Genomic DNA, 111418 nt, shown 5'->3' with positions numbered 1-111418 from the left:
GACCGCCGCGCTGGTGGCCGCGCCGCTGCTCGGCGTCGGGTTCGGCGGGTACTGGGCGGTGGCGCTGGCGCTGTTGACCCAGGTGCTGCCCACCGCCGCCGACCGCGCGAAGGACCTGGGCGTGGTGAACATCGCGAACTCGTTGCCGCAGGTGGTCGCGCCCTTGTTGACGACGTTCGTGCTGGCGTCGCTGGGCGGGTACCGCGGGCTGTTCGCGGTGTCGGCGACGGCGACCCTGCTCGCGGCGGTGTTGGTGACCCGCGTCCGCGCGGTGTCCTGAGAGGAGTTCGAGTGCGTTTGACAGGGCGGACCGTCGTGGTGACGGGGGCGTCGCAGGGCATCGGCGCGGCGACCGCGTTGACGCTGGCGCGGCGTGGTTCGGTTGTCGTGCTGGTGGCCCGCAGCGCCGAAGCGCTCGAATCCGTCGTTCAGCGGGTCGAGGCGTTCGGCGGCCGTGCGGTCGCGGTGCCCACCGACCTCGCGGACGTCGACGCGATCGACACGCTGGCCGAGCGGGTGGTGGGGGAGTTCGGCGCGCCGGACGTGCTGGTGAACAACGCGGGCGCGGGCCGGTGGCTGTTCCTGGACGACACCCCGGCGGCCGAACTCGACGCCATGACGGCCCTGCCGTTCGCCGCCGCCCTGCACGTGACCAGGAGTTTCCTGCCGGCCATGCGGGCGCGGGGCGTGGGGCGGATCGTGAACGTGAACTCGCCGGTGTCCCGCCTGCCCATCCCGGGCGCGACGGGGTACGCGGCCGCGCGGTACGCCCTGCGCGGCCTGACCGCGGCGCTGCGCCAGGACCTGCGGGGGACCGGGATCGGGGTGAGCGAGGTCGTGCCGGGGAAGGTCAGCAGCGAGTACTTCCGCAACAACCCCGGTGCGGAGGAACGCATCCCGGCCGTCGCGCGGCTGATCCCGACCGTGCCGCCGGAGCGGGTGGCGGAGGAGATCGCGCGGGCGGTGGAACGGGAGCGGTCCGAGGTCGTGTTCCCCTGGCAGCTCAAGGCGTTCGACGTGACCGGTCGCCTGCTCCCCGGCCTCACGGCCTACCTCACCTGGCGCACCGGCACCCACCGCTGATCCCTCGCCCGCACGTGGAAACGGCCTGGCGTTGTCCGCGCGGGAGGGTCGGACAACGCCAGGCCGGCGTGGTGCCCGCGGACCGGTGCCGGTCGGGGAGGGTGGGTGCACAGCACCGGCCCGCGGATGTCTGTTGAGTTGTGGTGTCTGTTGAGTTGTGGCCGGCCGGCGGTCCGTTCGTCGCGGTCGGGGGTTCGCACGTCCCGGACCGCCGGCCAGTAGGCGGGTGCTCGACCGTGTCGCGTCGGGGGAACGACAGGTCGGGGCCGCCCGTTAGTGGGCTCGGAGCACCGCGCGTCGGGTCCGGGTGACAGGAGGGGTCACCGGGGCCGAGCGCAGGTGTCGAGCCGGGCGCGGGGCGAGTCCGCCCGCGACCAGGTGTTCGTACGCGGCGCGCCACACCGAGCAAGGGCTCTTCTGCTGCCGCCAACGACCGGAGCACTCGGGGCAGTTGCCCTTCTCGTCCGGTTCGTGCGCGGCGAGCAGCGCCCGCCACCCCTCGGTCAGCCGAGGGAGCTCGGACCGGGCCACCGACAGGAGGGACGGGGCGTCGGCCTCGTTGGCCAGCTCCGTGAGCAGGTCCAACCGTTCCCACACCGCGTTGCGAAGAACTTGTCCGAGGATCTCGTCCACCGAAACGTCACCGTCACCTTTCCGCCTGCTCGGCGGCCTCGCGTAGCGCAGCCCTGAGCTGTACGAGCTGGTCGGCCGACAGCACCGCCGTCTCACCCGGCGGACCGACCAGGACCACGCGGCCCTGGTCGACCAGCACGGTGAGGCAGCGCTCCCGGTCCACCACGTCGCTGCAGCGGATTCGCCACCAGCGGCGTTGCCCGGTCGAGCCGCGCCATCCGGAGTCGAGGTCGGTCGACTCCCGGACAGTCGGAGAAGACGGAGAAGGGGCCGTGGCGACGGCGCGCGCTGCCGACCCACCCGTGGTGGTCACCGCCCGCTCGATCAGGTCCACTGCCGGTTTCCTCTCCGTGTTCGCTCGCTTACCGAGACTCAGATTGCGATGATTCAACCCGGATCGGGACGTCACAGCGCTAGCCGGTGGCCGTTCCACGGTAAGCGGTCATCGGAGTTCGGCAGGGCCGATCAGCCTCGCCGATCAGCACTTCCTGCAGTTGGGGGAGTGCCCCTACTCTGCCGTTGACGCCCAAAGGACTGTGAGGGGGCGCAATTGAACACCATCGGTTCGCAAGGCTCTCCTGTTACACCCGACGTCTGGGACCAGCAGGAGATGCGGGACGCGCTGGCGAAGCGGGAGATCAGCTCGGTCTACCGGCTGCTCCGGCGGCACGGCGTGTCCCAGCGCCAGATCGCGGCGCTCACGGGCCAGTCGCAGTCCGAAGTGTCGGAGATCCTCAAGGGACGCCAGGTCATGGCCTACGACGTCCTGGCCCGGATCGCCGCCGGCTTGGGTGTCCCCAGGGGATACATGGGCCTCGCCTACGACGAGGCCACGGCAGTGCGGGTGGCCGCGACCGCGGAGGCACCCCAGTCTGAGGAGGACGAGTCGGTGAAGCGAAGGAAGTTCCTCGCGCACGCCGCCGCCATCACCGTCGGCGCGGCCGTGTTCGGTACGGACTCCGGGTCTTGGGCCTCGTCGCCCGCGCAGACGCCGGCTCCCGGCCGGATCGGCATGACCGACGTCCGACAGGTGGAAGCGGCCACCCGAGCGCTCCGCACGCTGGACTACCAGTACGGCGGCGGCTCGTGCCGTGACGCCGTGGTCGCGCAGTTGTCCTGGGGACAGCAGATGCTCGGCGCCAACGCGACCGACCTGGTCAAGGAACGGCTCTACGTCGCCCTCGCCGACCTGCACAACCTGGCCGGCTGGACCTCGTTCGACACGGGCCTCTACGACTCCGCGCGCAACCACTTCGGCCAGGCCCTCGGGCTCGCCAAGCAGGGCCGCAAGGAGGAGCTGGTCGCGAACATCCTGTACCGGATGGGCCGCGTCTACCTCCACCAGGACGCGCCGGACGACGCGTTGAAGGTGTTCCAGCTCGGCCAGCTGGCCGCGCTGAACTCCGGTTCCGAGCTCGCCGTCGGCATCCTGTGCGCCAACGAGGCCTGGGCCTACGCGAAGATGGGCTCCGACGACCAGGCGCTCAAGCTGCTCGGCCGGGCGCGCGACGAGTTCGCCCGCGCCAACCTGCACGAGGCGCCCGCGTGGGCGAAGTTCTTCGACGCCAACGACCTGTCCGCGATGATCGGCACGGTGCACACCGAGCTGGCGCAGACGGTGGACGCCCGCAAGTACACCCGCACAGCGATACCGGCGCTGACAAAGGCCATAAACGGTTACGGCGAGGACATGAGCCGCAGCCGCTCGTTCAACCTGACGTCGCTGTCGATCAACCACCTGCTCGAAGGCGACATCGACCACGGCGCGAAGGTCGGCCGCCAGGCGATCGACCTGTCCGAGGGCCTGAAGTCGGTGCGCACCAAGGACCGCATGCGCCCGCTCCAACTGGAGGCCGAGAAGCGCAGCAACAACGCCGACGCGCGCGAGCTGGCCGACCGCCTGGCCAAGTTCACCGGCAACGACAGCGCGGCCTGACCCGGGGAGTCTCGCCTGGACGGCAGGTTCACCCCGGCCGCGCTCACCGGAGTGCTGGAGCGGCTGTGCGCCCAGCTCGGGCTGGCGCACCGGTCGGCGCGCCTGGTGAAGTTCACCTCCAACGCGGTGTTCGACCTCCCCGCCGACCGGGTCGTGGTCCGGATCGTCGGGTCGATGGCGTTGCGGCACCGGGCGGAGAAGGTGGTGCGGGTCGCGCGGTGGCTCCAGGCCCACGACGTGCCCGCGGTGCGGCTGGTGGAGCAGTTCCCGCAGCCGCTGGCCGTGGGCGACCACCTCGCCACGGTCTGGCACACCGTGCGTTCCGACGGCCCGCCCGTGGACGGCCGTGACCTGGGCCGACTGCTTCGCCTCGTGCACGCCCTGCCGCCCCCGGACTTCCCGCTGCCGCGCTGGTCGCCGCTGGACGACGTGCGCCGGCGCATCGCCGACGCCGAGGAGCTCTCCGCGCCCGACCGGTCGTTCCTGGAGGAGCGGGTCGCGCTGCTGGAGGGCCGGCTCGACGGGCTGCGGACCGTGCTGCCCGAGGGCGTCCTGCACGGCGACGCGCACCTGGGCAACCTCATCCCCAGCCCGGACGGGCCGGTGATCTGCGACTTCGACTCGACCAGCGTGGGGCCGCGCGAGTGGGACCTGAGCACCCTCCCGGTGGGGGTGGCGCGGTTCGGCCACCCGGACCGCTGGTACCGGCAGCTCGCCCGGGAGTACCGGTTCGACGTGACCCGGTGGGCCGGTTTCGCGGTGTTGCGGGACGTGCGGGAGCTGAAGCTGACCACCAGCGTGCTGCCGATCCTGCGCAGCCACCCGGACGTGCGAGCCGAGTTGCGGCGGCGCCTCGCCGCGCTGCGCGCGGGCGATACCACGACCCCGTGGACGCCTTACCGCTGAAACCGCGGGCGTGGGGGAACGAAGCGGTAACGCTCGGGCCGGTTTTTCCGAATCACGCATCGACGGGGTCGCGGGACGTTCGGTGAGGTGCGCGTGATCGGACGGCTGGTGGGTGCACGGCTGGGCGCCATGGGTGGCGCGCGGCGGTGGAAGGGCAAGCGCGCCCTGGAGGCCGCGCGGATGCTCGACGAGGTCGTGGACACCCAGTTGCCGCTGTTGGCGTCCTTCGACGAGGAGCGCCGGCGCAGGTCGGCCGACTACCTCGCCGAGCTGGTGAAACTCGCCCAGGACTACCGCTACTACGCCCACGGCTGGATCGACGCCCGCGAGCTGGACCGCCGCGGCCACGCCGCCATGGCGACCCTGAGCAAGCTCCGCGAGGACCCTACGGCCCGACTGATCACCGACTAGACCGTTCGGTGCAGCTCACCGCACCGAACGGTCCACTCACCGACGAGCCGCGTGGCGAAGCCGGCCCGTCACCTCATGTCGTCCACGCCCGGACCGCGTAGGTGGCGAAGTCGATGGCCGCCCGCCCGGTCACCCTCGGCACGTCCTCCGTCGGCTCGGTGTCCTTGAGCTGGGCGAACGCCTCGATCTCCGCCTCGGTCCGCTCCCTGGGCATGCCGATCGAGTCCTGTTGCGCCCGGTACTCCTCCGCCGTGCCGAAGAACCGCACCGTCCGCCCGGACGCCTCGCCGATCAGCGCCAACGCCTCCGCGAAGCTCAACGCGCGCGGCCCGGTCACCTCGTAGGTGCGCCCCGCGTGCCCCTCCTCGGTCAACGCCACCGCCGCCACGGCCGCGATGTCGTCCGCGTCGACGAACCCCTGCCGGACGTCCCCCACCGGCACGGCCAGCGCCCCGGCCTCGATCGCGGGCCGGAAGAACCCCTCGTCGAAGTTCTGGTCGAACCAGTCGGCCCGCACGACCGTCCACTCCGCACCGGACCCCCGCACGGTGGCCTCCGCCCCGAGCAGCCGCTCGTCCCCCATCTCCTCGATGCCCCGGCTGGACAGCAGCACGACCCGCCGCGCCCCGCGCGCCACGGCCTCGTGCACGAACTCCGGGTCGACCGGCAACTCGTGCGGCGCCATCAGGTACACCGCGCGGGCACCGGTCAACGCCGGCGCCCAGGTGTCCTTCTCCCCCCAGTCGAACCGCACCCGGCCATGGCGTGACGCGGCCCGCACGGACAACCCACGCGCTTCCAGCTCCCGCACGACCCGCTTGCCGGTCGTGCCCGTGGCTCCCAACACCAAGATCTCGTCCATGCGGTCGAGTAGACCACCGGGGTACGACAATCCAGCGCGATGCCTAGGCGACCGGTGCGCGAGACAGGACGACGGCCAGGCCGAAGGCGATGCCCATGATCGTCACCTCGACGGTGGCCCACCCGACGATCGCGGTCGTCTTGTGCTGCGCGATGTGCGGCAGCAGGCGCCACCGGATGTTCGCGCCCAGCAACGCGAGGAGCACCGCGCACACGACCTTCCCCAGCAGCACCAAGCCGTAGGACGTCGTGAACAGCGAGCCCGGCAGGCCGACCACCGGGTTGAGGAACAGTTCCAGCAGCCCGTTGAACAGGCCGGTCACCGACACCAGCACCAGGCTGATCGTCGCCAGCTTGGAGAACTTCGGCAGCGCCTCCGCCAGCAACCCCCGGCGGTGGGCGACGAGCACCACCAGGGCCGCCAGGCCGCCGGTCCACGCCGCCGCGCCCAGCACGTGCAGCTCCATCGAGATCATGGAGTAGTCGTGGTACTTCCAGTTCGACGCGTGCCCCGTCACCGGCAGCGGCAAGAGGCCGAACATCGAGATCAGGATCCGCAGCTCCGCCGGCACGGACTCGCCGCGCCGCACCGCCATGACCCCGACCACCACGTACGCCAACGCGCACACGGCGCTGAACAGCAACCCCTGCCCCGCGCCGACCCGTTGCACGTAGTCGACCACCGAACCCATGGTCACGGTGACGTCCGGACGCGTCTCATACGCCCGGATCACGATCGACAGCAACGCCGTGAACGCCCACACCGCCGCCGCGACCACCGCCGCCGGCCGCGCGACGCGCAGCACCGGCTCGGTCACCGCGGGCCGGTCGAAGCCGAGCAGCTTGGGCAGCAGCGACAGGCCGACGACGATCGTGGCGGCCAGGTCCAGCAACGTCCTGACCAGCGGGTGCGCGAACCGGACCACCGCCCCGGGTTCGGCCACGCCCACCGCTTCCGGCGTGGTCGACAGGCCCAGCCCCAGGAACACGCCGACGGCCCCGCCCGCGAGCAGGCCGCCGACGAGCCAGTACCGGGACGTCGGGGTGGTGGTCCGGTTCACCGTCATCGCCTGGCGCCCGTTCCGCCGCGCAGCGCGAAGTACACGCCGCCGCCCAGCAGCACCACGGCGCCGACGACCCACACCCAGATCGGCACGCCGCCGTCACCGGAGCCGGAGCCCTCGGACGGGGCCGCCGCGGTGGACTTGGGCGCCGGGGTGCCGTTGCCGGCGGTGGTGAGCGTGAACTTCAGCGACCCCGTGACGGGGTGTCCGTCGGCGGACAGGACCCGGTAGCCCACCTTGTACTCGGCCGCGGGGCCGAGCGGGCGGACCTTGAAGACCACCGAGTTGTTCTTCACCGTCGGCTCTTCCGCGGCTTCCCAGTGGGACTCGTCCGGGCCGATGACCGTGATGGTGTTGAACTTCTCGCCCGCCTGGACCGGCTGGTCGAAGGTCAGGGTGATCTCCGCCGGCCCGGCCGCCAGGGCCTCGCCGTCCTTGGGGTTGCTGCTGACCAGCACGTTGTGCGCCGACGCGGTGCCGGACGTGGTCAGCGCCAGGCCGCCCGCGAGCAGGCCGGCCAGCAGCAGGGAGAGCGCGCGTTTCATGCCGAAGGAGTACCCGTCGAACGGCGGGACCGCAGCACGGCGCCGATGCCGATGCCCAACCCGAGCGCGCCGACGGCCAGACCCGCGCCGCCCAGCCAGCGGGCGGTCTTGTCCGAGGACGGCGCGGCGGCCGGCGGTTCCTGCGCGGACGCGGTGACGGCGCTGCCGTGCGCGTCGCCGCCGGCCTTCTTCACCAGCTTGAGCACCGGCGCGGGCTTGTCCGGCTCCGCGGCGCCCTCGGCGGGCGGCGGCGCGTTCCAGTCCACGACCTCGCCGTTGTCGTAGGTCTGCTTGGTGGGCAGGAGCAGCTGCTCGGTGTTGTCCGGCAGCGGACCGATGGACAGGTCGAACTCGTTGAACTGGCCCGGCTCGATGCGCACGCCCGGGTCGGCGGTCCACACCACCGTGCGGACGGCCTCGGTGACCTCGCGGCCGTGGCTCTTGACCGGGGTGTCGAGCTTCGCCTTGACCGCCTCGACCTTCCAGCCCGGCGTGGGCTTGGTGCTGACCGACGCCAGCGGGTACTCGGCGGGCAGGGTCAGTTCGAGCTTGACCGTGCCGTTGTTGGGCCGCTCGTTCGGGACCCGCAGGGTGACCTTGGTGTAGCCGCCCTGGACGGCGTCCTTCGGGGTGGACGCGGTGACGTGCGCGGACGCGAGGCCCGCGGTGCCCGCGAGGGCGAAAGCGGCGGCGGCCAGCACGGCGCCGCCCTTGGCGAGCGTGCGCACGCCAAAGCGATTTGTCGACATGAAGATGTGGCTCCTGATGCCAAAGGGATGTGGGTGTCCGGGGGATCAGGAGCGCAACGGGGGACCGCGACGGCCGTGCACACGTCTGAGCAGCACCGACATCCACACGTCCGGGACGGGCGCCACCCGGACGGGTGGCGTCGGCGCGGCCACGGGCGCGAACGACCACAGCACCGGCAGCAGCCGCGACACCGCCCACACCAGGGCATCCAGCACGGCGTCCGCGCGGACCAGCAGCAGACCGGTCAGCAGCGCGGCGACCACGTGTGCCGCCGTCATGGCGACCGGACCGAAGCCCAGCCCGGCGCCGACGTCCTCGTGGTGCCCCAGGTTGAGCAGCGTGTGCTGCGCCAGCTGGGCGACGCCGAGGGTCGGCAGGAGCGTCCACGGCCCGCGCCCGCGCACCGCCGTGCTCGCCAGCGCGATGAGCACGGTGAGAGGCAGGGCGGGGGCGAACTCGGTGACCTCGCCGCCCGCGGCGCCGTGCGCGGCGACGCTGAGTGCCGCCGACGTGACGGCCAGCAACACGGCCCGCGCGAGGCGGGTCGGTGCCGGACGTCTGGTCATGCACAGAGCGTAGGAGACCGGTGCACGAAGGTGTGAGTCGCCGCCGAGAACCGCATGTTTCGAGTAGGCCGAACGGGGGAACAGGCGGCCGGTGAAAACCGCACAAGACTCCATCGACCAGCCGCTGCCCGGCGAACCCCGCGCCGACCGCCCCGGCCGCACCGACCCCGTCGTGTTCGGGGTGGCGGCGGCCGTCGCGCTCGGGTTCGTCGCCTGGGGCGTGTTCGGCACCGACTCGCTCGCGAGCGTGTCGGGCACCGTCCTGGACTGGGTCACCGGCCGGCTCGGGTGGGCGTTCGTGCTGGTGGCGTCGGGTTTCGTGGTGTTCGCGCTGTGGCTCGCGATCAGCCGGTACGGCCGCGTCCCGCTGGGCCGCGACGACGAGCGGCCCGAGTTCCGCACGGTGTCGTGGGTCGCGATGATGTTCAGCGCGGGCATGGGCATCGGCCTGATGTTCTACGGCGTCACCGAGCCGCTTTCGCATTTCGTGAACCCGCCACCGGGCACCGCGCCGGCGCAGTCCGACGAGGCGTTGCGGACCGCGATGTCCACCACACTGTTCCACTGGACCGTCCACCCGTGGGCGATCTACGCGGTCGTCGGACTGGCCATCGCGTACGGCAGCTTCCGGCGCGGCCGGAGCCAACTGGTCAGCGCCGCCTTCGCGCCCCTGCTCGGCACGCGCCGCGCGAACGGCCCGGCCGGGCGCGCGATCGACGTGCTGGCCGTCTTCGCCACCCTGTTCGGCTCCGCCGCGTCCCTCGGGCTCGGCGCGCTCCAGATCGGCAGCGGCCTGCGGGCGGCCGGCGTCGGCGGCGTCGGCAACGCCGTGCTGGTCGGCGTGATCGCCGTGCTGACCATGGCGTTCGTCGCGTCCGCGGTGTCCGGGGTGGCGCGCGGCATCCAGTGGCTGTCCAACACCAACATGGTCCTCGCCGTGGTGCTGGCGCTGTTCGTGTTCGTGGTCGGGCCGACGGTGTTCGTGCTCAACCTCGTGCCGGCCGCGATCGGCGGCTACTTCGGCGACCTGGCCGACATGGCGGGCCGCACGGCCGCGTCCGGCGGCGACGCGACCGCGACGTGGCTGTCCGGCTGGACGATCTTCTACTGGGCGTGGTGGATCTCGTGGACGCCGTTCGTCGGCATGTTCATCGCGCGGATCAGCCGGGGCCGCACCATCCGGCAGTTCGTCGCGGGCGTGATCGGCGTGCCGAGCCTGGTGAGCCTGCTGTGGTTCTGCGTGTTCGGCGGCACGGCGGTGTTCCTCCAGCGCGAGGGCGTCGACCTGGCGGGCGCGGCCACCCCCGAGGGCCGGCTGTTCGCCGTCCTGGAGCACTACCCGCTGGCCGCGGTCGCCGTCGTCGTGGTGCTGGTCCTGGTGGCGATCTTCTTCGTGTCCGGCGCGGACGCCGCCTCGGTGGTCATGGGCACGCTCTCGCAGCGCGGGTCCATCGCGCCCACCAAGGGCGTGGTCGTCTTCTGGGGCGTGCTGACCGGCGCCGTCGCGGCGGTGATGCTGCTGGTCGGCGGCTCGAACGCGTTGACCGGGCTGCAGAACCTGACGATCATCGCTGCGCTGCCGTTCGCCGTGGTGATGGTCGGCCTGTGCGTGTCCCTGGCCCGCGACCTGCGCAGCGACCCGCTGATCCGGCGCGAGGAACGGGTCGCCGAGGTGATGGAGGAGGTCACCGCGCAGCTCGGACCCGAGGAGACGGCGCTGCGGACGGTCGAGCAGCTGGTCAAACCCCGAGGCGTTTGAGCAGCTCCGCTTCCAGCGCGTCGAGATCCGCGCCGACCGCGCGGTGCGCCGCCTTGCGGCGCGGTGCGGGCATCCGCTCGGACGCCCGCACCGCCGCCATGAGCTGGGACAACCGGGTCCGGGTGGCCTCCACGAACGGTCGGTCGGTCGCTTCGACCTGGCTCAGGGCCTCGCTGAACCCGGCGATGCGGGCGTGCAGCTTCGCGCCCCGGCCCGAGTACCGGGTCAGCTCGTCGACGGGCACGCCGAGCCGGCGGGCGCGGTAGTGGTCGTAGCGGTCGCCCAGCAACGCCGCCGCACGCGCCGCGAGCGGCGCCACCACCGGGATCAGCGCCGGCGCGACGACCTTCGCCACACCGACCAGGTTCTTCGCCCTGCCGGGGGTCAAGCCCCTGCTCCGTTCGCGTGCCATCGCCCGCGCCACCTCCAGACAACTCACCCCGAACCCTAGAGGTCGGCACGGGCCGGCGCACGGAAGATCCACTGCGGTCCACGAGGTTGCCGGTACAAGCGTCGGTGCGTCGTCATACGCTTCAACCGTGACTTCCCAGGTGCAGCTCGACGCCGGCGTGGTCACTCGTTGCCGGCGGCGGGTGCACCTCGAACACGATCCAGCGATGCGGGACGCCCCCAAGGCGGCCCCCGACCCCACCGGCCAGCTCCGCAAGGCCGACGCCACCGACCACCGGCGCGCGGTCGCGGCGGCCCTGGGCCGGGTGGTCGGCTCGGACCTCATGGAGATCCCGCACGACGTCCCCACCGCCGACCGCGAACGCGTCACGGCGTCCGCGATGCAGGCGGGCGTGCCCTACATCTGGGGCGCCGTCCTGCCGCGCGACGAGCGCGGCGGCCGGCGCGGCGGCATCGACCTGCTGGTGAAGGACACCACCGGGTACGTGCCGGTGCTCGTCGTGCGGCACAAGGTCACCGACCCGGGCTCGGGCGCGCGCACGTCCCCCCCTGTCCCACCCGCTGCCCGGCGGCGCGCGCGTCGACCCGCTGCGCAAGGTCCGGCCCCAGCCGCGCGACCAGCTCCGGCTGGCGCACGCCCAGCGGCAGCTGCAGGCGTCCGGGTTCGCCGCGCGGGGCCGGTCGTACGGCGGCGTGGTCGGCATGGACGGCGACGTCGTGGTGTGGCACGACCTGGAGGCCCCGACGTGGCCCGGCGGCCGGCACGCGCTGGCCGAGTACGACTCCCGCTTCTCCGACCGGCTGGCGGTGGCCGCCGCGGCGGTGAACGGCGCCACCCCGCTGGCCCGGCCGTCGCGGATCGTCGAGTGCCGCAGCTGCCCGTGGTGGCCGGTGTGCGAGGAGGACCTGCGGTCGGCGCGGGACGTGAGCCTGGTCGTGCGCGGCGAGGACGCGGTGGCGCTGCGCAAGGCCGGGGTGTCCACAGTGGACGACCTCGCGGCCCTCGACCCGCAGGACGAGCCCGCCACCCCGCTCGTCGGCATGCTGCACGCGGACGCCGTCATCCTGGCGCGGGCGTGGCTGCGCGACCTGACCGTGGTGCGGCGCGTGCCGTACATGGACGTGCCGCGCGCCGACGTCGAGGTGGACGTCGACATGGAGAGCTTCGGCGACCTGGGCGCGTACATGTGGGGCTGCTGGCTGTCCGGCGCCGACGTCGGCGAGGAGCACGGGTACCGCGCCTTCGCCACCTGGGACCCGCTGCCGAGCGACGACGAGGCCCGGTCGTTCGCGGAGTTCTGGGGCTGGCTGACGGGGATCCGCCTGCGGGCCCGCGCTCGGGGTCTCACGTTCCGGGCGTACTGCTACAACGAGTTGGCCGAGAACCGGTGGCTGATCGGGTCGGCGGAGCGGTTCAAGGGGCGGCCGGGCATCCCGACGGTCGGGCAGGTGAAGGAGTTCATCTCGTCGGACTCGTGGGTGGACCTGTTCGGCATCGTGCAGGACCAGTTCCTGTGCGCCCACGGCAAGGGCCTGAAGACGATCGCGCCGGTCGCGGGCTTCGCGTGGCGCGACCCGGAGGCGGGCGGCGAGAACTCGATGCGCTGGTACCGCGACGCGGTCGGCATGGACGGCGCACCCCCGAACCCGGCCCAACGCCGCCGCCTGCTGGAGTACAACGAGGACGACGTCCGAGCCACCCACACCCTCCGCGAGTGGATGACGTCGGACGCCATGAACAACCTCCCCTTCGCCGGCGACCTCTGAAAGCGCGCCGGTGCACGTCCCCTGGGAACCGCTTAGCCGCGAGACCGGTTTTCCGGGCATCGTCGCTGGTAGAGTGGCTGCGAGGTGATCTTCCGACGTGTCACCCCATCGTGTGACATGTCGGATCGGGAACCAAACCGCGACTCGCGCATCCCGTAAACAAGGAGCGCGGAACCACGGCAGGCAACGCCCCGCTCAGGACCGGCCGCCGCGGCCCGGCTGGCCCGGCGCGGCCCGGCTGGCCCGGCGCGGCCCGGCTGGCCCGGCGCGGCCCGGCTGGCCCGGTCCGGTGCGGCTGGCGCGGCTCGGCTGGCGCGGCTCGGCTGGCGCGGTCCGGCTCAGTCGGTGTGGCTCGGGCTGGCCCGGTGGTGTGGCTCGGGCCGGCTGGCGAGGCGCGGCGCGGACGCGTTCGCCGCGGCGCACGAGTTCGGTCACGACGTGGCGGCCGGAATGCGGAAGAGCGGGCCGCGCCGGGGGAAGTGCCGGCGCGGCCCGGACGAGCGGAGTGCGGTCAGCGCGGGGCCATGCGCAGGGCGCCGTCCATGCGGATGACCTCGCCGTTCAGGTAGTCGTGCTCCACGATCGACACGGCCAGTTGCGCGTACTCCTCCGGCAGCGCCAAGCGCTTCGGGAACGGCACGCCCGCCGCCAGGCCCGCGCGGAACTCGTCCGACACGGTGGCCAGCATCGGCGTGTCCACGATGCCCGGCGCGATGGTCATCACCCGCACGCCCACCGACGACAGGTCCCGCGCCGCCGGCAGGGTCATGCCCACGACCGCCGCCTTCGACGCCGCGTACGCCACCTGCCCGATCTGCCCGTCGAACGCCGCGATCGACGCGGTGTTGATCACGACGCCGCGCTGGCCGTGCTCCAGCGCCTCCGTCTTGCCCATCGCCGCCGCCGCCAGGCGCAGCACGTTGAACGTGCCGACCAGGTTCACGTCGATGACCTTGCGGTACAGGTCCAGGGGGTGCGGGCCGGACTTGCCCACCGTCCGCGTGGACGGCCCGATGCCGGCGCAGTTCACCACGATCCGCAGGGGGTGGCCGGAGCCGGCGGCGGTGTCGACGGCCGCCTGCACGTCCTCCTCCGACGTGACGTCGGCCGCGAGGTGCGTGACGCCCTCGACCTCGGGAGCGCCGTCCACCTTGAGGTCCAGGGCGAACACCGACGCGCCCTTCGCGGCCAGCGCCCGCGCCGTCGCCAGGCCCAGACCGGACGCGCCACCGGTGACGATCGCCGCGGTTCCCTCGATCTTCATGCCAACCTCCATCACCCGGCCGCAGTGCCGGAAAGGGAGGTTAACGGTCGTTCAGCGGTTTGCGCGCGGAGAGGTGCAGCATTGCGACCAACGGCACGGCCGCGAGCAGGGCCAGCCCCGCGAACAGCAGCGTGATCAGCAGGAGTTCCATACCAGCACGATGCCCGCCGCACCCCTCGCACCGCGTCCGCCGCGAGAGGGGTGTCGGGGTACACCCAGGGGACTACCCACCTCACTCTCCGCATACAACTGCCGTTTGACCCACGGCAAACTTCGGCTGCGACCGTCACAGGCATGTTCGTCCGACGGATCGCGGTCGTGGGAACGGGTTACGTGGGCCTGACGACGGGGGCCTGCCTGGCCTCCCTCGGTCATCGGGTCGTGTGCGCCGACGTGGACGTGGTCAAGGTCGCCCGCCTGCGCGCCGGGCAGGTGGACATCCTCGAACCCGGCCTCACCGAACTGGTCGGCGAGGGGCAGGCCGCCGGGCGCCTGCGCTTCACGCACGACCTCACCGACGCCGTCGCGGACGCCGAGGTGGTGTTCCTCTGCCTGCCGACGCCCATGGGCGCGGGCGGCGCGGCGGACCTGTCGGCGGTCGAGTCGGTCGCCCGCGACCTGCGGCGGGTGCTGCCGTACGGGACGGTCGTGGTGTGCAAGTCCACGGTCCCGGTCGGCACGTCGCAGCGGGTCGCCGCGCTGCTCGGCCGCGAGGACGTGGCCGTCGTGTCCAACCCGGAGTTCCTGCGCGAGGGCAGCGCGGTGCGCGACTTCCTGCACCCGGACCGGATCGTCGTCGGCTCGGACTCCCCGCAGGCCGCCGAACGGGTCGCGGCGCTGTTCGCCAAGCTCGGCGCGCCCACCGTCCTGATGGACGCGGCCAGCGCCGAAATGGTCAAGTACGCCGCCAACTGCTTCCTCGCGATGAAGCTGTCCTACGTCAACGCGGTGGCCGAGCTGTGCGAACTGGTCGGCGCGGACGTGTCGTCGGTGACCGACGGCATGGGCTACGACCGGCGCATCGGCCAGTCGTTCCTCCAGCCCGGACCGGGGTGGGGCGGGTCGTGCCTGCCCAAGGACACCCACGCGATGGTCCGGATCGCCGAGTCGGTCGGCGTGGACTTCGCGCTGGTCAAGGCCACCATCGACACCAACCACCGGCAGCAGCGCCGGGTCGTGGACAAGGTGCGGGACGCGGTCGGCGGCACGCTCGCCGGCGCGCGCGTCGGCATCCTGGGCCTGGCGTTCAAGGCGGGCACGAACGACCTGCGCGACTCGCCGGCGCTGGCCGTGGCGGAGCTGCTCGCGTTCGAGGGCGCGGAGCTGGTCGCCTACGACCCGGAGATCCGCGAGCCGCTGGTGGGCATGACCGTGGTGGACGACGCGTACTCGGCGGTCCGGGACGCCGACGCGGTCGTGCTGCTCACCGAGTGGCCCGAGTTCCGCACGCTGGACTGGGCGCGGGTGGCCGGCCTGATGAACGGCGTGCTGGTCCTGGACACCCGCAACCACCTCGACGACGACGCCCTGCACCGGGCCGGTCTCCTGCGCGAGGGCCTCGGCCGCAGGCTGCCCGCGACCGCGGGCTGAAGCCGGGCTGAACCATCAGGACACAATTTAGTTAGCCGGGTTAACCAACCGGGGGACGCCCACGTAGGTTGTCCGCGTGTTCACCACCCGACCCGAACTCGTCGGCACCCACGGCATGGTCGCCTCCACGCACTGGCTCGCCTCCAGCGCGGGCATGGCGGTCCTGGAGGACGGCGGCAACGCGTTCGACGCCGCGGTCGCCGCGGGCTTCGTGCTCCAGGTCGTCGAACCGCACCTGAACGGACCGGGCGGCGAGGTGCCCGTGCTGTTCGCGACGGCCGGCGACCCCACGCCGAGGGTCCTCGCCGGCCAGGGCGTCGCGCCCGCCGGGGCCACCGCCGAGCACTACCGGTCGCTGGGCCTGGACCTCGTGCCGGGCAGCGGGCTGCTGGCCGCGACCGTGCCGGGCGCGTGGGACGGCTGGCTGACCCTGCTGCGCGACCACGGCACGAAGACGCTGCGCGAGGTGCTCGACCACGCCATCGGCTACGCCCGCGACGGCTTCCCGCTGCTGGAGCGCGTCTCGTCGGTCGTGGACACCGTGTCCGACCTGTTCCGCGACCACTGGACGTCGTCGGCCGCGCTGTGGATGCCCGGCGGCGCCGCGCCCGCGCCGGGCTCGCGGTTCCGCAACCCGAAGCTCGCCGACACCTGGGAGTGGCTGCTGGCCGCCGCCGAGGCCGCGGGCGCCGACCGCGAGGCCCAGATCGAGGCCGCGCGCCGGGCGTGGTCGCAGGGGTTCGTGGCGGCGCAGGTGGACGAGTTCTGCAAGAACGCGTTCCGCGACGAGTCGGGCCGCGACCACGCGGGCGTGCTGACCGGCCAGGACATGGCGTCGTGGCAGGCGACCTACGAGGACGCCGTCGCGGTCGACTTCGGCGAGTGGACCGTGGCCAAGGTCGGCGGCTGGTCGCAGGGGCCCGTGCTGCTGCAGCAACTGCTGCTGTTGGAAGGTTTCAGCGACCGGTTGTCCTATGTGGACGGCGTGCCGACCGCGGAGACCGTGCACCTGGCGGTGGAGTGCGCCAAGCTCGCCTTCGCCGACCGCGAGGCCTGGTACGGCGACACCGGCGACGTGCCGCTGGACGTCCTGCTGTCCCGGGAGTACGCCGCCGAGCGGCGCGCCCTGGTGGGCGACACGGCGTCGCTGGAACTGCGGCCCGGGTCGCCGGGCGGGCGCGAGGTCGTGCTGCCCGAGCACATCCGGGCGGGCCACGACGCCGCCGGCGGGGGGCGCGGCGGCGGCGCGCTGGGCGAGCCGACCGTCGAGCGGACCGGGGTGTCGCGCGGCGACACCGTGCACGTCGACGTCGTGGACCGGTGGGGCAACATCGTCTCGGCGACCCCGTCGGGCGGCTGGCTCCAGTCCTCGCCGACCATCCCGTCGCTCGGGTTCTGCCTGGGCAGCCGGGCGCAGATGTTCTGGCTCGACCAGGGCCTGCCCAACTCGCTGGTGCCGGGCCGCCGGCCGCGGATCACGCTGTCGCCGTCGCTCGCGCTGCGCGACGGCCGGCCCGCGGTGGCCTTCGGCACCCCCGGCGGCGACCAGCAGGACCAGTGGCAGCTCGCGTTCTGGCTCGCGCACACCGCCGGCGGGATGAACCTCCAGGAGGCGATCGACTCGCCCATGTGGCACACGAACGCGTTCCCGAGTTCGTTCGCGCCACGGGGCTGGACGCCGGGCGAGCTGGTCGCGGAGACCAGGCTGGGCACCGCGGCACTGGCGGAGCTGAACGCGCGCGGCCACCAGGTGGTCGAGGCGGGCGGGTGGACGCTGGGCCGCATGTCGGCCGTCGCCCGGGACGCCCGCGACGGCTTCCTGCGGGCCGCCGCCAACCCGCGCGGCAACCAGGGTTACGCGGTCGGCCGCTGACGCGGGCGGGGTGCGGTGGGGACGGGGTTGGAACGGCCCCGGCCCGAGGGGGAGGGGGCCGGGACCGTTCCGGCTGGAGTGGGCGTCAGATGCCCAGACCGGTGTCGATGTGCGACGTCGGGTCCTGCTTGCCGTAGCCCAGCATCGAGCCGACCTGCTGCGCGTCCAGGTCCGTGATCACGGCGGTGATGTCCGGTCGCTGCTGGTTGACGAGCTGGAACTTGCCGTTCGGGTCGTCGGTGTCCACGTTGGCGAGCTTGCCGACGCCGCCGACCTTGCCCAGCTCGGTGTCCAGGGTCGGGTCGCTCTGGAGGTCCACACCGGTCGCGTGCGCGGTGCCGCCCAGGCCGAGCATGACGGCGGTGCTGCCGAGGGCGACAGCGGCCCCCGAGATGGTCTTCCTGAGGTTCATGGGCCGGAAAGTTTCGTAGTTCGGGTGTCCGGTTCAAGCTCGCTAACTCCGGCGAGTGGAATTCTTCACCCGTCCCGGTGGCGTGTACGTCCGCTGACGTAGGCCGGACACCCGCCCGTCGACCGATGTCCCGACCGGTCCTCCTCCCGTACCGTCGGCTCGTGGCATGGCTGGCGTGGGTCTGGTTCGCGGCGACGTTCGTCCCGCTGCTCCTGCGCCGCCGGTTCCCGATCGCGGTCCTCGCCGTGACCGGCGTGTCCACGTGGCTGTACTACGTGACCGGGCACTGGGGTCCGCTGATCGTCGCGCCGGCGATCGCGCTGCTGTCCCTGCGCCGGGTCCGCAACGCCGAGCGGCGGGACCGGCAGGTGGAGGAAGAGCGGCTGCGCATCGCGCGCGAGGTGCACGACGTGGTCGCGCACAGCCTTGCCATGATCAACGTGCAGGCGGGGGTCGCGGCGCACGTCGCCGACCGGCGCCCGGAGGAGGCCGTGAAGGCGTTGAAGGCGATCAAGGAGGCGTCCGGCCACGCGCTGGAGGACCTCCGCGCGACCCTCGGCGTCCTGCGCACCGGCGAGGGGACCGCGCCCGTCCCGTCGCTGAGCAGGCTCGACGAGCTGGTCGGGCCGGTGCCGAAGGCGCGCGTGGTCGGCGAACCGGGCGAGCTGCCCGCGCCGGTCGACGCCGCCGCCTACCGCGTGGTCCAGGAGTCGCTGACCAACGCGCTGCGCTACGCGCCCGACGCCACGGCCGTCACGATCACGTTCACCCGGACCGAGGACGCGCTGACCCTGTCCGTGCGCGACGACGGGTCGGGCGCGGCGGGCGGCCGGCAGGGCGCGGGCACCGGCCTGCGCGGCATGCGGGAGCGGGTGGCGGCGCTGGGCGGCCGGTTCGACGCCGGTCCCCACCCGGAGGGCGGGTTCGAGGTGCGTGCGGTGCTGCCGTGGGAGGGCGGACGTGGTCAGGGTGCTGCTGGCGGACGACCAGGTGCTGGTGCGGGCGGGTTTCCGGCTGCTGCTGGACACCGAGGACGGGTTCGAGGTGGTCGGCGAGGCGGGCGACGGGGCGGAGGCGGTCCGCCTCGCGCATGAGCACCGCCCGGACGTGGTGGTGATGGACATCCGGATGCCCGGCGTGGACGGCCTGGCCGCCACCCGGCGGGTCAAGGCCGAGCTGCCGGAGGTCAAGGTCCTCGTGCTCACCACGTTCAACGTGGACGAGTACGTCTTCGAGGCGCTCAAGGCGGGCGCCTCGGGCTTCCTGCTCAAGGACACCGACCCCGTCGAGCTGCTGCACGCCCTCCGCGTCGTCGCGCAGGGTGACGCCCTGCTGGCCCCGAGCGTGACCAGGCGGCTGATCGAGGAGTTCGCGGCCCGGCCCGAGCACCGCCGCCCCGACCCGGCCGCGCTGCGCGAGCTGACCGCCCGGGAGCGGGAGGTGCTGGCCCTGGTCGCGGGCGGGCTGTCCAACGAGGAGATCGCCGATCACCTGGTCATCAGCCCGGCGACGGCGCGCACCCACGTCTCCCGGGTGATGGTGAAACTGGGCGCGCGGGACCGGGCGCAACTCGTCGTGCTCGCCTACGAATCCGGATTGGTGACACCGCGCAGGGCATAACCGGATGGTATGAGGAATTGTTATCCCCTTCGTAACCCGGAGTATTGGTCGTTTTGGTCACAACATTGTCGCGCGCACAGGAAAGGGTGCATATTCTCGTCACGGAAAGCAAGCGGAAGTGTCGAGAAATGTACGGAGTGTCACCACGGCGAAGAGCCCCGCGTTCTCTGACGCGGGGCTGCGCAACTGTTGCGTGCGCCTAGGCGATGGCGCCCGGGGGCAACTTCAGCTTGAACGGGAGCGTCGTCACGACGGCCAGGTCGGACGCCGTCCGCTTCATCAGCGTCGGCGCGTTCCGCGTACCCGGCTCCGGCAGGTCGAGCAGCCGGTCGACCGCCTCCACGAGCGGGCCCTCGTAGATCCAGACCGCCTGGGTGGCCCGCGTGGAGTCCCGAACCGCAGGTAGCCGACCCGCGCGGGCCTCGGTCTCCGACCAGAAGAGGATCGAGTCGATGAACCCTCTGCGCTGCTTGAACGCCATGATGCGGTCGAGCTGCCCGTCCTCGTCCCGGAGGTGGAGGAACTGAAAACCGCTCTCGCGCAGCTCGATCACCTTGCTCAGTGCGAGATCCATGACGCACCTACCTCTGTTGTGAGGTCCCCTAGCAGGCACAGGTCTTGTGACCCGGAAAAGATCGTACGGCATTCGCACAATCCCCCATAGGGCCTAGGTGGACGTTGTTGTCCCAATGGGCGGGTGACTCCGGTCGGTTTTCGATACGGACCGCAGCACCCGAACGGTTCGCACCGAAAATGCGACCGCTCCCAAAGTGACCAGGCTCACAGCCAACCACATGGTCGGACTCCGCGTGGATCGGGTGGTTCGGGGTCACCTCTGCAGACGCCGCGCATGGCGCGGGGGTTGCCCCGGCGATGATGATCGAACCCCCACCTCGGGGAATCCGCCACATCGGGTGAGGGGCCGCGGGCCGGCGGGCCGGCCGCGCGTGACATCCTCGCGCGGTGGCGCGTGCATTGATCACCGGTATCACCGGTCAAGACGGCAGGTATCTCGCCGAGCTGCTCAACAGCAAGGGCTACGAGGTGTTCGGCCTGGTCAAGGGGCAGAACAACCCCAGGGTCGAACTCATCGGGCAGGAGTTGCCGTTCGTCGAGCTGGTGTCCGGCGACCTGCAGGACCTCCCGAGCCTGGTCGCGGCGCTGGAGCAGACCCAGCCCCACGAGGTCTACAACCTCGCGGCCATCTCGTTCGTGGCGCTGAGCTTCAAGCAGGCCGAGCTGACCGCGAACGTCACCGGCCTGGGCGTGCTGCGGATGCTTGAGGCCATCCGCATGGCGGGCGGCAGCCAGAACAACCCGATCCGCTTCTACCAGGCGTCCAGCTCGGAGATGTTCGGCAAGGTCCGCGAGACCCCGCAGCGCGAGACGACCCCGTTCTACCCGCGCTCGCCCTACGGCGTGGCCAAGGTCTTCGGCCACGACATCACCGTCAACTACCGGGACAGCTACGGCCTCTACGCCTGCTCCGGCATCCTGTTCAACCACGAGTCCCCGCGCCGCGGCCTGGAGTTCGTGACCCGCAAGATCACCAACGCGGTCGCGCGGATCAAGCTGGGCCTGCAGGACACCCTGGTCCTGGGCGACCTGGAGCCGCGCCGCGACTGGGGCTTCGCCGGCGACTACGTGCAGGCCATGTGGCAGATGCTCCAGCGGGACGAGCCCGAGGACTTCGTCATCGCCACCGGCAAGACCCACCGCGTCCGCGACTTCGTGGCCGCCGCCTTCACCCACGCCGGCATCGAGGACTGGGAGCGGCACGTCACCCAGGACCCGCGCTTCTTCCGCCCGGCCGAGGTCGACCTCCTGGTCGGCGACGCCACCAAGGCGCACGAGAAGCTGGGCTGGAAGCCCGAGGTCGACTTCGACCAGCTGGTCGCGATGATGGTCGACAACGACATCGAGGTGGAGTCCCGCAAGGCCGGCCTGGCCTGAGCCCGGGGGGCGTGACGCGCGCCGCGCCCCACCGGTTCCGGCTCATCCCGGAGCGGGGTCCGACTACCCTCTCCGAGGTGAGCACCGATCGGGCGGAGTCCCCTACGCAGCAGGCCAGGGCCCTCCCGGCGTTGCCCGAGTCCTTCCTGCCGGTCGAGCACGCGCTCTACCGGCCCCGGCACAGCGCGCGGCAACGCACGGCGCGCTACGCCGCGGTCCTGTACTTCTTCCTGCCCCTCGCGATGCTCGCGGTCGGCCTGCGCCCCGCCGAGTTCGAGAACCGCAAGCTGGCCGAGTTCCCGTCCATCACCGACGGCTGGGGCTTCTTCACCGGCCTGGAGAAGTGGGCGAGCGACCACCTGCCGCTGCGCGACCGGGCGGTCGCCGCCGCCGACGGCATCAGCCGCGGCCTGTTCGGCGAGGCGCCGCAGTTCGAGCGGCCCCAGGGCCCGGTGGGCCCGGTCCAGACGACCCCGCCGAAGGACCCGTCCCTCGACCGCCCGGACCCGACGGCGTTCGTGCAGGTGATCGAGGGCAAGGACGACTGGCTCTACCTGGGCACCGACATCCGCGTGGCGTGCGAGCCGACCGTGCCCACCGAGGAGATGTACGCCCGCCTCGGCCGGCTCAAGCAGGCGGTGGAGGCGTCCGGGCGGCGGTTCATCCTGGCCATCGCGCCGAACAAGAGCACGATGGTGCCCGAGTACCTGCCGTCCCGCTACTTCGGCAAGGACTGCGCCCCGGTGGGCCGCGACGCCTTCTGGAACACCGTCGTGTCGAAGACCGGCGCGCTGGACCTGCGCCCGGCGTTGAAGAAGGCCGCCGAGGAGAAGGGCGGCCCGGTCTACCCGAAGTACGACAGCCACTGGACCCACGACGGGAGCGTCGTGATGGCCAAGGCCGTCGCGGAGGCCATCGACCCGGGCGTCACCAGGACGTGGGAGGTCTCCCAGGTCGAGACCCACGAGCGCGACGGCGACCTGGCGGCGCTGATCGGGCGCAAGGCCTCCGACCGCGTCCCGGAGTACCGCCTGGAACCGGACGGCGAGCAGACCCGCAGCCTGGAGAACGGCGTCACCGACCGCGACCCCCGGCACTTCACGCAGGACCAGATCACCGGCGTGACCAAGGCCAAGGTCGCGTTCGTCGGCGACTCGTTCGGCTACTACTCGGTGCCCTACGTCGCCGCCGCGTTCACCGACCTGCGGCTGCAGCACGCGGACGGCGCCGTGAAGGACCCGGCCGCGATGGGCCGGATGCTCGCGGAGTCCGACATCATCGTGATCGAGGCCGCCGAGCGGAACCTGGTCGGCGGCATGTACCCGCTGCTGCGCCCGGAGGCCATCGACGCCATCGCGGCGGAGCTGGCCGCGCGGCCCAGGCGCTAACGGCGGTCGCGCTCCTCGCGCGCCCGTTCGGCGAGCAGCGACTGCACGGTCACGACCGCGTCGCCGTCGTTGCGACGCCGTCTTCGCGGCTCCGGCGCACCCGCGGACCCCGACCGCCGCTCGCCGGGCTCCCGGACGCCGCCGCTGAGCGGAGCGTCGGCCACCGCGTCGATGACCTGCGTCGGGTGCTCCACGGCCGGGGCGCGCCGGGGTGGCACGCGCCGCGGGGGCGGCGCCACGCGGCGGATCTCCGCCGTGCGCTCCGCCGGCACCTCGTCCGGGTCGAGCCGCCGCGGCGCGACCCGCTCGGCCCGGGAGCGCTCCGCCCCGGCGGAACCGGGTGCGGTCCACTCGGCGCGGTCGTGCTCGACCTCGGGCCACTCGGCGGGCTCGTGCTCGGGTTCGAGCCGCCCGGCCCCGTCCCGGCCGCCGCCCGCCTCGGCGCGCCCGTCCCGGTCGTGGTCCTCGGCGCGTTCGAGCCGGTCGTCCCCGGGTTCGACGGTCTCGGGTTCGACGGTCTCGGGTTCGACGGCCTCGCGCCCGCGCCGCCCGGCCCGGAGTTCGGCCAGCCCCAGCTCGGCCTCGCGCACCACGTCCTCGGGGGTGAGCCGCTCGGGCTTGGGCTTCCCGGGGCGGGACAGCCGGCGGGCCAGCACGTGGCTCGGCCGTTCCACGAACCGGTAGCTCACCTCGACCACGGCGAACGTCGCCACCACCGAGACCGGGATCGCCAGCCACAGCGGCACGTGCGGACGCATCAGGTCCAGGGCGGCGAACGCCACGAGCCCGTGCAGCAGGTAGATCGAGTAGCTGCGCTCGGACAGCGCCACCCAGAACCGGCGCTCCTTCAGCTTCGGCTCGGCGAAGTAGCCCATCAGGAAGAACAGCACCGCGCACGCGAGCGCGAGGCTGTAGGACCGGTCGAGGCGGCCCATGCTCGTGGTGTCGGCGAACACGTACAGCAGCCACGCCAGGCCGGCGAACACGCCACCGAGCCACAGCGGGATCCGCTTCGCCGTCGTCGCCCACATGATCTGGCCGAGCAGCGGGATCGGCAGGTACGAGAAGTTCACCGCGAACAGGAACCACGACGCGCCGAAGTGCCGTGCGCTCATCAGCACCACGAAGATCAGCGTGATCTGCACGGCGATGCCCAGCCACACCCACCGCCGCAGCACCGGCAGCAGCAGCACCAGCACCGCGTAGAACATCAGCTCGACGATCAGCGTCCACGCGACGCCCACCAGGGCGATCTGCGGCACCATCACGTAGTTGATCACCAGCATGTTGGTGAAGACGACCCACCACGACAGCTGCGGCCGGTGGCCGGTCAGCGGCTCGATGCCCACGAGCATCGCGCCCGCCGTGAGCAGCACGACGAAGAACATCGGGATGTAGACCCGGACGACGCGGTTGACCGCGAACCGCCGCTGGCCCATCCGCAGCGCGATCGGCGTCACCACGAACCCGCTGACCAGGAAGAAGAACGGCACGCCGATCTGCCCGATGCCCTGCACCCCCATGTGCATGGCGTCGCTGCTCACCGAGTCGACGGCGTCGATCACCGGCGTGGGCCCGACCTCGCGCTTGGCGACCCACTGCTCGGCGATGTGGCTGTAGAAGACCAGGAGTGCCGCTACCGCGCGGCCGATGTCGATGAACGCGATGCGCGTCTTCTGCTCGGCGTCCAGCGGTCCGCCCCTCTCCAGTCGCCCCCGAGTGACTGTCCGCCCCGGAGCGTAACGGAACGGACTCGGACGGTCGGCCGAATCGGCACTACCCCGCTCGGTCGGCCGTCCGGCGCTCCCGGCGACGGCGCTCCCAGCGCCGGACCGCCCGGTCGGCGGGCATCTCCACGAACCGGTGCAGCAGTTCGGACAGCACAGCTACCCATACAACGCCCAGCACCACCACGAGGGTGCGGTTCAGGTGCGGCATCAGGAGGTCGAACACCGGGTACATGGCCATGAGGTGCACGAGGTAGATCGCGTAGGTCCGCTTGGCCCAGCCGCGCACGAACCCCGACCGCAGGAACGGCCCGCTCATCGACACCACCAGCACGGTCGCCAGCACGACCAGCAGCACGGTGCGCGGCACGGCGTCGCCCTGGAAGTACCAGGAGAGCTTGTCCAGCCACACGACGATCAGGAAGTGGACGGCGGCGATCGCGGTGCCCACCACGGGTGACACCCGGCGCGAGTGGACCAGCGAGACGAGCTGGCCGATGCACAGCAGCGGCAGGTACCCGATCAGCACGCCCACCCGGTACAGCCACACCCAGTTGAGCTGGCCGGCCACCAGCACGACCACGAGCACCAGCACGGCGGCGGCCAGCGGCGGGATCCACGGCTTGCGCCGCAGCACCGGGATGGTGGCCGCGACGTAGGCGTAGAACCCGATCTGCACCAGCAGCGTCCACGTGACGCCCACCAGGCCGATCTGGGGGCGCTGGAAGAAGTTGCCGAGCACCAGGCCGCGCAGCAGGTCGCCGACGCCGAGCGCGGGGTCGTTCGCGCCGGACACGCGGAAGCCCATGTTGATCAGCACCCACGCCATGACCGTCGCCACCCACAGCAGGGGCAGCAGCCGGACCACGCGGCGGCGCAGGAACTCGGTGGGCGACTCGCGCGCGGCGACGTGGGTCACCACGACCCCGCTGACCACCAGGAAGGTCGCGACGCCGAGGAACGCGACGCCCCGGTTGACGTGCAACGCCGCCACCACGGTCTCGTCCACCCACACCGCGGGCTTGAACCCCTGCCCGTGGATGGCGAACCAGGCGAACAGGTGGGTCAGCACGACCGCGCACGAGGCGAACACGCGCAGCAGGTCCAGGCCGTGCAGGTAGTCGCCCTTGGCGCGGTCGGGCGCGGTGGTGGCCGGCCGCTGCTCGGTCGCGGTCACGCCGACCACCTCGTCGTGCGGTGCAGCGCCTCGCCGGCCAGCACCGTGGCGGCCAGCGCGACCGGCAGCGCGAGCGGGAACGGCAGCGCGTCCAGGAGGGTGAGCACCGGGTAGCCGACCACCGGCACCGCCAGGAACAGCGGCCACGCGCGTTCCGTCGACCACCACAGCAGCCGGGAGCGCGCGACCGTCTCGCCGCGCGGCACGGCGATCATGAACAGCAGCAGCGCCGTCGTGGCGCCCAGCGGGTGCCAGTACCCCTTCAGCTCGGGGAACAGCGTGTCGACCGGCACCAGCAACGCCAGGAACAGCAAGCCCAGCCCCACTCCCCACGCCGCGGGCAGCCGGCCCGCCCGGTGCAGCCACGACAGCTGGCCGAGCGCGAGCACCGGCACCAGCGCGGCAGCCTTCCCGACCAGCCGCGCCGGGCCCGACCCGTCGTCGCCGGCGAGCCACCCGGCGGCCAACGTGACCAGGAACGCGATCTCCACCAGCACGAACACGGCCAGGCCCGGCGACCGGCGGGTCAACGGCCGCAGCGCGAACGCCAGCGCCGTGAAGAGCACGAGGGCGCCGACCGGGGCGGTCACCGCCGCGTCGGTCAGCGGAGGCAGACCCACGACCCGCAGCACCGCGCCCGCCACGACCGCCACCAGCAGGGGCGGCCCGCCGGCCCGCAGCACCCGGGCGAGCCGCCCGAACAGGACGGGGCCGGACCCGACCGGGCCGGAAAGGACAGGGCCGGAAAGGACAGGGCCGGTCAGGGCGTACCCGGCCACCAGGAGCAGCAGGGCCGTGCCCAGGAACCCGAAGTCCTCGCTCATGCCGGTCGGCTTGTTCACCCAGAGGCGCACCTGCACCACGACGTCCGGGGTGGAGCCGTGCCGGGAAGGCCACAGCGCCACCAGCCAGCTGTAGGCGACGAGGAGCACGCCCGCCGACGCGGCGACGCCGAGACCCGGCGAGACCACGGGCGCGGTGCGGTGCGCGACCTGCTCAGCCATCGGCGGGCAGCACCTTCGTCTGGAGGGACAGCAACGCGCCGAACCGGGTGAGCGCGGCGAACGACTTGGCCTCGAACTGGACCCGCACGACCATGTCGTCGTGCACGTAGTGCGCGCGGGCCAGCGGCTGGGCCGGCGCCTCGGCCCGCGGGTCCTCGACCGTCGCCACCACCCGCGCCACGTCGCCCACCGGCACCGCGCGGGGCAGCCCGAATTCGAGCTGGTAGCGGTCCAGCAGGTCGGCGGTGCGGATCGCGGCGGCCCGGTCGCCCGTGCGGACCACGGCGACGATCACCCGGCCGTCCGGGAGCCCGGAGGTGATGGAGACGCGCGCGGCACCCGCCTTGGCCACCCGGAACGCGGCCACCTCCGCCGGGTTCAGCGTGTTCAGCGCGACCAGGTCCGGGAAGGTCCGGACGTGGTCGTAGGGCTCGGTGGCCGCGCCGAAGTCGGCGAGCGCCAACGACATCGGGTCCACCGCGAGCCGGCCCGCCTCACCGGTCGGCAGCGGGCTCAACGCGCTCGCGGGAACCGGCCGGGGCCACAGCGCCCAGGCGCCCGCGGCGAGCCCGGCGAGCAGGGCGACGACGGCGAGCGACGTCGCCCGCGAACCGCGTTCCCCCGCCACTCGACCACCCCCTCACCCGTCCGCCCGGCGCCGGTCGGCGGGCACCGCCGGGATTGTCGCAGCCCCGACGGCGCCCGTTACGCGTTCGCGCAGATCAGAGTGGGCGAAGCCACAGTGTGACGAACTGGGTCTCCGCCTCGTTCGCCAGCCTGATCAGATCCTCGTCGGCGTGCTCCCCGGACACCGGGCCGCCCTGGAGCACCGGGGCCGGGGCGTAGCCCAGCTTGCGGTAGCCCAGCAGGACCTCGGCCGGGTCGTCGCCCAGTTCCGCGATCGCGTCCGGGGCGAACTCGCAGACCACGTGCGGCCGGTCGCGGTCCAGGACGGCGGTCAGGCCGGCCAGGGCGCGGTGGTCCCGGCCCTGGAGGTCCACCTTCACCAGGGAGACCCGGCGGTCCCGCAGTTCCTCGCGGCCGTCCAGGCGCACCGCCGGGACGACCACGCCGCCCGCCGTGCCGTCGGACAGGTCGTGGGCGCGGTGGTCGCCGCTGTTGTCGCCCTCCGGGACCAGGCGGATCTCGGTGTCGGTGTCCCACGCCGCGATCGGCAGGACGGTCACCAGGTCCGCCGCGGCCGGCGGGAGGTTCGCGGCCACGTTGCGGCGCAGGTAGTCGGCGTTCACCGGGTTGGCCTCGACCGCGACCACGGACGCGACGCCCGTGGAGCGCTGGAGCAGGCGCAGCGAGTGGTAGCCGACGTGCGCGCCGACGTCGAGGAACGTGCCGTTGCCGACGAGTTCGGCCATCAGGTCGGCCTCGTCCCGCTCCCAACTCCGGTAGTAGGCGAGCCACGGCAGCATCACGCGGTCCACGGGCAGCAGCAGGGCGCCGGCGTCGCACACCACGACGTCCGCGCCCGCGGGCACCGGGGCGTGCTTGAGCCGCGCCGCGTCGCGCACGGCGGACAGTTCGCGCGTGAGGTCGGCGATCCGCTGGTCGCGCGAGTCCTGGCCCCGGTCGCGCTCGGCGAACATGTCGTAGACCTTGCGCTCGCCCTCGTCCAGGCGCGCGGACAGCCGGTCCAGGCTGTCGTCCAGCTTCCGCGCCGCTTCCGCCGCGGACCCCAGGTCGTCGACCTTGCCCTCGACCGCCGCCAGACGCGTGCGCACGCCCTTGTCGGCGAAGCGGGCCGCTTCCTGCGCGGTTTCCAGGGCGGACAGGCGGGCGACCACGTCGCTCAGCGTGCCCTCCACGCCGTCCACGATCGCGCCCATCACCCGGCGCTGGTGCACGTCGTAGTGGTCGATCGCGCGCAGCACCGCCTTGCGCAGCGCGGGCGCGAGGGGCGTGCGGGACGCCGTGCCCGCGTCGGCGCGCCACAGCAGCGCCTGGCGCGAGTCGTGCAGCGGGCGCAGCGGGTTGTGCACGCCGGCGGACGGCGCCACGCCCGCGCGGGCCGTGGTGCGCTTGTCGTAGGCGAGCTTGAGCTGCTCGCGCATCCACTCGGCGCAGTTGGCCATCGAGCGGGTGCGCAGGATGTGCTCGCGGGCCGCCCGGCCGCGCCGGTCCGCCTCGGCCGGGTCGTCGGCGACCTCGCGCATCGCGCGCGCCGCCGCGTCCAGGTCGGGGTCGGCCCACAGCGAGTCGGCTTCGTAGGGCTCGTTGCCCTTGCCGACCGGGACCAGCTTGTAGGGGATCGGCCAGCCGGTCTTCGCGTCCACGAACTCGGCGGTGCTGGAGTAGTCGGTGGAGATCACCGGCATGGCGCGGGCCATCGCCTCGGCCACGGTAAGGCCGAAGCCCTCGCTGCGGTGCAGCGACACGTAGGCCGTGCTCGACGCGTACAGGTCGTTGAGCTCCTGCACGGTCAGGTACTTCTCGACCAGCTCGACCCGCGGGTCCTCCATCGCGCGCACCCGCAGCCGCTCGGCCACGTCCGGGCGCTTGTTCCCGTTGATCGCCTTGATCACCAGGCGCACGTCGTCCCGGCCGGGGAACGCCCGCTGGAACGCTTCCAAGACGCCCCAGGGGTTCTTGCGCTCGCCGATGCTGAGGAAGTCGAACGCGAACAGGAACCGGACCGGGTCGCCGGGGCGGCGCGCCGGGCGGCTCACCTCGCCCGGGTCGCGCACCGGCATCGGGATCGCCTTCACCGGCTTGTCGGTGTGCTTGGCGATCGCCTCGCGGCAGAACTCGCTGATCGTCCACACCTCGTCCACGAGGTGGAACGCCGAGTGCATCCAGCCCGGGAACTGCTCCAGCTCCCACGCCCACAGGCCGATCCGGTACCGGTGGTGGCCGACGTGCGGCCGGTTCTCCAGCACGGCCTGCGTCTGGTCGGCGTTCACGCACAGCAGCGTGATCGGGTAGTGCGGGTCGCCGGTGGTGCCCGGCTCCGGCATGCCGGTGCGGCTGGACACCAGCCGGTCCTCGACCACCGAGCTGATCGGCACCCCGGCGCGGGCGATCGCGTCGTGCGCGATGCGGCCCAGCTCGCCGACGCCCAGCTCCGCGGTCAGGTAGCCGACGACGTTGACGCCGAACTCGTCACCCGGCTCGGCCGGTTCGACCGGCTCGCGCGGCAGCGCCCAGTCCGGCAGCGACTCCTCGGTGACGCCCGAGGTCTGGCACCACGCCCGGAACGGCTTGGCGTCCCGGCCGTGCGGGCGCGGGAACGCGGTCCGCAGGTCCGGGCGGCCCTCCCACACGGCGGCGGTGAGGCGGTTGAGCACGGTGCCCGCGGGGGCGTCGTCGGGCGGTCCGGCGAGCCACTCGCGCAGCGCCCTGCCGCCGTCGGGACCGAAGGCGTGCGGCGGCGACGGGTCGCCCTTGCGCTCGGCCTTCACCCACGCGTCGCGGAACAGCGTCCGCACGGTCGCGGTGACGCGCGTGCCGTCGGCCATCTTCGCGAAGCCGTACGGGATCGACTCCAGGGACTCCGCGTAGCCGTTGTCCTGCAACAATTCCCGGTACGAGTCGCACAGCCGCTTGACCACCGGGTGCTCGGACAGCACCACGCGCGGCTTGGCCGGCGTGTGCACCGACAGCAGCCACGGGCGTTCCGGCCGGTAGCCCGAGAAGTGGAAGAACCGCAACGGTTTCCCGTCGGCGGTGAGCGCGCCGTCGGCGTCCCGCTCGACCGGGCGCTCGTGCACGTTCCAGTAGGCGACGTTGAAACCGGGGTCGCGCAGCACGTGGTTGTCGAACAGCGCGGGCACCTGGTCCACCCACCGCTGGTCGGTGAACAGCTGCTTCTCCGGCGCCACCACGGCGTCGTGCCGCAGCCGCTCGGCCCAGAAGTCCAGGAACGGCTCGGAACCCGGGCCGGTCGCGACGAAACCCAGGTTGAAGATGCCCGAGCCCATGATCACGGCTTCGCTCGGGTCCTTGCCGTCGCGCGGCAGCGGGCGCAGGTGGTGCGGCGTGAGCACGATGCCGTGCTCGGACGCCAGCTCGGCCAACTCGGGCATCGGGGCGAACACCACGATGTCCGGGTCGAGGTAGATCACCACGTCGGAGGTCTTGCGCTGCTCGCGCAGCAGGTACGGCTTCACGGCCGTGGCCAGCTCGGTGACGTTGTAGGAGGTCGCCATCCGGAGGTAGTCCTCCGGGTCGATCCCGAACGCCTCCGGGCCGACCGTCCGCAACCGGCCCTGCGTCGTGCCGGAGTCGCGCGGCGCGTCGATGACCGCGATGACGAAGTCGTGGTCCTCGTGGTGCTTCAGGTACGACGCGGCGAGGACACGGGCGGCGGGCAGGTAGTTGCGCGCGACCACGGTGCACGTGGTCACGGTGGGGCGGTCAGCCATCGGCCTTGAGCACCTTCAGCTGCGCGTCGAGAACCTCGGTGAAGCCCTTCTGGGCGGCGGCCAGGGTCGGGGCCGAGACGTCCACGCGGACGATCATGCCCTCGCTGCCGTAGTGACCGCGCACGCGGGCGTTCTGGCCGTTGACGGCGTCGATCTGGCCCACCAGGACGGTGGCCGGCGCTTCCTTGTAGGCGGTCATGCTGTTGCCGAGCTGGATCTCGTGCAGCGCGGTGGCGGCGGCGTTGGCCGCGGTCGCGTCGGAGGCCTCGACGATCAGGATGACGCCCTGGCCGCCGCCGTCGAGCGTGAACTGGACGAGCTTGGCCTTGCCCGCGCCGGCGGTCGTGTAGGCCTGCGTCTCCGAGTCCAGCAGGTACTTGAGGCCGGGGACGGCGGAGAACGCGGTGACGTTCTTGTTCTGGTTCACCTTGCCGGCGAACTTGCCGATGGGCATCGGGTCCGGCGGCGCGCTGGGCGTGGTGCTGGTCGGCGTGGTGGCCTGCGCGGTGGTCTGGTCGCCGCCGCCCGTGGGCGAGGAACCGCCGCGGCCCCAGATCATGTACGCGCCGAACGCGATGCCGGCGAGCAGCACCACGGCCACGACGATGCCGATGATCTTCTTCTTGCCGCCGCCGCCGTCCTCGTCGAAGACCTCGGGACCCTGGGCGATCCAGGACGGGTTCGGGTCGGAGTAGCCGCCGAAGCCGTCACCGGAGCCCCACGGCGTGCCGGCCTGGCCGCCCTGCCAGTTCTGCTGCTGCGGCTGCTGCTGGGGCTGGGGCTGGGGCATCCCGCCGGGCGGCGTGACGGGGCGCACGTACTGGGTGCGGTCGGCGTCCACCGGCGGGCGGGCGCCACCGGACACCACCTGCGTGGCGTCGGGGTTGGCCGGCTTGCCGCCCTGGACGACCTGGGTCGCGTCGGGGTTGGCCTGCGGCTGCTGCTGGGGCGGCGTCGCCTCCCACCGGAACGGCGGCGCGAACGGACCCTGGCCCTGCGGCTGACCCTGGGGTTGCGCCGGACCGCTGCCGCTGCTCGCGGAGGCCAGCAGCTCGTCCCGGCGACGGCGGTAGTCGTCGGCGCTGATCCGACCCTCCGCCAAGGTCCGGTCCAGTTCCGACAGCTCGTCTTGCCAAGACATCCCTGCTCCTCCAGTGTCAGCGCGCGAGCGCCATTGTGACGCATGGCCGTGGTGGGCCCACCGGGATCGGTCACTTGTGATCCGGTCGTTGCCGCTGTGCGGTTCGGTCACGTGGTATGGACCGGTGCGGGCGCACTCGGAGCATCGCCGGGACGCGGGCCGACGGTTACAGCGGCACTGCGGAACCGGTGCTGTGGGAGGCGTCCCCCCACGCCCCGCGCCGTCCGCAGGCTACCGGGGGCACGGGCGGGCGAGGTGCTGGGGCGGCTTCGGCGGCGATGCGGATCTCGTCGTCCGCGGGTTCGCCGACCAGCCGGTGTCGGGGTCGCCGTGGACGGTGCGTGGTGCTGCCGGCATCTGGTGCGGGGGCGGCGCCGGGGGATGACGCCGCCCCCGGGACGGTCACTTCTTGGTCAGGATCGTCGGGCCGACGATCCGCCGCGCGAGGCGGCGCAGGGTGCTCTTCTTCGACTGCGGCGGGGTGGGTTGCTGCTTGGCGGGGGGCGGGGTGGTGGTGACGGGGCTGATGCGGAGGGTCGGTGCGTCGTTGCCTGGCTGGGACTGGAGGGGATCCTGGCTGAACGTCACGCGGCGATCCTGCCAAACCACGCTGCGTGAGCCGCAGGGCGGATCAGCAGAAGATCAACCCGCACGGCTTCGTGGTCGTGGTGGTCGTGGTCCGCGACGTGGTCGGCGGTCTGGTCGTCGTCGGCGGCTTCGTCGTGGTGGTCGTCGGGGCCGCGGTGGTCGTGGTGGACGACTCGGTGGTGGTCGTCGTGGCCGACGTCGTCGTGGTCGTGCCGCTCGACGACGTCCGCGCGGTGGCGGCGGTGGTGGTCGCGGTGGTCCGGCCGGGCTGCGAGGCGCCGGTGACCACGACGATGTCCGCTCCGTCCGCGGGCAGGCCCGAGGGCGGCAGCGGGTCGTCGGTGGTGCCGTTCGCGAACAGGGCGGCCATCACGACGCCGATCAAGGCCCCGACGGCGAGTCGCGCCGGGCCACCCGCAGCGGTGAGCATTGACCTTGACTACCGGCCTCACTCAACCGGGTCAAATCGTTCGCGGGAGTTGGTACCGGGTCGGTACGCGTGGTAGCCGCCCGGTACCGGCGAACGCCTCAGGCCAGCTCGGCCGAAAGGGTGATCGTCGTGCCCGCGAGCGCCTGGCTCACCGGGCACTTCTTCTTGGCGTCCTCGGCCGCCGCGGCGAACTGCTCGCGGTCCAGGCCCGGCACCTCGCCGCGCACGGTCAGGTGGACGCCGGTGATGCCCTTGCCCGGCTGGAAGGTCACCTCGGCGGTCGTGTCGAGCCGCGTGGGCGGCGTGCCCGCCTGGTCCAGCGCGTGCGAGAACGCCATCGAGAAGCACGACGAGTGCGCTGCGGCGATCAGCTCCTCGGGGCTGGTCCGGCCGTCGGCGGCCTCCTCCGTGCGGGCCGGCCACGACACCGCGTACGAGCCGAGGCCCGACGACTCCAGCGCCACGGTGCCGTTGCCCTGGAGGAGGTTGCCCTCCCAGTGGGTGCTCGCCTTGCGGGTGGTGGGCATGGGGCGACTCCATCCGAAGCGGAAGCGGTGGACCAGGCCAACCTATCGGTGACCGGCCGAACCCGCGCGCCGTCGCGGAGGGAAAGGAAGAAGGCGGCCACCCGATGGGTGACCGCCTTCTTCAGCGAGCGGATGACGAGACTCGAACTCGCGACCCTCACCTTGGCAAGGTGATGCGCTACCAACTGCGCTACATCCGCCTGACACGAAGAACTATACAGGAGGCTCAAACCGCGTTTCGACCGGGGGGTCGGACGTCCTCCAACAGCCGGTCGACCTCGGACAACCGCTCCGCCGGCCACCGCCACTCCCACAGCGGCCGGACCCGGTCCACGACCTCGCCCGGCAGCCACGGCGCGACCAGGTGCCGCAGCTCCCACTCGTCGAACACGTGCTCGTAGAAGCTGACCACCGACGCGTTGGACAGGAACTGCTCCTGCTGGAAGCACCAGTGCGCGAACCCGTACACCCGGGTCAACGTGTCCCGGTCGTCGTCCCGGTGCGCCTCAAGAGCGAGCTGCCACAGCTCCGACAGGAACACGTGGCACGACCAGGACTCGCGCTCGATGACGGCGCCCAGCTCGGGGAGGAGGGCGGAAGCCCTTGCGCGCCAATCGACCACGCGGCAGGAGACTACTCGCCGCCGCCGCGCCCGGGGCGGGTTCCGCAGCCAGCTGACGCCTTCCCGTGACCGGGTCGTCACCGACCGCGATCCGGTGCCCGGCGGGTCGCGTTGCTCCGAACGGCCCACGCCGGTCGGCTGGTCTTCGGTATCGGGTCGCTATCGCTTCGGGGCGGTTCGATCCAGCTGTGGCATCTTGACCGGGTACGACTGCGGTGGGCGGGAGGTGCCGGGCGGGATGGCCGGAGATGCCGATTTCGACCGGGAACTGCTCGCCAGGGTCAGGGCGGGCGACGACGCGGCCTTCGGGGAGTTGTTCAGCCGGCACGCCGACGCCGTTCGTCGGTTCGCCCTCCGGCACGTCCGTGAACACGCCGAGGCCGACGACCTGACCGCCGAGGCGTTCTTCCGGGTGCTGCAGGCGATCCGCCGCGGCACCGGCCCGACCGACCACGTGCGGACCTACCTGCTGACCGTCGCGCGCCGGGTGGCGTGGGAGTGGAGCGGGCGCCGCCGGGACGTGCCGGTGGAGGACGAGGAGCTGTCCCGCCGGGTCGAGCCGTTCCCCGACGCGACCGCCGCGCGCGCCGAGCACACGCTGATCTCGCGCGCGTTCACCAGCCTGCCCGAGCGGTGGCGCAGCGTCCTGTGGCAGGTCGAGGTGGAGGGCGCGCGGCCGGCCGCGGTCGCCCCGAGCTTCGGCCTGAGCCCGAACGCGATGGCCGCGCTGGCCCGCCGGGCCCGGGAGGGGTTGCGCGCCGCCTACCTCCAGGCGCACCTGGCCGAGGACTCCGGGCCCCGCGCGTGCAGCTCGGTGCTGTCCAAGCTCGGCACGTACACCGCGGGCGGGGTGCAGGGCGCCGAGCAGCGCCGCATCCGCAAGCACCTCCAGACCTGCTCCTCCTGCAACGCCCTGCACGCCGAGCTGTCCGAGGTGTGCTCGTCGCTGCGGGCGCACGCGGCGTCGATCGCGGTGCCGGTCGCGGCGACCGCCCTGGCCGCGCCGGTCGTGCTGGGCAAGGCGGCGTGGCTCACCGGACGGGTGAAGCTGGTGCTGGCCGCCGCCGCGTCGGCCGCCGCCGTGGGCCTGTTCGGGGCGCTGGCGGGCGCGTTCACCGGCGGTTCCGGCCCGGCGCTGGTCGAGCCCGGCCCCAACGGCTTCGACGGCGAGAACGTCCTGGCCCTGTGCTCGACCGCCGCGACCGTGACGGGCGCGCCGACCAGCGCGCCGTCGCCGTCCGCGCCCCGGGTCCACCGGGTCGACCACACCCGGACGGTGACCCGCGTGGTGACCGAGACCGTCGCGCCGCCGCCGGCGGCCACCACGTCCGAGCAGGTCCTGGCCGCGCCGCTGCCGGCCGGGGCGCCCGCCACGTCCAGCGAGATCCGGATGTTCCAGGACCCGCCGAGCGAGCCGGCCACGACCACCACGACCACCGCCGAGCCGACGCGCACGGCGTTCGTCAGCACCACCTCGTCCACGCCGCCGGTGACACCCACCACGGTGACGCTGGTACCCACCTCGTCGAGCCTCAAGCCCACCTGACCACGAACCGCGACCACCCGGTTCACCCACTGGATGCAGGGTTTTGCCGGTAGCGTTGAGATCGTTCAGGCAGGCGCTGGCGAGGAGACGGTGATGACGCGGCTGGTGCGCGGTGCGGACGGCCGGATGTGGACGGTGCGCAGCCAGATCGAGTGGCGCAACCCGGCGAAGGACGCCGACTTCGAGCACGACGTCAGCGGCGGCCAGGGGCCGGGCGTGCTCATGCTCGCGATCGTCATCGTCATGGCCGTGGTCCTGGTCGCGTGGACGCCGGAGCAGGTCGTCGTCCCCGGCTGGCTGGTCTTCGCGCTGGTGCTGCTGTTCCTGTTCTTCCCGGCCCGCTGGGCGGTGCGCCGGCCGTGGCTGGTGGCGGCGGAGTCGAAGAAGACCGACGAGCTGCCGCCGGAGCGCTGGGTGGGCACCGTGCGCGGCTACCTGACCGTGCGCAACGAGATGGCGAACGTGGCGCGCAAGATCGAGATGTACTCGCTGCCCGACCTGGACGGCCCGCTGCAACCGGTCGACTGATCGCCGATCCCGGGTGACACTGGTCGGGTGCCGGAACTACCCGAGGTCGAGGCGTTGGCCGAGCACCTGCGCGAGCACGCCGTGGGGCGCGTCGTCCACCGCCTGGACGTGGCGTCGTTGCAGGTCCTGAAGACGTTCAGCCCGCCGTGGACTCAGTTGCAGGGCCGCACCGTGACCGGCGCGGGCCGGCACGGCAAGCACCTGGACCTGGACTGCGACGGCCTGCACCTGGTCGTCCACCTGGCCCGCGCGGGCTGGCTGCGCTGGTCGGACACCCTGTCGGCGGCGCCGCCGAAGCCGGGCAGGGGGCCGTTGGCGCTGCGCGTCCACCTGGGTCCGCCGGGCGAGGGCCCGGGGTTCGACCTGACCGAGGCGGGCACCAAGAAGGGCCTGGCGGCGTGGATCGTGACCGACCCGACGGACGTGCCCGGCGTGGCGCGGCTCGGGCCGGACGCGCTGTCGGTGTCCCGTGAACGGCTGGAGGAGCTGTTCAAGGGCCGCACCGAGCGCCTGAAGACCGCGTTGACCGACCAGACGCTCATGGCCGGCATCGGCAACGCCTACTCCGACGAGATCATGCACACGGCGAAGCTGTCGCCCTACGCGACGGCGGGCAAGCTGAACGCCGAGTCCCTCGACCGCCTGCACGTCGCGATGGTGGACGTGCTCACCGACGCCGTGGCCCGCTCGGTCGGCCAGTCGGCGGCCCGGCTCAAGGGCGAGAAGCGCTCGGGCCTGCGGGTGCACGCGCGGACCGGCCTGCCGTGCCCGGTGTGCGGCGACACGGTCCGCGAGGTCTCCTTCGCCGACCGCGCGTTCCAGTACTGCCCGACCTGCCAGACCGGCGGCAAACCCCTCGCCGACCGAAGGCTGTCCCGCCTGCTCAAGTGACGACCAGGACCTCCAGGCGGCGGGGGCCGTGGACGCCCTCGACGCGGTCCAGCTCGATGTCGCTGGTCGCGGACGGGCCGCTGATGAAGGTCAGCGGACGGACCGGGTCCAGGCGTTCCAGCGCTTCCGGGACCGTGCCGGCGATCTGGGCCGACCGGACCACGCACACGTGGTGGTCCGGGAGCAGGGTCAGCGCGCGTCGGCCCTGGCCCGGGCCGCCGTCCAGGACGATGGTGCCGGTCTGCGCGATGGCCACCGCGCACCCCGTCAGCACGCCGTCCGCCGCGTCCAACTCCTCCACGGTGAGCGGGTCGCGCAGGACCGTCATGCCCGGCACGTCCCACGGCAGGCCCTCGGGCACGACGATCCGCTTGCCCGCCAACAGCTCCGCCAGCAGCGGCAGCACTTCCCGCTCGGTCACGACGTGCACTGTCGCGCGGTAGTGCGCGATGCGTTCCGCGAGCAGTTCCACGGACGCCGCACCGGTGCGGGCGTAATCACGGACCACCGGTGGCGTGGCGGGCTTGTCGCGCAACGCGGCCCGCACCCGACCCAGGATCTCCGCACGGCTACCGGCCACGGTTCTTCCTCCACCACTCGCGGAACGGCTCACGGGCCGGCACCGGGGCGTCCCGCGACGACGTCCACGCCGCACCCGGCCCCGGCAGCCACGAGACCCGGCCGTCGCGGGCGAACAACCCCGCCAGCGAGCCGAGCTTCTGCGCCTTCTCGTACCGGGACGCCGACGCGAACACCCACGCGGCGGCGGCCATCGCCACCGACTCCGCGCTGCGCCCCTTCGCCTCGACGGCCTCCGCCCGCAGGTGCGTCAGCACGGACGGGATGTCGATGCGCACCGGGCACACCTCGAAGCACGCGCCGCACAACGACGACGCGAACGGCAGCGACGCGGCCTGCTCGTCGTGCGGGTCGTCGACCAGTTGCGGCGTCAGGATCGCGCCGATCGGGCCGGGGTAGACCGAGCCGTACGACCGGCCGCCGGTGCGCTCGTAGACCGGGCACACGTTCAGGCACGCCGAGCACCGGATGCACCGCAGCGCCTGCCGCCCGACCGGGTCGGCGAGGGTCGCGGTGCGGCCGTTGTCCAGCAGCACCAGGTGGAACTCCTGCGGCCCGTCGCCGGGCGTCACGCCGGTCCACACCGAGGTGTACGGGTTCATCCGCTCCGCCGTGGAGGAGCGGGGCAGCAACTGGAGGAAGACCTCCAGGTCCTGCCACGTCGGCACGACCTTCTCCAGGCCCATCACGGTGATCAGCCGGCGCGGCAGCGTCAGGCACATCCGGCCGTTGCCCTCGGACTCCAGCACCACCACCGAACCCGTGTCGGCGACGGCGAAGTTGGCCCCGGAGATCGCCACCTCGCAGGACAGGAACTTGCGGCGCAGGTGGGCGCGGGCGGCCTCGGCGAGCACGCGCGGGTCGTCGGAGGACGGGTCGAGCCCGGCGGCGCGGAAGATCTCCCTGATCTCGCTGCGGTTGCGGTGGATCGCCGGCACCAGGATGTGCGACGGGCGGTCGTCGCCGAGCTGCACGATCAGCTCCGCCAGGTCGGTCTCCACGGCGCTGATCCCGGCTTCGGCCAACGCCTCGTTGAGCCCGATCTCCTGCGTGGCCATGGACTTCACCTTGACCACCTCGCGCGCGTCGCCGACCAGGTCGCGCACGATCGCGTTGGCCTCGGCGGCGTCCCGCGCCCAGTGCACGACCCCGCCGCGCGCGGTGACCGACGCCTCCAGCCGCTCCAGGTGGCGGTCGAGGTGGTGCAGCACGTCGTCCTTGATCGCCTCGCCGGCGCGGCGCAACTGCTCCCAGTCGGGCAGTTCGCCGACGGCGTCCAGCCGCCGGGCGCGGATGGTCGTGGTGGCGTTGCGGAGGTTGCGCCGCAGCTGGGTGTCGGCCAGGGCGGTGCGGGCCGCCTCCGGGAACGTCGGGCTGCCCAGCCAGGTCACCGGGTTGCGGGTGCCCAAGGCTCCTCCTCCGTGCTCGCGAGGATCTCCGCCAGGTGGACCGGGCGGACGCCGGTGCGCAGCCGGGACAGGCCGCCGCCGATGTGCATGAGACACGAGTTGTCACCGGCTGTCAGCACTTCCGCGCCGGTGTCGAGCACGCAACGCATCTTGTCGGCGAGCATGGCCGTGGACGTGTCGGCGTTCTTCAGCGCGAACGTGCCGCCGAAACCGCAGCACGACTCGGCCTGCGGCAGCTCCACGAGTTCGAGACCCCGAACCTCCCGCAGCAGCGCGAGCGGCTTGGCGCCCACACCCAGCATGCGCAGAGAGTGACACGTCGGATGGTAGGTCACCCGATGGGGGAAGTATGCACCCACATCGGTCACACCCAGCACGTCAACCAGGAACTCGGACAGTTCATAGGTGGGCGGCGGGGTCGCCCCCAGGTCCGGCTGGACGTGCCGCACCATGCCCGCGCACGACCCCGAGGGCACCACCACCGCGTCGTGCCCGGAGAACACCGAGGCGAAGCGAACCGCGAGGTCAGCGGCGTGCGCGCGGTAACCGGTGTTGAAGTGCAGCTGACCGCAGCACGTCTGGTCGAGCGGGAAGTCGACGGTGCACCCGAGGCGTTCGAGCAGCCGCACGGTCGCGCGGGCCGTGGCCGGGTACAGCGTGTCCGTCAGGCAGGTGGCGAACAGGGCGACCTTGTGCACGCTGCCCACTGTGACCCGATATTCATCGGATGTCTACCCGATCCGGTGGACGCCCCCTTGCCGAGAGGGCACAACACGGAACAGCATGGACGCCGTGCGTGACCTCCTGACCGAGCGCGCGGTCCTCGGTGTCATCGCGACCCTGGCCGTCCTGGGCCTCTTCGTGATGCTGTGCCGCGCCCGCAGGGTGAGCACCTCCGTCGAAGACGCCGTGATGGACATGCTGCACCGCATGTCCAAGGCGTCCGCCGACCTGCGCGAGGGTCTGACGCAGGAAGCCGCCGACAAGGCCACCCCGCACCTGCGCGAGATGCTGCGGTGCGTGGCGGTGGGCATCACCGACCACGAGGGCACCCTGCTGTCCTGGGACGGCGGCGCCAACGACCACTACGAGTTCCTGCGGCCCTTCATCGAGCGCGCGATCGGCGAAGTGCGCAAGGAGCACGTCGAGCACCGCAAGCTGGACTGCGAACTGCCTGGTCCGTGCACCCTTCACTCGGCCGTGGTCGTTCCCCTGATCGTGGAGAACGACGTGGCGGGCACACTGATCGTCGTCAGCGGTGTGGCGAACAAGCGCCAGATCCGGATGGCCGAGGAGACAGCGCGTTTCGTGTCCACGCAACTGGAGTTGGAAGTCCTGCAGAAGTCCCGCCAGGCCCTGGCGCAGGCCGAGGTCAAGGCGCTGCGGGCGCAGATCTCGCCGCACTTCGTCTACAACGCCCTGAACACCATCTCGTCGTTGATCCGCACCGACCCGGCGCACGCGCGGGAGCTGCTGCAGGAGTTCGCCGAGTTCACCCGCTACTCGTTCCGCACGGACGGCTTCTTCACCACCCTGGCCGACGAGCTGACCAACATCCACCGCTACATGACCATCGAGCAGGCGCGGTACGGCCCCCGGCTGAACGTGCGGCTGAAGATCGCCCCCGAGGTCCTCCAGGTCGTGATGCCCTTCCTGGTGCTGCAACCCCTGGTGGAGAACGCCGTGCGGCACGGCCTGGCGAAGAAGCCGGGCGGCGGGCTGCTGACGATCATCGCCGAGGACAACGGCGCGGAAGCGCTGATCTCGGTCGAGGACGACGGCGTCGGCATGGACCCGGACCGGCTGTTCGAGGACCTCAAGGACGCCCACCAGACCGGCGCGCACGTGGGCCTGGGCAACATCAACCACCGGATGCGGGCCGTCTTCGGCGACGCCTACGCCCTGGTCGTGGAGACCGCCCCGGACGCCGGCATGAAGATCATCCTCAAGGTCCCCAAGTACTCGCCGGGCGTCCGGACCAACCTGCCCCTGGTCCCGCCCAGGCTGGACGAGACCGCCGAGCAACCCGTCGTCCGGGCCTGACCGGCCCCCGGCCGGCGGACCGGGCTCAAGCGGCGGCCAGGGGTCAGGCGGCGGACCGGGCTCAGGCGGCGGCCAGGGACAGCGAGGCGAAGACCATCACGGCGACGACCGACCAGATGATCCACATCCAGTAGATGTGCATGGGTGTCGGGCCGTCGGCGTTGCGCCTGCCGCGCTCGTCCCACCACTCGACGTACCGCTCCAGCCACCGGATCGGGTTGAACGTCACCGACCGATGTTAGCTCCACCACCCCGGGTCGGGGGCACACGTAAGGTCGGGGGCATGAGCGTGACGGACAAGATCGCTGCCCGCCTGCCGAAGATCGTCACCGACCGGGCCGACCGCGCTCCCGTGGTGGCCGCGGTGCGCCTGCACGGCGTCATCACGCCGACGCCGACGCCGATGGCGCGCAACACGATCAACATCCAGAACGTCGAGAGCGCCCTCACCCGGGCCTTCGACCACGACCGGCTGGTCGCGGTCGCGCTGCTGGTCAACTCGCCCGGCGGCGCGCCCACGCAGTCCGCGCTGGTCGCCGAGCGCATCCGGGAGCTGGCCGCGAAGAAGCGCGTCCCGGTGCTGGCGTTCTGCGAGGACGTCGCCGCCTCCGGCGGGTACTGGCTGGCGTGCGCGGCCGACGAGATCTACGCGCACGGGACGTCCCTGGTCGGCTCGATCGGCGTGGTGAGCGCCGGGTTCGGCCTCAACGGCCTGCTGGAGCGCCACGGCGTCGAGCGGCGCGTCTACACCGCCGGCGAGCACAAGGTGCGGCTCGACCCGTTCAAGCCGGAGAAGCCCGAGGACGTCGAGTGGCTGCGCGGGCTGCACACCGACCTGCACGACCAGTTCGTCGAGTGGGTCAAGGAGCGCCGCGGCGGCAAGCTGAGCGCGGACGCCGACCTGTTCTCCGGCGAGGTGTGGACCGGCGCGAAGGCCGCCGACCTGGGGCTCGTGGACGGTGTCGGCACCCTCCGGAGCGTCGTCGCGAAGCGCTACCCGGACGCCGACGTGTCCATCGCCGAGCCCCGCCGACCCCTCCTCGCCCGCCTCGGACTCGCCGGCAGCGCCACCCGATCGGGGGACTTCCTGCTGGAGGGCCTGGCGGCGCTGGAGGAGCGGGCGCGCTGGTCGCGATTCGGCTTGTGAACGTTCACCGAGGTCATCAGGGGGTCGTGTCGCGCGACCCCGCGTAGACACGACCCCGCGCGACTGGGCAAGATGCGCGGCACAGTGAGTACCCAGGACAACGCCGGCCTCCTCGTTCTGGCGGTGGACGACGAGGCGCCCGGTCTGAGCGAGATCAAGTACCTGCTTGAGAGCAGCCCGCACATCCGCCGCGTGCTCACCGCCTTCGACGCGGCCGAGGCCCTGCGCATCCTCCGGGGTGACTACGACGTCGAGGTGATGGACCGCACCCGCGCGGGCCGCCCACCGGTCGACGCGGTGTTCGCCGACATCAACATGCCGGGGTTGTCGGGCACCGACCTCGCCCGGGTGCTGGGCGCGTTCCGCGCGCCGCCCGCGCTGGTCTTCGTGACCGGCGTGGAGCACTCGGAGGCCGTGGTGGCCTTCGAGGTCGGCGCGCTGGACTTCGTCACCAAGCCGATCAACGAGGACCGCATCAACAAGGCGATCTCGCGCGTCGTGGACCGCGTGTCGGCGACCCCGGCCGCCCAACCGGAACCCGCGCCGCAGGAACCCGCCGACGAAGAGGTCATCCCGGTCGAGCTGGGTGGCACCATCAAGCTCGTGCCCCGAGCCACCGTCCGGTACGTCGAAGCGCAGGGCGACTACGCGCGCCTGCACACCAACGACGGCCAGAGCCACCTCGTGCGCATCCCGCTGGCCCAGTTGGAGGAACGCTGGGAGAACGCGGGGTTCGTCCGCATCCACCGGTCGTTCCTGGTGGCGCTGCCGCTGGTGACCGAGCTGCGGATGACGTCCAACGGCTACGCGGTGGTGATCGGCTCGGGCGAGTCCGCGAAGGAGCTGCCGGTCAGCCGGCGGCACACCCGTGAGCTGAAGGAGCGGATCGTGCGACCCCCCAAGAGCAGCTGGGGATGAGCAGGCACTCCGGGCCGCCGGGCCAGCCGGACCAACCGCAGCCGGGGGAGCGGGACGCCTGGTTGGCGGTGTCGGCGCGCAAGAACCGCCGCCGGCGGGTCGTGCTGGCCGATCCGCGCGGTCGCGGCCGGGTGCTGCGCACGATCATCGAGCTGGAGGAGCAGACCAGCGTCGGGGAGAAGCTGATCCGCGACCTGATCAAGCAGCAGCTCAAGACCGCGTTCCTGCTCGGCGGCGGCACGTTGCTGCTGCTGGCGTCGCTGCCGGTGCTGTTCTACCTCCTGCCCGCCATCGCCGAGGTCGAGCTGCTGGGCGTGCGGCTGCCGTGGGTGCTGCTGGGCCTGCTGCCGTTCCCGCTGCTCTACGCGGTCGGCTACGCGTACCGAAGACTGGCCGAGAGCCACGAACACGACTTCGTCAGCTCGGTGGACCGGTGACCGGGAACCTGTGGAGCCTCGGGCTGGTGGGCGTCGTCGCGGCGCTGACCTTCCTGCTGGGCTACGTGGGTTCCCGACGCGCCAACACGACACCGGACTTCCTGGTGGCCCGCCGCGCCATCCCGGCCACCCGCAACGCCGCCGCGATCTCCGGCGAGTACCTGTCCGCCGCGTCGTTCCTGGGTGTCGCCGGGCTGGTGCTCAAGGACGGCATCGACGCCCTGTGGTACCCGATCGGCTTCACGGCGGGCTACCTGGCGATGATGTTGTTCGTCGCCGCGCCGCTGCGCCGGTCGGGCGCGTACACGCTGCCGGACTTCGCCGAGGCGCGGCTCGGGTCGGCGAACCTGCGGCGCTTCTGCACGTTCTTCGTGATCTGCATCGGCGTGCTGTACCTGGTGCCGCAGTTGCAGTCCGCCGGGCTGACGCTGAACACGATCACCGGCCTGCCGACGTGGCTGGGCGCGGTGGCGGTGACCGTGATCGTCGCGGTGAACGTCCTCGGCGGCGGGATGCGCGCGATCACGCTGGTGCAGGCCTTCCAGTACTGGGGCAAGCTGTTCGCCATCGCCGCGCCCACGTTCGTGCTGTTCACCGTGTTCCTGGCGGCGCCGGGCAACGGGGCGCAGGGCGTGGACGAGGGCGGGGTGCTGCGGTTCCACGAGTCGGTCGAGGTGACCACCGCCGAGCCGGTGCGGGTCCGGGTCGTGGAGCCGATGGAGCTGACGGCGCGCGGCACGGTCAACGGCGCGCCCGCCGACGGCCGCGCGTACTGGGACGTCGGCACCTACACCATCGGCAAGAACACCGAGCTGCGCTTCGAGCAGGGCTCGCCGGTCCCGGTCGTGGAGGGCGCGCCGACCGGCAACGAGCAGTGGCTGCGCCCCCAGACCGGCGGCCTGGGCGAGCTGTTCGAGACGTACTCGCTGATCATCGCGACGTTCCTGGGCACCATGGGCCTGCCGCACGTCCTGGTCCGCTTCTACACCAACCCCGACGGCAAGGCCGCCCGTCGCACGGCGCTGCACGTGATGTACCTGCTGGGGCTGTTCTACCTGTTCCCCACGGTGCTGGGCGTGATCTCCCGCCAGTACCTGCCGGAGCTGCTGGTGACCGGCAAGACCGACGCGGCGGTGCTGCTGCTGCCCGGCACGATGCAGCCGAACCTGTTGGGGCAGGTGCTCGGCGCGATCGTGGCGGCGGGCGCGTTCGCGGCGTTCCTGTCCACCTCGTCGGGGCTCGTGGTGAGCGTCGCGGGGGTGGTGTCCACGGACATCCTGCCGGGCAAGGTGCGCGACTTCCGGTGGGCGACGGTGCTGACCGGCGCGGTGGCGATCGGCCTGGCCCTGCTGCTGCCGCACGGGGACGCGTCGCTGACGGTGGCGATGTCGTTCGCCCTGGCGGCGTCGACGTTCTGCCCGTTGCTGCTGCTGGGGATCTGGTGGCGCGGCCTGACGTGGGTGGGCGCGATGGCGGGCATGCTGGTCGGCGGCGGGCTGGTGCTGATCGCGCTGGCGGTGAACGTGGTGTGCAACCTGTCGGGCTGGACGACGCCGGCGCTGTCGTTGCAGCCGGCGCTGGTGACGGTGCCGGTGGCGTTCCTGACCATGGTGATGATCAGCAAGCTGACCGGTCGGCGGCGGCCGGACGACGTGAACCAGATCCTGCTGCGCCTGCACGCGCCGGACCCGTTGGGCTTCATGCGCGACCGCGACGTGCAGCGCTTCGGGACGGGCGAGGACTCCCGGGACGGCGCCCAGCCCCGCGGCTGAGGGCGGCGCCTCCCCGCCGGGCGCGGTGCGGCGGGGAGGCGGACGCCGGTCAGAAGCCGCCGTGCTCGCGGATCACGCGGCGGGCGGAGGCGAACAACATGCCGATGTTCACCGACTTGGGGCAGACGACGACGGCGACCACGTCGTCCTCCTCGTTGTTGCGGATGAACAGGTGGGTCAGGTTGGTGCTGTTGACCAGGATCTCCTGGAAGTAGTGCTCGGCGGTGCTGACGCCGCGGCGCTCCTTGAAGATGTCCTCGATCATGGTCACCGTGCGGCCCTGGAACAGGTCGAGGGTCGCGCCCGCGAGCAGGTCCAGCACCTCCGACGGGTGGCTGTCGGTGGTCTCGTAGGCCAGGAGCATGCCGGTGGCCATGTCCACCGCGCCGGAGGCGACGCAGGAGGGCACCTCCTGGCGCAGGCGCTTCACCACCGCCCCGACGTGGTCGGACAGGTGCCGCTGGCCTTTCGCCATCGCGTTCACTTCGGTGTTCTCCCGGGTCAGAGGGTGGACAGGATGGAGTCGATGCGTTCGATCACCGGCTGGGATTCGAGGTGCAGCCGGTGGACGTCGAGGCCTTCGTCGCCGAGCACGACCATCAGCGCCATCGGGCCCACGGCGTAGACGGCCATGTAGCCGCCGCTGCTGTGCACGACGGTCTGCCGGAACGTGCCCTGGCCGATCGCGGCGGTGGTGCGGCGGGCGAGGCCGAGGTCGGCGGCGGCGAGTGCGGAGACGCCCTCGGGGTCGAGCGTCGGAGCGGTGTCGGCCGCGATGAGCAGCCCGTCGATGGCCGCGACGAGGGTGTCGGTCACCCCGGACACCCGCTCCCGCAACGAGCAGAGCTCCGCGGTCAGCGCGTCGTAGTCCACTGATGGTCCTTTCTCAGGGGGTGGGCGGGTTCTTCCGGCGGCCGAGCAGGCGGGGCAACGCCTGCCAGACCGGTGGTCGGGGAGCCGGCGCGCTCCGGCGCGGCAGGTCGGACGGCGGGGCGACCGCGGCGGCGTTCGGAACGGTCGGCGTGGTGTCGGGGGCGAACGCGGCGGCGCTCGGGGTTGCGTCCGCCGCGGTGTCGGTCGCGAACGAGGTGGCGCCCGGGGGCGCGTCGGGCGTGGCGTCGGAGGCGAGCGGGGTGGCCGGTGTCGTGTCCTTCATGGGCCGCAACGGGTTGCGGGTGGCGAGGCCGCGCGGCGGCGGGCCGGGCGGCCGTCGGTGCGCGGGGACGATCTCCAGCAAGCCCTCGGCGATCAGCCGCGAGACGTCGACGGTGACCGCGTACACGCCGCGCCCCACCAGGAAGGCGATGTCGCGGGCGGTGCGCCGGCCGGTCGCCTCGGTGAGGATCGCCCGCCGCCCGGGGTGGGCGTCCTCCGGCGGGCCGAGGCGGGCCAGGCGGTCGCGGTGCGGGGTGACCGGCACGCGCAGCGCGGCGAGCGCGACCAGCCGGCGGTGGGCCTCGGCGAGCAGCACGTCCGGGTCGATCCCGTGGTCCACCGGCAGCGCCACATCCGTTTCCCGCGGGTCGAGCACGCATTTCCCGATCCCGCCGACGACCGCCGCGAACGTGCTGTCGTGGGCGACCATCAAGGCGGTGACGTTCAGTTCCGAGAACGTGGTGCACCCGCGCGCGACCAGTTCCGCGCGGTGCGACCCGCGGCTCGCGGCGGCCCGCAGCGCGGCGGTCCAATCGGTTTCCGCGACCCGGCCGGACCGCATGAGCAGCGCGTCCGCGCCCGGCGCTCCCGGGCTGTCCGCGGCGATCACCGCCCCCTGCCGCAGGTGGCACCGTCCGCCCAGGTCACCGACCAGGTGCAGGGTGCCGGACGCGCGCTGCGCGCGGCACCGCGCGAGGGTGTCGGCGAGCACGTCGAACGCGGCTCGGTGCTGGTCCTTCAGGAGTTGCTCCGGGGTGGCTGAGCGCGACGGGATGCCCGTTCATCGAAAAGCGCGCAGGCATCGTTTCGGCTCTTACACGATGGAGTGAAAAAGAATTACCGGGTCGCATTTTGCGGGACAATGAACCCCTATGAAAGATTCATGGGCGATAAAACCGTTCATCCCGGCGCACGGTTCAACGAGGGAACGGCGGCGGGGTGACGTCACTCAATCGAGTGCTTTGACCGTCCGCAGCACGGGCGAGGTCTCGATGCTCCGGACGTGCTCCAGCGCTCCGAGCCGTTCGGTCAGGTAGCGGTGCAGGGCGGCCGGGGTCGGGCACAGGGCCTGCGCGCACAGGTTGGTCGGGCTGGCGGTGGCTCCGACGAACGCCAGTTCTCGTGCCCGGCGAGGGTCCGGGCCACGGCGTCGAGGTGCGCGGGCGCGACGGACATCCACAGCAGGGCGTGCGTGCTCGGCTCGAACAGCCGCTCGTCGACCCGCACGTCGAAGAAGACCGCACCCGCGGCCGCAGGCGCGGCGGGCGCGTGTGGCACGTCCGGCTGTGAGCGCGGCGGTGTGTTCTTCGCCACCGGGGCGAGCCCGAGCGCCGGGTCGAAGGCGGTCCCGAGAAGCCGCCGTCGTCCTCTGTCGTGTGCGCGCGACCCCGTTCGGACCTGCGCTTTGATCACTCAGAGGCCCGAAAAGATCTCGATCGGGTGAAGTTGGAACCACCGATCCGGTTATCGGTGAGGTCTGTCACCCGAACGGCACTTCGTCTCAGCATTCCTACCGCTCATCGCATCACTCGACTGTTGAGCGCAAGTCCACGTCCGGGGTCTTTCAGGCGTGACCCACGTCTCCCTACGGTGCTGCGCGTATCAGGAACGCACCAGGAGGGGTTACGTGCCGTTCACACCGCCGACAAGTGCGAGGAGGGGAACGTGAGCACCACTGAAAACACTTCAGGGGGCGCCACCCCCGCTGGGGCGACCCACGACTGGGTCGCAGTGCAGGAAAGCCCGGACTTCAAGGAGTTGCGCCGCAGGTTGCGCACCTTCGTGTTCCCCATGGCCGGCCTCTTCCTGGCCTGGTACCTGCTTTACGTCCTCCTCGCCGACTACGCGCACGGCTTCATGTCGCAGAAGGTGGTCGGCAACATCAACATCGGCCTGATCCTGGGCCTGCTGCAGTTCGTGTCCACGTTCGCGATCACCACGCTCTACGTGCGGCACGCCAACAAGCACCTCGACCCCCGTGCGGAAGCGATCCGCGAGGAGCTCGAAGGGGGTCAGGCGTGAACAACAGCAACGCCCTGCTCAACATCGGCATCTTCGGCATCTTCGTGGTCGCCACGCTGTTCGTGGTGATCCGCGCCAGCCGCAACACCAAGACCGCCGCCGACTACCTCGCCGCCGGCCGCGCGTTCACCGGCCCGCAGAACGGCATCGCGATCGCGGGCGACTACCTGTCCGCCGCGTCGTTCCTCGGCATCGCGGGCGCCATCGCGGTCAACGGCTACGACGGGTTCCTGTACTCCATCGGGTTCCTCGTCGCCTGGCTGGTCGCGCTGCTGCTGGTCGCCGAACTGCTGCGCAACACCGGCAAGTACACGATGGGCGACGTCCTGAGCTTCCGGATGCGCCAGCGCCCGGTGCGCGCCGCGGCGGCCACGTCCACCATGGCCGTGTCCTTCTTCTACCTGCTGGCGCAGATGGCGGGCGCGGGCGGTCTGGTCGCGCTGCTGCTGGGCATCACCGGCAAGGGCGGCCAGGCGGTCGTGATCGCCGTGGTCGGCGCGCTGATGATCGCCTACGTGCTGATCGGCGGCATGAAGGGCACCACCTGGGTGCAGATCATCAAGGCCGTCCTGCTGATCGTCGGCGCGGGCGTCATGACGCTCTGGGTGCTCGGCAAGTACGGGCTCAACCTGTCCGGCCTGCTCGGCGCGGCCGTCGACAACGCGCCGAAGGCCGGCGAGAAGCTGCTCGGCCCGGGCCTGCAGTACGGCAAGACCGCCACGTCCCAGCTGGACTTCCTGTCCCTGGCGCTGGCCCTGGTGCTGGGCACCGCCGGCCTGCCGCACATCCTGATGCGCTTCTACACCGTGCCCACGGCCAAGGAGGCCCGCCGCTCGGTGGTCTGGGCGATCTGGCTGATCGGCCTGTTCTACCTGTTCACGCTGGTCCTGGGCTACGGCGCCGCTGCGCTGGTCGGCCCGGACAAGATCGCCGGCGCGCCCGGCGGCGCGAACTCGGCGGCCCCGCTGCTGGCCGAGGCGCTCGGCGGCCCGCTGCTGCTGGGCCTGATCGCGGCGGTGGCGTTCGCGACGATCCTCGCCGTGGTCGCCGGTCTGACGATCACCGCGTCGGCGTCGTTCGCGCACGACATCTACGCCAACATCATCAAGAAGGGCGAGGGCGAGGACAAGGCGAACGAGGTCAAGGTCGCCCGCATCACCGCCATCGTCATCGGCATCGTGTCGATCCTCGGCGGCATCGCGGCCAACGGCCAGAACATCGCGTTCCTGGTGGCGCTGGCCTTCGCGGTGGCGGCGTCGGCGAACCTGCCGACCATCCTGTACTCGCTGTTCTGGAAGCGGTTCAACACCTCCGGCGCGCTGTGGAGCATCTACGGCGGCCTGGCGGTGACGATCACGCTGATCGTGCTGTCGCCGGCGGTGTCCGGCAACGCCAAGGCGATGTTCCCGACCGCCGACTTCGACGTGTTCCCGCTGTCCAACCCGGGCATCGTGTCGATCCCGGTGGCGTTCTTCCTCGGCTGGCTCGGCACCGTGCTGTCCAAGGAGGACGACAAGGCGAAGTACGCCGAGATGGAGGTCCGCGCGCTCACCGGTGTGGGCGCGGAGAAGGCCATCTCGCACTGATCGACGCCCGACCCGGGGCCGCCTCCGCCACGCGCGGGGGCGGCCCTTCGGCGCTTATCCCCTGTTTACCCCCTCGCATGGCAGCATGGTGGCCGTGATCCCGAGCGTTGATGTGTCGTCGGTGCCGGCCGAGCTGCCGGCCGGCAAGGTCCTGCTCGACGTGCGCGAAGCCGACGAGTGGGAGGCCGGGCACGCCCCCGGCGCGCTGCACATCCCGATGAGCGAGCTGGCGGGCCGGCTGGAGGAGCTGCCCGAGGCCGAGCTGCTGGTCGTGTGCCGCGCGGGTGGCCGGTCGGCGCGCGTCACCCAGTACCTCAACGCCAACGGCTGGGACGCCACCAACGTCGACGGCGGCATGCAGGTGTGGGCCGCCGAGGGCCGTCCGCTGGTCAGCGAGCGGGCCGGCGTGGAGCCGGAGGTCATCTGACGTGGCGTTCCAGCCGATGCGCGTGGACTGGGTGGCGAGCCCGCCGGCCGGCGCCTACCCGCACCGTCGGCTGGCCCCGCCGCCCCGCCCGTACGCCGGTCCGCCGTCCTACCCGGTGCCGCCCCGGTGGGGGTTCCCGCTGCTGGCGTGGCGCTGGCCCACGTCGGTGACCGGGGACGCCGCCGAGGTCGACTCGGTAGAGCAGGTCCAGCGGCTGGCGCGCACGGCGTTCCACGTGCTCGGGCTGGCCGCGCTGACCCTGCTGTGGGCGGCGGGCAGCGAGATCTGGCGGTACGTGCTGCTGCTGCAGAGCCGGTACGGGGCGTTGTCGCCGACCACCGTGGACGTGTCGGACGCGATGCTGCGGTCCGCGTCGGTCCTGGCGTTGATCATGGTCGTGGGCGGGGTGGTGTTCACGCTGCTGTGGCTGCGCCGGGCGCGTGCCGCCGCCGCGTCGGCTGCCGGCTACGCGCCGTCCCGGTCGGACACCGAGGTCCTGGTCGGCGTGCTGGTGCCGGGGGTGAACCTGGTGCTGGCCGGGTCCGTCGCGGCGGAGCTGGAGCACGCGGCCCTGCGCCTGCCCGCGTCGGCGCGGCCGTCGCCGTCCCGGCTGGTGCGCTGGTGGTGGGGGCTGTGGGTGGCCGCCGGGCTGTGGACGGTGTTCACGGTGGCGTGGTCGTTCCGGTCGAGCGTGCAGGCGCTGGCCGACGGGGTGCTGTTCCACGCGGTGTCGGACCTGCTGGCCACGGCCGTGGTGGTGCTGACCATGCTGCTGGTGCGGCGGATCACGACGTTGCTGCTGCCGGTCGCGCCCTCGACGTTGCGCCGGATGCGGGTGGTGGAGCTGCGCGACGCGCCCGCCCCCGAGCTGCGGGCCGTCCGCTCGCACGGCTCGCCCCGTTAGGTCTTCTCGAACCCGCTGGTGAGGGCCGGCCGCCGACCCGCGCGGCCGGCCCTTCCGGTCAGCGCGTCGTCGTGGTCGGCAAGTGCGTCGTGGTGGTCGGCCGTTGCGTCGTGGTGGTCGGCCACCGGGTCGTGGTGGTCGGCAGCTGCGTCGTCGTGGTCGGCGCGTTGGTCGTGGTCGGCAGCTCGGTCGTGGTGGTCGGCCGCGGGGTGGTGATCGGCCAGTGCGTCGTCGGCTCGCCCGGTCGGGTCGTGGTGAGCGGCGGGCTGGTGGTGACCGTCGGCGGGAGCGTCGTGGACGCCGGGCTCGTGGTGGTGGTCGTCGGCCTGGTCGTGGTGCCGACCACGCCCCCGTCCGCCGATCCCGAGGCGAGCGCCGTCCAGGTCACGCCGCCGGCGGCGACCACGCCCAGCGCCAGCGCGGTCGCGACCGCGGTCCGGCGGGAACGGAAGGTGAAGCGCATGGAGTCCTCCTCGTGCTGGTGGGCCCTCCTGCCCACGTGATCTCCATGCGTCCCGGCCCGGATCCGTTGCACCTCACCGCGTGGTGGTGACCGTGGGGCTGCCGGGCCAGGTCGTCGTGGGGCGGAACGTCGTCGTGGCGGGCGTGGTGGTCGTCGGCGGGGACGTGGTCGTGGTCGGCGTGGTGGTCGTGGGCCGGAACGTCGTGGTCGGCGGCTCGGTGGTCGTGGTGACCGTCGGGCGCGGGTCGCCGGCGGGCACGCTCGTCGCCGGCCGGTCCTCCCCGCGCGGGCCGGGCACCAGCAGCAGGCTCGCCACGACCACAGCGAGCACCACGGCCACCCCGGTGACCAGCGGAGCGAACCGGCGCAGGGCGCGCGGGCGGGCGGCGGCGCGGGCGCGGATGGCCGGGCCGGTGAGGGTCGAGCGGACCCGGTCGGCGCGGGCGGCGAGCATGCGGCGCAGCTCGTCCTCGGTGTCAGTCATGGCCCCTCCACGCGTGTTCCGGCAGTGCCGACCGCAGCGCCGACAGGCCGCGGCTGACGTGCGCGCGGACCGTCGGCAGCCGGCACCCGAGCACCTCGGCGATCTCCGCGTCGGCCAGGTCCTCGTAGTAGCGCAGCACGACCGCCGCCCGTTGCTGCCGCGGCAACCCCTGGAGCAGCCGCCACAGCCGCTCGTCGCGCTCCCGGTAGGGCGGGTCGTGGTGGGCGCGGTCGGGCAGGTCGTCGCCCGCCGGCCGGACGTTGCGCGTGTGCCAGCGCCGCCGCCACGACAGGTACTCGTTGGTGACGGCCCGCCGGACGTACGCGTAGACCGGGCCGTCCAGCGAACCCCAGCGCTGGTAGACCCGGACCAGCACGTCCTGCACCAGGTCCTCCGCCTCGGCGCGGCTGCCCGACAGCAGCGCCGCGTACCGGACCAGCCCCTGCTGGTGCTCGTGGACGAACTCGTCGAAGGACGCCCCTTCGTCCAACACCGACCCCGTTCCTGTCGTGACACACCCCGGCACCACATACACGCGGCCCGCCGCGATCCTGTTGCACCGCTCGCTGACCAGGTCAAATACACCCGTTGCGGTGAAGTTTCCGGACGATCTCGCCGGCATACTCGATGTTGTGAGTACGCAACCACCGTTTCGCAGGCGCAGGCTCGGCCGCAAGCTGGCCCGCATGCGCGCCGACGCCCGACTGACCCTCGACGGCGCCGCCACCGCCCTGTTCAAGACCAAGTCCGCGCTCCACCGCATCGAGAAGGGGGAGACCCTGGTCGACCCGCACCTGGTGAAGTCGATGATGGACCTCTACGACCACTACGACCCGGACATCGTGCTGGAGGCCCTGCGCGCCCGGGAACGCGGGTGGTGGACGGCGCTCGGGGTCGAGGACCAGGGCTACATCGACGTCGAGACCGAGGCCGCCGAGGTCCGCGACGTGTCGCTGCTGCTGGTGCCCGGCCTGCTCCAGACCGCCGAGTACACGAGGGCGTTGTGCGCCGCGCGCCCGTTCCCCGGCGACCGGGAGCAGGACGAGCGCAACGTCCGGGCGCGGCAGGAGCGGCAGCGGCGGCTCACCGACCCCGACCACCTGCTGCGGCTGGAGGCGGTCGTGGACGAGGCGGCGCTGCGCAAGGGGCCGGGCGGTCGGGAGGTCATGCGCGCGCAGTTGGAGCACCTGCTGGAGGTGGCCGAACTGCCGAACGTGGGCTTCCGCGTGCTGGCCCACGAGGGCGGGGCGCACGGCGCGATGGGCGGCGGGTTCACGCTGCTGTCCTTCCCCGACCCGACCGACCCGCCGGTGCTGTACGTGGAGCACCCGTTCGGGGCCGTGCACATCGAGGACGAGGGGCTGACCATCGAGGCCAGGGTCGCGTTCGAGCACTTGACCACGCAGGCGCTGGGGTTGGACGAGTCGGTGGCCCTGGTCCAGCGGATCCTGGCGGAGTGAGGGGGTGTCCACCGTGCCCATCGTGTCCGGTGTGTCCACAGTGGATTCGGGGGAGTGGCGCAAGAGCAGCCGCAGCACCGCGGCCACCAACGCCAACTGCGTGGAGGTGGCGCGCGCGGGCGGGTCGGTGGGGGTGCGGGACTCGAAGAACCCCGCCACACCGCTGAGCTTCCCTGCGGCGCGGTGGGCGGCGTTCCTGCGGGGCGTGCGGTCCTGACCGGGTTTTCCCGGCTGTTCAAGCACACTTCGCCCGAACGGCCTTGGGTCGCGCGGCGGCGGCGTGCCACGGTGGTCGCATGCGGGCACTCGTGGTGGCGGTCGTCTCGGCGTTGCTGGTCCCCTTGCTGGTCCCCGGGTCGGCGAACGCCGGCGGACACCGGAAGTTCGACCTGCAGGCGCACCGCGGCGGGATCGGCCTGACCGTCGAGAGCACCCTGGCGGCGTTCGCGAAGGCGCTCGAACTCGGTGTCACCACGCTGGAGCTGGACGTCCAGATCACCAAGGACGGCCGCGAGGTCGTCACGCACGACCGCCGGACCAACCCGAACAAGTGCGTCGACACGGCGCCGGCGTTCCCCGGCGACCCGGCGTTCCCGTACGCGGGCAAGTACGTGAAGGACCTGACGTTCGCGCAGGTCCGGACGCTGGACTGCGGGTCGCGCCGGTGGTCGCAGTACCCGGACCAGGAACTGTCGCCGGGCGCGCGGATGCCCACCCTGGCGGAGGTCTTCGCCCTCGCGCGGGAGTACCGGGCGTTCACGGTGAAGTTCAACATCGAGACGAAGGTCGAAGCCGCCGCCCCCCACGAGACCGCGCCCCGCGAGCAGTTCGTGGAGGTGACCCGGCGCGAGATCCGCAAGTCGGGCTTCTACCGCAACGTGACCGTCCAGTCGTTCGACTGGGGCACGCTCATGCTGTGGCGCAAGGCCGAACCGGGTCTGCCGCTGGTGGCGCTGACCCAACCGGAGTTCCTGCGCCCGGGCTCCCCGTGGACCGGCGGCCTGGACCTGGCGGACTTCGGCGGCAGCGTGGTGAAGGCGGTCAAGTCGTTCGGCGCGACGGCCCTGTCCCCGGTGCACGGCAACCCGCAGAACGGCAAGGTCGGCGACCCGAACTACGTGCCGTTCACGACCAAGGCCTTGGTGGACGAGGCCCACGCCCACGGCCTGAAAGTCGTGCCCTGGACCATCAACGACCCGGCCACCATGCACAAGCTCATCGACGACGGCGTGGACGGCATCATCACCGACTACCCCAACCGCCTCCGCGACGTCATGTCCGACCGCGGCTACGAACTCCCAAGGCCCTTCAAGCGCCACTAGCCCACACACCGCCACCAACGCCACACCTCCCGCCACCGCCACGGACCGCGCGTCCGCCGGCCCTGCGCCCGCCGCGCCCCTCGGCCCGCCTGCCCGGCTCGCCGCCCCCACCCGCCTCCTGTGCCGCGGACCCCGCCCGTGTCGCGCCCAGCCGGCCCGCCGCGCACCTCGCCCGCCGGCCACCGCCCCGCCCGCCCCGGCCGACCCCGGCGATTTCCGCTCCCCGTGCAACGGTTCGCCCCGCTGCCGCGTTGAGGGGCGTGATCACGAGTCGGGAGAGTGCCGATGGAGTTCGCTGAGTACGTCGCCCGGCGGCGACCGGCCCTGATGCGGTTCGCCACCGTCCTCACCTGCCAGGCGTGGTTGGCCGAGGACATCGTCAGCGACGTCCTCGGGCGCGCGTTCGAGCGGTGGGAGCGGATTTCGCGGTTGGACGAGCCGCACGCCTACGTCCGGCGGATGGTCGTCAACGAGTACATGTCCTGGCGGCGGCGCCTCGCGCGGACCTCGCCGCGTGCCGAAGTGGCCGACACCGGGCTCGGGGACGGCGCCGACGAGCGCGCCGAGCGGGACGCCATGATCCGGCGGCTCGCCGCCCTGCCGCGCAGACAGCGGGCCGCCGTCGTCCTGCGCTACTACGCCGGGCTGCCCGACGCCGCGATCGCCGCCGAACTGGGCTGCCGCGTCACCACCGTGCGCAGCCAGATTTCCCGAGCCCTCGCCAGCCTGCGGGTCGACCTGACCACCAACCCCCACGCCTACCAGGAGACGAGATGAGCGACCTGCGTGCCCTGACCGACGCGTTCGGCGAGTTGGAGCGCCGCGCCGACGCCGTGACCGCCGGCTTGCCCCCGGAGGTGCCGCCGCGGGCCAAGTCCCGCCTGGTCCCCGTCGCCGTCGCCGCCGTCGTGGTCGCCGGCCTGGCCACCGCGACCGCCCTGCTCGTGCCGAACGACGACCCCGGCCGGCAGGAAGCCGCCGGGTCCACCACGACCGTCCAGACCACGCCCACGTCCACGACCGCCGCCCCCAAGAAGGCCCCCGAGACCCCCGAGGAGCTGATCGCGCGCTTCAAGGCGGTCCTCGGCGGCACCGCCACCTTCACCGTCACCGAGAGCGGCCCCGGCGTCTACCGGATGACCATGCCCCCGGCCCCGCCGAACGTGCCCAGGCCGACCGACGTCTCCCAGGGCATGGGCGAACCGGCCGGCGCGGCGCTGGTCGGCCAGTTGACCGCGGACGGCGTCACCGGCGGCTACGACCTCGTCGTCTACCCCGACAACGACCCCGCGCAGCAGCCCGCCCAGTGCGACCTGGCCGAGACGCCCGACTGCACCACCCGCACCCTGCCCGACGGCTCGACGCTCGCCACCGACCGGACCGCGCTCGTGGGCGGGGGCGTCACGCACCTGGCCCGGCTGCACCGCGCCGACGGGCTGTCGATCACCATCCACGTCAGCAACCGGGAGAACCCCAAGGGCATGGGCGGCCTGATCGGTGACCGGCCCCCGCTGACCGTTGACCGGCTGGTCGAGATCGTGACGTCCGACCTGTGGTGACTACGCCGAGGTGAGCGGCAGTTCGTGCAGGCCCCGGATCACGAACTCGGCCCGCCGCCGGGGCACGGCCGCCGCCTCGGCCTTGGGCAGCTTGCGGGTCAGCGCCGACAGGGCCGCCTGCACCTCGATGCGCGCCAGCGGCGCCCCGAGGCAGTAGTGGATGCCCATGCCGAAGCCCAGGTGCGGGTTGCGCTCCCGGCCCACGTCCAGCACGTCCGGGTCCGGGAACACCAGCGGGTCGCGGGCGGCGGCCCCGAGCAGGGCGGCGATCTTCGTGCCGGGCGCCACGGTGAACCCGGCGATCTCGACCGGCTCGGTGGCCGTCCGCTCGAACAGCTGGAGCGGGGAGTCGTAGCGGATCAGTTCCTCGACCGCCGTGGAGAGGAGGGACTGATCCGCTACGAGGCGTTCCCACTGCCCCCGGTGGGTCATCAGGGCGTGCACGCCGTTGCCGATGACGTTGACCGTGGCCTCGTGGCCCGCCATCAGCAGCAGGACGGCGGTCGCCACCAGCTCGTCCTCGGTGAGCTTCGCGCCGTCGGTGTCGGTGACGGCGACCAGGTCGGACACCAGGTCGTCGCCGGGGGACCGCCGGCGCAGCGCGACCAGGTCCCGCAGGTAGGCGACGAACTCGCCGGCCGCCCGCTCGGCCGCCGCCCGCTTGTCCTCGGGCAGGGCGTACTCGTACATCTTCACGATCGCGTTCGACCACGGCTGCAACAGCGGCCGGTCCGCGGTCGGCACGCCGAGCAGCTCCGCGATCACCTCGACCGGCAGCGGCGCGGCGACGTGCGCGAGCAGGTCCGCCCGGCCCTCGTCGGCGATCCGCGCGCACAGCTCGTCCACCAGCCGGTCGGCCAGCTCGGCGATCCACGGCCGCAGCCGCTCGACGTGCCCGCGCCCGAACGCCGCCGCGACCAGGCGGCGCAGCCGGCCGTGCGTCGGCGGCTCGTTCTCCAGCAGCGAGTTGCGGTGCAGCAGGTTGAAGTTGGCGAAGCTCTCGACGGGCTTGGCGTCCGACCAGATCCGGCCCAGCGAGCGGTGCTTGAGCACCGCCGAGGACGCCGCGTGCGACACCGCCAGCGCGATGCCCATCTCCTCGTGCCAGTGCACCTCGCCCCGCGCCCGCAGCGCGGCGAAGACGGGGTACGGATCGGCGATGAAAGCCGGATCGTGCTGGTCGAAGGGTGCCACGGTCACGGACGGTAGGTCTTGAGGTCGGCTCGCGTCCATTGGTGTGTGGTTGTTCTTTCAAACATTCAGGGAGCTGTGACATCACGTAGTCGAGTTGACCCGTTCGGTGCTCCACCAGGAGCATTCCCCGTTGTGTCGCCCGAAGTCGTCGCCCACCGCGGGGCCTCCGCCGCCCGTCCCGAGCACACCCTCGCCGCCTACGAGCTGGCGCTCGCGCAGGGTGCGGACGGGGTCGAGTGCGACGTCCGCCTGACCCGGGACGGCCACCTCGTGTGCGTGCACGACCGCACGATCAACCGCACCAGCGGCGGGTCCGGCGTGGTCAGCACGATGACGCTGGAGGAGCTGCGCCGCCACGACTTCGGCACCCGGCTCGGCGGCGAACCGGCCGAGGTGCTCACCCTGGAGGACCTGCTCGGCCTGGTCGCCGACTCCGGAGTTCGCCTGTTCGTGGAGACGAAACACCCGGTCCGGTACGGCAGCGAGGTGGAACGGCGACTGGTCGAGGTGTTGTCCAGGCACCGGGTGGACGCGGTGATGATGTCGTTCTCGCCGTGGGCGGTGCGGCGGTTCAAGGCCCTGGCCCCGGACGTGCCGACCGTGCTGCTGTTCGACCGGGTCTGGCCCCGGCGGCTGCCCGCGTTCGCCGATTACGCGGGACCGGGGGTGCACCTCCTCCGGCGGTACCCCGACCGGGGCGCCGGCAGTTACTGCTGGACGGTGGACGCGCCGGAGGACGTCGCGCTGTGCGTCGAACGCGGCGTGCGGTTCCTCGCGACCAACAACCCGGCGCGGACCCGCGGGATCGTGGGGGATAACTTGACGCCCGACCAGCCCTGAGGAGCTTTGAGGAGGCGGCGGTGGCGAAGCGGACGGCCGTGAAGACCAAGCCGGCGGACGGCGTCAACCCGCGGCAGCCCTGCCCGTGCGGGTCGGGCAAGCGCTACAAGGCGTGCCACGGCGCGGCGGGCGGCGCGGCGGACGTCATCGTGGCCCGGCCGTTCCAGGGCCTCGCGGCCGAGACCGAGCTGATCGCGCTGCGCGAGTTCGTGCCGTCCGCGACGGTGCGGCTGCCGCTCAAGGACGCCGGGCGCGAGGTCGTGCTCGCGTCGGTGCTGCCCATGGCCGCAGCCGCCCTGGTGCGCGCCGACGGCACCGCGTTCGTCGGCCTGCAGGTGCAGACCCGGTCCGGGGACCTGAGCCGCGACCTGGCCCGCGCCGTCCAGTGGGCGCTGACCGCCGAGACCGGCGAGGCGCTGCCCGTGGTGGGTGTGGACGACGGGTCGAACCCCGGCCGGCTTCAGGACCTGCTCGACGTGGACGCCACCATCACGCCCGAGCTGCACAAGGACTTCGCGTGGTGGATGCCGCCCGACCACGAGCCGACCGGTGACGTCGCCCTGTCCCTGGAGCGGGCCAACGCGGCGATCCTGCCCACCGAGCGGGTCGACGCGCCCGGCGTGCACGCCGCCTACTGGGTGGACGCGGGCGACAAGGCGCACCTGCGCTGGGTCCGCCCGGAGCCGGAGGAGAAGCTGCTCGCGGCGCTCGCGCGGCTGTCGGTCAAGGGCGAGCTGGACCTGGGCGAGGGCTCGCGGTACGCCGGGTCGTTCCGGGCGCACGGCCTGCTGGTGCCGGTGTGGGACCTCGACCGCGAGCTGCACTCCAGCGAGTGGGCCGGCCCCGCCGAGGCGCTGGGCAAGCGCCTGCTGGACGCCCTGGCGAGCCTGGACGACGAGCCGCTGACCGAGGCCGAGCGCCGGGCGCGGGACGGCCTGCGGGGCCGTCAGATCACCCTGCGCTGAGACGAGCCGTCCCCAGGGGAGTTGTCCCAGGGGAGTTGTCCCCAGGATGAGTTGTCCACAGTCGTCCCCTCGGTTGTCCACAGGAGGTTGTGGATAGATGCTGTTGCGGATCGCGTCGCGCGAGGAGTGGGCGCGCGCCCGTGAGGACGGCGCCATCCCGCTGGACCCGGACGGGTTCGTGCACTGCTCCGACCCCGGGACGGTGCACCTGCCCGCCAACCGGCTCTTCCGCGGGCGCGACGACCTCGTGCTGCTGATGATCGACCCCGAGGGCCTGCCGGTGCTGTGGGAACCGGGCGACGGCGACGAGGACGGGCCGTGGTTCCCGCACGTCTACGGCCCGGTCCCGGCCGACGCCGTGGTCGCGGTGCACGAGTTCAGCCCCGACTCGGACGGCTCGTTCCGCCCGTTGCCCGTTCTGTGACCTTCCGGCGGGCAACCGGCGGGCGCACGACCGCGTGAACCCACCGACGGCGCTCGGGGAGGTCGTCGGGAAGGGGAACGAGGTGACGGCGGTACTGCCTGCCGGGGCCGGCGTCCGGGGCGACTTCGGGGAGTTCGTCCGGGCCGCGCTGCCGGGCCTGCTGCGCTACGGGCACGCGCTGACCGGCAACCCGCACGACGCGGCCGACCTGGTCCAGTCCGTGCTGGAGAAGGTCGGCTCGCGGTGGTCCGCGGTGCTGCGCAAGGACGTCGACCCGCTCGCGTACACGCGGCGGGCGATGGCGAACACGCACATCAGCGTGTGGCGCAGGCTGCGCCGGGAGCGCCTCGTGGCCGACCTCCCCGACGTCGGCGTGGAGTCGACCGACCGCCTGGAGCACGAGCCGCTGTGGCAGGCCCTGCGCGACCTGCCGCCCCGGCAGCGGGCCGTGGTGGTGCTCCGGTTCTACGAGGGGCTGTCCGAGCAGGAGATCGCCGACTCGCTCGGCATCTCGCCGGGCACGGTGAAGAGCCAGAACAGCAAGGCGATGGCGTCCTTGCGCAGGAAGCTCGGGGAAGGCGGGTGAGCACGGTGGAGCTGGACGAGCGTTTGCGCGAGCTGTTCTCCGACGAACGGCTCGACCTGCCGGCGCCGGACGACGCGGTGCCGCGGATCGTGGGGGGCGCGCGGCGGCGGCGCCGGACCCGGGCGGCGGCGACGGGCGCGCTGGTGGTGGCCGCCGTGCTCGGCGGCGTGGTCGTGGCGCAGGGCCTGGCGGCGCGGGTGGCGTCCGAGCCGGGCACGCCGACGACGTCGGTGACGACGGTCCGGCCGCAGGCGCTGGAGCCGCCCGGCTACGGGTCGTTCCGGCTCGGCATGGCCGAGGACGAGGTGTCCCGGCACCACGGCTTCCAGGTGTCCCCGGTGGGGCCGTGCCGGCTCTACGCGGGCAGCGAGACCAGCTTCGACCTGCTGGTCTCACCGCGGGACGGGGTCACGTCGATCAGGCTGCCGGTCAACACGAAGACCCCGTCCGGCGTCGGCTACGGCAGCACGCTGGAGCAGTTGCGCCGGCCGTACCCCGACCTGGTGATGACCGGGGACCGCGCCGCGGTGGCGATGGCGTCAGACTGGGGGTACGTGTTCGAGTTCGAGCGCGGCGCGGTGGCGGTCACGCGGATCGAGAAGACCGGCGGCGAGTGCGGACAGGGTGGCTGATGAGGGCGTTGGCGGTGCTCGTGGTCGGGACCCTGCTGCTGGCCGGGTGCACGACCGCGCAACCGTCGCCCAGTTCGACCACGGCCGTCCCGGCGCGCACCGTCGTGGTGGACGACGTGCCGGTGCTCAACCCCGGCGGGTTGGGCAAGGTGCGGCTGGGGATGACCTTGGAGGAGCTGCGCGCCACCGGCGAGGTCGGCGAGCAGCTCGACGACTGGCCGCAGGCGAACTGCCCGGTCTACGAGCTCAAGCGCGCGAGCGGCTGGGTGGGGATCGACGGCGGCGTGGCGGTGGACCTGCGGCTGGAGGGCGGGGCGCGCACGCCGGAGGGCCTGCGGTTCGGCGAGTCGAGGCAGCGGCTCGAACAGCTGTACCCGACCGCCGAGCTGACCCCGCACGGGTACGTGCTGCCGGTGGCCGAGTCCCGGTTCTACTACTTCGGGTTCACCAACGCGGGTGACACGGTGAACGTGATGGGCCTGCGGCAGATCGGCTGCTTCCTCTAACGCTCGTCCGGGTGCAGTTCGACTAACGCTCGTCCGGGTGGAGTTCGAGCACCGCGTACCCGTCCCGGTCCTCGACGCGGGTCAGCCCGGCGCGTTCGGCGACCCGGATCGCCGCCGCGTTGCCCGGACGGGTCTCGCACCGCACCACCCGGTCCGGTCGGACCTCGCCGGCCGCCGCGACCGCTTCCCGCGCCACCTCCGTGGCGATGCCGAGGCCGTGGAAAGCGGGATCGACGCGGTAGTAGAGGTTCCACGCGTCGCCGTGCGGCTGGACACCGCCGAACCCGACCACCCGGCCGGCCGTTTCGACCGCCCAGTAGCCGAGTTCGCCCCGGTCCCACACGGCCGTGAAGCGGCTGAGGTACCGCGCCGACGCGGCTTCGTCCGCGGTGCGCCCTTCCGGAGCGCGCAAAGCGTTTTCGAGGGCGATGAACGCGGCCAGGTCGGACATCCGCACGCGCCGCAACGTGAGTCGCGCGGTCGTTCTCTCGAAATGCGCCATGTGGTGAAGGTAACTGCGTCGCGACGCGTTGTCGGGGCATTTCCGCCCCCCGACACGGCACCGCGCCGCCCCCGGGACCGGGAGCGGCGCGGAGAGGCCCGTGGGTTGTTACAGGGTGCCGCCGGCGGCGCGCGGCGCGGTCGGGTCGGCGCCCTCGCCGACGTGCTCGCGGGCCAGGAAGGTCTCCACGTGGAACAGGTTGCCGTCGGCGCGGTCCACGACGTTGAGCAGCGTGTTCATCGACGCGACCTCCTCGACCTGCTCCTTGAGGAACCACTGGAGGAACTGCTCGCCGAGGTAGTCGCCCTCGTCGCGGGCGGCCTTGGCCAGCGCCACGATCTGGTCGGTGACGGCCTTCTCCTGCTGGAGCGCCAGCTCGACCGGCTCGCGGGCGGTGGCGAAGTCGGTGCGCACCTCGTCCACGCCGGGGATCGTCACCTTGAGGTCGTTGTCCATCAGGTACTGGACGATCATCATGGCGTGGTTGCGCTCTTCCAGCGCCTGCTTGTAGAAGTGCGCGGCCAGGCGCGGCAGGTCGTTGCCGTCGAACCACACCGCGATGGCCACGTACTGCTGGGACGCGGTGAACTCGTTGCGCACCTGCGCCTGGAGCAGGTCGTGGAACTTGGACGTGCGGGACGGAATCTTCTTGACGTTGAGGGCCATGCCCCGAGATTAACCGAAACGGGTTGTTCCCGCATTCAAGGTAAGGCTCAGGAAATGTTTGGAAAGGGTTGCCTAAATTAGGCAACCCTTTCCGGGAATCACACCAGCGGAGCGCGGTCGATCGGGCACGACATGCACCGGGGGCCGCCGCGGCCCGAGCCCAGCTCCGACCCGGAGATCCGCAGCACCTCGATACCGGAGTCCTCCAGGCGCGCGTTGGTCTCGACATTGCGTTCATACGCCACCACGAGCCCGGGCGCGACCGCGAGCGTGTTGTTGCCGTCGTCCCACTGCTCGCGCTCGGCGGTCACCGCGTCCAGACCGGTGTCGATCACCCGCAGCCGCTCGATGCCCATCGCCTCGGCCGCCGCCTCCAGGAACGGCCGCCGGTCCTCGACCAGCACGCCGCCGTTGCCGTCGGAGCGGACGGGGTAGGCGAACAGGTTGTCCCGCACCGCCGGGTACATGACCACGGCGTCCCGGTCGACCATCGTGCACACGGTGTCCAGGTGCATGGTCGCCCGCTCCTGGGTGATCGGCACCGCCAGCACGGTGTGCGCGAGGCCGTCGGCCAGCGCCGACCGGGCGAACGACTCCGCGCCCGCCGGCGTGGTGCGCTCGCCGACGCCGATCGCCAGCACGCCCGGCGCGAGCAGCAGCACGTCACCGCCCTCGACCGGCGCGGAGTGCGCCCCGTACGCGCGGCCGGTCCTGCGGAACCGCGGGTGGTAGGCGTAGATCAGGTCCGTCAGCGCGGTCTCGCGGTCGCGCGCGGGCAGCGCCAGGGACGTGATCGCCACCCGGTCGCCCACCCACACCGACGAGTCGCGGGTGAACAGCAGGTTGGGCAGCGGGTCCACGGCGAAGTCGATCGGGTGGTGCATCTTGCGCACCAGCGACGCGCCCTCCGCGGCCGGCAGCTCCTCGAACGTCATGCCGGTCATCAGCGCCGTCGCGAGCTGCTCGGGGCCGATGGACGACAGGTGCGACCGCAGCGCGTCGGCCAGGTCGATGCCCAGCCGCCGCTCGTTCACCGCGCTGTGGATGCCCGCGATGCGCGCCCGGTCGTCGTGCAGCGCCGCCACCAGCAGGTCCGCCAGCAGCAGCACCTCGACCCCGCGCGAGCGCAGCACCTCGGCGAACGCGTCGTGCTCCTCCTGCGCCCGGTCCACCCACGGCACGCCGTCGAACAGGAGCTGGTCGTTGTTGCGCGGGGTCAGCCGCTTGAGCTCCAGGCCCGGGCGGTGCAGCAGCACCGTGCGCAGCGGGCCCACCTCGCTGTCCACCCTCGGCGCCGGGGCGGGCGCGGCGTCGACGGACTCCGTCTGAGTGATGTGCGCAGTCACATAGGCGAGGGTAACCCGACGGCGGCGAAACGTGCAGCTCTAAGTGGCCTAGATCAGCGAAACTCGATCGTATGAACGGCTGAACGCAGCGAATCGTTAAGCATTTCGCGGTCGCGAGGGGTGGAACGTTGCGTTGTGACGTGGACTGGGGCTGTCCCGATGTTCGGGGTGACTGGGATGATCGACGTCTCAACCGGGGAGGACACGCGTGTTCCACTTGACGATCGACGCGCCGGGCAGTGCCGCGTCCGCGACGAACATGCTGCTGGAGGAGTTGGTCCGGGGCGCCCGCGTGGACGCCCGGCACGCGCCGACGCCGCTGCCGGACGGCGCGAAGAGCGGCACCGGCATGGCCATCGCGGAACTGGTGGTCAACGGCGCGCTGCCCGCCGCCGTGGCCGCCGCCGTCGCGTCCGTCATCACGGCCTTCGTCCAGCGCGGCAGCGCCCGCAAGGTCACCATCAAGGTCGGCCAGGACTCGATCACCGTGCAGGGCGGCACCAAGGCCGACCAGAAGGCCCTGGTGCAGGCGTTCCTGGAGAAGCACGGCCCGACGGACGCCTGACGTGGGCCGCTACGCGTTGCTGGTGGCGACGGGCGAGTACGAAGACGCGCGGCTGAGCCGGTTGCGCGCGCCCTCGCAGGACGTGGAGCGGCTCGCTGCGCTGCTGGAGGACCCGGACGTCGGCGGCTTCGCGGGCGTCCGGGTCCTGCGCGACGCGGCCGACGACGAGATCCGCCGGGCCGTCGAGGACGTGCTCGCCTCGCGCACCCCCGACGACCTGGTCCTGCTCTACTTCTCGTGCCACGGGCTCACCACGCCCGCGCGCCGGCTGTACTTCGCCGCCGCCAACACCGTCCAGGACCGGCCCGCCGGCACGGCGATCCCGCGCTCGTTCCTCAACGAGCAGTTGGAGGACTGCCGGGCCGCCGGGCGCATCCTCGTGCTGGACTGCTGCTTCAGCGGCGCGTTCGTGGAGGGCTTCAAGGACGCCTCGGCGACCGTCCTGGACGACACCGCGCAGGGGTACGTGGTGCTGACCGCGTCCAACGCCTACGAGTACGCGTTCGAGCAGGACACCCTGTCGCTGGAAGCGCCGCGGGCGTCGCTGTTCACCGACGTGCTCATCGAGGGCCTGTCGAGCGGCGCGGCCGACCTCGACGGCGACGGGTGGGTGGACGTCAACGAGCTGTTCGGCTACGCGCACCGCGAGGTCCGCCGCCGGCGGCCCGACCAGACCCCGCAGTTCTTCGCCCAGGCGGGCGGGCCGCCGCTGCGCGTCGCGCGGGCCGGGCGGTCCGTGCCGACGGTGGTGCGGCGGTCGGCGTCCTACACGTCCGGGCAGTTGCTGGTGGCGCGCGGGTTCCGGGCGGCGGCCGAACCCGTGTGCCGGACCCTGGGACCGCTGGGGCGGCGGTCCGTGCTGTTCGTGCGCGGTGCGCCGGTCGAGCTGTCCGACGCCGCCGCCATCGCGGGCGCGTTCCAACCGGACGACCCGCGCGACTCGCTGGGCGCCTCCTACGTGCGGGAACTGATCGAAGAGGTGCACCGGGTGGCCGGCGACGGGGCCGCGTCGGCGGTCGCGGTGGCGCAGGGCGCGATCCTGCGGCTGGTCGAGGCCATGCGCGACGGCCACAACCCGGTCCGCCTCATGCACGGCGTCCGCGCGGCCGGGGCCCGAGCGGCGGACCTCATCGCCGACACCGCCCGCCCCCTGGGCAAGGACGACACCGCCCGCCTGGCCACGTCGTCCTCGGGCAGCGCGGAGATCGGCGAGGTCGTCGGCCGGGTCATGGCGGCGACCGGCCGGCGCGGCGCGCTGCTGGTCGAACCGACCCGGCGGTTCGGCCTGAGCTACGAGATCACCCGCGGCCTGCGCTTCGACCGCGGCTACGCCTCGCCGCACTCGGTCACCGACCGGACCCGCCGGGAGGCGGTGCTGGAGTCACCGCACGTCTTCCTCCACGCCGGCCGCCTCACCGCGGTGCCCGACGCGCTCACCAAGGTGTCCGGGAACCTGCTGGTGGTGTGCGAGGAGGTGTCGGACGCGGCGCTGCGGGACCTGGTGGTCCGCGGCAAGGTCGTGGTGACCGCGGCCAAGGACGTGCTGACCCGCCTGGCCGCCGTCGTCGGCGGACGCGTCCTCGACCCGGACCTGCTGATGTTCCGCGTCGGCCAGGCCGAGCTGGGCCGCGCGGCGAAGGCCGTGGTCTCCGAGAACTCCACCACGGTCCTCGGCCTGCCCGACGTCGGCGCCCGGGACCCGGAGGCCGACCCGGTGGCCGGCGTCATCCGCGCGCCCGCCGAGGACGTGGGCCGCGTCAGCGCGGCGGTCAGAACGGTGCGCGGCGCGGTCACCGCGGGCGTCCTGCGCGGCGCGGCGGTCGGCCTGCGCGAGGTGGGCGAACTCCTGTCCGCCGAAGCCACCGGCACCCCGGCCGAGGCCGCCGGCTGGCGGGCCCTGGCGGGCGCGCTGGCCGAACCGTCGAAGTGGATCGCCGAGAACGCGGCCGTGGCGGTCGAGGACCTCGACCCGACCCTGCTCGACTCGGCCGCCACCGCCCGCGCGGCCGTGGCGGCGGCCACCGCCACCGCGGCCCGCTTCCTGCTCGTCGCCTGAGGTCAGCTCGTCGCGGGCACGATGGCGGCGACCAGCACCACCGACACCGCCGCCTGCACCTCTTCGATCGCCTTGCGGGTCGCCTCGGCCGCCCACTCGCCCTCGGAGATCTCCTTCAGCCGCCGCTTCACGAGGTCGCGCGGCTGGTCGGAGAACACCTTCTTGTCGAACTGGACGGCCCTGATCAGCGCGCACAGCGCCGCCGTCCGCGGGTCCACCGGCCCGTCCGCGCCGACCGCGCGGGCCAGCCGCGCCCGGACCTCGGTCTCCAGCGGCGGCTCGACGCCGCCGGGGGACGGGAAGCGGGTGCGCGGGAAGACCAGCAGCACCTTGTCCTGCTCGCGGCGCAGCACGCCCGCCTCGGCCAGGCCGTCCAGGACCCGGTCGGTCAGGCCCTTGCTCAGCTTCTCCACCCACGCCTTGGGCTTGCGCAGCTTGTCGTCGGCGATCCGGGACAGGGCGTCGTCCAGCACGTCGTGCCCGATGCGCTCGGTGCTCAGCGCCACGACCTTCTTGTCGGCGACCTCGACCCGACCCGCGATCGCCAGCTCGACCAGCACCGCGCCGGCCAGGCCGTACCCGAGGGCGGGCTGGCCCAGCCGGCGCGTGCCGTCGTCGTCGTAGGCCAACAGCGCCAGTTCGTCGGCGAGAGTCAACATACGACCACGATAGGCGCTGATCAGACGATGAAGCGGGTGTCGGGGTGGCGCACCGGGCCGTGGTCGAACAGCCACCCGCCCCGGCGCTTGAGGTGCAGGTCGAAGAACCCGCCGAAGTACGCCCGCTGCGCGTCCATCGACCGTTGCGCGTCGATGGTGCCGATGACGCCCTTCCGCTTGTCCGGCGCGACCAGGTCACCCAGCTGCGCCACCGCGAACTGGAGGTCGGTGAAGCTCAGGTGCGCGGCCCCGTCGAAGTGCAGGTCCCGCTTCCAGCCCCGCTGGTTGGGCCAGAACTGGCCCCACGTCGGGTCGAACCCGGTCTCCAGGTGCGAGTGCGCGACGACCCGGCCGTCGACCTCGAAGTCCGCGCCGACCAGCATGAACGGGCGGTCCAGGCCGTGCTTCACGACCTCGCCGACCTCGTCGGAGCGCATGCCGCCGTCGACGTTGATCCCCGCGTCGAACCGCCGGTCGTGGTACATCGTCTCGCCCGAGGTGAACCCGCCGTACGAGTGCCCGTACACGCCGACGCGCGACAGGTCCAGCGCACCGGCCAGACCGCGCGGCAGCGGGTCGCCCTCCGCGTCCGGGTTCTCGCCGCGGTCCAGGCGCTCCAGCTGGTCGAGCACGAACCGCGCGTCCGCGACCCGCGTGTCGAGCGCCGTCTTCATGCCGGCGGGGCCGGGCTCGGTGACCGACCCGACCACGACCCGCCCGCCCGGGAACTCGACCAGGGCCGCCTCGTGCGTGTGCGAGACGGACACGACGACGTAGCCGCGGCTGGCCAGGTCGTCGGTGAGCGCCGCGTTCAGCTCCCGCATGCTGCCGAAACCGTGCGAGAACACGACGACCGGCCAGTCACCGCGCAACGCCTTCGCGCCGGTGCGCGTGTGCCGCTTGGTCGCGGTCCACTCCACCGAGCCCGGCGGCACGCCCAGCAGGTCCGGGCTGACCGCGAACTGCTCCATGGCCGCGGCGGCGGTCGGCGTCAGCCACGGGGCGCGGTCGCCGTCGCGGTGCGCCGGGTAGGTGACGGTCACCATCAGCTCGCGCTTCTCGGCCGGGAACCACGGGTCCTGGCGCGCGTCGATCAGGTGCAGGTCGGTGGTGCCGACCGGGTAGTGGCCGGTCAACGCCGGCATGGTGATCTTCGCGGGTGCGGCTTCGGCCGACGCCGACGCCGGTGGCGCGAGCAGCGTGGCGGCGATCGCGACCCCCGCGACGAGGGCCGGCACGCGTCTGTTCACTGTGGACAACTTCCCCTCCTTGCCGGATGGCGGCACGGCCCATGCTGGCAGGGGAGGCCGGGGTGACGCGTCTTCCTGGCGGTGGAGATCGGCGTCCTCCCACGGGATGATCTACGGCAGCCAGGAGACGGTTCCGCGCAGCGCGGTGTACCCGACGAAAGCGACCACGTCGAGCAACGTGTGCGCGATGACCAGCGCCCACAGGCGGTTCGTGCGCTGCCAGACCTTGCCGAACACCAGGCCCATCACCACGTTGCCGATGAACCCGCCGAACCCCTGGTAGAGGTGGTAGGAGCCGCGCAGCACGGCGCTGACCAGCAGTGCCGTGTTGTCCTTGAGCCCGAGTTGCCTGAGCCGGGTCAGCAGGTAGCCGACGACCAGCACCTCCTCGGCCCACGCGTTGCCCGCGGCGGACAGGACGAGCACGACGCTGCGCCACCACGACTCGTCCAAAGTGGACGGCAGGACGGCGAGGTTGAGGCCGAGGTTCCACGCGATCAGGTAGAAGACCAGGCCCGGGATGCCGATGACCGCGGCCAGGGCCGTGCCGCCGAGGAAGTCCTTGCCGGGCCGCGTCCGGTCGAGCCCGATGGACCGCAGCGCGATCCCGCCGCGCCACAACAGGTACGCGCCGAGCCCGCCCCACGCCGCCAACTGGAGCACGCTGAGCAATTGCGCGATCAGGTCCAGCAGGTCGAACCGGGCCTGCGGGACGTTGATCGCGACCGATTGCTGGTTGAGCGGCTTGGGCTGGAGCAGGCTGTCCAGCAGCCGCACCAGGCTCCGCAACCCGGACAGGCCGAGCGTGACGGCGAAGACCAGCAGCAGCTCGACCTTGTGGGCGGTGCGTTCCTCCGGGATCACCCGCGCAGGTTAACGGCGTTGCGCCAGGAAGGGGCAGCCCATCAGCCGGCGCAGCTCGACGGCCAACTCGTTCGACGTCGACACCGGCCGCGAGAACGCGATCCGCACGTCGTGGTCGGAGTCCGCGGCCTCCACCCGCAGCCGCAACCCGAACCGGTCCAGGCCGAGCGGCCGGACGTGCCCGCCGCGCAGGTCGTCGGGCAGGTGCTGGGCGAGCAGGCCGACGACGTCCCGGTGCGACAGCTCCAGGTGCCGCAGCCAGTGGTCCTCCTGCCGGTGGAACGGGTCCGGGTCGGCCTGCGCGAACAGCTCCGGGCGCAGCGAGGTGGTGCCCTCGGCGTCCGCGACGACCAGGCTCGCCGGGCACAGCCGCAGCACGGACGCGCCGTGGCCGACGTCCAGCAGGCGCGGGTCGGGGCGCTCGTCGGCGACCTCCAGGCACGCCGCGCGAGCCTCGTGCGGGTCCATCGTGCGCAGCCAGCCGGTCACCCAGAGCAGACCGCGGACCGGCTCGCGCAACGGCACGGCGGCGTGGTCGGCGACCTCCAGCATGGCCGTGATCTCGCCGCCCTCGGCCGCCTTGGTGAGCGGGTGGTCGTCCGGCAGCAGGATCGTCGCGTCACCGCGGGCGTGCACGTGGTGCAGCAGCGGCGTCACGCGGTTCTCCGTGCCGTCCGACGGCAGCAGCGCGGCGCGGCCACCGCGCGCGGCGATCGTCCGCGCACGCTCCGCGGGGTGCGGCGCGGGCGGTCGGCGGTTGTCGGTCACCGTTCACCTCCCCAACTTAGGGGAGCCTAACTTGGAGGTGCGCGTGCGGGGAAGTCCCACGAACGGATGTCCCGCTTCGTGGTCGCCCGCAGACGGGGAGTGGCGGACACGGAGTGGCAGACGGGGAGTGGTCGGAGGTCGTAGCCTCGTCGGTCGTGGCCCGCGCGCGTGGCGGAGGTGGCCAGTGGTCGTGCCGAACAAGCCGTCCACCGAGGGGTCGGCGCTCGACGACGAGTGGACCCGGTACTGCCTGGAGATCGCGGGGCGGCGGGCGTTCGGCTGGGTCGTGCTGGGTGTGCTGGCGTTCGTGGGCCAGTTGCTGCTGGTCTTCCTGGCCCCGGTGCCCGACCTGCCCCTGGTGCTCCTGGTCTTCTCGACGGTGGTCCTGTCAGCGGCATTGCGCCGCCGCCGCCCGGCCGCGCCGATCCTGGCGGGTCGCGAGTGGCGGTATGTCAGGGTGCACTGGCGCAACGGCTTGCTGGTCGTGCACGGCGAGCGGCCGTTGGTCCTGGACATCGCGGCCGGACCGCTGGCCCGGGGCCGGATCAGCCGCCACCGGCGAGCGTGGCTCGTGCCACCGGACCGAGCGGGGAACACGGTGGTCACCTTCAGAGGCATCCCGCACCTCTTCCCAGCCCAAGCCCGCCGCCGCTGACGCCAACTCCCACCCACCCCATCCCCGCCGCGCCGTCCGCCGTGCCCGCCCCCGCCGCCGCATCGCCCGCCGCATCGCCCGCCGCGCCGCTCACTCGCCCCGCCGCGCCGCCCTCGCCTCGCTGCGCCCGCGCCCGCCGCGCCAGCGCCCGCCGCGCCAGCGCCCGCCGCGCCAGCGCCCGCCGCGCCAGCGCCCGCCGCGCCAGCGCCCGCCGCGCCAGCGCCCGCCGCATCGCAGCCCGCCGCCGCGCCCGCCGCACCACCGCATGGGCTGCCGCTGCCCGCCGTCCCTCCAGCGGCCCGCCGTCGCAGCAACACCTCGGTCAGCCGTAGCCGTTGAGAGGTATCTCTCGCGGGTTTCGGTGATCATTTGTTCGGCTATCCCGGCTGGAAGAGGCTATTTCTGGTTGTGTGGGAGCAGTGGTGGGCGAGGAGTGGACGCGGCGGTGTCTGGTTCGGGCGGACCGGCGGGCGGTCGGGTTCGTCGGGCTCGCGGTGCTCTCGTTCGCCGTGTTGTGGCTGGTGTCGGTGTGGATCGGCTCGAAGTGGGTCTTCGTGTTGATCCCGCTGTGCATCGAGTTCGCGGTGCCCGGGTTGCGGCACTTCGTGTGCCGGCGCAAGGTCCGGCGGCTCGCCGAGGACTACGCGTGGCACCCGGTGAGCGTGTCGTTCGTGCCCGGCCGGACGCGGATCGGGCGGCAGGCGTACCTGGAGACCGAAGGCTCCGACCGGACCTTCCTGCGGCTGCCCGAAATGCCCGAACGCGCGCGTGAGGACGTCCGCCGCACCGGCAAGTTGTGGCTCGCCGGCCCCGACGACCGCGGGCGCACGGCCGTGCTGACGCCCGAGACGCCGTTCGTCACCCTCGGTCGCGTCGTGATCCGGTGATCTGACGGCCTGTCAGCGGCCGACGGCGATTTCGTTGCGCTCCGCCCACGCCGTGACGTCCTCCTTGCGGAGGGCGGTCGCCAGCAGGTCCGGAAAGCGGTCCGGGGTGCACGCGAAGGCCGGCGCGCCCAGTTCCGACAGCTTCGCCGCCAGCTCGTGGTCGTACGCCGGGGTGCCGCTGTCCGACAGCGCGAGCAGCACGACCACCGTCACCCCGCTTTGCACCAGCTCACGCACGCGGCGCTGGAGTTCGCGCGCGACCCCGCCCTCGTACAGGTCGCTGATCAGCACCATCACCGTGTCCGTGGGCCGCCGCACCAGCGACTGCCCGTACGCGACCGCGCGGTTGATGTCCGTTCCGCCGCCGAGTTGCGTCGCGAACAGCAGGTCCACCGGGTCCTTCAGGTCGTCGGTCAGGTCGACGACCTCGGTGTCGAACACGACCAGCTTCGTGTCGACGGCCCGCAGCGACGCGAGCGACGCCCCCATCACCGCCGAGTAGACGACCGATTCCGCCATCGACCCCGACTGGTCGACCAGCAGGATCACGTCCTTGAGCGACGCCGCCCGGCTGCGCCGGGTGTTGCCCTTCAGGTCCTGGACGACGACCGTGCGCTGTTCCGGTTGGTAGTGCTTGAGGTTGGCGCGGATCGTGCGGGCCCAGTCGACGTCGCTCAGGCGCGGGCGGTTGGTGCGCCTGGCGTGGTCGATCGCGCCGTGGACGGCGTCGAGCAGGCGTTCGGCCAACCGGCGCTCGATGTCCTCAACCACCTTCCGCACGACCGCGCGGGCCGTTTCGCGGGTGCGGGCCGGGATGGCGCCGGACAGGGAGATCAGCGTCCCGACGAGGCTCACGTCCGGCTCGACGCTCTTGAGCAGCTCGGGTTCCAGGAGCAGTTGGCGCAGGCCCAGGCGGTCGACGGCGTCTTTCTGCATGACCTGCACGACGGAGGTCGGGAAGTACGTGCGGATGTCGCCCAGCCACCGGTGCAGGACGGGCGACGAGCCACCCAGCCCGGCACTGCGCTTGCCACTCCCGTCGGGGGCGTCGGTGGCCGACACGGGCGCGCCGCCGCCGTAGAGGCCGGTGAGGGCGGAGTCCCGACGGCGGTCGTCCTCGCCGAGATCGCCCAGGTCGCCCGCCGCACCGCCGAGCAGCAGACGCCACCTCCGCAAGCGCTCCCGATCGGAATCCGGTGAGCCTGCGGAACCCGGTGAGTCCGGGGAGCCCGTGGAACCCGGCGAGCCCGCGGAGGGCGGTGAGTCCGGGGAGCCCTGTGAACTTGGGGAGCCCTGTGAAGCCGGGGAGCCGGCGGAGGGGGGCGGCGTGCCGGTGGCGGCTGGGCTGGTGGCGGTTGGGCTGGTGGCGGTTGGGGGTGTGTCGGTGGGCGCTGTGTCGGTGGGGGACGGGTCGGTCATCGGGGGTCGCTGCTCCTTGTCGGAGGGCGGTGGGTGGGCCGCGTGGGTGAGGCGGCTGGGGGTGGGCCTTGGGGCTGCGCCTGCCGTTTGACCGCGCTCCTTGTTTACGGGACGCGCGAGGCGGGAGTTGGTCGCAGATCCTGTATGTCGCTCGATTGGGTGATGTTGCTGGCGGGGGTGGTCAGTAGGGCTCTGACGTGCGCTGATAGGCGTTCCGCCAAGGGCTCGTCCCAGGTGGGGGCTGCTTGGGGGGTGGCTCTGGTCGAGCCCTTCACGCGCTCGCCCAGCATTCGGCGTTCGGCTGGGCTGAAGTCCGTGATCGATCGGCGCAGCAGGGGCAGGGCTGCGTCGAAATCCGCGCCGGCCAGGTCGGTCAGCCAGTCGTCCACCACCGCGAACAGCTTCGGGTCCGCGGTGAGCAATGCCGCCGAGCCGCGGAGGAAGCCGGCTACGAAGGCTGTTGCGCCGGCGGCCTGGGTGGTCGCTCGGTGGAGTCTGGTCGCCACGGCCGTCGAGTCGAGGGTGCCCGACTCCCACAGGAGCCTGGTGGCCCGCCCGGTGGGCAGGCCGTGCGCATCTTGCATGCCCACCAACGACTTCAGGGCGTGCTGCCACGTCTCCCTGTGGTCGTCGTCGGCTGCCAGGCGGACCGCGTCGTCCGCGCCGTTGACCGCGGCGAGGGCGCGTTCGGCGGTGTCGTCGTCCACGCCTCGGCATGCCAGCGGCAGGCCGACCGCACCTCGGGTCAGCAGGCCGTGCAGGGCCACGCGGAGGAGTTCCGGGTCGGTGCCGCGGACCGAGCCGTAGCGGACCGTGGTGGCGAGGTCCGGTAGGGCGGTGAGGAGTTCCAGGGCGTCGGTCGCGGCTGCCGCGCAGCGGTCCAGGGCTGTTCGGGCGGCGGTCACCGCGTCCGGGAGTTCGCAGCCGACCGCGCGGCTCAGGGTCTCCGCGGCCGTCACGACCCTCGTCGCGCCGGCGGCCTGGGTCGTGAGGACCTGGTTGGCCGCCGCCTCGACGGTGGTGCCGTGGCGGGCGGCGGTCGCCAGGGCCACGGCGAACTCCGGACGCCAGTGCAGCTGCCACGCCTCGGCGAACGTGCCGATGGTGCGGGTGGTGTCCGGGGTGCCCCACGGGACGTCCAGGACTTCCAGGCGGCGCAGGAGCTTCGAGCGTTCGCGGTCGGTGTCCTTGCGGAGGTCCAGGCGGATCTGCTTCGGCTCCGCGTTCAGGGGCAGTCGCAGGCGTCTGGTCAGGCGGTTCAGGTCGGCGGCGAGCGGGGACGTCGGCACGTTCTCGCCGACCTCGCCCAGGCGTTCGCCGACCACCAGGCGGGTGTGGATCAGCCGCAACGGCGTGTCGTCGCCGTTGCACAGCACCGCGCGGGCCGATTCCATGACCTCGGACAGGCCGGGCGACGGGCGACCGCGCAGGGCGGCGAGGGTGTCGGCCAGGCGGACTGCTTCGACGGCGCTCGCGGTGGACGCCGGGAGGTCTTCGGCGCGCAGCACCGTGCACGCCCGCGCGAACCAACGTGGCACGGCGTCGCCGGCCGGCGCGCATTCCCACAGGTGGGCGTACCAGCCGGGGGAGGCGACGCCCGCGCCGTAGCCGGAGGCGGTGGCCAGCTTGCCGTGGCTCCAGGGGACCCACGTGCCGGAGATCTTGCGGCGGGGCAGGCCCTTGAGCAGGGCGTTGTCGGTGGAGGCGGGAGGCAGGGTGCGCAGGGCCGGCACGTGCCACGCGCCGCAGACCACGGCGATCGGGCCGTCGGTGTCCTTGAGCGCCTGGCGGAGGTTGCGGCGCATCGCGGCCTCGCGGCGCAGCGTGCGGTCGTCCACCTCGTCGGCGAACTCCTCGCGCAGCGCGGTCATCGCCTCCGCCACGGCCTCGGCCAGGTCCGCCGGGTCGGTGTGGTGTTCGACCACGTCCTCCCACCAGCGCTCCGGGTCGTCGAAACCGGCTGCTGCGGCGAGGGTGCCGAGCGGGTCGAGGGACGCGCGGGGGCGGCTCGGATCGGGGCCCGGGGAGGCGGGAGGCGGGGTCGGAGGCGAGGCGGGATCGGCGGAAGGGGTGGGGTCGGCGGAAGAGGTGGGGCTGGCGGGCTGGGTGGCGTCGGTGGGGGAGCCGGCGTCGGTGGGAGAGGCGGCGTCGGTGGGAGAGGCGGGGCTGGTTGGCGAGGCGGGGTCGGTGGGGGAGCCGGCGTCGGTGGGAGGGGTGGGTGTGTGGGTGGGGGTCTCCGGGTCGTCCGCGAGTGAGGCGGCGGCGGGGAGGTCGAAGAAGCGGACCGGGACGTTGGTGGTGTTCGCCCAGACCATGGCTCGCCATTCCGGGGAGAACTCGGCGAACGGCCAGAACGCCGCCCGCGCCGGGTCGGACTCGTCGTGCAGCAGCAACGCCACCGGCGGCACCAGGTCCGGCACGTGGTGCAGCAGGGCGTCGCCCTCCGGCGGGCCCTCGATGAGGACCAGCGCCGGTTGGACGCGTTCCAGCGCCTCGGCGACCATGCGGGCCGAGCCGGGGCCGTGGTGTCGGATGCCCAGCAGGGTCACCCGGTCCGGGACGTCCATCACCACCCCTGGCACGCCCGGTAGAGGTCGCGCCAGTCGGCGCGTTCCTTCACGACCGCCTCCAGGTACTCCTGCCACGCCGCCGTGTCCGACACGCGGTCCTTCACCACCGCGCCCTGCAGGCCCGACGCCAGTTCGTCGGCGGTGATCGTGCCGTCGCCGAAGTGGCCGGCCAGCGCCATGCCGCTGGTCACCACGGAGATCGCCTCCGCCGTGGACAGGCTGCCGCTGGGCCGCTTCAGCTGCGTGCGACCGTCCATTGTGGACCCGTTGCGCAGCTCGCGGAAGATGCGCACGACCCGGCGGACCTCTTCCAGCGCGGGCGGTTCGGCGGGCAGTTCCAGCGCTCGGCCCAGTTGCGCGGCCCGGGACAGGACGATCTGGACCTCGTCGTCCTCGGTCGCGGGCGGTGGGAGCACGACCGTGTTGAACCGCCGGGCCAGCGCCGACGACATCTGGTTGACGCCCCGGTCGCGGTCGTTGGCCGTGGCGATCACCGTGAACCCCGGCACCGCCTGCACCTGCATCCCCAGCTCCGGCACGGGCAGCGCCTTCTCCGACAGGATCGTGATGAACGAGTCCTGCACCTCCGCCGGCATCCGGGTCAGCTCCTCGACCCGCGCCACCGCCCCGGTGCGCATCGCCGTGAGCACCGGGCTCGGCACCAGCGCCGCCTCGCTCGGCCCCTCGGCGATCAGCCGCGCGTAGTTCCAGCCGTACCGGACCTGCTCCTCGCCGGTGCCCGCGGTGCCCTGCACGACCAGGGTCGAGTCGCCGCTCACCGCCGCCGCCAGGTGCTCGGACAGCCACGACTTCGCCGTGCCCGGCACCCCGACCAGCAGCAGCGCCCGGTCGGTCACCAGCGTGCCCACGGCGATCTCCACCAGCCGCCGGTCGCCCACGTACTTCGGGGTGATCACGGTGCCGTCGGGCAGGGTCCCGCCCAGCACGTACCGGACCACGGCCTGCGGCGACAGCCGCCAGCGCGGCGGGCGGGGGCGGTCGTCGGCCTGCGCGAGCGCCGCGAGTTCGGCGGCGTGCTGCCGCTCCGCGGCGGGGCGCAGCACGGTCTCGGTGGTCACGGCAGTGGTCCTTCCGGTCGGGGGGTGAAGGCTTCGCGCAGCTGCACGCGCAGGCGGAGCACGTCCAGGTCGACGGTGTGCTCGGGCCAGCGGGCGGTGATGCGGTCCCAGTTCACGCCCAGCACGCCGGCGTCGCCGCGGGCCAGCAGCACCGCCGGCGGCCGGCCCGCGCGCCACCGCGGGTCCCGCATCTGCGCGTAGCGGTCGAGCAGGGCGGTGGTGGCCTCGGGTGTCCACGGCGCGGGCAGCTGCGAGCACGCGTGGTCGAGCAGGTCGTAGTTCCAGTTCCGCGACACCTCGGCGACGGTGCGCGCCCCGAGGTCCGGCGGCAGGGTGGCCAGCATCTCCAACTGCTCCATGCCGGTGAGCGACCGCGTGGCCGCCACCGCCCACGGCCCGGCGTCGGCCGCCAGCCGCAGCCGCTGCGCCACGCCCCGCAGCAACGACGCCGCCCACGGGCTGCGCTCCAGCTCGCGCGCCGCGCCCGGGTCGTCGGTGCCCAGCCGCCGGGTCCAGTGGCTCGGCGGCACGCTCGCCGCCGCACCCCGGACCCGCCCGGCCACGCCCGCCTCCGACCCGTCGCGCAACAGGTCGCGGGCCTCCTCGGGCTCGGGTTCGGGCGCCGCCCACAGCTCGTCGCTCTGCACGTCGAAGCCGTCCGCGGTCAGCCACAGCCCCCGGTGGAGGCGGTCGGCGGCGCGCTGCGACAGCCGCGACGACGGCAGCGCCCGCAGCAGCTGCACGGCCTCGTCGTGGACGCCGATCGCCCGGTCGTCCAGCGCCTCCTCCAGCAGCGGCTCGTCCTCCTCGGACAGCGCCGCCCCCAGCGCGGCGACCAGCACCTGCCGGTCGGTCGCCCGCCGCTGCACGGCCAACTGCTCCGCGATGAACGCCCGCGTGCCCGCCGGATCGGCCCGCCGCGCCCGCCGCAGGGCGGTGAGCCGGCTCTGGCCGGGCAGGTCCAGCACGTCGGCCAGGTCCACCTCGGCGGGTGTCGCGTCGGTCGCCCACGACCACCCCGGGCGCAGGCCCGCGAGCCACCGCCCGCGCGCCCCCAGCACGGTGGACACGGCCTGCCGCAGCCCGGGGTGGCCGGTGGCCATCGCGAGCAGCGCGGGCAGCTGCTTCGGCTCGGCGACGAACCCGGCCGCCGCCGCCAGCCCGCACCACTCGGTGAGCAGCACCTGGTCGTCCAGCGCCACGACCTGCGCCAGCACGCCCCGCGCCGCCGGACCCGGCACGCGGTCGGCCGACGACGGCGCCGGGGCCAGCGCCGGTGTCTCGATCACCGGCGGCAGTTGAGCGCCGTGCGCGGCCACGCCCAGCGCGGCACAGCGGTCCAGCAACTCCGTGGGGCTCGTGTGGGCGCGGTGGGCGCCGATCAGCAGCGCCTGCACGGTCTCGTCCCACTCGGCTCGCGTGCTCATTCCACCACCTCCGGCACCCCGCCGGGCGACGCGACCGCGCCCACCCGGAAGTCACGGCCGTTCCACAGCCCCCACGCGTCGAACGGCTCGCCGCCGGTCATCGCCGCCGCCTGCTCCACCGCCAGGTCGGCGCGCACCGGCAGGCCGCGCCCCGACGCGTCCACGACGTGCGCCAGGTCGGCCGTCAGCCGCACGCCGCCGCACCCGACCGGGTGCAGGCGCAGCCACGGGTCGCCCAGCAGCTGCGGCTCCAGCCCGGCCAACGCCTCCCGCCACGACCCGGGCACCGGCACCGGCGCGGCCTCGCACGGCTCGACCTCGCCCACGGACACCCGGTGCGGCGGAGAACCGGGGTAGGGGTGCACCACCCCGCGCACCTCGACGCCGTGCGGCAGCGCCGGAACGGGCCGCGCGCCGCCGGCCGCGTGCCGGACGGCGACCACCCAGCCGTGCTCCCGCCCCCACAGCCACTGCCGGACCGTGCGCACCAGCCCGTCGTCGGACTCCAGCCGCAGCAGCGGCAGCCACCGGTCCGCCCAGGCCGCGCCGGCCCGGACCTCCTCCTCGGCCACCGAGAACCCCAGCCGGCCGCGCACGACGTCCGACGGCGTGTCCGCCAGCCGCGCCAGCAGGTGCAGCCCGCCCAACCGGTCCGCCGCGTCGTGCGCCCACGACGGCCCGCCGGCCGCCACCACGGACCGCAGGTCGTCCAACGCCGACGCCAGGCCCTTCGCCTGCGCGTCGACCATCCGCGCCCCGATCGCGTGCCACCACGCCGCGTCGCGCGCGGGCAGCCCGGCGATGCCCGCCCCGGCCACGTCGGCCAGCCAGTCGGTCAGCCCCGCGACACCGGCCCGCACCGCCTCGGCCCGGTTGCGGGCCGTCTTCTCCTTCGCCCGCGCCCGCCGCTCGACGGCCTCCGGCGAGGAGTCCACCTCCCGGGCGGACTTCTCCCGCCGCGCCAGCCACTCGCTCACCCAGTCGGGTGGATCACCGGCCGGCAGCGGCTCCCGCGCGTCCCGCAGTTGCAGCGCCAGCGCGTGCTTGCACGGGAACTTCCGCGACGGGCACGAGCACTTCGACGCCCGGTCGCCCAGGTCGACGCACACCCGGTACGGGTTCTTGCCGCTGCCCGCGCACAGGCCCCACAGCGCCTCCGCGCTGCGGCCGGTGCCCCGCCAGCCGGACGACCCGGCCAGCCGGGTGGCGCTGCTCGCCACCTGGCCGTCCGGGGCCAGTCCCAGAACCGCCTGTGCGTCCATGGCCCAGGACGCTAGCGGCGTGCACCGACAAAAAGACGATCAACCCGGCGGAGGAGATTCCGCGAGGAACATCAGTCCAGGTCAGGACCCCGCTTGGCCCACGACCACGCGTACTTGCGGTCCTCGGACGCCAGCGCCGCCTCGCCCAGGTCCAGCGGCCGGAACGTGTCCACCATGACCGCGGTCTCGTCGAAGAACTCCGCGCCCAGCGACGCCTCCACCGCGCCCGGCTGCGGCCCGTGCGTGCAGCCCGACGGGTGCAGCGACAGCGACCCGATGCCGATGCCCGAGCCCTTGCGGGCCTCGTAGTTGCCGCCCACGTAGAACATCAGCTCGTCGGAGTCGACGTTGGCGTGGTTGTAGGGCACCGGGATCGCCAGCGGGTGGTAGTCGACCTTGCGCGGCATGAACGAGCACACCACGAAGTTCGGGCCCTCGAAGGTCTGGTGCACGGGCGGCGGCTGGTGCACGCGGCCGGTGATCGGCTCGAAGTCGCGGATGTTGAACACCCACGGGTACAGGCAGCCGTCCCACCCGACGACGTCGAACGGGTGGTTCGCGTAGGTGAACCGGGTGAGGCCCGCGCGGTGGCGCACCAGGACCTCGACGTCCTCGCCGTCCACCAGCAGCGGCTCGACCGGACCGCGGATGTCCCGCTCGCAGTACGGCGAGTGCTCCAGGAACTGGCCCTTGGCCGACAGGTACCGGCGCGGCGGCCCGATGTGCCCCTTGGCCTCCAGCACGAGGATGCTCATCGGCTGGGACGGCACCACGCGGTAGGTGCAGGACGTCGGCAGCACCACGTAGTCGCCCTCGGCGACCGGCAGCGCGCCGTAGATCGTCTCCACGACCCCTTCGCCGGTCTGCACGTACAGCAGCTCGTCGCCGGCCGCGTTGCGGTACAGCGGGCTGGGGGTGGTGGCGCGCACGAAGCCGATCGTGACGTCCTGGTTGCCGAACAGCCGCCGCCGCCCGGTGACCGCGTCCACGTCGTCGGACCAGGTCAGGTCCTGCGTCTTGAAGGCGCGGGGCTTGAGCGGGAGGTTCGGCTCCAGCGCGCCCCGGTCGTCGGCGACGGTCTCCGCGTTCACGATCGCGGTCGGCAGGTGGCGGTGGTAGAGCAGGGCGGAGTCGGCCGAAAAGCCCTCCACCCCCATGAGCTCTTCCGCGTACAGGCCGCCGTCCGGTGTGCGGAACTGCGTGTGGCGCTTTCGGGGGATCTCCCCGACTTGGCGGTAGTACGCCATCGTTCTCTCCGGGCGTTCGATAAACGGACATCTTTGTTCATTGACCGGTACGCCACTAGCGTGTCAGCCGTGTCAAGCGCCTTCGAACTCCGTGCGCCCGGTCCACGCGGCACTCCGCCCCTGCTCGCGAGGCTCGTCGACGACGCCGCGCTGTTCCCGCCGGGCAACGCGACCATGCCCGACGCGGTCCGCGGCCACCTCGACGCGAGGGCCGGCGACTGGGCCGGCGCGGTGGGACTGTTCCTGTGTCCCGCGTCACGTCTGGCCGAGCTGATCACCGAGTTGATCAAGGTCAAGCCGGTGAAGCCGATCGCCCTGTCCCTCGTGATCGACACCGGTCTGGGCGGCGTGCCCAAGGCGGTCTCGATCGTGGAGTCGCGCAGCGAGCTGCTCGCGCTGCGCATGGTCGAGATGCCCGCGCCGTCCGACGTGGACGAGGTGTGGCTGGAACGCGTCTCGGAGTTCGTCCCCGAGGACGTGATCCGGGTCGTCGAGCCGCGCCGCGGCGGCCCCGAGTGGCTCGACGGCGTGCGCCGCGTCATCGAGCACGGCAGCTGGCCCAAGCTGCGCTGCGGCGGCCTGAGCAAGGAGAACTTCCCCAGCGTGGACGAGGTCGCCGACTTCCTGGCGGTGGTCTCCTCCGGCGGGGTCGCGTTCAAGGCGACCGCGGGCCTGCACCACGCCGTCCGCTACACCGACGCCGAGACCGGGTTCACCCACCACGGGTTCCTCAACCTGCTGGTGGCCACCGCCCGCGCGCTGTCCGGCGGCGACGTGCGGGCCGCGCTGTCCTCCTCCGACGGCGAGGCGCTGGCCAAGGAGGCGGGGGAGCTGTCCGACCAGGCCGCCCACGCCGTGCGCGGCGTGTTCGCCTCCTACGGCTCGTGCTCCCTGGACGAGCCCGTCACCGACCTGGAAGAGCTGGGCCTGCTGTGAGCTGGATCGAGGACCCGGCGTTCACGCCGGACGCGCCCTTCGGGCCGCAGACCCTGCCCTACGGCGTCGTGCCCGGCGGCATCGCCGTGCGCGTCGGCGACCGGGCGCTGCCGCTGCGACCCCTCGCCAGCCTCTTCGGGGAGCGCCTGGCGCCCCTGGTGACGGCCCCGACGCTCAACCCCCTGCTGGCCGCCGGCCGGCCTGCCTGGAGCGAGCTGAGGGCCAAGCTGGTCGAGCTGGTCACCGCCACCGCCGCGCCGCGCGGCGCGGAGCTGGTCGGGCTGGACGGCGCGGTGCTGCCGTTCGAGGTCGCCGACTACGTGGACTTCTACTCGTCGCGCCACCACGCGGAGAACGTCGGCCGGATGTTCCGCCCCGACGGCGACCCGCTGCTGCCCAACTGGACCCACATCCCCATCGGCTACCACGGCCGCGCGGGCACGGTGGTCGTCTCCGGGACGCCGGTCGTGCGGCCGGAGGGGCAGCGCCGGTCGTCCGACGGCCCGGTGTTCGGCCCCAGCCGCCGGTTGGACATCGAGGCCGAGGTGGGCTTCGTGTGCGGCGGTCCGGTGGCGTCCCGGCTGTCCCCGGCCAAGGCGGTGGACCACGTCTTCGGCGTGACCCTGGTCAACGACTGGAGCGCGCGCGACATCCAGGCGTGGGAGTACCAGCCGCTGGGCCCGTTCCTGGGCAAGTCGTTCGCCACCTCGGTGGGCGCGTGGATCACGCCGCTGGAGGCGTTCTCGGCGGCCCGCGTGACCCCGCCGCCGCTGGGCAACGACGTGCTGCCGTACCTGGTCGAGGACCGGCCGTGGGGCCTGGACATCCGCATCGAGGTCGAGTGGAACGGCGTGCTGGTGTCGCGCCCGCCGTTCCGGACGATGTCGTGGACGTTCGCGCAGCAACTCGCGCACCTTTCGTCCAACGGCGCTACCGTCAGGCCGGGTGACCTGATCGCGTCGGGCACCGTGTCCGGCCCGGAGCGCGACGAGCGCGGCTCCTTCCTGGAGCTGAGCTGGGGCGGGCAGGAGCCGGTCGCGGTCGGGGACGCCGAGCGCACGTTCCTGGAGGACGGCGACACGGTGCGGATCACCGCGACGGCCCCCGGCGGCAACGGGTCGGTCGTGGGCCTGTCCGAGGTGGTCGGCACCATCGCCCCCGCGGTCTCGGAAGGGTAGGGACGCCTGGTGGCCAGACCTGACCCGCGCGGCAAGCTGCCGCTGCCCGCCGGGTCCAAGGAGAGCTCGCTGACCCTGGAGCGGGGCCTGGCCCTGCTCCAGGCGGTGGCCGACGCCGAGTCGGAGGCGCCGTCGATCAGCGAGCTGGCCGCCGCCATCGGCGCGTCCCGGGCGGCGGTGTACCGGCTGCTGGTGCCGCTGCAGTCGCGCGGGCTGGTGCGCCGGGAGGGGTCCAAGGTCCGGCTGGGCCTGGGCGTGCTGCGGCTGGCGTCCAACGTCCTGCCGCAGCTGCGCCTGGCCGCCCAGCCCGCCCTGCGAACCCTGGCCGAGCAGGTGGGCGCCACCGCGCACCTGACCGTGGCGGACGGGTCGGAGGCGCAGGCCGTGGCCGTGGTGGAACCGTCCTGGACGGCCTACCACGTGGCGTACCGGGTGGGGTCGCGCCACCCGGTGCACCGGGGCGCGGCGGGCAAGGCGATCGGCCTGTCCCCGGAAGGGCGGCAGTGGGTCCACTCGACCGGTGAGTTGCAGCCGGGGGCGTTCGGCGTGGCGGCGCCCGTGCGGGGCGTGCCGGGCCTGCGGGCCAGCGTCGGCGTGGTGGCCCTGGAGAAGCTGGACGGCGACGTGGTGGGCCCGCAGGTGGTCCGCGCGGCCCAGGAGGTCGCCGACGCCCTGCGCTAGGCGAGCGCCTGCCACAGGGCCAGCACGGCGAACACCGCGAAGATCGTGCCGCTCACCCGCTGGATCAGGTGGGTCGGGATGCGCGCCGCGATCTTCCGGCCGACCAGTACCGCGATGCCGGCCACCGTCACCAGGGCCAGGAAGGCGCCCAGGCCGACGAACACCGGGGTGCCGTAGCGGGCGGCGAGGGCGGCGGTGCCGAGTTGGGACGCGTCGCCCCACTCCGCCGCGAACAGGACGCCGAAGGACGTCAGGGCCGCGCGGCCGAAGGAGACGGCGTTCGGCGACGCCGCGCCGTCGGTGGCGTCGTCGTCCTTGGTGAAGCTCTCCTTGAGCAGGAGGAACGCGCCCACGCCGAACAGCGCCGCCACCACGCCCGCCACCAGGCGGTCCGGGAGGAGGGTCAGGACGCCGCCGAAGGTCGCCGCCACCACGCACTGGATCGCGAACGCCACCGTGACGCCCACGAACACCGGCAACGCCCGGTAGCGGGTGGTGAGGACAAGGGTCGCGACCATGGTCTTGTCCGGCAGTTCGGCCAGGAAGATGATGCCGAACGCCGTCGCCAGCGCGATGAGTTCCGGTGCCACGAGTACCTCCACGTCCGTGAACCCGGACGGAGGCAGCACGACCCCGACCGGGCGTGTTGCGCTGCCCGGCCGGAGGTCTCGTTCGCCCGTTCACGAGAACGGGTGAGGGACCGGATCCGCTCGAAGGCGGGATCAGTGTGTCGATCACCTCGCCGTGACCGCAGAACCACACGGTCGCGGGAACTACTCCCCTCTGGCGGAACCTACTTTAGGCGACGCATACCCGCAGGTCGACGTGACGCCGGACGCACCGGGGGCAGGACCTTGGTCCCGGGCCGGACGGGACCGTCGTACCTGAGCGGGGCCACCCCCGCCGACTTACCGTCGTCGCCGTGGACGTACTCGACCTGGCGCGGTGGCAGTTCGGCATCACCACCGTCTACCACTTCCTGATGGTGCCGCTGACGATCGGCCTGTCGCTGCTGGTCGCCGGCATGCAGACGGCGTGGGTCCGCACGGGGGACCGCAAGTACTACAAGATGACGAGGTTCTGGGGCAAGCTCCTGCTGATCAACTTCGCCATGGGCGTGGTGACCGGCATCGTGCAGGAGTTCCAGTTCGGCATGGCCTGGAGCGCCTACTCGCGGTTCGTCGGCGACGTGTTCGGCGCGCCGCTCGCGATGGAGGGCCTGGTCGCGTTCTTCGTCGAGTCCACGTTCCTCGGGCTGTGGATCTTCGGCTGGGACCGCCTGCCGCGCAAGGTCCACCTGGCCTGCGCCTGGGCGTTCTCGCTGGCCACCATGGCCTCGGCGTACTTCATCCTGGCCGCCAATTCGTGGATGCAGCACCCGGTGGGCGTCGAGCTGGTCGACGGCCGGCCCCGGCTGACCTCGATCTGGGAGGTGCTGGGCAACAACACCGTGCTCGCCGCGTTCCCGCACACGATCTTCGGCGCGTTCGCCGTGGCCGCCTCGTTCCTGGTCGGCATCGCCGCCTGGCACCTGTGGAAGCGGTCGGCCGAGGAGCCGGTGTGGCGGTCGTCGGTCAAGCTCGGCACGTGGGTCGGCGTGGTCGCGTTCGCCGGGCTGTCGATCAGCGGCGACCTCCAGGGCAAGCTGATGTTCGAGCAGCAACCGATGAAGATGGCCGCCGCGGAAGCCCTGTGCCACACCGAGCGGCCCGCCGCGTTCTCGGTGTTCGCGATCGGCGACGTGTCGCGGCCCGACTGCGAGAACGTCAAGAGCGTCACCGTGCCGGCGCTGCTGTCGTTCCTGGCGCACAACGACTTCTCGTCCGAGGTCAAGGGCATCGAGGAACTGGTCCCGGAGTACCAGGCCAAGTACGGCGCGAACTACCCGGTGGACGAGCGGCTGGGCGAGCTGTCGGGCAAGCCCATCGACTACGTGCCGCTGCTGCCGGTGACCTACTGGGGCTTCCGCCTGATGATCGGCTTCGGCGCGATCGCGGTCGGCGCGGGCCTGCTCATCCTGTGGCTGACGCGGGGCGGGCGGGTGCCGACCGGGCGGTGGTTCCGGCTGCTGGCGCTGGGCAGCATCGCGACGCCGTTCCTGGCCAACAGCTTCGGCTGGATCTTCACCGAGATGGGGCGGCAGCCCTTCGTCGTGGTCCCGAACCCGAGCGGCGTGGACGGGGTGTGGATGTTCACCGCGCGCGCCGTGTCGAACTCGACGCCCGGCGAGGTGCTGACGTCGTTGATCGCCTTGACGCTCGTCTACGGGGTGCTCGCGTGCGTCGAGGTGTTCCTGGTCCGGCGGTACGTCCGCGGCGGTGTCGCGGGCGTGCTGCCGGACCACAAGCCGGACTCGGACGAGTCGGACCAGCGCAAAGACGACGACGTCCTGTCGTTCGCGTACTGAGGGGTTGTCGTGGAGACGTTCTGGTTCTGCGTGATCGCGCTGCTGTGGCTGGGCTACCTGTTCCTGGAGGGCTTCGACTTCGGGGTCGGCATGCTGCTGCCGGTGCTCGGCCGCGACGAGACCGAGCGGCGCGTGCTGATCAACACGATCGGGCCGGTGTGGGACGGCAACGAGGTGTGGCTGCTGGTGGCGGGCGGCGCGACGTTCGCGGCGTTCCCCGGCTGGTACGCGTCGCTGTTCAGCTCGGCCTACCTGCCGCTGGTGCTGTTCCTGCTGGCCCTGATCGGGCGCGGGGTGGCGTTCGAGTACCGCGGCAAGGTGGACTCGGTGCGCTGGCGGCGGGTGTGGGACACGGTCATCTTCGTGGGCTCGTGGGTGGCGACGCTCGGGGTCGGGCTGGTGCTCACGGCCAACGTGTTCGGGCTGCCGTTGGACGCCAACGGTGACCGAGTGGGCTCGCCGTTCGCCGCGGTGACGCTGGAGTCGTTGCTGGGCGCGTTGGCGATCGCCGGGTACGCGCTGGTGCACGGCGCGGTGTTCCTGTCGTTGAAGACCGAGGGCGAGGTGCGGGAACGTGCCCGTGCGGTGGCGTTGCGGGTCGCGCCGGTCGCGTTGCTGCCTCTTGTCGTGCTGCTGCTGTTGGTGCAGCTGCGGTTCGGGACCGTGTGGACGTACGCGGCGGCGATCGGTGTCGCGCTGGCGGCTTTCGGCGCTCTGGCGCGGTTGGCGCTGCGGCGCGAGGGGCAGGCGTTCGCGCTGATGGGCGTCGCGGTCGCTTGCGCGGTCGTGGCGTTGTTCGGTGCGCTGTACCCGAACGTGCTCCCGTCCACCTTGGACCCTGCGTTCTCGTTGACGGTGGAGAACGCGGCGTCGAGCCCGTACACGTTGACGGTGATGACGTGGGTGGCGGCGTTCGGCACGCCGGCGGTCCTGGTCTACCAGGGGTGGACGTACTGGGTGTTCCGCAAGCGCATCGGGACGCGGCACATCCCGCAGGTGCACGTTCCGCGCTAAGGGTCAGTAGTCCAGCTCGAAGTCGCGGTGGTCGTCGGGGTCGACCACCGCGTCGAGCTTGTTCCCGGGCCGCAGGCCGGGGTGGTACGGGGCGTCGTGCTCGATCAGGAACTCGGGCACGTCCGGGCCCTTGATCAGGAGCCGGACGCGGACCGTGGAATCCTCGCTGATCGGCTCGTAGGTCAGGACGTGGGCGGTCGCGGGCAGGCCCACCTCGTCCAGGCGCAGCAGCCGCCGCTTGGCCCGCCCGGTCCCGCGCCACACGCCGATGCCCAGCGGCAACAGGAGCGCGGTGAGCACGATGCCGACGGTCCCGCCGTCGGTGCCGGCGTAGACGATCGGTCCGGTGACCATCAACGCCACGGCGAACGAGTGCAGGAAGACGTTGTTGCCCCGGTTGGCCCCGTGCACCTCGACGAACCCGCTCTCCCCCATTCCCGCACCTTAAGCGGGTTCCGCGGGGCCGCGGGCGGGTTGGCGCGAGGTGCGGCCGGACGGAGGACGCCGGCGGGGGACCTTGGTCCTGCCATCGGAGGGACCCTCGTACCTGAGCGGGATGCCGCCCGGGCACCTACGGTCGTGGTGTGGACGTCCCCGGAACCCCTTCCGCCAAGAAGCCGGGGAGGGGTCCGCTCGGCGCGCTACCCGCCCTTTCGCCTTCGGCGCGCCGAGCGTTGGCCCTCTGCGGTGTGCTGGCCGCGCTGTCTTCGGGAGCCCTGGTCTTCCAAGCCGTGACGCTCGCGTCCGCGCTGGTCGCCGGCGGCTCGTTGTGGCTGCTGGCGGGCGCGGTGGTGGCGCGGGCGGTGCTGGCGTGGGCCACCGAGACGGTCGCGGCGCGGGCGGCGGCGGGCGCCAAGGAGGAGCTGCGGGCCGCCGTGCTGGACCGGGCGCTGGGGCTGGGGCCGGCGTGGATCGTGTCCCGGGGGCCGGCGGAGCTGGCGGTGCTGGCGACCAAGGGCCTGGACGCCCTGGACGCGTACTTCACCAAGTACCTGCCCGCGCTGGTGACGACGGCGGTCGTGCCGGTGCTGGTCGGCGGGTGGATCCTGTGGACGGACCCGACGTCGGCGGTGCTGATCGCGGTGACGCTGCCGTTGATCCCGATGTTCGCCATCCTGATCGGCAAGTTCACCTCGGCGCGGGTGGCCGCGGCGGCGACGGCGTTGGAGCGGCTGTCGGGGCGGTTGGCGGAGCTGGTGCGGGCGCTGCCGGTGCTGACGGCGTTCGGGCGGGCTTCGGCGCAGGCGCGGGCGGTCGCGGAGGTGGGCGAGCGGTACCGGAAGGCGACGATGGGGACGCTGCGGGTGGCGTTCCTGTCGGCGCTGGTGCTGGAGGTGGCGGCGTCGCTGTCGGTGGCGCTGATCGCGGTGGGGATCGGGCTGCGGCTGGTGTCGGGGGAGCTGACCCTGCTGACCGGCTTGGTGGTGCTGATCCTGGCGCCGGAGTGCTACCTGCCGCTGCGGGCGGCGGGGGCGGCGCACCACGCCTCGGAGGACGGGGTGGAGGCGGTGCGCCGGGTGGCGGAGATCCCGGAGGTGCCGCGCTCGCGGGGGTCGCGGGCCGGCCGGTCGGCGGGCGGGGGTCGGTCGGTCGCGGCTGCTCGGGGTCGGGCGGTCGACGGGCGGCCGGTCGGGATCGAGGTGCGGAACCTCCGGGTGCGGCGGCGGGGGCGGTTCGCGCCCGACGGGATCAGCCTCGTCGTGTGGCCCGGCGAGGTGCACCGGCTCGACGCGCCGAGTGGCGCGGGCAAGTCCACGTTGTTCGACGTCCTCCTCGGCTACGTCGAGCCCGACGGCGGCGAGGTCGTCCTCGACCGGGACGCCGTCGCCTGGGTCCCCCAGCGGCCCGCCTTCGCCGGTCGCACCGTCGCCGACGAACTCGAACTGACCACCGGCCGCGTCGACCGCGACGTCCTCGCCTCGGTCGCCGCCGACCACCTGGTGGATCGTCGGATCGTTGAACTGTCGACAGGCGAACGCCAGCGCGTCGCCATCGCCCGCGCGCTGACCCGCGTGAAGGATGGTTCAACAATCCTCTTGTTGGACGAGCCCACCGCTCACCTCGACCCCGCCACGGCCGCGCTGGTCATGACCGCGATCCAGGGTGCCGCGGACGGCGGGGCCGCTGTTCTGTTGTCCACTCATAGGATTGTTGAACAAGGGGACGATTCTCTTTCGGCGACGGCGGTGGAGCACGAGGTCGGTCGCGCGTCGGCACCCAGGACGCCGCGGCCGACCGGTCGGGTGCTGGCCGGGGCGGCGTTGGGGATCGCCGCCTCGGCCAGCGGTGTCGCGCTGACCGCCGTCGCCGCCTACCTGATCGCCAAGGCCGCGACCCAGCCGCCGATCCTGACGCTGTCCGTGCTGGTCGTGGGCGTGCGAACGTTTGCGCTCTCGAAGGGCGTCCTGCGCTACCTGGAACGCCTGGTGTCGCACGACGCCGCCTTCCGCTTCGCCGAAGACCTCCGCGTCCGCCTCTGGCGTTCCCTGCGCCCCGGCCGCGCCGAGCTGACCCGCCTGGTGGACGACGTCGACACCGTCCGCGACCTGGTCCCGCGCGTGCTCCAGCCGCCGCTGGTGGCCGCCGGCGTCGGCCTGGCCACCACCGTCCTGTTCGCGCTGATCGATCCGTGGGCGGGCGTCGCGGTCGGGCTCGCGGTCCTGCTCGGCGGCACGCTCGCGCCGCTGGTCGCGGTGGTCGCCGAGCGCCGGGCGAGCACCGTCCTGGCCCGTGGTCGGCGGCAGGTGTCCGAGGAGGTGCTCACCCTGCTGACCGCCGCGCCCGACCTGATCGCGTTCGGCGCGGACCGGGAGGTCCGGGCGCGCCTGGCCGCGCACGACGCCGAGTTGGCCCGGATGGCGCGGCGGCAGGCGTGGGGCGCGGGCGCCGCGACCGGTCTGGTCCACCTCCTGCTCGGCGGCGCGATCGTGGCGTGCTCGGCGATCGCGGCCGGCGTCGATCCACTGCTGGCGCCGCTGCTGGGACTCGTGCCGCTGGCGCTGGCCGAGGTGTTGGGCGCGTTGCCGGCGGCGGCCCAGCACCGGCAGGCGTTGCGCGAGGCCTACGGGCGGATTGTTGAGCAATTCAACGATTCAGCCCAGGGAATTGTTGAACGATCGATTGTTGAACAATCCGACGGTGTGGTGTTGGAGGGCGTGACGGCACGCTGGCCCGGGGCGACGCGGCCGGTCCTGGAGCAGGTGAGTCTCACGGCGCCTGCCGGAACGAAGGTGGCCGTGGTGGGACCGTCGGGCGTGGGCAAGTCGACGCTGTTCGCGTTGCTGCTCGGGTTCGTGCAGCCGACCGAGGGGACGGTGCGCCGCCCGGCGCGGGTCGCCTGGTGCCCGCAGGAGCCGATGCTGGTCTCCACGACCCTGCGCGAGAACCTGCGCATCGGCGACCCGGCCGCCGACGACGACCGCATGCGGGACGCCCTCGCGCAAGTCGGCCTCGACCTCGACCTGGACACGGTCGTCGGCCCCACCCTGCTCTCCGGCGGCGAGGCGCAACGCGTCGCCCTCGCCCGCGCCCTGCTGCACGACGCCGACGTCCTGCTCCTCGACGAACCCACCGCGCACCTGGACGAGGTCTCGGCCCGCCGCCTGCTCGACCTGGTCGACCGCCTCGACCGGACCGTCGTGCACATCACCCACCGGCCCGACGAGGCCCGGCGGGCGGACGTGGTGTGGGAGGTGTCCCGGGGACGAGTCGGGGTCGGGGCCTACCGTTGACGGCCGTGGACCCCGCCCTGGTGCTCGCAGCGTCGACCGAGATCACCTCCGCCGCCCTCGCCGGCGACGACCCGGACGCCGTGCTGCCCCTCGTCGTCCGCCGCGCCGCCGAACTGGCCGAGGCGGACCTGGGCCTCGCGATGGCCACCGGCGACGACGGGACGCTCACCGTCGAGGCGTCGTCCGGCGACGTCGACCCGGTCGGCATCGTCCTGTCCCACCGCTCGTCCGCCGCCCGCGCCGCGCGGACCGGGGTCGCCGTGGTCGCCGACGACTTCACCACCGACCCGCGCACCGCCCCGTTCGTGCCGCGGTCCCTGCGCGGGTACGGCCCGTTCGCCGTCGCCCCGTTCGGCACGCGCGAGCGCAAGATCGGGGCGCTGGCCGTGTACCGGCGCAAGGGCGCGCCGCCGTTCCGCCCGGACACCGTCGAGGTGCTCACCGCGTTCGCCGCGCAGGCGGGCCTCGCGGTCGTGCTCGCGGAGGGTTCGACGGCGCGCCAGCGGATAGCGGTCTACCAGGAGCGCGAGCGGATCGCGCGCGACCTGCACGACGTGATCATCCAGCGGCTCTACGCGACCGGCGTCCAGCTCGAACTGCTCAACCGGCGGCTCAAGCTCGACGGCCGCGAGGCGAAGCGGCTCGCGGACTGCGTGGACCAGCTCGACCAGACCATGGCCGAGGTGCGCGCCACCGTCCGGGCGCTGCGCAGCGCCGACCCCGGCCAACCCGCCGACGCCGACCTGCGCGCGTCCGTGCTGGCCGAGGCGCGCACCGCGGGCGAGCTGCTGGGCTTCGAACCGGAGGTGCGGGTGGACGGCGACCTGGCCGACGTCCCCGCCGACCTGGCCGACCACGCGCGCGCGGCGCTGCGCGAGGCCCTGTCCAACGTGGTCCGGCACTCGGGCGCGGGCCGCGTGGAGATCGCCGTGACCCGCGACCCGACCCGCCTGGAGCTGCGCGTGGCCGACGACGGCTGCGGCATCCCGCGCGGCGTGGGCCGGCGCGGCCTGCGGCACCTGGAGGAACGGGCGCTGGCCGCGGGCGGCGGGTGCGAGGTCACGTCCTCGCCGCGCACCGGCACGACGATCACCTGGCACGTGCCGCTCGCGTGAAGCGGATCAGCGGGAGCGGCGCGCCACCCAGGCCGCCGCCTGCGTGCGGCGTTCCATGCCGAGCTTCTGCAGGACCGACGTCACGTAGTTCTTGACCGTCTTCTCCGCCAGGAACAGCCGCTCGGCGATCTGCCGGTTCGTCATCCCCTCGCCGATCAGGTCCAGCACGCGCCGCTCCTGCTCGGTCAACGCGTCCAGCACGTCCACCTCCGGCGGGCGGCGCATCCGGTCCAGGACCCGGGCCGTGGTCTGCGGGTCGAGCAGCGACCGGCCCGCCGCCACCTCGCGCACCGCGTTCACCAGGTCCTGCCCGCGGACCTGCTTGAGCAGGTAGCCCGACGCGCCCGCCATGATCGCGCCGACCAGGGCCTCCTCGTCGTCGAACGCCGTCAGCACCAGGCAGCGGACGTCCAGCCCGCGCAGCCGCCGGCACAGGTCCACGCCCGTCCCGTCGGGCAGGCGCACGTCCACCATCGCCACGTCCGGCCGCGTCGAGGTCGCCAGCACCACGGCCTCGCCCACCCCGCCGGCCTCGGCCACGACGGTGATGTCGTCCTCGTCGTCGAGCAGCTCGCGCAGCCCCCTGCGGACGATCTCGTGGTCGTCGACCAGCAACACGCGCACCGGCACGCACCAACCATAGGTCGAATGCCGGTACCGGTTGCGGGCGGACCTCAAGACAGTGCAGTACATGTTGGTACGCGCGATCGAGGAAGCCGACCGGATCGTCGTCGGCCGACTGGTGCTGGAGCTGTGGGGCGCGCACACCGCCGTCGCCCACGGCCAGGTGTTCTTCCCGGCCAGTCTGCCCGGGTTCCTGGTCGAGCAGCAGGACCAGGTGGTCGGCCTGCTCACCTACGCCGCCGCCGACGGGTTCCTGGAGATCGTCACGATCGACGCCCTGCGAAGAGGCCGGGGCGTGGGGAGCTCGCTGGTCGAGGCCGCGGTGCAGCGCGCCCGGCAGCTCGGCTGCACCCGCGTCCGGCTCACCACCACCAACGACAACCTCGACGCCCTGCGCTTCTACCAGCGGCGCGGGTTCCGGCTCACCGCGCTACGGCCCGACGCCGTCCGCGAGGCACGCCGGCTCAAGCCCGAGATCCCCTCCGTGGGGGACTACGGCATCCCCATCACCGATGAGCTGGACCTGGAGCGATGGGTCGCGCCACGGTAGTTGTCCACAGGCTCCACGCGGGTTGTCCACAGAGTTGTGCACAGGTCGTCAGCGTCGGGGCAGGGAGCTGAACACCTCGTCCCAGGCGGCGGCGACCTGGCGCGCGCACGTCTCCGGCGCCACCCCGCCGACCCCGGTGCCCAGGCCCGGCATCGCGATCGTCCGCACCGCCGCGCGCACCGGCCGGCCGTCGTCCAACCGGCCGTCGCGCCACAGCCGCAGCACGGCCCGCGCCGCCAGGTACGGGTGCACGGTGTCCGCCGGCAGGTGCTCGCCGGCCGAGCGCAGGGTCGGCGCGCTGATCAGCCACTCCGGCTGCGGCTCGCCGGTCGGCACCACCAGCGCCTCGCCCACCGGCAGCTCACCGCCGTGCAGCGCCAGCACGGCGCTGCGCACGTGCGCCTCGACGTTGGGGAAGGCCCGGGCGTACACGGCGTCCATGCCGGTGCGCATCCAGCCCGAGGAGTTCGCGGGGCTCACCACGGCCTCGGCCACGATGTCGAGCACCGAACCCCGGTGCACCTCGACACCGCTGCGGCCGTCGGCGACACCCAGCCACGCCGTCGCGAGGGGCTCGTCGACGGCGCACAGCACCAGACGGGGAACAGCTACCGGAGCGTTGATCTCACCCTCCGTATCGGCGGACACAGCCGCAAGCATTCCAGGACACAGGGGTCCGGCGGAACGGGGCCGGGCCTCCGCCGGCCGGGTGATCCTCGCCTCAGCGGCGACCACCCGCCGTGGTGCTCGTAAGGTTGCGGCGTGCTCGCCTACTTCGGACCACAGGGGACGTTCACCGAGCAGGCCGCCCTCGGCCTCGGCGCGTCCCCCGCCGACCTGGTCCCGTTCGACACCGTGCCGGCGGCGCTGGCCGCGACCCGCCGGGGTGAGGCCGAGGCCGCCTGCGTGCCGGTGGAGAACTCCGTCGAGGGCGCGGTCCCGGCCACCATGGACGCCCTGACCGAGGGCGAACCGCTCGTCGCCGTCGCCGAGACCGTGCTGGACGTCCGGTTCAGCGTGCTGGTGCGGCCGGGCGGCGGCGAGGTGAAGACCGTCGCGAGCCACCCGCACGCCCTCGCCCAGGTCCGCCACTGGCTGGCCGAGCACCTGCCCGACGCCGACGTCGTCGCCACCACCTCCACCGCCGCCGCCGCGCGGGCTGTGCTGGCGGGCGAGTTCGACGCGGCCGTGAGCGCGCCCGTCGCCGTGCGGCACTACCCGCTGGAAGTCCTGGCCACCGACGTGGCCGACGTCCGCGACGCCAAGACCCGCTTCCTGCTGCTGCGCCGCCCCGGCGCGCTGCCCGCCCCCACCGGCCACGACCGCACGTCGGTCGTGATCACCGCGACCGACCGGGTCGGCGCGCTGTCCGACCTGCTCGCCGAGCTGGCGCTGCGCGGCATCAACCTGACCCGCATCGAGTCCCGGCCCACCAAGGGCCGGCTGGGCGAGTACCGGTTCTACATCGACTTCGACGGGCACGTGGCGCAGCCGCGCGTCGGCGACGCCCTCGCCGCGCTGCGCCGGCACTGCCCGGACACCCGGTTCCTCGGGTCCTACCCGAAGGCGGAGGCCGGCGGTCCGACGCCGGGCGACGAGGAGTTCGTTGCGGCGGCCGAGTGGCTGGCCGCGGTGCGGGAAGGGCGGGGGGCGTGAAGCTGATCCTGGTGCGGCACGGCGAGACGGCGTCGAACCTGAAGATGGCGCTGGACTCGCTGCCACCCGGCCCGCCGCTGACCGACGCCGGGCTGGCGCAGGCGGCGGCCCTGGGCGAGGCGCTCGCCGACGTGCCGGTGACCGCGGTCTACGCCAGCGCGGCCGTGCGGGCGCAGCAGACCGCGGCCCCGGTGGCGGCGGCGCACGGCCTGGCCGTCGAGGTGCTCGACGGGGTGCAGGAGATCTTCTGCGGCGACCTGGAGGGCCGGCACGACCGGGAGGCGTTCGACCTGTTCCTGGCCGCCGCGCACCAGTGGGCCGCGGGCAACCTGGACGCGCCCATCCCCGGCGGCGAGACCGGCCGGCAGGTGATCGAGCGGTTCGTGGCCGCGGTGGACGACGTGTCCGCCCGGCACGCGCCGGACGACACGTTCGTGCTGGTCAGCCACGGCGGTGCGATCCGGTTGGCGGCGCTGGCGATGGCGAAGAACGTCCAGCCGGCGTTGCTGGAGGCGGGGTTGCTGCCCAACACGGGCCAGGTCGTGCTGGAGCACGACGGCGCGGGCTGGGTGTGCACGTCGTGGACCGGGGTGGACCGGATCGACTAGCGCTTGCGCAGGTCGTGCTGGTTGCGGGTCTCGGTGACCTCGCGGCCGTGGGCCCGGTGCGTGACCGACGCCCACCACAGGCCGTCGGGGCGGGCCCTCGGCTCCCACACCAGCGTGCCGGGCACCCACGCGTCGCCGACCCGCACCAGGCACGGCTTGCCCGCCGGCGCGCGGTCGTGGCGGCGCAGCCATTCCGGGGTGCAGCAGTGCTCGCACGGCTGCAACTCGCCCGGGTCCGCCTCCGCCCACCGCACCGGCACGGCGTCGTGCACGTCGTTGCCCCGGCGCTCGGCGTAGCGGTGGCCCTTGCGCAGGAAGTCGCACTCGCGGTCGTTGTGGTAGGCGCGCCCGCCCTTGGTGCGCCAGCCCTGCTTCAGCACGCCCGGCGGCGGCGCCTTGCACAGGTGGCACATGCCGGCCGGCAGCTCGTGGACGCACTCGTCGGCGCTCATCCCCACCCGAGCTCGTGCAGCTTGTCGTCGTCGATGCCGAAGTGGTGGGCGATCTCGTGGATCACCGTGATCGCCACCTCCTCCACGACGTCGTCCTCGGTGTCGCAGATGTCGAGGATCGCCTCGCGGTAGATGGTGACCCGGTCCGGCAGCACGCCGCCGTAGTCGGTGGTGCGCAGGGTCAGCGCGATCCCGGTGTAGAGGCCGAGCAGGGACGGCTCCTCCGCGTTGCGGTCCTCGACCAGCACGACGACGTTGTTCATCGCCGCCGCGAACTCCGGCGGCAGGAGGTCGAGGGCGTCGGCCACCAGCTCCTCGAACCGCTGCCGGGTCATCTCCGCGGGCACGGCGTCACCTCGTGGGTTTGGGCTCGGACGAGCCGGCCGAGGTCGGGGTCACCGACGCGGAGGACGTCGCGGACGGCGCGCTGCTGTTGGACTGCGAGTGCAGCGGCGCGCCGGTCGGCTCGTCCTGCTGCACGGCCGTGGTCTGCGGCGGGTTCGACGTGGTCAGCGGTGGCGCGTTGGGGTTGCGGATCGAGCCTTCCAACGGGTTCAGGCCGGTGCCGTCGGTGGCCGCGCCGACCTTGCAGTTCGCGCGGTGCGAGCCGGCCGCCCAGCTCTCCGCCGCCCGCGTGTCCCAGGTGACGACCAGGCCGCGCGCCCTGAAGTCCAGGCCGCCGGAGTACTCGGCGGCGATCCGCGCGCACTCGCCGGACAGCACCTCGTCCTGCCGCTCCACCGGCGGGAAGTCGCCCGCGGGCAGCGTCACCACGCCGACGATCTCGAACGCGTGCGGCTTGACGCACTCGACCGGGTCGCCCACGCCGCGCGCCTCGGTGATGCCCAGGCACACGCCCGGGTCGTAGACGTCGGACTGGTCCTGCGTCTTGGCCGTGCCGTACGCGGGCAGCAACCCGCCGGCCGGTCCCGCGACCTGCAACCCGCAGCGCACCGTCCGCTGCCCCTCCGCCCACAGCCGCTCGCCGGGGTTGAGCGGGCCGACGGTGTACTTGCCGAACGGGTCGAACCGGCCGCCCAGGTAGTCCAGGGACGTCTTGGTGCAGTACTCCTCGCTGATCTTCTGCCACTGCTGGTCGGTCGGGAACGGCGCCTGCGGCCCGTACCCGGGCCCGATGTCGGCCACGCCGGTGACCTCGAACATGTGCTGCGCCGAGCAGTCGACCTTGGCCACGTCGGACAGGTTCGCCCGGGTCCAGTTCAGGCAGTCGCCCGCCTGCGAGGTGTAGACCGGGTTCACGGCGGCCTCGGTGGCCCCGCCGCCGACCGGTCCGCCGGCCACCGGCCACGACGTGAAGGTGCTCAGCGCGAGCAGGCCGAGCGCACCGACGAACGCGCCGAGCATGACCAAGTGGTCACCTCGACGAAACCAGCGAGCGCTCATGGACATCTACTCCATGATGCCTGTGCCGACCGCGCTGCCAACCGGGCGGGTGGACTGTGTTGCTATTGGGACACTCGTCACCCATTCGGCGGCCGATCTCTGTACCGTCCCCGCCGGGAGTGGCTGATGACTGAGAACGACCGTAACGACGACACGACGCCGCAGGCCGGCGGGCCCGCGAGCCCGCCGCCGTACGTGCCGCCACCCGGTCCGCCCGGCGGACCGGGGCAGCAGCCTGCGCCGGGACAGCCCGGTGGCGCGCACCCGGCGCAGCCCGGGTTCGCGCCCAGCGGGCCGCAGCCGACGCAGCCGTTGCCCGGCCAGGGTGCGCCGGGTCAGGGTGCGCCGGGTCAGCCGGGCTTCGCGCAGAGCGCGCCGCAGCCGGGCCAGGGCGGACCCCAGGACCAGGGCGGACCCCAGGGCCCCGGTGGGTCGCAGGGTCCGGGTGGGCCGCAGGGCGGCAAGCCGGCCAAGCGCGGCGCCGTCCGGCAGCAGCAACCGGGCGTGACCAAGCCCCGGCCGCCGTCGGTGGCCGAGCAGCGCGCCCGCCAGCAGGCCGCCAAGCAGCAGCGCGAGGCCGCCGAAGCCGCCGCGGCCGAGGAGGCCCGCCGCCGCAAGCGGCGCAAGCGGCTGCTCATCGGCGGTGGCGTGACCGTGGGCGTGGTCGGCGTCGTGGCCATCTGGTACGCCGTGTCCAGCCCGGACGAGGTCCAGGCCCAGTGCGTCAAGGACGACGTGGTGGTCGAGGACAAGTACTGCGACGAGAGCTACGCCCGCTCGCACGGCGGCTACCACAGCAACGGCTTCATCTACATCGGCGGCAGCTCGTACCGCTACTACTACGGCGGTTCGAGCGTCCCGGTCGGCCAGAAGGTCAGCGGCGGCAGCTACACGATCCCCAAGGGCGCGAACGTCACGACCAAGTCGGGCACGACGATCCAGCGCGGCGGGTTCGGCATCTCCGGCGGCGGCAAGAGCGGGGGCAGCTGAGTGCGCCGGGAGACCTCCGCGCCCCGGCCGGACTGGCAGCGCACCGTGTCCGACCAGGGACTGGTGTTCGGCGCGCCCGCCCGCGCGGCCGACGGCAGCCCGCGGCCCTACTGGGACGAGTCGGCGCACTACGTGTTCGACATGAGCGACATCCTGTCCCTTGAGGCGGACGTCGAGCTGCTGCACAGCATGTGCCTCGAAGCCGTGGACAACGTCGTGCTCACCGAGCGGTTCCGGGACTTCGGCATCGCCGAGTGGGTCTGGCCCGCGATCGCCGAGTCGTGGAAGCGCCGCGACCCGCACGTCTACGGCCGGTTCGACCTGCGCTACGACGGCCGCGGCCCGGCCAAGCTGATGGAGTACAACGCCGACACGCCCACGTCGCTGCTGGAGGCGTCGGTCGTCCAGTGGAACTGGAAGACCGACGTCCACCCCGACGACGACCAGTGGAACTCCATCCACGAGAAGCTGGTCGAGCGGTGGGCGGAGATCGGCGCGGTGCTGCCGTCCAACGAGGTGCACTTCACCTGGTCCGGGGCCGACCCGTCCGGTGAGGACCACGTGACGGTGGCCTACCTGCAGGAGACCGCCGCCGAGGCGGGCATGAACACCGTCGGCCTCGCCATCGAGGAGATCGGCTGGGACTCGCTGCTCAACCGGTTCGTCGACCTCGAAGAGGCCCCGATGGGCACGGTCGTGAAGCTGTACCCCTGGGAGTGGGTGGTCGACGAGCAGTTCGGCCGCTTCGCGGTGGAGAGCCTGCCGGGCACCCTGTGGATCGAGCCGCTGTGGAAGATGCTGCTCTCCAACAAGGCGCTGCTCGCGGTGCTCTGGGAGATGTACCCGGGCCACCCGAACCTGCTCCCCGCGTTCCTCGACGAACCGAGCGTCCTCACCGAGTACGTGCGCAAACCGCGCCTGGGCCGGGAGGGCGCGAACATCCAGATCGTGGCGCCGGGCTACGAGACCATGACCGGCGGCGTGTACGGCAAGGAAGGGTTCGTCTACCAGGCGTTCGACCCGCTGCCCGAGTTCGACGGCTACCGCCCCGCGCTGGGCGCGTGGGTCGTCGGCGACGCGGCGGCCGGCCTCGGCATCCGCGAGACGGTCGGCCTGGTGACCGACGATGGCGCGGCGTTCGTCCCGCATCGGATTGTCGAATGAATGGAGTGGCAGTGATCAGCGAACTCGCGTTGGACCCGGGCTTCGGCTCCGCGATCGGCCGGGGCATCGGCGCGATCGCCCTGTACGCGGTCGTCGGCCTCGGGCTGATGGTCTTCGGCTTCTACGCCATCGACTGGACGACGCCCGGCAAGCTCTCGACCCTGGTGCGCACGGGTGCGCCGAACGCGGTCATCGTGACGGCGGCGGGCCTGCTCAGCATGGCGCTGATCGTCGTGGTGGCGATCTACAGCTCCGAGGGCAAGCTGGACGAGGGTCTGCTGTCGGCCCTGATCTACGGCCTGGTGGGGATCGTGGTGCAGGTGCTCGCGGTGCGCCTGCTGGAGTGGGTGACGCGGTTGGACATCGGCTCGCTGATCGAGTCCGAGCGCTTCGCGCCGGCCAGCGCGGTCGTGGCCAGCGCCCACTTCGCCCTGGGCCTGGTCGTGGCGGTGGCGATCAGCTAGCCGGTCGTGCGCGCGTCGGGCCTCGTTCCGGACATGGGGCGATGCCCGACGCGGTGACGGGCTACTCTTCTGCCTCGTGATTGACCTCAAAGCCCTGCGCGAGAACCCGGAAGCCGTCCGCGCGTCGCAGCGGGCGCGTGGCGAGGACGAGACCGTGGTCGACGCGCTGCTGTCGGCCGACGAGCGGCGGCGGGCGGCCATCGCCCGCGCCGACGCGTTGCGCGGCGAGCAGAAGGCGTTCGGCAAGCAGGTCGGCAAGGCGCGCGGCGAGGAGCGCGAGGCGCTGCTGGCCAAGGGCAAGGAGCTGGCCGCCGAGGTCAAAGCCGCCGAGGCCGAGCAGTCCCAGGCCGAGGCGGAGCTGTCGGAGCTGCACCGCTCCGTCCCCAACCTGGTCCACCCGGACGCCCCGCCCGGCGGCGAGGACGACTACGTCGTGCTCAAGCACGTGGGCGAGCCGCGCACGTTCGACTTCGAGCCGCTGGACCACCTGGACCTGGGCACCCGGCTGGGCGGCATCGACATGGAGCGCGGCGCGAAGGTGTCGGGCTCCCGGTTCTACTTCCTGACCGGCGCGCTCGCCCAGCTGGAGCTGGCGCTGCTGAACATGGCCGTCGCCCAGGCCACCCGCGCGGGCTTCACGCTGGCCATCACGCCCACCCTGGTCCGCCCCGAGATCATGTCCGGCACCGGCTTCCTGGGCGCGCACGCCAGCGAGGTCTACCGGCTGCGCGACGACGACCTGTACCTGGTCGGCACGTCCGAGGTGCCGCTCGCGGGCTACCACGCCGACGAGATCCTCGACGGCGAGAAGCGGTACGCGGGCTGGTCGTCGTGCTACCGCCGCGAGGCCGGGTCGTACGGCAAGGACACCCGCGGCATCATCCGCGTGCACCAGTTCAACAAGGTCGAGATGTTCTCCTACGTCCGCCCCGAGGACGCCGAGGCCGAGCACGCCAAGCTGCTCGCCTGGGAGGAGGAGATGCTGGCCAAGGTCGAGGTCCCCTACCGGGTCATCGACACGGCCGCCGGCGACCTGGGCACCTCCGCCGCCCGCAAGTTCGACTGCGAGGCGTGGGTCCCCACCCAGCAGGCCTACCGCGAACTGACCTCCACCTCGAACTGCACCACCTTCCAGGCCCGCCGCCTCAACATCCGCTACCGCGACGAGAACGGCAAACCGCAGGTCGTGGCCACCCTGAACGGCACCCTGGCGACCACCCGCTGGATCGTGGCGATCCTGGAGAACCACCAGAACGCCGACGGCTCGGTCACCGTGCCCGAGGCCCTGCGCCCGTTCCTCGGCCTGGACGTGCTCCGGCCCGTCTGACCGCGGCGGTCGGCCGCCCCCGCTCCCGGGGGCGGCCACCCACCGGTCAGAACTGCCCGACCACCTGATCGGCCACGTACCGGCCGATCTCCAGCGAGCCGGTCGCGGCCGGGGACGGCGCGTTGAGCACGTGGACCTGCCGGTGCGCCGTCTCGATCAGGAAGTCGTCCACGAGCGACCCGTCGGCCAGCATCGCCTGCGCGCGCACCCCGGCCCCGGCGCGGACGAGGTCCTCCTCGCGCACCGCGGGCACCAGCCGGGCCAGGCTCGCGGCGAACCGCTTGCGCGAGAACGAGCGCAGCACCTCCTCGACGCCGGTCCGGGCGAACTTGCGGGCCAGCTTCCACGAGCCGGGGAACTTCGCGACCTCCCATAGGTCGGTCGCGGAGACGTCGCGCCACCGGTAGCCCTCGCGCCGCAGCGCGAGCACCGCGTTCGGGCCCGCGTGCACGCTGCCGTCGAGCATCCGGGTCAGGTGCACGCCCAGGAACGGCAGGGTCGGGTCCGGCACCGGGTAGATCAGGCCGCGCACCAGGTGGGTGCTCTCCGGGCGCAGCTCGTAGTACTCGCCGCGGAACGGCACGATGGTGGCCTTCGGTCGCAGGCCGGCCAGCCGCGCCACCCGGTCGCTGTGCAGGCCGGCGCAGTTGACCAGCGCGTCCGCCCGCACCACGCCCCGCGGGGTGGCGACCTCGACGCCGGAACCGGTGCGCGCCTCCCGGATCGCCAGCGCCGGGCTGTCGAGCCGCAGGTCGGCGTCGTGCCCGGCGAGCCTGCGGACCAGGGCCTCGCACACGGCCGGGAAGTCGATGATGCCGGTGCTCTCCACCCGCAGGGCCGCGACGCACGCCACCTCGGGCTCGTACTCGCGGGCCTCCTGCGGGGAGATCCGCTTGACCGGCACCCCGTTGGCCTCGGCGCGCTCGGCCAGCACCTCCATGCGCGGGATCTCGTCGGCGGAGGTCGCCACGACCAGCTTGCCGCACACCTCGACCGGCACGCCGTTCTCCCGGGCGAACTCCACGATCGAGGCGTTGCCCGCGACCGACATGCGGGCCTTCAGCGACCCCGGCTTGTAGTACAGGCCGGCGTGCACCACGTTGCTGTTGTGCCCGGTCTGGTGCGCGCCCCAGTGCGACTCCTTTTCGAGCACCGTGACGCGGTTCCCGCGGGCGGCCAGCTCGTGAGCCGTCGCCAGACCGATGATGCCGCCGCCGATGACCACGATGTGCCGCACGTGCGTCCCCGTCTCCATTAGCCCGTTGGTGTGCGCCGGGAGCCTACGGGGCCGTCGAGGGCGGTGCGAAACTCACCTATAGACTCGCTCACGGTCCACGCAGGGAGAATCATGTCTGACCCCATCATCCTTGGTCAGCCCACGGTCGGCGACGAGGAGTTGGCCGCGATCGCCGAGGTCTTCAAGTCCGGGTGGCTCGCCGGCGCCGGCCCCACGTGCCGCCGCTTCGAGGAGCGGTTCGCGGCGACCGTCGGCACCGCGCACGCGCTGACCACCAGCAACTGCGGCTCGGCACTGCACCTGGCGCTGCACGTGCTCGGCGCCGGGCCGGGTGACGAGGTCATCGTCGGCGACTACACCTTCCCGGCCACCGGCCACGCCGTCATGTACACCGGGGCCAAGCCGGTGTTCGCCGACGTGCGCCCGGACATCTGGACCGTCGACCCGGCCGCCGTCGAGGCCGCCATCACGCCCCGAACCAAGGGCATCGTGGCCGTGGACCTCGCCGGCCAGCCCGCCGACTACGACGAGCTGCGCGCGATCGCCGACAAGCACGGCCTGTTCCTGATCGAGGACGCGGCGTGCGCGGCCGGCGCCACCTACAAGGGCCGCCCGGCGGGCAGCCTCGCCGACATCGCCGCGTTCAGCTTCCACGGCCGCAAGGGCATCACCTCGGGCGAGGGCGGCGCGCTGACCACGGACAACGCCGAGTGGGACGCCCGGGTGCGCAAGCTGCACACCTACGGCATCGAGCCCGCGCTCGGCCGTGAGGGCAGCGACACCCTGCCCATCCCGAGCTTCCACGAGCTGGGCTGGAACTACCGCCTGTCCGACGTGCAGGCCGCGATCATGAACGTCCAGTTGGACCGCCTGCCCAGCCTGCTGGCGGCCCGCACGCACGTCGCAGAGCGCTACGGCGAGCTGCTCAAGGACGTCGAGGGCATCGAGCTGCCCGTCACGCTGCCCGACCGCACCCACCCGTGGCAGGCGTACATCATCACGATCGACCCCTCGATCAGCCGCGACCAGGTAGCCCTCAAGCTGCGCGGACGCGGTGTGCAGTGCAACTTCGGCACGTACGCGTCGCACGTCCAGCCGATCTACGGCGCCACGCAGCCGTGCCCGGTGTCCGCGGACGTGTTCCGCCGGCACCTCGCCATCCCGATGCACGCGAACCTCACCGACGAACAGGTCGAGCGCGCCGCCGAGGCGGTCCGCGACGTCCTCGCTGAACTGGCCTGACCCGACCAGGTCGAAGTCCCCGAGCTCAAGGAGTTGCCCGCCATGTCCGACCGCACCGTGCTCTTCACCGGTGGCGCCGGTTTCATCGGCATGCACGTCATCCCGCTGCTGCTGGAGCGCGGGTACAAGGTCCGACTGTTCGACAACATGTCCCGCGGTGACCGCGACCGCGTCAACGAGCTGGTCGCCGGCGGCAACGTCGAGCTGGTCGAGAAGGACGTGCGCTACGGCGGCGCGGTGCGCGAGGCCATGCGCGGCTGCACCCACGTCATCCACTTCGCCACGGTGTCGATCAACAAGAGCATCGCGGACCCGCACGAGTCGGTCGACATCAACATGACCGGCAACCACAACGTGTTCGCGGCGGCGGCCGACGAGGGCGTGCAGCGGCTGGTGTTCGCCTCCACGGCGTCGGTCTACGGCGACCCCAAGCGGCTGCCGATGCACGAGGACGACGAGCTGCGCCCGCTCACCCCGTACTGCATCACCAAGCGCGCTGGCGAGGACTTGCTGGGCTTCTACCAGCGGCAGAAGGGCCTGTCCTGGAACGCCCTGCGCTTCTTCAACGTGTACGGCCCGGGCCAGAAGATCGAGGCGTACTACACCTCGGTGATCAACCACTTCATCCAGCGCCTGCGCAACGGCCAGCCGCCGATCATCGACGGCAAGGGCGAGCAGTCGATGGACTTCGTCCACGTGCACGACCTGGCCCGCGCCGTGGTGCTGGCCCTGGAGAGTGAGCAGGCCAACGTGCCGATCAACATCGGCACCGGCGTGGACACCTCCATCGCGCAGCTCGCGAAGATCCTGATCGACGCCGTCGGCGTGAACGTGGAGCCCCAGTTCAACCCGCGCGACGTCCTGGTCTCGCGCCGGGCGGCCGACATCACCCGCGCCCGCGAGGTGCTCGGCTGGGAGCCGACCATCACCGTCGAGCAGGGCATGGCCGAGCTGGTGCGAGCCTCCGCGAAGTGAGCGCGCCGACGTTCGACGAGCAGCACGGCCTGCCGCCGAACCCGTACAACCGCCACGCGTGGATCACCGGCGACCCGGAGATCGGTCCGGGCACCTGGATCGGCGCGTTCGCGGTGCTCGACGGGTCCGGCGGGCTGCGCATCGGCGCGGGCTGCGACGTGAGCAGCGGGGTGCACATCTACACCCACAGCTCCATGAAGCGGTGCGTGTCCGGCCGGGCGTACCCGACGGTCGACCGGGCGCCGGTGACCATCGGCGACCGCGTGTTCCTGGGCGCGAACGCCGTGGTCATGATGGGTGTCACGATCGGTGACGAGGCGGTGGTCGCCGCCGGCGCCGTCGTCAGCAAGGACGTCGCGCCGCGCACGGTCGTGGCGGGTGTACCCGCCCGCCCGATCGGCGTCGTCGAGATCGACGGATCGGAGGTCCGGGTCCGCCACACCTCCGAGGCGGGCGAGGGACGCGCGTGAGGATCGCCGTCGTCAACAACTTCTACCCGCCCCGCGTGGGTGGGAGCGCCCACCTCTCGTGGGCGTTGGCGAAGGGCAGCGCGGCGGCCGGGCACGAGGTGCTGGTCGTCACCGCCGAACACGCCGAGGAGCCCCCGTACACCGTGCACGACGGTGTCCGGGTGGTGCGGCTCCCGGCGTTCCGCCTGCCGAAGACCCGGCTGGCGATCAACTTCGACATCGCGTTCACCGTCCGGCCGTCGCTGCCGCGGCGGTTGGAGGCGGTGCTGGACGAGTTCCGGCCCGACGTGGTCCACCAGCACGGGCAGTTCTTCGACCTGACCTGGTTCAGCGGCCTGTGGGCGCGCAAGCGGGGCGTCCCGACGCTGCTGTCGGTGCACACCCGGTTGGAGAGCCCCCGCCCGCTCTACCAGTTCCTGTTCAACCAGCTCGACCGGTTCGTGGTCGCTCCGTTCCTCCGGGGGTACGTGCCCACCTACGTGGTGCTGGACGTCCAGATGGAGCACTACATCAAGCGCAAGTACCGCGGCGCGATCGGCGGCATGGTCCCGATCCCGGTCGGGGTCGAGCCGGAGTGGGTGCGCGGGGGCGACGGCCGGATCGTCCGCGAGCGGCACGACCTCGGCGACGACCCGGTCATCCTCTCCACCGGGCACGTGATCCCGCTGCGCGACCGGCTCGCCCTGGTGGAGGCGATGCCCGAGGTCCTGCGGGCGGTGCCGGACGCGAAGCTGCTGGTCGTCGGCGGCGTGTACTTCGACGCGTTCCTCAAGCGCGCGCGGGAGCTGGGCGTGGACAAGTCGGTGATCACCACCGGGGCCGTGCCCAAGTCCGACATCCCGCACTACCTGGCCGCCGCGCAGGTGGAGAGCCACGACCTCCAGGGCTACGGCCTGGGCATGGCGAGCCTGGAGAGCATGGCGGCGGGCGTGCCCGTGGTGGCGGCGGTGCGGGAGGACAACTTCCCCGACATCGAATTGGTGGACCGGCACAACGCGCACCTCGTTCCGGTCGGCGACGTGGCCGCCCTCGCCGCCCGGCTGGTCGAGGCGCTGACCGACCCGGACGAGTCCCGGCACATCGCCGAGGCCGCGACCGAACTGGTCGAGCGGCACTTCACGATGGAGAAGGTGCTGGACCGCCACCTGGAAGTGCTCGCCGAGCTGGTGTCCGCGAACCGGGCCTGACGCCCGGTTCCGCCCCCGTTCGGGCAACTCGCCGCCGATTCGTCGGCGAAACGTGAAACATTCCACCCGCCTCCGCCTATATAGGACACGGGGGGCGAGAGTGATCTCGCGTCGTTGGTCTCGGCTGACGTGGTTCTTGGGGGGCCTGACTGTCAACGCCGCACCCGCGGTGGTGGCACCCTTCTCTGCGCGAAGAGAAGCAGGAGTGCACTACATGCAGCTCAAGCTGCGTCTTCTGGCGGTCGCCACCGCGGTCACCGCCACCATCCCGATCATCCCCGTCGCGGTCGCCGCGGCGCAGGGCGCGCCGGCCACGGCGACGACCATGCGCGCCGTCGACGGCTTCACGCCCGGCAGGGCGGGTGGCATCAGCACCCGCTCGGCGTCCAGCGGTGGCCGCAGCGGTGACTTCACCACCGACGGCTGGCAGGACATCATGGCCCGCCAGGCGGACAACGGCGTGCTGAAGGTCTACCCGAACAGCAAGAGCTTCAACGGGATCTACACCTACCAGCCCGCCGTCACGATCAACACCGGCTGGAGCGGGTTCCGCTGGATCGGCCAGGGCCGGATCAACGGCGACAGCCACGCCGACGTGGTCAGCATCGACAACGGCGGCGTCATGCGGGTCTACCCGCACAGCGGCACGTTCAACGGCCTGAGCACGCTGGCGCCGTCCTCGATCGTCGGGTACGGCTGGCACATCAACGACCTGGTGGCGCTCGGCGACGTCACCGGCGACGGCTACGACGACATCGTGGCCCGCGGCGTCGGCAGCGACTACGCGGTCCTGTACGAGCACAGCGGCGTCTACAACGGCGTGAGCACCTTCAAGGCGCCGGTCAACATCCTGTCCGGCGTGCGCTACACGGTCGAGATGAACCTCGCCGACATGACGCTGGACGGCGTGCTCGACGTCGTCTACCTGGAGCCCGCCGACGTCCTGGGCGTGTTCTCGTTCATGGACGGGCCGCTCGACCCGAACGGCAACCCGACCGGCGCGCAGTGGACCCTCGGCTGGGGCTGGTCGACCCTGAACGCCGTCACCATCAGCGACGTCGACAACGACGCCCGTCCCGACGTGCTGGGCCGCCGCCACAACGGCGAGCTGGTCGCCTACCGGCACTCGCCGACGTGGGACGCCAACAACCCGCTGCAGACCCTCCAGGCGCCGGTCCTGATGGGCTGGGGCTGGAACACCAACGACGTGATCAGCTGATCGCGGCCTGACCGACGAAGGCGGGGTGGGACCGACCGGTCCCACCCCGCCTTCGTCGTTGGTCAGGCGTTCTTGGCCGACTCCAGCACCTGCGCGACCACGCGGTGCGCGGGCAGGATCGACCGGCGCTCCTGCGCGGCGTCCACCTTGCCCTCCACCAGGTCGAGGAACCGGTCGAGCTGGGTGGCCAGCGGCTCGCGGCCGGACACCAGCTCCGGGATCTCGATCACCGTCTGCTGCCGGTAGCCGAGGCCGTCCGGCGTCACCGCGTCGTGCGACACGTGGCGGTAGATGGTGACGTCCCGGCGCAGCAGGTCGATCTCGATGAGCCGGTCGATCTCCGACACCACGAGCGAGCGCACCTTGCGCTGGCCGATCCGGCTCGCCGACACCGAGGCGATGCCCCTGGGGAAGGTCAGCACCGTCTCCACGTTGTCCTCCGCGTCCTCGACCGAGGACGGGTGGAAGTAGCCGACGCCACCGGTGACGCGCACCGGCTCGACGCCGCCGAAGCACTGGATGGCGATGTCCACGTCGTGCACCAGCAGGTCCCACGACACACCGGTCTTGATCCGCGGCGCGTACGGGCCGTGCCGGCGGGCCATCACGTGCACCGGCTCGCTGATCAGCTTCAGCGCGGTCATGACCGCCGGGTTGTAGCGCTCCAGCAGCCCGCACATCAGCGGGATGTCCTGCTTCTCCGACAGCCCCACGACCTCCTCGCTGCCCGCGAGGTCGGCGCACACCGGCTTCTCCACCAGCAGCGGGGTGCCCTGGTCGAGGATTTCGAGGGCCAGCTTGTGGTGCACCTCCGTGGCCGCGGCCAGCACGACGGCGTCCACGTCGGCGAGGGAGCCGATCTCCGGCGACCAGTCCGCGCCGAACCGGTCGGCCACCGCGCGGCCGGCCTCCTCCCGCGGGTCCACGACGCGCACCAGCTCGGCGCGGTCGGACTGGGAGAGCACGCGTGCGTGCAGGGAGCCCATCGAGCCGGTTCCGACGAGGGCGACCCGGTGCTTGGCGGTCACGCGCCGAACACCTCCCGCACGTTGGCGACGATCGTCTCCAGCTCGGCGTCGGTCAGCTTCGGGTGCACGGGCAGCGACAGCGCCTGGCGGGCCACCCGCGTGGCCACCGGCACGTCGCCCGCGACCACACCGGGGTTGTCGCGGTAGCAGTCGTAGTCGAAGACGACCTTCGGGTAGTAGATCCCGTTGCCGATGCCGCGCTCGGTGAGCTTCGCGGCCAGCTCGTCGCGGGTCACCGGGGCGTCGTCGCCGACGAGCACGGTGTACTGGTGCCACACGTGGGTGCGGCCCGGCAGCACGGACGGCGTGGTCAGGCCGGCGATGTCGGCGAGACCCTTGGTGAGCGCCTCGGCGTTGCGCCGGCGGGCCTCGGAGAGCTGGTCCAGCTTCTCCATCTGCGGGATGCCCACGGCGGCGTGCAGGTCGGTCAGGCGGTAGTTGTGGCCCGCCATCTCGTACTGGTAGCGCGCGCGCATCCCCTGGTTGCGCAGCACGCGCAGCTTGTCCGCCAGCGCGTCGTCCGAGGTGGTGATCATCCCGCCCTCGGCCGTGGTCACGTTCTTCGTCGCGTAGAGCGAGAAGCAGCCGGTGCCGAAGCTGCCCGCCGGCTTGCCCTCGAAGGTCGCGCCGACCGCCTGGGCGGCGTCCTCGACCAGGTGCAGGCCGTGCTCGGCGGCCAGCGGCGCCAGGCGCCCCATGTCCGCGGTCTGCCCGTAGAGGTGGACCGGCATGAGCACCTTGGTGCGGTCGGTGATCTGGGCCGCCACCGCGTCCGGGTCGATGCAGAAGTCATCGAGCCGGATGTCGGCGAACCGGGCGGTCGCGCCCGCCTCCAGGATCGCGTTCAGCGTCGCGACGAACGTGAACGGGGAGGTGACGACCTCGTCGCCGGGCTTCAGGTCGAGAGCCTGGAGAGAGGCGACCAACGCGGTCGTGCCGTTGTTGACGGCGATCGCGTGCGGCACACCGGCGACGGCGGCGAAGGCGTCTTCCAGACGCTTGACCATCCGGCCCTGAGCGATGGAACCCGACCGCAGAACCTCAACGACGAGAGGCTCCGCGTCGGCCACATCGACAACGGTGATGGGGATCATGCTGAAGTCTTTCGCTCCGGAGACGGTGGGCGGCGTCCGGTACAGTGACTGGTCGTCCCGCCCTGACGCGGGCCACACGTTACCTCCTGCCCTCCGTCGTCCCTGCGGCCGGCCTCGGCGGTGGGTAGCACCCCCAACGCAGACCGATCGCGGCAGGAATGGACCACGTGGCTAATCGCATTCACCCCACGGCGATCATCGGTGATGGTGTGGAGCTGGGCGACGGCAACGTCATCGGCCCCTACGCCGTCATCGTCGGCCCGTGCCGCATCGGCGACGGCAACTGGATCGGCCCGCACGTCACCATCGGCACCCCGGCCGAGGACCGCGGTGGTCCCCACCCGGTGGCCTGGGAGGGCGAGCTGGCGGGTGAGGGCGTCGTCATCGGCGACCGCAACAAGATCCGCGAGTACGTCACCGTCCACCAGGGCACGCACCGGGCCAGCCGGGTCGGCGACGACTGCTACCTGCTCGTCCGCAGCCACGTCGGGCACGACGTCACCCTCGGCGACAACGTCGTCCTGGCGTGCTCGGTCCAGCTCGGCGGCCACACCGAGGTCTGGTCGCACGTCAACATCGGCATGAGCACGGTGGTGCACCAGAACGGCCGGATCGGCCCCGGGGCGATGATCGGCATGGGCTCGGCGGTGCGCAAGGAGGTCGACGCGTTCACCATCACCGTCGGCAACCCCGCCCGCACCTCGGGCATCAACACGGTCGGCCTCAACCGTCGCGGCTGCGACGAGGAGACCATCGCCGCCCTGGAGCCGTTCCTCAAGGGCAAGGGCGAACTGCCCGCGCACCTGCTGCCCGAGGAGCTGTCCGTCCTGCTGAAGGCGTGGGCCGACCGGGCCCCGCTGAACCACTGACCCGCGAACACCGGAGATCGAGAACCTCATGGCGCTGAACGACCGCCTGCGCACTGTCTTCGTCGAGGCCCTGGGACTGTCCGACGACGTGGACGTGGAGAACCTCAAGTACCGCGACATCGACGAGTGGGACTCCGTCGGTCACATGGCCCTCGTCGCGGCCATCGAGGACGAGTTCGACGTCCAGTTCGAGACCGACCAGGTCATCGACATGAGCAGCTTCAAGGTCGCCGTGGACATGCTGAAGGGCTTCGGCGTCGAGGACTGACCCCGGCCGACCGGCCGCGCCCTAGGTGTACTGCCCCGTGAGGTTGGGGACGCGACTGGCGGGTGGTAGGCCCTTGAGCGCGGTGTGGCTGCGGTGGTGATTGTAGGTGTGCAGCCACTGCGG

At 72.7% G+C, this 111418-nt stretch carries 117 protein-coding genes, 1 tRNA gene and 2 pseudogenes (1 of these 120 cut by a window edge); 64 read left to right on the top strand and 56 right to left on the bottom strand.

What is annotated here, in order from left to right; genetic code table 11:
* Positions 1 to 280 carry the 3' end of an MFS transporter gene (locus ABD126_RS11495; RefSeq protein WP_343934212.1) on the top strand. 887 nt of this gene lie to the left of the window's left edge, so only the last 280 of its 1167 coding nucleotides appear in the window; its start codon lies off the left edge, out of view; the stop codon is at positions 278 to 280.
* 11 nt (positions 281 to 291) lie between these two features.
* Entirely contained in the window at positions 292 to 1083 is a 792-nt protein-coding gene (locus ABD126_RS11490) for an SDR family NAD(P)-dependent oxidoreductase (protein WP_343933753.1), read from the top strand.
* A 273-nt stretch (positions 1084 to 1356) separates the two neighbouring features.
* On the opposite strand, the gene ABD126_RS11485 is transcribed toward ABD126_RS11490, so the two are convergent.
* Together ABD126_RS11485 and ABD126_RS11480 are read right to left on the bottom strand one after the other, a co-directional pair.
* Positions 1357 to 1716, bottom strand: coding sequence for a hypothetical protein (locus ABD126_RS11485; protein ID WP_121223852.1), 360 nt, complete (start codon positions 1714 to 1716; stop codon positions 1357 to 1359).
* A gap of 13 nt (positions 1717 to 1729) precedes the next feature.
* Entirely contained in the window at positions 1730 to 2050 is a 321-nt protein-coding gene (locus ABD126_RS11480) for a hypothetical protein (protein ID WP_343933752.1), read from the bottom strand.
* Between the two features lie 276 nt (positions 2051 to 2326).
* Between ABD126_RS11480 and ABD126_RS11475 the strand changes: the two genes are divergently transcribed.
* The 3 genes from ABD126_RS11475 to ABD126_RS11465 all read left to right on the top strand — a co-directional run bounded on the left by ABD126_RS11475 (position 2327) and on the right by ABD126_RS11465 (position 4969).
* Positions 2327 to 3652, top strand: a complete 1326-nt coding sequence (locus ABD126_RS11475; protein WP_343933751.1) for an NsdA family TPR-like regulatory protein — start codon at positions 2327 to 2329, stop codon at positions 3650 to 3652.
* Positions 3653 to 3667: 15 nt separating this feature from the next.
* On the top strand, positions 3668 to 4558 hold the full coding sequence (locus ABD126_RS11470; protein WP_343934211.1) for an aminoglycoside phosphotransferase family protein: 891 nt from the start codon (positions 3668 to 3670) through the stop codon (positions 4556 to 4558).
* A 93-nt stretch (positions 4559 to 4651) separates the two neighbouring features.
* Complete coding sequence (locus tag ABD126_RS11465) at positions 4652 to 4969, top strand: hypothetical protein (protein WP_343933750.1); 318 nt, start codon at positions 4652 to 4654, stop codon at positions 4967 to 4969.
* Between the two features lie 73 nt (positions 4970 to 5042).
* On the opposite strand, the gene ABD126_RS11460 is transcribed toward ABD126_RS11465, so the two are convergent.
* The 5 genes from ABD126_RS11460 to ABD126_RS11440 are packed head-to-tail and all read right to left on the bottom strand — an operon-like array spanning position 5043 to position 8755.
* Positions 5043 to 5831: an SDR family oxidoreductase gene (locus tag ABD126_RS11460; protein ID WP_343933749.1), complete on the bottom strand. Its 789-nt coding sequence runs from the start codon at positions 5829 to 5831 to the stop codon at positions 5043 to 5045.
* Positions 5832 to 5874: 43 nt separating this feature from the next.
* On the bottom strand, positions 5875 to 6897 hold the full coding sequence (locus ABD126_RS11455; RefSeq protein ID WP_343933748.1) for a copper resistance D family protein: 1023 nt from the start codon (positions 6895 to 6897) through the stop codon (positions 5875 to 5877).
* Positions 6894 to 7439: a copper resistance CopC family protein gene (locus ABD126_RS11450; RefSeq protein ID WP_343933747.1), complete on the bottom strand. Its 546-nt coding sequence runs from the start codon at positions 7437 to 7439 to the stop codon at positions 6894 to 6896. Before ABD126_RS11450 ends, ABD126_RS11455 begins: the two co-directional genes overlap by 4 nt.
* The gene (locus ABD126_RS11445; RefSeq protein WP_425542788.1) at positions 7436 to 8188 is read right to left on the bottom strand and encodes a YcnI family copper-binding membrane protein; all 753 of its coding nucleotides are present in this window, start codon (positions 8186 to 8188) and stop codon (positions 7436 to 7438) included. The genes ABD126_RS11450 and ABD126_RS11445 overlap by 4 nt, the downstream gene beginning before the upstream one ends.
* A 45-nt stretch (positions 8189 to 8233) precedes the next feature.
* Positions 8234 to 8755 (bottom strand): hypothetical protein, encoded by a 522-nt coding sequence (locus ABD126_RS11440; protein ID WP_343933745.1) that lies wholly within the window; start codon positions 8753 to 8755, stop codon positions 8234 to 8236.
* 91 nt (positions 8756 to 8846) lie between these two features.
* On the opposite strand from ABD126_RS11440, the gene ABD126_RS11435 reads away from it, so the two are divergent.
* Positions 8847 to 10514 carry a BCCT family transporter gene (locus tag ABD126_RS11435; RefSeq protein ID WP_343933744.1) on the top strand — a complete coding sequence of 556 codons (1668 nt, stop codon included), beginning with the start codon at positions 8847 to 8849 and terminating at the stop codon, positions 10512 to 10514.
* Here ABD126_RS11435 and ABD126_RS11430 read toward each other — a convergent pair.
* Entirely contained in the window at positions 10495 to 10926 is a 432-nt protein-coding gene (locus tag ABD126_RS11430) for a DUF6474 family protein (protein WP_343933743.1), read from the bottom strand. The two genes, ABD126_RS11435 and ABD126_RS11430, sit on opposite strands and share 20 nt — an antisense overlap.
* 127 nt (positions 10927 to 11053) lie before the next feature.
* Between ABD126_RS11430 and ABD126_RS11425 the strand changes: the two are divergent.
* Positions 11054 to 12692: pseudogene (locus ABD126_RS11425) on the top strand (TM0106 family RecB-like putative nuclease).
* Positions 12693 to 13203: 511 nt separating this feature from the next.
* On the opposite strand, the gene ABD126_RS11420 reads toward ABD126_RS11425, so the two are convergent.
* The gene (locus ABD126_RS11420) at positions 13204 to 13956 is read right to left on the bottom strand and encodes an SDR family NAD(P)-dependent oxidoreductase (RefSeq protein WP_343933742.1); all 753 of its coding nucleotides are present in this window, start codon (positions 13954 to 13956) and stop codon (positions 13204 to 13206) included.
* A gap of 294 nt (positions 13957 to 14250) precedes the next feature.
* On the opposite strand from ABD126_RS11420, the gene ABD126_RS11415 reads away from it, so the two are divergent.
* Both ABD126_RS11415 and ABD126_RS11410 read left to right on the top strand, forming a co-directional pair.
* Positions 14251 to 15546 (top strand): UDP-glucose dehydrogenase family protein, encoded by a 1296-nt coding sequence (locus tag ABD126_RS11415; RefSeq protein WP_343933741.1) that lies wholly within the window; start codon positions 14251 to 14253, stop codon positions 15544 to 15546.
* A 76-nt stretch (positions 15547 to 15622) separates the two neighbouring features.
* Positions 15623 to 17419, top strand: coding sequence for a gamma-glutamyltransferase family protein (locus ABD126_RS11410; RefSeq protein ID WP_343933740.1), 1797 nt, complete (start codon positions 15623 to 15625; stop codon positions 17417 to 17419).
* Between the two features lie 85 nt (positions 17420 to 17504).
* Here the strand turns inward: ABD126_RS11410 and ABD126_RS11405 are convergent, their stop codons facing one another.
* Complete coding sequence (locus ABD126_RS11405) at positions 17505 to 17831, bottom strand: hypothetical protein (protein ID WP_343933739.1); 327 nt, start codon at positions 17829 to 17831, stop codon at positions 17505 to 17507.
* A gap of 161 nt (positions 17832 to 17992) precedes the next feature.
* On the opposite strand from ABD126_RS11405, the gene ABD126_RS11400 reads away from it, so the two are divergent.
* Positions 17993 to 18925, top strand: coding sequence for a sensor histidine kinase (locus tag ABD126_RS11400; protein WP_343933738.1), 933 nt, complete (start codon positions 17993 to 17995; stop codon positions 18923 to 18925).
* Positions 18807 to 19451 (top strand): response regulator transcription factor, encoded by a 645-nt coding sequence (locus tag ABD126_RS11395; protein WP_343934210.1) that lies wholly within the window; start codon positions 18807 to 18809, stop codon positions 19449 to 19451. Before ABD126_RS11400 ends, ABD126_RS11395 begins: the two co-directional genes overlap by 119 nt.
* Positions 19452 to 19650: 199 nt before the next feature.
* Here the strand turns inward: ABD126_RS11395 and ABD126_RS11390 are convergent, their stop codons facing one another.
* The gene (locus ABD126_RS11390; RefSeq protein ID WP_343933737.1) at positions 19651 to 20025 is read right to left on the bottom strand and encodes a hypothetical protein; all 375 of its coding nucleotides are present in this window, start codon (positions 20023 to 20025) and stop codon (positions 19651 to 19653) included.
* Positions 20026 to 20414: 389 nt separating this feature from the next.
* On the opposite strand from ABD126_RS11390, the gene gmd reads away from it, so the two are divergent.
* Positions 20415 to 21404, top strand: coding sequence for a GDP-mannose 4,6-dehydratase (gene gmd / locus ABD126_RS11385; RefSeq protein ID WP_343933736.1), 990 nt, complete (start codon positions 20415 to 20417; stop codon positions 21402 to 21404).
* 77 nt (positions 21405 to 21481) lie between these two features.
* Positions 21482 to 22792, top strand: a complete 1311-nt coding sequence (locus tag ABD126_RS11380; protein ID WP_343933735.1) for an alginate O-acetyltransferase AlgX-related protein — start codon at positions 21482 to 21484, stop codon at positions 22790 to 22792.
* On the opposite strand, the gene ABD126_RS11375 is transcribed toward ABD126_RS11380, so the two are convergent.
* The 7 genes from ABD126_RS11375 to ABD126_RS11345 all read right to left on the bottom strand — a co-directional run bounded on the left by ABD126_RS11375 (position 22789) and on the right by ABD126_RS11345 (position 32805).
* Complete coding sequence (locus ABD126_RS11375) at positions 22789 to 24402, bottom strand: acyltransferase family protein (RefSeq protein WP_425542801.1); 1614 nt, start codon at positions 24400 to 24402, stop codon at positions 22789 to 22791. The genes ABD126_RS11380 and ABD126_RS11375 overlap by 4 nt on opposite strands.
* 166 nt (positions 24403 to 24568) lie before the next feature.
* Entirely contained in the window at positions 24569 to 25696 is a 1128-nt protein-coding gene (locus ABD126_RS11370; protein WP_343933734.1) for an acyltransferase family protein, read from the bottom strand.
* Positions 25693 to 26700, bottom strand: coding sequence for a hypothetical protein (locus ABD126_RS11365; protein WP_343933733.1), 1008 nt, complete (start codon positions 26698 to 26700; stop codon positions 25693 to 25695). The genes ABD126_RS11370 and ABD126_RS11365 overlap by 4 nt, the downstream gene beginning before the upstream one ends.
* A complete protein-coding gene (locus ABD126_RS11360) occupies positions 26693 to 27328 on the bottom strand; it encodes a hypothetical protein (protein ID WP_343933732.1) in 636 nt (211 codons plus the stop codon). Before ABD126_RS11360 ends, ABD126_RS11365 begins: the two co-directional genes overlap by 8 nt.
* 94 nt (positions 27329 to 27422) lie before the next feature.
* A complete protein-coding gene (locus ABD126_RS11355; RefSeq protein WP_343933731.1) occupies positions 27423 to 31076 on the bottom strand; it encodes an FkbM family methyltransferase in 3654 nt (1217 codons plus the stop codon).
* A complete protein-coding gene (locus ABD126_RS11350; protein ID WP_343933730.1) occupies positions 31069 to 32217 on the bottom strand; it encodes a hypothetical protein in 1149 nt (382 codons plus the stop codon). The genes ABD126_RS11355 and ABD126_RS11350 overlap by 8 nt, the downstream gene beginning before the upstream one ends.
* A 402-nt stretch (positions 32218 to 32619) precedes the next feature.
* Entirely contained in the window at positions 32620 to 32805 is a 186-nt protein-coding gene (locus ABD126_RS11345; protein ID WP_343933729.1) for a hypothetical protein, read from the bottom strand.
* Between the two features lie 26 nt (positions 32806 to 32831).
* Here ABD126_RS11345 and ABD126_RS11340 point away from each other — a divergent pair, with 26 nt between their 5' ends.
* Complete coding sequence (locus tag ABD126_RS11340) at positions 32832 to 33311, top strand: hypothetical protein (protein WP_343933728.1); 480 nt, start codon at positions 32832 to 32834, stop codon at positions 33309 to 33311.
* Positions 33312 to 33333: 22 nt separating this feature from the next.
* Here the strand turns inward: ABD126_RS11340 and ABD126_RS11335 are convergent, their stop codons facing one another.
* From ABD126_RS11335 to ABD126_RS11325, 3 genes are all read right to left on the bottom strand, one after another.
* A complete protein-coding gene (locus ABD126_RS11335) occupies positions 33334 to 33762 on the bottom strand; it encodes an OsmC family protein (protein WP_343933727.1) in 429 nt (142 codons plus the stop codon).
* Positions 33763 to 33889: 127 nt separating this feature from the next.
* A tRNA-Gly gene (locus tag ABD126_RS11330) sits at positions 33890 to 33962 on the bottom strand.
* Between the two features lie 26 nt (positions 33963 to 33988).
* The gene (locus ABD126_RS11325; protein ID WP_343933726.1) at positions 33989 to 34384 is read right to left on the bottom strand and encodes a DUF7674 family protein; all 396 of its coding nucleotides are present in this window, start codon (positions 34382 to 34384) and stop codon (positions 33989 to 33991) included.
* A 238-nt stretch (positions 34385 to 34622) separates the two neighbouring features.
* Between ABD126_RS11325 and ABD126_RS11320 the strand changes: the two genes are divergently transcribed.
* From ABD126_RS11320 to ABD126_RS11310, 3 genes are all read left to right on the top strand, one after another.
* The gene (locus ABD126_RS11320; protein ID WP_343933725.1) at positions 34623 to 35930 is read left to right on the top strand and encodes a sigma-70 family RNA polymerase sigma factor; all 1308 of its coding nucleotides are present in this window, start codon (positions 34623 to 34625) and stop codon (positions 35928 to 35930) included.
* Positions 35931 to 36023: 93 nt separating this feature from the next.
* Entirely contained in the window at positions 36024 to 36458 is a 435-nt protein-coding gene (locus tag ABD126_RS11315; RefSeq protein ID WP_343933724.1) for a DUF983 domain-containing protein, read from the top strand.
* A gap of 27 nt (positions 36459 to 36485) precedes the next feature.
* Positions 36486 to 37349 carry an Fpg/Nei family DNA glycosylase gene (locus tag ABD126_RS11310; RefSeq protein ID WP_343933723.1) on the top strand — a complete coding sequence of 288 codons (864 nt, stop codon included), beginning with the start codon at positions 36486 to 36488 and terminating at the stop codon, positions 37347 to 37349.
* Here the strand turns inward: ABD126_RS11310 and ABD126_RS11305 are convergent.
* From ABD126_RS11305 to ABD126_RS11295, 3 genes are read right to left on the bottom strand one after another with little or no spacing between them, the layout of a single operon-like run.
* A complete protein-coding gene (locus tag ABD126_RS11305) occupies positions 37342 to 37929 on the bottom strand; it encodes a LutC/YkgG family protein (protein WP_343933722.1) in 588 nt (195 codons plus the stop codon). The two genes, ABD126_RS11310 and ABD126_RS11305, sit on opposite strands and share 8 nt — an antisense overlap.
* On the bottom strand, positions 37919 to 39337 hold the full coding sequence (locus tag ABD126_RS11300) for a LutB/LldF family L-lactate oxidation iron-sulfur protein (protein ID WP_343933721.1): 1419 nt from the start codon (positions 39335 to 39337) through the stop codon (positions 37919 to 37921). The genes ABD126_RS11305 and ABD126_RS11300 overlap by 11 nt, the downstream gene beginning before the upstream one ends.
* Positions 39316 to 40035, bottom strand: coding sequence for a (Fe-S)-binding protein (locus tag ABD126_RS11295; RefSeq protein WP_343933720.1), 720 nt, complete (start codon positions 40033 to 40035; stop codon positions 39316 to 39318). Before ABD126_RS11295 ends, ABD126_RS11300 begins: the two co-directional genes overlap by 22 nt.
* 85 nt (positions 40036 to 40120) lie before the next feature.
* Here ABD126_RS11295 and ABD126_RS11290 point away from each other — a divergent pair, with 85 nt between their 5' ends.
* Positions 40121 to 41380, top strand: a complete 1260-nt coding sequence (locus ABD126_RS11290) for a sensor histidine kinase (RefSeq protein WP_343933719.1) — start codon at positions 40121 to 40123, stop codon at positions 41378 to 41380.
* A 61-nt stretch (positions 41381 to 41441) separates the two neighbouring features.
* On the opposite strand, the gene ABD126_RS11285 is transcribed toward ABD126_RS11290, so the two are convergent.
* A complete protein-coding gene (locus tag ABD126_RS11285; protein WP_343933718.1) occupies positions 41442 to 41609 on the bottom strand; it encodes a hypothetical protein in 168 nt (55 codons plus the stop codon).
* Between the two features lie 54 nt (positions 41610 to 41663).
* Here ABD126_RS11285 and ABD126_RS11280 point away from each other — a divergent pair, with 54 nt between their 5' ends.
* The 4 genes from ABD126_RS11280 to ABD126_RS11265 all read left to right on the top strand — a co-directional run bounded on the left by ABD126_RS11280 (position 41664) and on the right by ABD126_RS11265 (position 45654).
* Positions 41664 to 42527, top strand: a complete 864-nt coding sequence (locus ABD126_RS11280) for a S49 family peptidase (protein WP_343933717.1) — start codon at positions 41664 to 41666, stop codon at positions 42525 to 42527.
* 72 nt (positions 42528 to 42599) lie between these two features.
* Entirely contained in the window at positions 42600 to 43445 is an 846-nt protein-coding gene (locus ABD126_RS11275; protein ID WP_343933716.1) for a LytR/AlgR family response regulator transcription factor, read from the top strand.
* Positions 43442 to 43882 (top strand): hypothetical protein, encoded by a 441-nt coding sequence (locus tag ABD126_RS11270; protein ID WP_343933714.1) that lies wholly within the window; start codon positions 43442 to 43444, stop codon positions 43880 to 43882. Before ABD126_RS11275 ends, ABD126_RS11270 begins: the two co-directional genes overlap by 4 nt.
* Entirely contained in the window at positions 43879 to 45654 is a 1776-nt protein-coding gene (locus tag ABD126_RS11265) for a sodium/solute symporter (protein WP_343933713.1), read from the top strand. The genes ABD126_RS11270 and ABD126_RS11265 overlap by 4 nt, the downstream gene beginning before the upstream one ends.
* 49 nt (positions 45655 to 45703) lie before the next feature.
* On the opposite strand, the gene ABD126_RS11260 is transcribed toward ABD126_RS11265, so the two are convergent.
* From ABD126_RS11260 to ABD126_RS11250, 3 genes are read right to left on the bottom strand one after another with little or no spacing between them, the layout of a single operon-like run.
* Positions 45704 to 46129: a hypothetical protein gene (locus ABD126_RS11260; RefSeq protein ID WP_343933712.1), complete on the bottom strand. Its 426-nt coding sequence runs from the start codon at positions 46127 to 46129 to the stop codon at positions 45704 to 45706.
* 26 nt (positions 46130 to 46155) lie between these two features.
* On the bottom strand, positions 46156 to 46527 hold the full coding sequence (locus ABD126_RS11255; protein ID WP_343933711.1) for a roadblock/LC7 domain-containing protein: 372 nt from the start codon (positions 46525 to 46527) through the stop codon (positions 46156 to 46158).
* A 13-nt stretch (positions 46528 to 46540) separates the two neighbouring features.
* Positions 46541 to 47521 carry a hypothetical protein gene (locus ABD126_RS11250; RefSeq protein WP_343933709.1) on the bottom strand — a complete coding sequence of 327 codons (981 nt, stop codon included), beginning with the start codon at positions 47519 to 47521 and terminating at the stop codon, positions 46541 to 46543.
* Positions 47522 to 47931: 410 nt separating this feature from the next.
* Between ABD126_RS11250 and ABD126_RS11245 the strand changes: the two genes are divergently transcribed.
* From ABD126_RS11245 to ABD126_RS11220, 6 genes are all read left to right on the top strand, one after another.
* A complete protein-coding gene (locus ABD126_RS11245; protein ID WP_343933708.1) occupies positions 47932 to 48099 on the top strand; it encodes a hypothetical protein in 168 nt (55 codons plus the stop codon).
* Between the two features lie 375 nt (positions 48100 to 48474).
* Entirely contained in the window at positions 48475 to 48831 is a 357-nt protein-coding gene (locus tag ABD126_RS11240; RefSeq protein ID WP_425542786.1) for a DUF485 domain-containing protein, read from the top strand.
* On the top strand, positions 48828 to 50417 hold the full coding sequence (locus tag ABD126_RS11235; protein ID WP_343933707.1) for a solute symporter family protein: 1590 nt from the start codon (positions 48828 to 48830) through the stop codon (positions 50415 to 50417). Before ABD126_RS11240 ends, ABD126_RS11235 begins: the two co-directional genes overlap by 4 nt.
* Positions 50418 to 50502: 85 nt before the next feature.
* Entirely contained in the window at positions 50503 to 50844 is a 342-nt protein-coding gene (locus ABD126_RS11230) for a rhodanese-like domain-containing protein (RefSeq protein ID WP_343933706.1), read from the top strand.
* A gap of 1 nt (position 50845) precedes the next feature.
* Positions 50846 to 51748: a DUF4328 domain-containing protein gene (locus ABD126_RS11225; protein ID WP_343933705.1), complete on the top strand. Its 903-nt coding sequence runs from the start codon at positions 50846 to 50848 to the stop codon at positions 51746 to 51748.
* 71 nt (positions 51749 to 51819) lie between these two features.
* A complete protein-coding gene (locus tag ABD126_RS11220; protein ID WP_343933704.1) occupies positions 51820 to 52251 on the top strand; it encodes a hypothetical protein in 432 nt (143 codons plus the stop codon).
* A gap of 33 nt (positions 52252 to 52284) precedes the next feature.
* Here the strand turns inward: ABD126_RS11220 and ABD126_RS11215 are convergent, their stop codons facing one another.
* On the bottom strand, positions 52285 to 52695 hold the full coding sequence (locus ABD126_RS11215) for a hypothetical protein (protein ID WP_343933703.1): 411 nt from the start codon (positions 52693 to 52695) through the stop codon (positions 52285 to 52287).
* The gene (locus ABD126_RS11210; RefSeq protein ID WP_343933702.1) at positions 52688 to 53188 is read right to left on the bottom strand and encodes an RNA polymerase sigma factor; all 501 of its coding nucleotides are present in this window, start codon (positions 53186 to 53188) and stop codon (positions 52688 to 52690) included. Before ABD126_RS11210 ends, ABD126_RS11215 begins: the two co-directional genes overlap by 8 nt.
* A 139-nt stretch (positions 53189 to 53327) precedes the next feature.
* Here ABD126_RS11210 and ABD126_RS11205 point away from each other — a divergent pair, with 139 nt between their 5' ends.
* The 5 genes from ABD126_RS11205 (at position 53328) to ABD126_RS11185 (ending at position 57036) form a co-directional block, all read left to right on the top strand.
* Positions 53328 to 54155 carry a helix-turn-helix domain-containing protein gene (locus tag ABD126_RS11205; RefSeq protein WP_343933700.1) on the top strand — a complete coding sequence of 276 codons (828 nt, stop codon included), beginning with the start codon at positions 53328 to 53330 and terminating at the stop codon, positions 54153 to 54155.
* Between the two features lie 31 nt (positions 54156 to 54186).
* Positions 54187 to 54372: a DUF397 domain-containing protein gene (locus ABD126_RS11200; RefSeq protein ID WP_343933699.1), complete on the top strand. Its 186-nt coding sequence runs from the start codon at positions 54187 to 54189 to the stop codon at positions 54370 to 54372.
* A gap of 79 nt (positions 54373 to 54451) precedes the next feature.
* Positions 54452 to 55477, top strand: coding sequence for a glycerophosphodiester phosphodiesterase (locus ABD126_RS11195; protein ID WP_343933698.1), 1026 nt, complete (start codon positions 54452 to 54454; stop codon positions 55475 to 55477).
* Between the two features lie 285 nt (positions 55478 to 55762).
* Positions 55763 to 56254: a SigE family RNA polymerase sigma factor gene (locus tag ABD126_RS11190; protein WP_425542785.1), complete on the top strand. Its 492-nt coding sequence runs from the start codon at positions 55763 to 55765 to the stop codon at positions 56252 to 56254.
* The gene (locus tag ABD126_RS11185) at positions 56251 to 57036 is read left to right on the top strand and encodes a hypothetical protein (RefSeq protein ID WP_343933696.1); all 786 of its coding nucleotides are present in this window, start codon (positions 56251 to 56253) and stop codon (positions 57034 to 57036) included. The genes ABD126_RS11190 and ABD126_RS11185 overlap by 4 nt, the downstream gene beginning before the upstream one ends.
* Here ABD126_RS11185 and ABD126_RS11180 read toward each other — a convergent pair whose 3' ends face one another.
* Complete coding sequence (locus ABD126_RS11180; protein WP_343933695.1) at positions 57037 to 58269, bottom strand: cytochrome P450; 1233 nt, start codon at positions 58267 to 58269, stop codon at positions 57037 to 57039. It abuts the gene before it with no gap.
* 93 nt (positions 58270 to 58362) lie between these two features.
* On the opposite strand from ABD126_RS11180, the gene ABD126_RS11175 reads away from it, so the two are divergent.
* The 6 genes from ABD126_RS11175 (at position 58363) to ABD126_RS11150 (ending at position 62183) form a co-directional block, all read left to right on the top strand.
* Positions 58363 to 59070, top strand: a complete 708-nt coding sequence (locus tag ABD126_RS11175; RefSeq protein ID WP_343933694.1) for a glycerophosphodiester phosphodiesterase family protein — start codon at positions 58363 to 58365, stop codon at positions 59068 to 59070.
* 20 nt (positions 59071 to 59090) lie between these two features.
* Positions 59091 to 60035, top strand: a complete 945-nt coding sequence (locus tag ABD126_RS11170; protein ID WP_343933693.1) for a DUF5926 family protein — start codon at positions 59091 to 59093, stop codon at positions 60033 to 60035.
* A gap of 97 nt (positions 60036 to 60132) precedes the next feature.
* A complete protein-coding gene (locus ABD126_RS11165) occupies positions 60133 to 60459 on the top strand; it encodes a DUF952 domain-containing protein (RefSeq protein WP_343933692.1) in 327 nt (108 codons plus the stop codon).
* 82 nt (positions 60460 to 60541) lie between these two features.
* Positions 60542 to 61045 (top strand): SigE family RNA polymerase sigma factor, encoded by a 504-nt coding sequence (locus tag ABD126_RS11160; protein WP_343933691.1) that lies wholly within the window; start codon positions 60542 to 60544, stop codon positions 61043 to 61045.
* Positions 61042 to 61677 (top strand): hypothetical protein, encoded by a 636-nt coding sequence (locus tag ABD126_RS11155; RefSeq protein WP_343933690.1) that lies wholly within the window; start codon positions 61042 to 61044, stop codon positions 61675 to 61677. The genes ABD126_RS11160 and ABD126_RS11155 overlap by 4 nt, the downstream gene beginning before the upstream one ends.
* Complete coding sequence (locus ABD126_RS11150; RefSeq protein ID WP_343933689.1) at positions 61677 to 62183, top strand: hypothetical protein; 507 nt, start codon at positions 61677 to 61679, stop codon at positions 62181 to 62183. Before ABD126_RS11155 ends, ABD126_RS11150 begins: the two co-directional genes overlap by 1 nt.
* A 22-nt stretch (positions 62184 to 62205) precedes the next feature.
* Here ABD126_RS11150 and ABD126_RS11145 read toward each other — a convergent pair whose 3' ends face one another.
* From ABD126_RS11145 to ABD126_RS11135, 3 genes are all read right to left on the bottom strand, one after another.
* A complete protein-coding gene (locus tag ABD126_RS11145; RefSeq protein ID WP_343933688.1) occupies positions 62206 to 62685 on the bottom strand; it encodes a GNAT family N-acetyltransferase in 480 nt (159 codons plus the stop codon).
* 108 nt (positions 62686 to 62793) lie between these two features.
* Positions 62794 to 63351: a ferritin gene (locus tag ABD126_RS11140; protein WP_343933687.1), complete on the bottom strand. Its 558-nt coding sequence runs from the start codon at positions 63349 to 63351 to the stop codon at positions 62794 to 62796.
* A gap of 98 nt (positions 63352 to 63449) precedes the next feature.
* Positions 63450 to 64697, bottom strand: coding sequence for an arginine deiminase (locus ABD126_RS11135; RefSeq protein WP_343933686.1), 1248 nt, complete (start codon positions 64695 to 64697; stop codon positions 63450 to 63452).
* 208 nt (positions 64698 to 64905) lie between these two features.
* Between ABD126_RS11135 and ABD126_RS11130 the strand changes: the two genes are divergently transcribed.
* Together ABD126_RS11130 and ABD126_RS11125 are read left to right on the top strand one after the other, a co-directional pair.
* The gene (locus ABD126_RS11130) at positions 64906 to 65262 is read left to right on the top strand and encodes a hypothetical protein (RefSeq protein ID WP_343933685.1); all 357 of its coding nucleotides are present in this window, start codon (positions 64906 to 64908) and stop codon (positions 65260 to 65262) included.
* Position 65263: 1 nt separating this feature from the next.
* The gene (locus ABD126_RS11125) at positions 65264 to 67318 is read left to right on the top strand and encodes a caspase, EACC1-associated type (protein WP_343933684.1); all 2055 of its coding nucleotides are present in this window, start codon (positions 65264 to 65266) and stop codon (positions 67316 to 67318) included.
* Positions 67319 to 67320: 2 nt separating this feature from the next.
* Here ABD126_RS11125 and ABD126_RS11120 read toward each other — a convergent pair whose 3' ends face one another.
* The 4 genes from ABD126_RS11120 to ABD126_RS11105 all read right to left on the bottom strand — a co-directional run bounded on the left by ABD126_RS11120 (position 67321) and on the right by ABD126_RS11105 (position 70859).
* Positions 67321 to 67977 carry a GOLPH3/VPS74 family protein gene (locus tag ABD126_RS11120; protein WP_343933683.1) on the bottom strand — a complete coding sequence of 219 codons (657 nt, stop codon included), beginning with the start codon at positions 67975 to 67977 and terminating at the stop codon, positions 67321 to 67323.
* 20 nt (positions 67978 to 67997) lie between these two features.
* A complete protein-coding gene (locus tag ABD126_RS11115) occupies positions 67998 to 69227 on the bottom strand; it encodes an alpha/beta hydrolase family protein (protein ID WP_343933682.1) in 1230 nt (409 codons plus the stop codon).
* 111 nt (positions 69228 to 69338) lie between these two features.
* Positions 69339 to 70091, bottom strand: a complete 753-nt coding sequence (locus ABD126_RS11110; RefSeq protein ID WP_343933681.1) for a CPBP family intramembrane glutamic endopeptidase — start codon at positions 70089 to 70091, stop codon at positions 69339 to 69341.
* 9 nt (positions 70092 to 70100) lie between these two features.
* Positions 70101 to 70859, bottom strand: a complete 759-nt coding sequence (locus ABD126_RS11105) for a DUF2470 domain-containing protein (RefSeq protein WP_343933680.1) — start codon at positions 70857 to 70859, stop codon at positions 70101 to 70103.
* Positions 70860 to 71049: 190 nt separating this feature from the next.
* On the opposite strand from ABD126_RS11105, the gene ABD126_RS11100 reads away from it, so the two are divergent.
* Entirely contained in the window at positions 71050 to 71514 is a 465-nt protein-coding gene (locus ABD126_RS11100; protein ID WP_343933679.1) for a hypothetical protein, read from the top strand.
* Here ABD126_RS11100 and ABD126_RS11095 read toward each other — a convergent pair.
* Positions 71468 to 71746: a hypothetical protein gene (locus ABD126_RS11095; protein WP_343933678.1), complete on the bottom strand. Its 279-nt coding sequence runs from the start codon at positions 71744 to 71746 to the stop codon at positions 71468 to 71470. The two genes, ABD126_RS11100 and ABD126_RS11095, sit on opposite strands and share 47 nt — an antisense overlap.
* Before the next feature lie 178 nt (positions 71747 to 71924).
* Here ABD126_RS11095 and ABD126_RS11090 point away from each other — a divergent pair, with 178 nt between their 5' ends.
* Positions 71925 to 72401 (top strand): hypothetical protein, encoded by a 477-nt coding sequence (locus ABD126_RS11090; protein WP_343933677.1) that lies wholly within the window; start codon positions 71925 to 71927, stop codon positions 72399 to 72401.
* A gap of 12 nt (positions 72402 to 72413) precedes the next feature.
* Here the strand turns inward: ABD126_RS11090 and ABD126_RS11085 are convergent, their stop codons facing one another.
* The 6 genes from ABD126_RS11085 to ABD126_RS11060 all read right to left on the bottom strand — a co-directional run bounded on the left by ABD126_RS11085 (position 72414) and on the right by ABD126_RS11060 (position 81405).
* The gene (locus ABD126_RS11085; RefSeq protein WP_343933676.1) at positions 72414 to 73577 is read right to left on the bottom strand and encodes a vWA domain-containing protein; all 1164 of its coding nucleotides are present in this window, start codon (positions 73575 to 73577) and stop codon (positions 72414 to 72416) included.
* A gap of 347 nt (positions 73578 to 73924) precedes the next feature.
* Positions 73925 to 76387 (bottom strand): DUF5682 family protein, encoded by a 2463-nt coding sequence (locus ABD126_RS11080; protein WP_343933675.1) that lies wholly within the window; start codon positions 76385 to 76387, stop codon positions 73925 to 73927.
* Complete coding sequence (locus tag ABD126_RS11075) at positions 76387 to 77469, bottom strand: ATP-binding protein (RefSeq protein WP_343933674.1); 1083 nt, start codon at positions 77467 to 77469, stop codon at positions 76387 to 76389. The genes ABD126_RS11080 and ABD126_RS11075 overlap by 1 nt, the downstream gene beginning before the upstream one ends.
* On the bottom strand, positions 77466 to 78896 hold the full coding sequence (locus ABD126_RS11070) for a DUF5691 domain-containing protein (RefSeq protein ID WP_343933673.1): 1431 nt from the start codon (positions 78894 to 78896) through the stop codon (positions 77466 to 77468). The genes ABD126_RS11075 and ABD126_RS11070 overlap by 4 nt, the downstream gene beginning before the upstream one ends.
* Positions 78893 to 80158, bottom strand: coding sequence for an SWIM zinc finger family protein (locus tag ABD126_RS11065; protein ID WP_343933672.1), 1266 nt, complete (start codon positions 80156 to 80158; stop codon positions 78893 to 78895). Before ABD126_RS11065 ends, ABD126_RS11070 begins: the two co-directional genes overlap by 4 nt.
* Positions 80159 to 80229: 71 nt before the next feature.
* Positions 80230 to 81405, bottom strand: coding sequence for a homogentisate 1,2-dioxygenase (locus ABD126_RS11060; RefSeq protein ID WP_343933671.1), 1176 nt, complete (start codon positions 81403 to 81405; stop codon positions 80230 to 80232).
* 69 nt (positions 81406 to 81474) lie between these two features.
* Between ABD126_RS11060 and ABD126_RS11055 the strand changes: the two genes are divergently transcribed.
* From ABD126_RS11055 to ABD126_RS11045, 3 genes are read left to right on the top strand one after another with little or no spacing between them, the layout of a single operon-like run.
* A complete protein-coding gene (locus ABD126_RS11055) occupies positions 81475 to 82341 on the top strand; it encodes a hypothetical protein (protein ID WP_343933670.1) in 867 nt (288 codons plus the stop codon).
* Positions 82338 to 83519 (top strand): fumarylacetoacetate hydrolase family protein, encoded by a 1182-nt coding sequence (locus ABD126_RS11050; protein WP_343933669.1) that lies wholly within the window; start codon positions 82338 to 82340, stop codon positions 83517 to 83519. Before ABD126_RS11055 ends, ABD126_RS11050 begins: the two co-directional genes overlap by 4 nt.
* A 9-nt stretch (positions 83520 to 83528) precedes the next feature.
* Positions 83529 to 84200, top strand: a complete 672-nt coding sequence (locus ABD126_RS11045) for an IclR family transcriptional regulator (RefSeq protein WP_343933668.1) — start codon at positions 83529 to 83531, stop codon at positions 84198 to 84200.
* On the opposite strand, the gene ABD126_RS11040 is transcribed toward ABD126_RS11045, so the two are convergent.
* On the bottom strand, positions 84197 to 84790 hold the full coding sequence (locus ABD126_RS11040) for a TMEM165/GDT1 family protein (RefSeq protein WP_343933667.1): 594 nt from the start codon (positions 84788 to 84790) through the stop codon (positions 84197 to 84199). The genes ABD126_RS11045 and ABD126_RS11040 overlap by 4 nt on opposite strands.
* A gap of 332 nt (positions 84791 to 85122) precedes the next feature.
* Here ABD126_RS11040 and ABD126_RS11035 point away from each other — a divergent pair, with 332 nt between their 5' ends.
* Both ABD126_RS11035 and cydB read left to right on the top strand, forming a co-directional pair.
* Entirely contained in the window at positions 85123 to 86607 is a 1485-nt protein-coding gene (locus tag ABD126_RS11035) for a cytochrome ubiquinol oxidase subunit I (protein ID WP_343933666.1), read from the top strand.
* Positions 86608 to 86616: 9 nt separating this feature from the next.
* Positions 86617 to 87621, top strand: a complete 1005-nt coding sequence (gene cydB / locus ABD126_RS11030; protein WP_343933665.1) for a cytochrome d ubiquinol oxidase subunit II — start codon at positions 86617 to 86619, stop codon at positions 87619 to 87621.
* Positions 87622 to 87624: 3 nt separating this feature from the next.
* Here cydB and ABD126_RS11025 read toward each other — a convergent pair whose 3' ends face one another.
* Positions 87625 to 88056, bottom strand: a complete 432-nt coding sequence (locus ABD126_RS11025; RefSeq protein WP_343933664.1) for a hypothetical protein — start codon at positions 88054 to 88056, stop codon at positions 87625 to 87627.
* Positions 88057 to 88310: 254 nt separating this feature from the next.
* Between ABD126_RS11025 and cydC the strand changes: the two genes are divergently transcribed.
* A complete protein-coding gene (gene cydC, locus ABD126_RS11020; protein WP_343933663.1) occupies positions 88311 to 91352 on the top strand; it encodes a thiol reductant ABC exporter subunit CydC in 3042 nt (1013 codons plus the stop codon).
* Between the two features lie 5 nt (positions 91353 to 91357).
* On the top strand, positions 91358 to 92467 hold the full coding sequence (locus ABD126_RS11015; RefSeq protein ID WP_425542784.1) for a GAF domain-containing sensor histidine kinase: 1110 nt from the start codon (positions 91358 to 91360) through the stop codon (positions 92465 to 92467).
* 6 nt (positions 92468 to 92473) lie between these two features.
* Here ABD126_RS11015 and ABD126_RS11010 read toward each other — a convergent pair whose 3' ends face one another.
* Positions 92474 to 93097 (bottom strand): response regulator, encoded by a 624-nt coding sequence (locus tag ABD126_RS11010; protein WP_343933661.1) that lies wholly within the window; start codon positions 93095 to 93097, stop codon positions 92474 to 92476.
* A 61-nt stretch (positions 93098 to 93158) separates the two neighbouring features.
* On the opposite strand from ABD126_RS11010, the gene ABD126_RS11005 reads away from it, so the two are divergent.
* Positions 93159 to 93641 (top strand): GNAT family N-acetyltransferase, encoded by a 483-nt coding sequence (locus ABD126_RS11005; RefSeq protein ID WP_343933660.1) that lies wholly within the window; start codon positions 93159 to 93161, stop codon positions 93639 to 93641.
* Between the two features lie 48 nt (positions 93642 to 93689).
* Here ABD126_RS11005 and ABD126_RS11000 read toward each other — a convergent pair whose 3' ends face one another.
* Positions 93690 to 94301, bottom strand: a complete 612-nt coding sequence (locus tag ABD126_RS11000; RefSeq protein WP_343933659.1) for a macro domain-containing protein — start codon at positions 94299 to 94301, stop codon at positions 93690 to 93692.
* A gap of 102 nt (positions 94302 to 94403) precedes the next feature.
* On the opposite strand from ABD126_RS11000, the gene pheA reads away from it, so the two are divergent.
* Together pheA and ABD126_RS10990 are read left to right on the top strand one after the other, a co-directional pair.
* A complete protein-coding gene (gene pheA, locus ABD126_RS10995; RefSeq protein ID WP_343933658.1) occupies positions 94404 to 95297 on the top strand; it encodes a prephenate dehydratase in 894 nt (297 codons plus the stop codon).
* Positions 95294 to 95905: a histidine phosphatase family protein gene (locus ABD126_RS10990; RefSeq protein WP_343933657.1), complete on the top strand. Its 612-nt coding sequence runs from the start codon at positions 95294 to 95296 to the stop codon at positions 95903 to 95905. Before pheA ends, ABD126_RS10990 begins: the two co-directional genes overlap by 4 nt.
* Here ABD126_RS10990 and ABD126_RS10985 read toward each other — a convergent pair.
* The 3 genes from ABD126_RS10985 to ABD126_RS10975 are packed head-to-tail and all read right to left on the bottom strand — an operon-like array spanning position 95902 to position 97722.
* On the bottom strand, positions 95902 to 96357 hold the full coding sequence (locus tag ABD126_RS10985) for a hypothetical protein (RefSeq protein ID WP_343933656.1): 456 nt from the start codon (positions 96355 to 96357) through the stop codon (positions 95902 to 95904). The genes ABD126_RS10990 and ABD126_RS10985 overlap by 4 nt on opposite strands.
* The gene (locus tag ABD126_RS10980; RefSeq protein WP_343933655.1) at positions 96354 to 96704 is read right to left on the bottom strand and encodes a metallopeptidase family protein; all 351 of its coding nucleotides are present in this window, start codon (positions 96702 to 96704) and stop codon (positions 96354 to 96356) included. Before ABD126_RS10980 ends, ABD126_RS10985 begins: the two co-directional genes overlap by 4 nt.
* Before the next feature lie 4 nt (positions 96705 to 96708).
* A complete protein-coding gene (locus tag ABD126_RS10975) occupies positions 96709 to 97722 on the bottom strand; it encodes a septum formation family protein (protein WP_343933654.1) in 1014 nt (337 codons plus the stop codon).
* 165 nt (positions 97723 to 97887) lie between these two features.
* On the opposite strand from ABD126_RS10975, the gene ABD126_RS10970 reads away from it, so the two are divergent.
* From ABD126_RS10970 to serS, 4 genes are all read left to right on the top strand, one after another.
* Positions 97888 to 98751, top strand: a complete 864-nt coding sequence (locus tag ABD126_RS10970) for a hypothetical protein (RefSeq protein WP_343933653.1) — start codon at positions 97888 to 97890, stop codon at positions 98749 to 98751.
* Complete coding sequence (locus tag ABD126_RS10965; RefSeq protein WP_343933651.1) at positions 98752 to 99915, top strand: glutathionylspermidine synthase family protein; 1164 nt, start codon at positions 98752 to 98754, stop codon at positions 99913 to 99915. It begins immediately after the preceding gene.
* An 11-nt stretch (positions 99916 to 99926) separates the two neighbouring features.
* The gene (locus ABD126_RS10960) at positions 99927 to 100379 is read left to right on the top strand and encodes a DUF350 domain-containing protein (protein WP_343933649.1); all 453 of its coding nucleotides are present in this window, start codon (positions 99927 to 99929) and stop codon (positions 100377 to 100379) included.
* Positions 100380 to 100455: 76 nt separating this feature from the next.
* Positions 100456 to 101706: a serine--tRNA ligase gene (serS, locus tag ABD126_RS10955; RefSeq protein ID WP_343933647.1), complete on the top strand. Its 1251-nt coding sequence runs from the start codon at positions 100456 to 100458 to the stop codon at positions 101704 to 101706.
* Between the two features lie 46 nt (positions 101707 to 101752).
* On the opposite strand, the gene lhgO is transcribed toward serS, so the two are convergent.
* Entirely contained in the window at positions 101753 to 102943 is a 1191-nt protein-coding gene (gene lhgO / locus ABD126_RS10950) for an L-2-hydroxyglutarate oxidase (RefSeq protein WP_343934207.1), read from the bottom strand.
* A 111-nt stretch (positions 102944 to 103054) separates the two neighbouring features.
* Between lhgO and ABD126_RS10945 the strand changes: the two genes are divergently transcribed.
* The 5 genes from ABD126_RS10945 (at position 103055) to ABD126_RS10925 (ending at position 108036) form a co-directional block, all read left to right on the top strand.
* Positions 103055 to 104185, top strand: a complete 1131-nt coding sequence (locus tag ABD126_RS10945) for a DegT/DnrJ/EryC1/StrS family aminotransferase (RefSeq protein WP_343933646.1) — start codon at positions 103055 to 103057, stop codon at positions 104183 to 104185.
* Between the two features lie 42 nt (positions 104186 to 104227).
* Positions 104228 to 105160 carry an NAD-dependent epimerase/dehydratase family protein gene (locus ABD126_RS10940; RefSeq protein ID WP_343933645.1) on the top strand — a complete coding sequence of 311 codons (933 nt, stop codon included), beginning with the start codon at positions 104228 to 104230 and terminating at the stop codon, positions 105158 to 105160.
* The gene (locus ABD126_RS38790; RefSeq protein WP_425542783.1) at positions 105157 to 105630 is read left to right on the top strand and encodes an acyltransferase; all 474 of its coding nucleotides are present in this window, start codon (positions 105157 to 105159) and stop codon (positions 105628 to 105630) included. Before ABD126_RS10940 ends, ABD126_RS38790 begins: the two co-directional genes overlap by 4 nt.
* Entirely contained in the window at positions 105627 to 106817 is a 1191-nt protein-coding gene (locus ABD126_RS10930; protein ID WP_343933644.1) for a glycosyltransferase family 4 protein, read from the top strand. Before ABD126_RS38790 ends, ABD126_RS10930 begins: the two co-directional genes overlap by 4 nt.
* A gap of 214 nt (positions 106818 to 107031) precedes the next feature.
* Positions 107032 to 108036 (top strand): FG-GAP repeat domain-containing protein, encoded by a 1005-nt coding sequence (locus tag ABD126_RS10925; RefSeq protein WP_343933643.1) that lies wholly within the window; start codon positions 107032 to 107034, stop codon positions 108034 to 108036.
* A gap of 62 nt (positions 108037 to 108098) precedes the next feature.
* On the opposite strand, the gene ABD126_RS10920 is transcribed toward ABD126_RS10925, so the two are convergent.
* Positions 108099 to 109064: a Gfo/Idh/MocA family protein gene (locus ABD126_RS10920; protein WP_343933642.1), complete on the bottom strand. Its 966-nt coding sequence runs from the start codon at positions 109062 to 109064 to the stop codon at positions 108099 to 108101.
* On the bottom strand, positions 109061 to 110158 hold the full coding sequence (locus ABD126_RS10915) for a DegT/DnrJ/EryC1/StrS family aminotransferase (RefSeq protein ID WP_343933641.1): 1098 nt from the start codon (positions 110156 to 110158) through the stop codon (positions 109061 to 109063). Before ABD126_RS10915 ends, ABD126_RS10920 begins: the two co-directional genes overlap by 4 nt.
* Positions 110159 to 110325: 167 nt before the next feature.
* Between ABD126_RS10915 and ABD126_RS10910 the strand changes: the two genes are divergently transcribed.
* Both ABD126_RS10910 and ABD126_RS10905 read left to right on the top strand, forming a co-directional pair.
* Positions 110326 to 111027 (top strand): acyl-ACP--UDP-N-acetylglucosamine O-acyltransferase family protein, encoded by a 702-nt coding sequence (locus tag ABD126_RS10910; RefSeq protein ID WP_343933640.1) that lies wholly within the window; start codon positions 110326 to 110328, stop codon positions 111025 to 111027.
* A gap of 28 nt (positions 111028 to 111055) precedes the next feature.
* A complete protein-coding gene (locus ABD126_RS10905; protein WP_343933639.1) occupies positions 111056 to 111295 on the top strand; it encodes an acyl carrier protein in 240 nt (79 codons plus the stop codon).
* Between the two features lie 21 nt (positions 111296 to 111316).
* Here the strand turns inward: ABD126_RS10905 and ABD126_RS10900 are convergent.
* Positions 111317 to 111418, bottom strand: a pseudogene (locus tag ABD126_RS10900) (IS481 family transposase); the annotation flags it as partial.

Source organism: Saccharothrix mutabilis subsp. mutabilis (assembly GCF_039521145.1).
GTDB classification, from domain to species: Bacteria; Actinomycetota; Actinomycetes; order Mycobacteriales; family Pseudonocardiaceae; genus Actinosynnema; species Actinosynnema mutabilis.
Note: the sequence above shows the minus strand (reverse complement) of the source record. Positions and strands in the feature narration are given on the sequence as shown.

Excerpts from the sequence above, each read along its gene's own strand:
- ABD126_RS10945 (WP_343933646.1), top strand. The coding sequence starts at position 103,055 with ATGTCTGACCCCATCATCCTTGGTCAGCCCACGGTCGGCGACGAGGAG.
- ABD126_RS10985 (WP_343933656.1), bottom strand. The coding sequence starts at position 96,357 with ATGAGCGCCGACGAGTGCGTCCACGAGCTGCCGGCCGGCATGTGCCAC.
- ABD126_RS11095 (WP_343933678.1), bottom strand. The coding sequence starts at position 71,746 with ATGCGGCGGGCGCTGGCGCGGCGGGCGCTGGCGCGGCGGGCGCTGGCG.
- ABD126_RS11190 (WP_425542785.1), top strand. The coding sequence starts at position 55,763 with ATGGAGTTCGCTGAGTACGTCGCCCGGCGGCGACCGGCCCTGATGCGG.
- ABD126_RS11195 (WP_343933698.1), top strand. The coding sequence starts at position 54,452 with ATGCGGGCACTCGTGGTGGCGGTCGTCTCGGCGTTGCTGGTCCCCTTG.
- ABD126_RS10915 (WP_343933641.1), bottom strand. The coding sequence starts at position 110,158 with ATGATCCCCATCACCGTTGTCGATGTGGCCGACGCGGAGCCTCTCGTC.
- ABD126_RS11390 (WP_343933737.1), bottom strand. The coding sequence starts at position 20,025 with ATGGATCTCGCACTGAGCAAGGTGATCGAGCTGCGCGAGAGCGGTTTT.
- ABD126_RS11025 (WP_343933664.1), bottom strand. The coding sequence starts at position 88,056 with ATGGGGGAGAGCGGGTTCGTCGAGGTGCACGGGGCCAACCGGGGCAAC.
- ABD126_RS11445 (WP_425542788.1), bottom strand. The coding sequence starts at position 8,188 with ATGTCGACAAATCGCTTTGGCGTGCGCACGCTCGCCAAGGGCGGCGCC.
- ABD126_RS11405 (WP_343933739.1), bottom strand. The coding sequence starts at position 17,831 with ATGAACCTCAGGAAGACCATCTCGGGGGCCGCTGTCGCCCTCGGCAGC.
- ABD126_RS11430 (WP_343933743.1), bottom strand. The coding sequence starts at position 10,926 with ATGGCACGCGAACGGAGCAGGGGCTTGACCCCCGGCAGGGCGAAGAAC.
- ABD126_RS11450 (WP_343933747.1), bottom strand. The coding sequence starts at position 7,439 with ATGAAACGCGCGCTCTCCCTGCTGCTGGCCGGCCTGCTCGCGGGCGGC.
- ABD126_RS11120 (WP_343933683.1), bottom strand. The coding sequence starts at position 67,977 with ATGTTGACTCTCGCCGACGAACTGGCGCTGTTGGCCTACGACGACGAC.
- ABD126_RS10905 (WP_343933639.1), top strand. The coding sequence starts at position 111,056 with ATGGCGCTGAACGACCGCCTGCGCACTGTCTTCGTCGAGGCCCTGGGA.
- ABD126_RS11000 (WP_343933659.1), bottom strand. The coding sequence starts at position 94,301 with ATGCTTGCGGCTGTGTCCGCCGATACGGAGGGTGAGATCAACGCTCCG.
- ABD126_RS11335 (WP_343933727.1), bottom strand. The coding sequence starts at position 33,762 with ATGCCCACCACCCGCAAGGCGAGCACCCACTGGGAGGGCAACCTCCTC.
- ABD126_RS10940 (WP_343933645.1), top strand. The coding sequence starts at position 104,228 with ATGTCCGACCGCACCGTGCTCTTCACCGGTGGCGCCGGTTTCATCGGC.
- ABD126_RS10970 (WP_343933653.1), top strand. The coding sequence starts at position 97,888 with ATGACTGAGAACGACCGTAACGACGACACGACGCCGCAGGCCGGCGGG.
- ABD126_RS10925 (WP_343933643.1), top strand. The coding sequence starts at position 107,032 with ATGCAGCTCAAGCTGCGTCTTCTGGCGGTCGCCACCGCGGTCACCGCC.
- ABD126_RS11320 (WP_343933725.1), top strand. The coding sequence starts at position 34,623 with ATGGCCGGAGATGCCGATTTCGACCGGGAACTGCTCGCCAGGGTCAGG.
- ABD126_RS11350 (WP_343933730.1), bottom strand. The coding sequence starts at position 32,217 with ATGTCTTGGCAAGACGAGCTGTCGGAACTGGACCGGACCTTGGCGGAG.
- ABD126_RS11150 (WP_343933689.1), top strand. The coding sequence starts at position 61,677 with ATGAGGGCGTTGGCGGTGCTCGTGGTCGGGACCCTGCTGCTGGCCGGG.
- ABD126_RS11315 (WP_343933724.1), top strand. The coding sequence starts at position 36,024 with ATGACGCGGCTGGTGCGCGGTGCGGACGGCCGGATGTGGACGGTGCGC.
- ABD126_RS11260 (WP_343933712.1), bottom strand. The coding sequence starts at position 46,129 with ATGGCGAAAGGCCAGCGGCACCTGTCCGACCACGTCGGGGCGGTGGTG.
- ABD126_RS11060 (WP_343933671.1), bottom strand. The coding sequence starts at position 81,405 with ATGGCGTACTACCGCCAAGTCGGGGAGATCCCCCGAAAGCGCCACACG.
- ABD126_RS11080 (WP_343933675.1), bottom strand. The coding sequence starts at position 76,387 with ATGGACGTCCCGGACCGGGTGACCCTGCTGGGCATCCGACACCACGGC.
- ABD126_RS11460 (WP_343933749.1), bottom strand. The coding sequence starts at position 5,831 with ATGGACGAGATCTTGGTGTTGGGAGCCACGGGCACGACCGGCAAGCGG.
- ABD126_RS11280 (WP_343933717.1), top strand. The coding sequence starts at position 41,664 with ATGAGCGTGACGGACAAGATCGCTGCCCGCCTGCCGAAGATCGTCACC.
- ABD126_RS11420 (WP_343933742.1), bottom strand. The coding sequence starts at position 13,956 with ATGAAGATCGAGGGAACCGCGGCGATCGTCACCGGTGGCGCGTCCGGT.
- ABD126_RS11365 (WP_343933733.1), bottom strand. The coding sequence starts at position 26,700 with ATGGCTGAGCAGGTCGCGCACCGCACCGCGCCCGTGGTCTCGCCGGGT.
- ABD126_RS11440 (WP_343933745.1), bottom strand. The coding sequence starts at position 8,755 with ATGACCAGACGTCCGGCACCGACCCGCCTCGCGCGGGCCGTGTTGCTG.
- ABD126_RS10975 (WP_343933654.1), bottom strand. The coding sequence starts at position 97,722 with ATGCTCGGCGCGTTCGTCGGTGCGCTCGGCCTGCTCGCGCTGAGCACC.
- ABD126_RS11275 (WP_343933716.1), top strand. The coding sequence starts at position 42,600 with ATGCGCGGCACAGTGAGTACCCAGGACAACGCCGGCCTCCTCGTTCTG.
- ABD126_RS11475 (WP_343933751.1), top strand. The coding sequence starts at position 2,327 with ATGCGGGACGCGCTGGCGAAGCGGGAGATCAGCTCGGTCTACCGGCTG.
- ABD126_RS11215 (WP_343933703.1), bottom strand. The coding sequence starts at position 52,695 with ATGACTGACACCGAGGACGAGCTGCGCCGCATGCTCGCCGCCCGCGCC.
- ABD126_RS11355 (WP_343933731.1), bottom strand. The coding sequence starts at position 31,076 with ATGGCTGACCGCCCCACCGTGACCACGTGCACCGTGGTCGCGCGCAAC.
- ABD126_RS11145 (WP_343933688.1), bottom strand. The coding sequence starts at position 62,685 with ATGGCGCATTTCGAGAGAACGACCGCGCGACTCACGTTGCGGCGCGTG.
- ABD126_RS11065 (WP_343933672.1), bottom strand. The coding sequence starts at position 80,158 with ATGGACGCACAGGCGGTTCTGGGACTGGCCCCGGACGGCCAGGTGGCG.
- ABD126_RS11180 (WP_343933695.1), bottom strand. The coding sequence starts at position 58,269 with ATGGACGCGAGCCGACCTCAAGACCTACCGTCCGTGACCGTGGCACCC.
- ABD126_RS11165 (WP_343933692.1), top strand. The coding sequence starts at position 60,133 with ATGCTGTTGCGGATCGCGTCGCGCGAGGAGTGGGCGCGCGCCCGTGAG.
- ABD126_RS11140 (WP_343933687.1), bottom strand. The coding sequence starts at position 63,351 with ATGGCCCTCAACGTCAAGAAGATTCCGTCCCGCACGTCCAAGTTCCAC.
- ABD126_RS11185 (WP_343933696.1), top strand. The coding sequence starts at position 56,251 with ATGAGCGACCTGCGTGCCCTGACCGACGCGTTCGGCGAGTTGGAGCGC.
- ABD126_RS11415 (WP_343933741.1), top strand. The coding sequence starts at position 14,251 with ATGTTCGTCCGACGGATCGCGGTCGTGGGAACGGGTTACGTGGGCCTG.
- ABD126_RS11455 (WP_343933748.1), bottom strand. The coding sequence starts at position 6,897 with ATGACGGTGAACCGGACCACCACCCCGACGTCCCGGTACTGGCTCGTC.
- ABD126_RS11290 (WP_343933719.1), top strand. The coding sequence starts at position 40,121 with ATGGACGCCGTGCGTGACCTCCTGACCGAGCGCGCGGTCCTCGGTGTC.
- ABD126_RS11270 (WP_343933714.1), top strand. The coding sequence starts at position 43,442 with ATGAGCAGGCACTCCGGGCCGCCGGGCCAGCCGGACCAACCGCAGCCG.
- ABD126_RS11070 (WP_343933673.1), bottom strand. The coding sequence starts at position 78,896 with ATGAGCACGCGAGCCGAGTGGGACGAGACCGTGCAGGCGCTGCTGATC.
- ABD126_RS11230 (WP_343933706.1), top strand. The coding sequence starts at position 50,503 with ATGGTGGCCGTGATCCCGAGCGTTGATGTGTCGTCGGTGCCGGCCGAG.
- ABD126_RS11005 (WP_343933660.1), top strand. The coding sequence starts at position 93,159 with ATGTTGGTACGCGCGATCGAGGAAGCCGACCGGATCGTCGTCGGCCGA.